The organism is Rhizobium pantanalense, assembly GCF_030182525.1.
In the GTDB taxonomy this organism is placed as follows: Bacteria; Pseudomonadota; Alphaproteobacteria; order Rhizobiales; family Rhizobiaceae; genus Rhizobium.
The window spans coordinates 222838-335443 of record NZ_JAQJCH010000003.1; the positions used below are offsets into that span (position 1 = coordinate 222838).

At 60.8% G+C, this 112606-nt stretch carries 115 protein-coding genes and 1 pseudogene (2 of these 116 running past the window's edge); 59 read left to right on the forward strand and 57 right to left on the reverse strand.

What is annotated here, in order from left to right; genetic code table 11:
* From PH558_RS10500 to mutS, 18 genes are all read right to left on the reverse strand, one after another.
* Positions 1 to 56 carry the 5' portion of a helix-turn-helix domain-containing protein gene (locus tag PH558_RS10500; protein ID WP_041677790.1) on the reverse strand. It extends 364 nt beyond the left edge of the window, so the window shows 56 of its 420 coding nt (coding positions 1-56); the start codon lies at positions 54 to 56; its stop codon lies beyond the left edge, outside the window.
* Between the two features lie 151 nt (positions 57 to 207).
* Positions 208 to 1809, reverse strand: coding sequence for an apolipoprotein N-acyltransferase (gene lnt, locus PH558_RS10505; RefSeq protein WP_285204062.1), 1602 nt, complete (start codon positions 1807 to 1809; stop codon positions 208 to 210).
* A gap of 78 nt (positions 1810 to 1887) precedes the next feature.
* On the reverse strand, positions 1888 to 3060 hold the full coding sequence (locus PH558_RS10510; RefSeq protein WP_285204064.1) for a hemolysin family protein: 1173 nt from the start codon (positions 3058 to 3060) through the stop codon (positions 1888 to 1890).
* Positions 3061 to 3085: 25 nt separating this feature from the next.
* Positions 3086 to 3592: an rRNA maturation RNase YbeY gene (ybeY, locus tag PH558_RS10515; protein WP_095433812.1), complete on the reverse strand. Its 507-nt coding sequence runs from the start codon at positions 3590 to 3592 to the stop codon at positions 3086 to 3088.
* Positions 3593 to 3611: 19 nt separating this feature from the next.
* Positions 3612 to 4664 (reverse strand): PhoH family protein, encoded by a 1053-nt coding sequence (locus PH558_RS10520; protein WP_095433811.1) that lies wholly within the window; start codon positions 4662 to 4664, stop codon positions 3612 to 3614.
* A gap of 30 nt (positions 4665 to 4694) precedes the next feature.
* Positions 4695 to 6107 (reverse strand): tRNA (N6-isopentenyl adenosine(37)-C2)-methylthiotransferase MiaB, encoded by a 1413-nt coding sequence (gene miaB / locus PH558_RS10525; RefSeq protein ID WP_285204065.1) that lies wholly within the window; start codon positions 6105 to 6107, stop codon positions 4695 to 4697.
* Positions 6108 to 6168: 61 nt separating this feature from the next.
* Complete coding sequence (gene olsA, locus PH558_RS10530; protein ID WP_095433809.1) at positions 6169 to 6966, reverse strand: lyso-ornithine lipid O-acyltransferase; 798 nt, start codon at positions 6964 to 6966, stop codon at positions 6169 to 6171.
* Between the two features lie 30 nt (positions 6967 to 6996).
* A complete protein-coding gene (locus tag PH558_RS10535; protein ID WP_095433808.1) occupies positions 6997 to 7425 on the reverse strand; it encodes a Fur family transcriptional regulator in 429 nt (142 codons plus the stop codon).
* A 120-nt stretch (positions 7426 to 7545) separates the two neighbouring features.
* A complete protein-coding gene (locus PH558_RS10540; RefSeq protein WP_095433807.1) occupies positions 7546 to 8040 on the reverse strand; it encodes a GNAT family N-acetyltransferase in 495 nt (164 codons plus the stop codon).
* A 2-nt stretch (positions 8041 to 8042) separates the two neighbouring features.
* The gene (gene tsaB, locus PH558_RS10545; protein ID WP_095433806.1) at positions 8043 to 8699 is read right to left on the reverse strand and encodes a tRNA (adenosine(37)-N6)-threonylcarbamoyltransferase complex dimerization subunit type 1 TsaB; all 657 of its coding nucleotides are present in this window, start codon (positions 8697 to 8699) and stop codon (positions 8043 to 8045) included.
* A 24-nt stretch (positions 8700 to 8723) separates the two neighbouring features.
* Positions 8724 to 9290: a NifU family protein gene (locus PH558_RS10550; RefSeq protein ID WP_095433805.1), complete on the reverse strand. Its 567-nt coding sequence runs from the start codon at positions 9288 to 9290 to the stop codon at positions 8724 to 8726.
* 116 nt (positions 9291 to 9406) lie between these two features.
* Positions 9407 to 9898, reverse strand: a complete 492-nt coding sequence (locus PH558_RS10555) for a universal stress protein (protein WP_095433804.1) — start codon at positions 9896 to 9898, stop codon at positions 9407 to 9409.
* A gap of 76 nt (positions 9899 to 9974) precedes the next feature.
* Entirely contained in the window at positions 9975 to 11039 is a 1065-nt protein-coding gene (trpS, locus tag PH558_RS10560; RefSeq protein WP_145322270.1) for a tryptophan--tRNA ligase, read from the reverse strand.
* 111 nt (positions 11040 to 11150) lie between these two features.
* Positions 11151 to 11543 (reverse strand): VOC family protein, encoded by a 393-nt coding sequence (locus PH558_RS10565; protein WP_285204069.1) that lies wholly within the window; start codon positions 11541 to 11543, stop codon positions 11151 to 11153.
* Between the two features lie 81 nt (positions 11544 to 11624).
* Positions 11625 to 13229 (reverse strand): murein biosynthesis integral membrane protein MurJ, encoded by a 1605-nt coding sequence (gene murJ, locus PH558_RS10570; protein ID WP_095433801.1) that lies wholly within the window; start codon positions 13227 to 13229, stop codon positions 11625 to 11627.
* Entirely contained in the window at positions 13226 to 16141 is a 2916-nt protein-coding gene (locus PH558_RS10575) for a [protein-PII] uridylyltransferase (RefSeq protein WP_285204070.1), read from the reverse strand. The genes murJ and PH558_RS10575 overlap by 4 nt, the downstream gene beginning before the upstream one ends.
* Before the next feature lie 159 nt (positions 16142 to 16300).
* Positions 16301 to 16594 (reverse strand): hypothetical protein, encoded by a 294-nt coding sequence (locus PH558_RS10580; RefSeq protein WP_113406766.1) that lies wholly within the window; start codon positions 16592 to 16594, stop codon positions 16301 to 16303.
* 28 nt (positions 16595 to 16622) lie between these two features.
* Positions 16623 to 19280 carry a DNA mismatch repair protein MutS gene (gene mutS, locus PH558_RS10585; RefSeq protein WP_483314141.1) on the reverse strand — a complete coding sequence of 886 codons (2658 nt, stop codon included), beginning with the start codon at positions 19278 to 19280 and terminating at the stop codon, positions 16623 to 16625.
* Between the two features lie 197 nt (positions 19281 to 19477).
* Between mutS and PH558_RS10590 the strand changes: the two genes are divergently transcribed.
* Positions 19478 to 21766, forward strand: a complete 2289-nt coding sequence (locus tag PH558_RS10590; RefSeq protein ID WP_285204074.1) for an NADP-dependent malic enzyme — start codon at positions 19478 to 19480, stop codon at positions 21764 to 21766.
* Between the two features lie 77 nt (positions 21767 to 21843).
* Positions 21844 to 23253, forward strand: a complete 1410-nt coding sequence (locus PH558_RS10595) for an adenylate/guanylate cyclase domain-containing protein (protein ID WP_285204075.1) — start codon at positions 21844 to 21846, stop codon at positions 23251 to 23253.
* A gap of 5 nt (positions 23254 to 23258) precedes the next feature.
* Here the strand turns inward: PH558_RS10595 and olsB are convergent, their stop codons facing one another.
* From olsB to PH558_RS10620, 5 genes are all read right to left on the reverse strand, one after another.
* Positions 23259 to 24137, reverse strand: a complete 879-nt coding sequence (olsB, locus tag PH558_RS10600) for a l-ornithine N(alpha)-acyltransferase (protein WP_285204076.1) — start codon at positions 24135 to 24137, stop codon at positions 23259 to 23261.
* A gap of 231 nt (positions 24138 to 24368) precedes the next feature.
* A complete protein-coding gene (locus tag PH558_RS10605) occupies positions 24369 to 26657 on the reverse strand; it encodes a PAS domain-containing hybrid sensor histidine kinase/response regulator (RefSeq protein WP_285204078.1) in 2289 nt (762 codons plus the stop codon).
* Between the two features lie 55 nt (positions 26658 to 26712).
* Complete coding sequence (gene lspA, locus PH558_RS10610; RefSeq protein WP_285204079.1) at positions 26713 to 27231, reverse strand: signal peptidase II; 519 nt, start codon at positions 27229 to 27231, stop codon at positions 26713 to 26715.
* On the reverse strand, positions 27228 to 28088 hold the full coding sequence (locus PH558_RS10615; RefSeq protein WP_285204080.1) for a TrmH family RNA methyltransferase: 861 nt from the start codon (positions 28086 to 28088) through the stop codon (positions 27228 to 27230). The genes lspA and PH558_RS10615 overlap by 4 nt, the downstream gene beginning before the upstream one ends.
* A complete protein-coding gene (locus PH558_RS10620) occupies positions 28085 to 29212 on the reverse strand; it encodes a class I SAM-dependent methyltransferase (protein WP_285204427.1) in 1128 nt (375 codons plus the stop codon). Before PH558_RS10620 ends, PH558_RS10615 begins: the two co-directional genes overlap by 4 nt.
* 115 nt (positions 29213 to 29327) lie before the next feature.
* On the opposite strand from PH558_RS10620, the gene PH558_RS10625 reads away from it, so the two are divergent.
* Both PH558_RS10625 and PH558_RS10630 read left to right on the forward strand, forming a co-directional pair.
* Complete coding sequence (locus PH558_RS10625) at positions 29328 to 29780, forward strand: SRPBCC family protein (protein ID WP_015338611.1); 453 nt, start codon at positions 29328 to 29330, stop codon at positions 29778 to 29780.
* Between the two features lie 36 nt (positions 29781 to 29816).
* Positions 29817 to 30269 (forward strand): GNAT family N-acetyltransferase, encoded by a 453-nt coding sequence (locus PH558_RS10630; RefSeq protein WP_285204081.1) that lies wholly within the window; start codon positions 29817 to 29819, stop codon positions 30267 to 30269.
* Here PH558_RS10630 and PH558_RS10635 read toward each other — a convergent pair.
* The 3 genes from PH558_RS10635 to sppA all read right to left on the reverse strand — a co-directional run bounded on the left by PH558_RS10635 (position 30261) and on the right by sppA (position 32051).
* Complete coding sequence (locus tag PH558_RS10635; protein ID WP_285204083.1) at positions 30261 to 30593, reverse strand: LapA family protein; 333 nt, start codon at positions 30591 to 30593, stop codon at positions 30261 to 30263. The genes PH558_RS10630 and PH558_RS10635 overlap by 9 nt on opposite strands.
* Positions 30594 to 30759: 166 nt before the next feature.
* Entirely contained in the window at positions 30760 to 31068 is a 309-nt protein-coding gene (locus PH558_RS10640) for an integration host factor subunit beta (protein WP_015338608.1), read from the reverse strand.
* Positions 31069 to 31094: 26 nt separating this feature from the next.
* Entirely contained in the window at positions 31095 to 32051 is a 957-nt protein-coding gene (sppA, locus tag PH558_RS10645; protein ID WP_285204085.1) for a signal peptide peptidase SppA, read from the reverse strand.
* A 325-nt stretch (positions 32052 to 32376) separates the two neighbouring features.
* Here sppA and lptC point away from each other — a divergent pair, with 325 nt between their 5' ends.
* The 6 genes from lptC (at position 32377) to ptsN (ending at position 37670) form a co-directional block, all read left to right on the forward strand.
* Complete coding sequence (gene lptC, locus PH558_RS10650) at positions 32377 to 33063, forward strand: LPS export ABC transporter periplasmic protein LptC (protein ID WP_095433790.1); 687 nt, start codon at positions 32377 to 32379, stop codon at positions 33061 to 33063.
* Entirely contained in the window at positions 33060 to 33710 is a 651-nt protein-coding gene (locus tag PH558_RS10655) for an LptA/OstA family protein (protein ID WP_095433789.1), read from the forward strand. The genes lptC and PH558_RS10655 overlap by 4 nt, the downstream gene beginning before the upstream one ends.
* Positions 33711 to 33747: 37 nt before the next feature.
* The gene (gene lptB, locus PH558_RS10660) at positions 33748 to 34536 is read left to right on the forward strand and encodes an LPS export ABC transporter ATP-binding protein (protein ID WP_095436152.1); all 789 of its coding nucleotides are present in this window, start codon (positions 33748 to 33750) and stop codon (positions 34534 to 34536) included.
* A gap of 243 nt (positions 34537 to 34779) precedes the next feature.
* The gene (gene rpoN, locus PH558_RS10665; RefSeq protein ID WP_483314142.1) at positions 34780 to 36291 is read left to right on the forward strand and encodes an RNA polymerase factor sigma-54; all 1512 of its coding nucleotides are present in this window, start codon (positions 34780 to 34782) and stop codon (positions 36289 to 36291) included.
* 250 nt (positions 36292 to 36541) lie between these two features.
* Positions 36542 to 37117 carry a ribosome hibernation-promoting factor, HPF/YfiA family gene (hpf, locus tag PH558_RS10670; RefSeq protein WP_095433787.1) on the forward strand — a complete coding sequence of 192 codons (576 nt, stop codon included), beginning with the start codon at positions 36542 to 36544 and terminating at the stop codon, positions 37115 to 37117.
* A gap of 88 nt (positions 37118 to 37205) precedes the next feature.
* Positions 37206 to 37670, forward strand: a complete 465-nt coding sequence (gene ptsN, locus PH558_RS10675) for a PTS IIA-like nitrogen regulatory protein PtsN (protein ID WP_015338601.1) — start codon at positions 37206 to 37208, stop codon at positions 37668 to 37670.
* Between the two features lie 193 nt (positions 37671 to 37863).
* Here ptsN and grpE read toward each other — a convergent pair whose 3' ends face one another.
* Positions 37864 to 38505 carry a nucleotide exchange factor GrpE gene (gene grpE / locus PH558_RS10680; protein ID WP_112722001.1) on the reverse strand — a complete coding sequence of 214 codons (642 nt, stop codon included), beginning with the start codon at positions 38503 to 38505 and terminating at the stop codon, positions 37864 to 37866.
* 215 nt (positions 38506 to 38720) lie between these two features.
* Here grpE and PH558_RS10685 point away from each other — a divergent pair, with 215 nt between their 5' ends.
* On the forward strand, positions 38721 to 39155 hold the full coding sequence (locus tag PH558_RS10685; protein WP_285204102.1) for a GFA family protein: 435 nt from the start codon (positions 38721 to 38723) through the stop codon (positions 39153 to 39155).
* A gap of 100 nt (positions 39156 to 39255) precedes the next feature.
* On the opposite strand, the gene hrcA is transcribed toward PH558_RS10685, so the two are convergent.
* Positions 39256 to 40344, reverse strand: coding sequence for a heat-inducible transcriptional repressor HrcA (hrcA, locus tag PH558_RS10690; protein ID WP_095433784.1), 1089 nt, complete (start codon positions 40342 to 40344; stop codon positions 39256 to 39258).
* A 172-nt stretch (positions 40345 to 40516) separates the two neighbouring features.
* Here hrcA and rph point away from each other — a divergent pair, with 172 nt between their 5' ends.
* Genes rph through hemW form a run of 4 tightly spaced genes read left to right on the forward strand, consistent with a single transcriptional unit; the run spans position 40517 to position 43529 of the window.
* On the forward strand, positions 40517 to 41233 hold the full coding sequence (rph, locus tag PH558_RS10695; RefSeq protein WP_015338597.1) for a ribonuclease PH: 717 nt from the start codon (positions 40517 to 40519) through the stop codon (positions 41231 to 41233).
* A gap of 11 nt (positions 41234 to 41244) precedes the next feature.
* On the forward strand, positions 41245 to 41661 hold the full coding sequence (locus PH558_RS10700; RefSeq protein WP_095433783.1) for a VOC family protein: 417 nt from the start codon (positions 41245 to 41247) through the stop codon (positions 41659 to 41661).
* 11 nt (positions 41662 to 41672) lie between these two features.
* Complete coding sequence (rdgB, locus tag PH558_RS10705) at positions 41673 to 42317, forward strand: RdgB/HAM1 family non-canonical purine NTP pyrophosphatase (protein WP_285204110.1); 645 nt, start codon at positions 41673 to 41675, stop codon at positions 42315 to 42317.
* A gap of 36 nt (positions 42318 to 42353) precedes the next feature.
* Positions 42354 to 43529, forward strand: coding sequence for a radical SAM family heme chaperone HemW (hemW, locus tag PH558_RS10710; RefSeq protein ID WP_285204434.1), 1176 nt, complete (start codon positions 42354 to 42356; stop codon positions 43527 to 43529).
* Positions 43530 to 43631: 102 nt separating this feature from the next.
* Here hemW and PH558_RS10715 read toward each other — a convergent pair whose 3' ends face one another.
* On the reverse strand, positions 43632 to 44555 hold the full coding sequence (locus tag PH558_RS10715; protein ID WP_285204112.1) for a DMT family transporter: 924 nt from the start codon (positions 44553 to 44555) through the stop codon (positions 43632 to 43634).
* 155 nt (positions 44556 to 44710) lie between these two features.
* Between PH558_RS10715 and gcvA the strand changes: the two genes are divergently transcribed.
* Positions 44711 to 45607, forward strand: coding sequence for a transcriptional regulator GcvA (gene gcvA, locus PH558_RS10720; protein ID WP_095433781.1), 897 nt, complete (start codon positions 44711 to 44713; stop codon positions 45605 to 45607).
* Between the two features lie 123 nt (positions 45608 to 45730).
* On the opposite strand, the gene dnaA is transcribed toward gcvA, so the two are convergent.
* From dnaA to mutM, 4 genes are all read right to left on the reverse strand, one after another.
* On the reverse strand, positions 45731 to 47281 hold the full coding sequence (gene dnaA / locus PH558_RS10725) for a chromosomal replication initiator protein DnaA (RefSeq protein ID WP_113406776.1): 1551 nt from the start codon (positions 47279 to 47281) through the stop codon (positions 45731 to 45733).
* A gap of 872 nt (positions 47282 to 48153) precedes the next feature.
* Entirely contained in the window at positions 48154 to 48429 is a 276-nt protein-coding gene (gene rpsT, locus PH558_RS10730) for a 30S ribosomal protein S20 (protein WP_004108374.1), read from the reverse strand.
* A gap of 193 nt (positions 48430 to 48622) precedes the next feature.
* Positions 48623 to 49396 carry an enoyl-CoA hydratase gene (locus PH558_RS10735; RefSeq protein ID WP_095433779.1) on the reverse strand — a complete coding sequence of 258 codons (774 nt, stop codon included), beginning with the start codon at positions 49394 to 49396 and terminating at the stop codon, positions 48623 to 48625.
* Between the two features lie 52 nt (positions 49397 to 49448).
* Complete coding sequence (gene mutM / locus PH558_RS10740) at positions 49449 to 50339, reverse strand: bifunctional DNA-formamidopyrimidine glycosylase/DNA-(apurinic or apyrimidinic site) lyase (RefSeq protein ID WP_095433778.1); 891 nt, start codon at positions 50337 to 50339, stop codon at positions 49449 to 49451.
* Between the two features lie 246 nt (positions 50340 to 50585).
* On the opposite strand from mutM, the gene ubiE reads away from it, so the two are divergent.
* From ubiE to PH558_RS10795, 11 genes are all read left to right on the forward strand, one after another.
* Positions 50586 to 51362, forward strand: a complete 777-nt coding sequence (ubiE, locus tag PH558_RS10745; protein WP_095433777.1) for a bifunctional demethylmenaquinone methyltransferase/2-methoxy-6-polyprenyl-1,4-benzoquinol methylase UbiE — start codon at positions 50586 to 50588, stop codon at positions 51360 to 51362.
* Between the two features lie 62 nt (positions 51363 to 51424).
* Complete coding sequence (gene ubiB / locus PH558_RS10750; RefSeq protein WP_095433776.1) at positions 51425 to 52999, forward strand: 2-polyprenylphenol 6-hydroxylase; 1575 nt, start codon at positions 51425 to 51427, stop codon at positions 52997 to 52999.
* Between the two features lie 206 nt (positions 53000 to 53205).
* Positions 53206 to 54789, forward strand: coding sequence for an aromatic amino acid lyase (locus tag PH558_RS10755; RefSeq protein ID WP_095433775.1), 1584 nt, complete (start codon positions 53206 to 53208; stop codon positions 54787 to 54789).
* 26 nt (positions 54790 to 54815) lie between these two features.
* Positions 54816 to 56198: a dihydroorotase gene (locus PH558_RS10760; RefSeq protein WP_285204114.1), complete on the forward strand. Its 1383-nt coding sequence runs from the start codon at positions 54816 to 54818 to the stop codon at positions 56196 to 56198.
* Positions 56198 to 57472 (forward strand): Zn-dependent hydrolase, encoded by a 1275-nt coding sequence (locus PH558_RS10765; protein WP_483314137.1) that lies wholly within the window; start codon positions 56198 to 56200, stop codon positions 57470 to 57472. The genes PH558_RS10760 and PH558_RS10765 overlap by 1 nt, the downstream gene beginning before the upstream one ends.
* Before the next feature lie 3 nt (positions 57473 to 57475).
* A complete protein-coding gene (locus PH558_RS10770; RefSeq protein WP_285204117.1) occupies positions 57476 to 58576 on the forward strand; it encodes a thiohydantoin desulfurase in 1101 nt (366 codons plus the stop codon).
* A gap of 18 nt (positions 58577 to 58594) precedes the next feature.
* The gene (locus PH558_RS10775; protein WP_285204120.1) at positions 58595 to 58924 is read left to right on the forward strand and encodes a TfoX/Sxy family protein; all 330 of its coding nucleotides are present in this window, start codon (positions 58595 to 58597) and stop codon (positions 58922 to 58924) included.
* A gap of 43 nt (positions 58925 to 58967) precedes the next feature.
* On the forward strand, positions 58968 to 60629 hold the full coding sequence (locus PH558_RS10780; RefSeq protein ID WP_285204121.1) for a thiourocanate hydratase: 1662 nt from the start codon (positions 58968 to 58970) through the stop codon (positions 60627 to 60629).
* Positions 60630 to 60698: 69 nt separating this feature from the next.
* Entirely contained in the window at positions 60699 to 61373 is a 675-nt protein-coding gene (locus PH558_RS10785; protein WP_285204122.1) for a spermidine synthase, read from the forward strand.
* A 65-nt stretch (positions 61374 to 61438) separates the two neighbouring features.
* Complete coding sequence (gene vapB, locus PH558_RS10790) at positions 61439 to 61681, forward strand: type II toxin-antitoxin system antitoxin VapB (protein ID WP_095433769.1); 243 nt, start codon at positions 61439 to 61441, stop codon at positions 61679 to 61681.
* Positions 61678 to 62082 (forward strand): type II toxin-antitoxin system VapC family toxin, encoded by a 405-nt coding sequence (locus PH558_RS10795; RefSeq protein WP_095433768.1) that lies wholly within the window; start codon positions 61678 to 61680, stop codon positions 62080 to 62082. The genes vapB and PH558_RS10795 overlap by 4 nt, the downstream gene beginning before the upstream one ends.
* Here the strand turns inward: PH558_RS10795 and PH558_RS10800 are convergent.
* The 5 genes from PH558_RS10800 to PH558_RS10820 form a co-directional block, all read right to left on the reverse strand.
* On the reverse strand, positions 62079 to 62483 hold the full coding sequence (locus PH558_RS10800; RefSeq protein ID WP_095433767.1) for a GFA family protein: 405 nt from the start codon (positions 62481 to 62483) through the stop codon (positions 62079 to 62081). The genes PH558_RS10795 and PH558_RS10800 overlap by 4 nt on opposite strands.
* Positions 62483 to 62968 (reverse strand): SRPBCC family protein, encoded by a 486-nt coding sequence (locus tag PH558_RS10805; RefSeq protein ID WP_285204127.1) that lies wholly within the window; start codon positions 62966 to 62968, stop codon positions 62483 to 62485. Before PH558_RS10805 ends, PH558_RS10800 begins: the two co-directional genes overlap by 1 nt.
* The gene (locus PH558_RS10810; RefSeq protein ID WP_095433765.1) at positions 62952 to 63293 is read right to left on the reverse strand and encodes an ArsR/SmtB family transcription factor; all 342 of its coding nucleotides are present in this window, start codon (positions 63291 to 63293) and stop codon (positions 62952 to 62954) included. The genes PH558_RS10805 and PH558_RS10810 overlap by 17 nt, the downstream gene beginning before the upstream one ends.
* 91 nt (positions 63294 to 63384) lie before the next feature.
* Positions 63385 to 63771, reverse strand: a complete 387-nt coding sequence (locus PH558_RS10815) for a VOC family protein (protein WP_285204129.1) — start codon at positions 63769 to 63771, stop codon at positions 63385 to 63387.
* Between the two features lie 15 nt (positions 63772 to 63786).
* Positions 63787 to 65070 carry an MFS transporter gene (locus tag PH558_RS10820; protein ID WP_285204130.1) on the reverse strand — a complete coding sequence of 428 codons (1284 nt, stop codon included), beginning with the start codon at positions 65068 to 65070 and terminating at the stop codon, positions 63787 to 63789.
* 98 nt (positions 65071 to 65168) lie between these two features.
* Between PH558_RS10820 and PH558_RS10825 the strand changes: the two genes are divergently transcribed.
* Positions 65169 to 66044 carry a LysR family transcriptional regulator gene (locus tag PH558_RS10825; RefSeq protein ID WP_285204131.1) on the forward strand — a complete coding sequence of 292 codons (876 nt, stop codon included), beginning with the start codon at positions 65169 to 65171 and terminating at the stop codon, positions 66042 to 66044.
* Here the strand turns inward: PH558_RS10825 and PH558_RS10830 are convergent, their stop codons facing one another.
* The gene (locus PH558_RS10830) at positions 66045 to 66950 is read right to left on the reverse strand and encodes a LysR family transcriptional regulator (protein WP_095433761.1); all 906 of its coding nucleotides are present in this window, start codon (positions 66948 to 66950) and stop codon (positions 66045 to 66047) included.
* A 119-nt stretch (positions 66951 to 67069) separates the two neighbouring features.
* Here PH558_RS10830 and PH558_RS10835 point away from each other — a divergent pair, with 119 nt between their 5' ends.
* Positions 67070 to 67834 (forward strand): SDR family oxidoreductase, encoded by a 765-nt coding sequence (locus tag PH558_RS10835; protein ID WP_285204132.1) that lies wholly within the window; start codon positions 67070 to 67072, stop codon positions 67832 to 67834.
* An 89-nt stretch (positions 67835 to 67923) separates the two neighbouring features.
* On the opposite strand, the gene PH558_RS10840 is transcribed toward PH558_RS10835, so the two are convergent.
* Complete coding sequence (locus tag PH558_RS10840; RefSeq protein WP_285204435.1) at positions 67924 to 68370, reverse strand: nuclear transport factor 2 family protein; 447 nt, start codon at positions 68368 to 68370, stop codon at positions 67924 to 67926.
* A gap of 235 nt (positions 68371 to 68605) precedes the next feature.
* On the opposite strand from PH558_RS10840, the gene coaBC reads away from it, so the two are divergent.
* Positions 68606 to 69817 (forward strand): bifunctional phosphopantothenoylcysteine decarboxylase/phosphopantothenate--cysteine ligase CoaBC, encoded by a 1212-nt coding sequence (gene coaBC, locus PH558_RS10845; RefSeq protein ID WP_285204136.1) that lies wholly within the window; start codon positions 68606 to 68608, stop codon positions 69815 to 69817.
* Here coaBC and PH558_RS10850 read toward each other — a convergent pair.
* Positions 69804 to 70619, reverse strand: coding sequence for a class II glutamine amidotransferase (locus PH558_RS10850; protein WP_285204139.1), 816 nt, complete (start codon positions 70617 to 70619; stop codon positions 69804 to 69806). The two genes, coaBC and PH558_RS10850, sit on opposite strands and share 14 nt — an antisense overlap.
* A 550-nt stretch (positions 70620 to 71169) precedes the next feature.
* On the opposite strand from PH558_RS10850, the gene otsB reads away from it, so the two are divergent.
* Positions 71170 to 71964, forward strand: a complete 795-nt coding sequence (gene otsB / locus PH558_RS10855; protein ID WP_285204142.1) for a trehalose-phosphatase — start codon at positions 71170 to 71172, stop codon at positions 71962 to 71964.
* Between the two features lie 47 nt (positions 71965 to 72011).
* The gene (otsA, locus tag PH558_RS10860; protein ID WP_145322201.1) at positions 72012 to 73388 is read left to right on the forward strand and encodes an alpha,alpha-trehalose-phosphate synthase (UDP-forming); all 1377 of its coding nucleotides are present in this window, start codon (positions 72012 to 72014) and stop codon (positions 73386 to 73388) included.
* 10 nt (positions 73389 to 73398) lie between these two features.
* Here otsA and PH558_RS10865 read toward each other — a convergent pair whose 3' ends face one another.
* On the reverse strand, positions 73399 to 74301 hold the full coding sequence (locus PH558_RS10865; protein WP_285204144.1) for a choline sulfate utilization transcriptional regulator: 903 nt from the start codon (positions 74299 to 74301) through the stop codon (positions 73399 to 73401).
* A gap of 99 nt (positions 74302 to 74400) precedes the next feature.
* Here PH558_RS10865 and PH558_RS10870 point away from each other — a divergent pair, with 99 nt between their 5' ends.
* Together PH558_RS10870 and betC are read left to right on the forward strand one after the other, a co-directional pair.
* A complete protein-coding gene (locus tag PH558_RS10870; RefSeq protein ID WP_285204145.1) occupies positions 74401 to 75348 on the forward strand; it encodes a choline ABC transporter substrate-binding protein in 948 nt (315 codons plus the stop codon).
* Positions 75349 to 75368: 20 nt separating this feature from the next.
* On the forward strand, positions 75369 to 76883 hold the full coding sequence (gene betC / locus PH558_RS10875) for a choline-sulfatase (RefSeq protein ID WP_285204146.1): 1515 nt from the start codon (positions 75369 to 75371) through the stop codon (positions 76881 to 76883).
* A 71-nt stretch (positions 76884 to 76954) separates the two neighbouring features.
* On the opposite strand, the gene tsaA is transcribed toward betC, so the two are convergent.
* Positions 76955 to 77479 carry a tRNA (N6-threonylcarbamoyladenosine(37)-N6)-methyltransferase TrmO gene (gene tsaA / locus PH558_RS10880; protein ID WP_285204147.1) on the reverse strand — a complete coding sequence of 175 codons (525 nt, stop codon included), beginning with the start codon at positions 77477 to 77479 and terminating at the stop codon, positions 76955 to 76957.
* A 23-nt stretch (positions 77480 to 77502) separates the two neighbouring features.
* The gene (locus PH558_RS10885; protein ID WP_285204148.1) at positions 77503 to 78528 is read right to left on the reverse strand and encodes an ABC transporter substrate-binding protein; all 1026 of its coding nucleotides are present in this window, start codon (positions 78526 to 78528) and stop codon (positions 77503 to 77505) included.
* A 303-nt stretch (positions 78529 to 78831) separates the two neighbouring features.
* Between PH558_RS10885 and PH558_RS10890 the strand changes: the two genes are divergently transcribed.
* Positions 78832 to 79224, forward strand: a complete 393-nt coding sequence (locus PH558_RS10890) for a nuclear transport factor 2 family protein (RefSeq protein WP_285204152.1) — start codon at positions 78832 to 78834, stop codon at positions 79222 to 79224.
* Between the two features lie 68 nt (positions 79225 to 79292).
* Entirely contained in the window at positions 79293 to 80120 is an 828-nt protein-coding gene (locus tag PH558_RS10895; protein WP_285204159.1) for a helix-turn-helix domain-containing protein, read from the forward strand.
* A gap of 50 nt (positions 80121 to 80170) precedes the next feature.
* Here PH558_RS10895 and PH558_RS10900 read toward each other — a convergent pair whose 3' ends face one another.
* On the reverse strand, positions 80171 to 81754 hold the full coding sequence (locus PH558_RS10900; protein ID WP_095433749.1) for a peptide chain release factor 3: 1584 nt from the start codon (positions 81752 to 81754) through the stop codon (positions 80171 to 80173).
* Between the two features lie 91 nt (positions 81755 to 81845).
* On the opposite strand from PH558_RS10900, the gene dut reads away from it, so the two are divergent.
* Positions 81846 to 82316, forward strand: a complete 471-nt coding sequence (gene dut, locus PH558_RS10905) for a dUTP diphosphatase (RefSeq protein ID WP_095433748.1) — start codon at positions 81846 to 81848, stop codon at positions 82314 to 82316.
* Positions 82316 to 83209, forward strand: coding sequence for a GNAT family N-acetyltransferase (locus PH558_RS10910; RefSeq protein ID WP_113406782.1), 894 nt, complete (start codon positions 82316 to 82318; stop codon positions 83207 to 83209). The genes dut and PH558_RS10910 overlap by 1 nt, the downstream gene beginning before the upstream one ends.
* Here the strand turns inward: PH558_RS10910 and PH558_RS10915 are convergent.
* Positions 83206 to 83670: an Lrp/AsnC family transcriptional regulator gene (locus tag PH558_RS10915; protein WP_285204167.1), complete on the reverse strand. Its 465-nt coding sequence runs from the start codon at positions 83668 to 83670 to the stop codon at positions 83206 to 83208. The genes PH558_RS10910 and PH558_RS10915 overlap by 4 nt on opposite strands.
* 108 nt (positions 83671 to 83778) lie before the next feature.
* Between PH558_RS10915 and PH558_RS10920 the strand changes: the two genes are divergently transcribed.
* Together PH558_RS10920 and PH558_RS10925 are read left to right on the forward strand one after the other, a co-directional pair.
* Complete coding sequence (locus PH558_RS10920) at positions 83779 to 84693, forward strand: DMT family transporter (protein ID WP_095433745.1); 915 nt, start codon at positions 83779 to 83781, stop codon at positions 84691 to 84693.
* Positions 84690 to 84992, forward strand: a complete 303-nt coding sequence (locus PH558_RS10925) for an NIPSNAP family protein (protein ID WP_113231803.1) — start codon at positions 84690 to 84692, stop codon at positions 84990 to 84992. The genes PH558_RS10920 and PH558_RS10925 overlap by 4 nt, the downstream gene beginning before the upstream one ends.
* A gap of 2 nt (positions 84993 to 84994) precedes the next feature.
* Here the strand turns inward: PH558_RS10925 and PH558_RS10930 are convergent, their stop codons facing one another.
* Genes PH558_RS10930 through PH558_RS10940 form a run of 3 tightly spaced genes read right to left on the reverse strand, consistent with a single transcriptional unit; the run spans position 84995 to position 86834 of the window.
* Positions 84995 to 85621: a hypothetical protein gene (locus tag PH558_RS10930; protein ID WP_095433744.1), complete on the reverse strand. Its 627-nt coding sequence runs from the start codon at positions 85619 to 85621 to the stop codon at positions 84995 to 84997.
* A complete protein-coding gene (locus PH558_RS10935; protein WP_095433743.1) occupies positions 85621 to 86253 on the reverse strand; it encodes a LysE family translocator in 633 nt (210 codons plus the stop codon). The genes PH558_RS10930 and PH558_RS10935 overlap by 1 nt, the downstream gene beginning before the upstream one ends.
* A gap of 23 nt (positions 86254 to 86276) precedes the next feature.
* Entirely contained in the window at positions 86277 to 86834 is a 558-nt protein-coding gene (locus tag PH558_RS10940; protein ID WP_285204172.1) for a cysteine hydrolase family protein, read from the reverse strand.
* Between the two features lie 123 nt (positions 86835 to 86957).
* Here PH558_RS10940 and PH558_RS10945 point away from each other — a divergent pair.
* Positions 86958 to 87580, forward strand: a pseudogene (locus tag PH558_RS10945) (LysE family translocator).
* 135 nt (positions 87581 to 87715) lie between these two features.
* On the forward strand, positions 87716 to 88684 hold the full coding sequence (gene cysK, locus PH558_RS10950; RefSeq protein WP_069611084.1) for a cysteine synthase A: 969 nt from the start codon (positions 87716 to 87718) through the stop codon (positions 88682 to 88684).
* Between the two features lie 97 nt (positions 88685 to 88781).
* On the opposite strand, the gene PH558_RS10955 is transcribed toward cysK, so the two are convergent.
* From PH558_RS10955 to rsmI, 6 genes are all read right to left on the reverse strand, one after another.
* Positions 88782 to 90314: a YifB family Mg chelatase-like AAA ATPase gene (locus PH558_RS10955; protein WP_113406786.1), complete on the reverse strand. Its 1533-nt coding sequence runs from the start codon at positions 90312 to 90314 to the stop codon at positions 88782 to 88784.
* 193 nt (positions 90315 to 90507) lie between these two features.
* A complete protein-coding gene (gene gshB / locus PH558_RS10960; RefSeq protein WP_095433740.1) occupies positions 90508 to 91455 on the reverse strand; it encodes a glutathione synthase in 948 nt (315 codons plus the stop codon).
* A 90-nt stretch (positions 91456 to 91545) separates the two neighbouring features.
* Positions 91546 to 92049: a cupin domain-containing protein gene (locus PH558_RS10965; RefSeq protein ID WP_095433739.1), complete on the reverse strand. Its 504-nt coding sequence runs from the start codon at positions 92047 to 92049 to the stop codon at positions 91546 to 91548.
* Positions 92050 to 92147: 98 nt separating this feature from the next.
* Complete coding sequence (locus tag PH558_RS10970; RefSeq protein ID WP_285204177.1) at positions 92148 to 93143, reverse strand: endonuclease/exonuclease/phosphatase family protein; 996 nt, start codon at positions 93141 to 93143, stop codon at positions 92148 to 92150.
* Between the two features lie 100 nt (positions 93144 to 93243).
* Complete coding sequence (locus tag PH558_RS10975) at positions 93244 to 93624, reverse strand: YraN family protein (protein ID WP_285204179.1); 381 nt, start codon at positions 93622 to 93624, stop codon at positions 93244 to 93246.
* Positions 93617 to 94525, reverse strand: a complete 909-nt coding sequence (rsmI, locus tag PH558_RS10980; RefSeq protein ID WP_285204181.1) for a 16S rRNA (cytidine(1402)-2'-O)-methyltransferase — start codon at positions 94523 to 94525, stop codon at positions 93617 to 93619. Before rsmI ends, PH558_RS10975 begins: the two co-directional genes overlap by 8 nt.
* A gap of 252 nt (positions 94526 to 94777) precedes the next feature.
* Here rsmI and dnaN point away from each other — a divergent pair, with 252 nt between their 5' ends.
* The 7 genes from dnaN (at position 94778) to PH558_RS11015 (ending at position 99814) form a co-directional block, all read left to right on the forward strand.
* Positions 94778 to 95896, forward strand: a complete 1119-nt coding sequence (gene dnaN, locus PH558_RS10985) for a DNA polymerase III subunit beta (protein ID WP_095433735.1) — start codon at positions 94778 to 94780, stop codon at positions 95894 to 95896.
* A 162-nt stretch (positions 95897 to 96058) separates the two neighbouring features.
* On the forward strand, positions 96059 to 96652 hold the full coding sequence (gene pmtA, locus PH558_RS10990; protein ID WP_095433734.1) for a phospholipid N-methyltransferase PmtA: 594 nt from the start codon (positions 96059 to 96061) through the stop codon (positions 96650 to 96652).
* A gap of 19 nt (positions 96653 to 96671) precedes the next feature.
* Positions 96672 to 97259, forward strand: a complete 588-nt coding sequence (locus tag PH558_RS10995) for a histidine phosphatase family protein (protein ID WP_095433733.1) — start codon at positions 96672 to 96674, stop codon at positions 97257 to 97259.
* Between the two features lies 1 nt (position 97260).
* Positions 97261 to 97953, forward strand: a complete 693-nt coding sequence (pyrF, locus tag PH558_RS11000; protein WP_095433732.1) for an orotidine-5'-phosphate decarboxylase — start codon at positions 97261 to 97263, stop codon at positions 97951 to 97953.
* A gap of 27 nt (positions 97954 to 97980) precedes the next feature.
* Complete coding sequence (locus PH558_RS11005; protein WP_075856622.1) at positions 97981 to 98268, forward strand: DUF1330 domain-containing protein; 288 nt, start codon at positions 97981 to 97983, stop codon at positions 98266 to 98268.
* 112 nt (positions 98269 to 98380) lie between these two features.
* The gene (locus tag PH558_RS11010) at positions 98381 to 99361 is read left to right on the forward strand and encodes a complex I NDUFA9 subunit family protein (RefSeq protein WP_095433731.1); all 981 of its coding nucleotides are present in this window, start codon (positions 98381 to 98383) and stop codon (positions 99359 to 99361) included.
* Between the two features lie 288 nt (positions 99362 to 99649).
* Entirely contained in the window at positions 99650 to 99814 is a 165-nt protein-coding gene (locus PH558_RS11015; protein ID WP_047628464.1) for a hypothetical protein, read from the forward strand.
* A 67-nt stretch (positions 99815 to 99881) separates the two neighbouring features.
* On the opposite strand, the gene PH558_RS11020 is transcribed toward PH558_RS11015, so the two are convergent.
* Positions 99882 to 100679 carry an undecaprenyl-diphosphate phosphatase gene (locus PH558_RS11020; RefSeq protein WP_285204185.1) on the reverse strand — a complete coding sequence of 266 codons (798 nt, stop codon included), beginning with the start codon at positions 100677 to 100679 and terminating at the stop codon, positions 99882 to 99884.
* Positions 100680 to 100830: 151 nt separating this feature from the next.
* Here PH558_RS11020 and PH558_RS11025 point away from each other — a divergent pair, with 151 nt between their 5' ends.
* The 10 genes from PH558_RS11025 (at position 100831) to PH558_RS11070 (ending at position 112578) form a co-directional block, all read left to right on the forward strand.
* Positions 100831 to 101523, forward strand: coding sequence for a glutathione S-transferase family protein (locus PH558_RS11025; RefSeq protein WP_015338534.1), 693 nt, complete (start codon positions 100831 to 100833; stop codon positions 101521 to 101523).
* Between the two features lie 12 nt (positions 101524 to 101535).
* On the forward strand, positions 101536 to 102693 hold the full coding sequence (gene queG, locus PH558_RS11030) for a tRNA epoxyqueuosine(34) reductase QueG (protein WP_285204186.1): 1158 nt from the start codon (positions 101536 to 101538) through the stop codon (positions 102691 to 102693).
* Entirely contained in the window at positions 102693 to 103565 is an 873-nt protein-coding gene (locus PH558_RS11035; protein ID WP_285204187.1) for an SDR family oxidoreductase, read from the forward strand. Before queG ends, PH558_RS11035 begins: the two co-directional genes overlap by 1 nt.
* Before the next feature lie 396 nt (positions 103566 to 103961).
* Positions 103962 to 104330: a septal ring lytic transglycosylase RlpA family protein gene (locus tag PH558_RS11040; RefSeq protein WP_095433727.1), complete on the forward strand. Its 369-nt coding sequence runs from the start codon at positions 103962 to 103964 to the stop codon at positions 104328 to 104330.
* Positions 104331 to 104538: 208 nt separating this feature from the next.
* A complete protein-coding gene (locus tag PH558_RS11045) occupies positions 104539 to 105828 on the forward strand; it encodes an RsmB/NOP family class I SAM-dependent RNA methyltransferase (RefSeq protein WP_113406789.1) in 1290 nt (429 codons plus the stop codon).
* A gap of 220 nt (positions 105829 to 106048) precedes the next feature.
* Entirely contained in the window at positions 106049 to 107338 is a 1290-nt protein-coding gene (locus PH558_RS11050) for an imelysin family protein (protein ID WP_095433725.1), read from the forward strand.
* Positions 107339 to 107383: 45 nt separating this feature from the next.
* A complete protein-coding gene (locus PH558_RS11055; protein WP_285204188.1) occupies positions 107384 to 108943 on the forward strand; it encodes a di-heme oxidoreductase family protein in 1560 nt (519 codons plus the stop codon).
* On the forward strand, positions 108943 to 110154 hold the full coding sequence (locus tag PH558_RS11060; RefSeq protein ID WP_285204189.1) for an imelysin family protein: 1212 nt from the start codon (positions 108943 to 108945) through the stop codon (positions 110152 to 110154). The genes PH558_RS11055 and PH558_RS11060 overlap by 1 nt, the downstream gene beginning before the upstream one ends.
* 5 nt (positions 110155 to 110159) lie before the next feature.
* Entirely contained in the window at positions 110160 to 111245 is a 1086-nt protein-coding gene (locus tag PH558_RS11065) for a DUF1513 domain-containing protein (protein ID WP_285204193.1), read from the forward strand.
* 529 nt (positions 111246 to 111774) lie between these two features.
* A complete protein-coding gene (locus PH558_RS11070) occupies positions 111775 to 112578 on the forward strand; it encodes an alpha/beta fold hydrolase (RefSeq protein WP_285204195.1) in 804 nt (267 codons plus the stop codon).
* Positions 112579 to 112592: 14 nt separating this feature from the next.
* Here the strand turns inward: PH558_RS11070 and PH558_RS11075 are convergent, their stop codons facing one another.
* Positions 112593 to 112606 carry the 3' end of a DUF2252 family protein gene (locus PH558_RS11075; protein ID WP_285204437.1) on the reverse strand. The gene runs 1057 nt beyond the window's last position, so 14 of the gene's 1071 nt are visible here — the last part of the coding sequence; its start codon lies beyond the right edge, outside the window; the stop codon is at positions 112593 to 112595.

A 112606-nucleotide genomic window follows, 5' to 3' on the forward strand; every position in this document is an offset into this window, starting at 1 on the left:
ATGCGGCTACCGACATGAATGTCGATGGGGTTCGGCTTCTTTTTATTCTCAATCATCATTTTACCCTAACATAGGTTGAATTCAGGACCTGCCACCCGGTACCCTTCACCACCCCTATAACGCCACGTTGCAGCCGACGCCCCCAAGGCCTCCAGTCTACGTTCGAAAGGCGGACATCTAGCACTATGCAATTTTAGGGTTTTTTGGTCAATTCACCCTGAAAATAAAACCCATGCGCGAAATGGCGGCAATCATGCCGACTGCTCCGATGATCAACCAAAAGTATGTTTTTCTGGCTTTATCGTCGATGCGCGATACGGTTGCGCCACCTAAAGTGGTATCTATAAAGCCTTGCTGATTATAATCGATACCGGAAAGCACCCGTCCGTGTGCATCAACAAATGCTGAAATGCCGGTATTGGCGCTTCGAATCAACGGCAGTCCCTGCTCCACCGCCCTAACCCTTGCCTGCTGGAAATGCTGGTATGGGCCAGGCGTATCGCCGAACCATCCGTCGTTCGTGACGTTGAGGATGGCATCGGCCTGCCGGATCACCGAGGTCATCTCATTCGGGAAGATGATCTCGTAGCAGACCAACGGATAGAATTTGACGCCATCTGGCATGGTCAGCAGTTGCCGCTTTGTCGCCGCGGAGAAGCCGCCCGGCAGTTCCACCACGTTCTCGATGCCGAGATAGCTCAGAATGTGCTCGAAGGGCACGTACTCACCGAAGGGGACGAGATGGGTCTTGTCGGACGCGCCAGTGATCTGTCCCCGACCGTCGATGACATAGATCGAATTGTAGTAACGAGGCTCGACTCCCGGCCCCATGTCTTCGACGCGGACGGCCCCGGTGATCAGGATCTGATCGTCTTCGAGCTGATCGGCAATCCGCGCCAGCGCATCGCGATTATCGGTGAGGATGAAGGGCACGGCCGTTTCCGGCCAGACGATGATGTCGGGCCGCTTGCCGCCATTGGCAGGCGGCTGCACGGAAAGCGCCAGGTGCTTGTCGAAGATGGCGGCACGGTCGGCGGCCGTATCCATCTTGGTTTCCTGGTCGATCGAGGGCTGGACGATACGCACCACAGGTGCTGTCTTGGCATCGATTATCGGCGCTTCCGGCTGGCCTAATGCGTAATAGCCATAACCGAAATGAGCGGCAGCGATGAGGATGGCAAGGCCGATCCCTGGCACCCGCCCCTGCCGCGTGCCGAGCAGCGCAGGTGCCGCAAAGACGAAGACGGCAAGCACGGTCACCCCGAGCACACCGACCACATGCGCCGACTGCATCATCAGCGGAATGGGCATGGCGCCATAGCCAATGGCATTCCAGGGAAAGCCGGTGAAAAGAAAGCTGCGCAGCCATTCCAGGATACCGAAACTGAAGGCGAGTGCTGCGATACGCCCTAGGCCGTCGGACCAAAGGATGCGGGCAAGCACGGTCGCTAAGCCGTAGAAAACCGCGAGAAAGGCAGGAAGGCCGAGTATCGCCAGCGGCAAGGCCCAGGCGAATTCGTCGGCATCGATCAGCAGCGCGTGGCCAAGCCACCAGAGGCCGGCGACAAAATAGCCGAAGCCGAACAGCCAACCGGTGAAGAAGGCGGGCCAGAGGCGCCCGAGCAGACCGCTATCCGGGCCGGCAGCAACGCCATCCAGCAGCCAGACGAGCAGCGTGAACGAGACGAACATTGCCGCGAAAAAGCCGAAGGGCGGCAATGCCAGAACGCCGATGGCCCCCGCAAGGATTGTAAGCAACGCACGTTTGAAACCCCAGACGAGGATCACCCTGCCCGAAAGCCATTCCATGCGCCAGCTCCGTCCAATCGCGAATCAATTGGGCGCAGTCTTTCAAAAATGCAGCGATTTGTCCCGCTCTCGCGCCATTTATTGGCTGGCGGCATTACGCCCGGCCGGCGTTTCCTCGGCGATCGTTTCCGGTGCCGGCAAATCGCGCTCCGGCGCACCGGCATCGCCTTCAAGCTTAACGGTCGGTCGACGGCGGACGGCATGGCGCTTGCGCGTGATGCGCACCCGCTTGATGCGGCGCGGATCGGCATCGAGAATGTGGAATTCGAAGCCTGGAAGCGCCTGCACCACCTCGCCACGCACCGGAATGCGGCCAAGGGCGGAGAAGATCAGGCCACCCAGCGTATCCACCTCGTCCACCTGCTCGGCGATATCGAAATCCGGACCGATCGCGGCTGCGATCTCCTCCAGCTCGACACGGGCATCGGCGACGAAGACATCCTCGGAGACGCGCTTGAACATCACTTCTTCGTCATCGTGTTCGTCATCAATGTCGCCGACGACCATTTCGACGATGTCCTCATGCGACGCTAGGCCGTCCGTGCCGCCATATTCATCGATGACGAGGGCCATCTGCGTTCGGTTGACCTGCATGCGGCGCAGGAGATCGGAGGCGAGCATCGAAGGCGGCACGAACAGGATCTTGCGGATGATGCCGGCCTCAACCAGCGTCTTCTGCAGATCGACACGCGACAGATCGAAGTTCGGCTTGGCCGAGCGTGCCGGCTTTTCGGCCGCAGGGGCTGCCGTTGCAGAGGCCGCCGTCTTGGCACTGCCGCTGCGACGCTTATTGCGGGCCTGCTTGGCGACATAGGAGAGCAGGTCGCGGATATGCACCATGCCGCGCGGATCATCCAGCGTGTCGGCATAGACAGGCATGCGCGAACGGCCGCTTTCCTCGAAGAGGATCATCAGCTCGCCGATGGTGATATTCTGATCCACGGCCTCGATATCGGCGCGCGGCACCATGACATCCTCGACGCGCACCTCGCGGAAGCGCAGGATATTGTGCAGCATCGCACGCTCATCGGGCGAAAAGGCATCATCACCGGCGGCGTTGGTCATCAGCGCGTCGGCAAGGTCCTCGCGCAAGCGGGCGGCGTCCTGTGCCGGGCGCAGAATGCGCGCGGCACGTGCCCAGAATGAAGAATGGGATCGCTTGCCGTTGCTACTACTGCCTACCTCGTCTGAGGAGGCTGCTTCGGCTCCGTCTTTGGCCTCGGGGGCCGATCTTGTCGTAAAGTCGCTCATTGTTCCTGGTCAGACAGGGTTCAGATCAAATGGGGTCTTGTCCCGCATAGGGATCAGATAGGCCAAGACCAGCCAAAATGCGAGTCTCCAGCCCCTCCATTCTTTCGGCTTCACTATTATTCATATGGTCGTAGCCGAAGAGATGCAAGAAACCATGCACCATCAAATGCGTCAGATGGTCGTCAAAACTCTTTTCCAGATCGACCGCCTCACGTTCCACCGTCTCTCTGGCGATGATGATATCGCCCAGCATCGGGCCGGGCTTGCCGCCGGGTTCAAGCGGAAAAGCTGGAAAGGAAAGAACGTTCGTTGCCTTGTCCTGAGAGCGCCATTCCGCATTGATCTCGCGGATCGAAGCGTCGTCGGTAAAGACCAGCGACAATTCAGGGGCCATTTTTGGAAATGGCTGCTTCTCGTATTTCTTGAGATAATTTGCAGCTTCGCCCAGCACGCGCTCCGCAAGCGACTGCAATATATCTTCGGAGGGCCAATCGCCCTCCTCCACGCTTATCTGTATATCGAGTTCGGCCATGAGCTTTCGTAACCGCAGATCAGATCTGCGGATCGCTTTCCTCGGCCTTTGCGGCATAGGTGGAATCATAGGCCCGAACGATGCGCGCCACCAGCGGATGACGGACAACGTCCGTGTCCTTGAAGCGGACGATGGTGATGCCCTCGACGCCATCCAGCAGCTGCAGCGCTTCCACCAGGCCAGACTTGACGCCGCGCGGCAAGTCGATCTGGCTTGGGTCGCCCGTCACGATCATCCGTGAATTTTCGCCGAGACGGGTCAGGAACATCTTCATCTGCATGGATGTCGTGTTCTGTGCCTCGTCGAGGATGACGGCGGCGTTGGAGAGCGTGCGGCCACGCATGAAGGCGAGCGGCGCGATCTCGATGACGCCGGCCGTGATGGCACGTTCGACCTTGTCGCCGGGCATCATGTCATAAAGCGCGTCGTAGAGCGGTCGCAGATAGGGATCGACCTTTTCCTTCATGTCGCCGGGCAGGAAGCCCAGACGCTCGCCGGCTTCGACGGCCGGGCGCGACAGGATGATCTTTTCCACGGCACCGCGCTCCAGAAGCTGGGCGGCGTGCGCGACGGCGAGATAGGTCTTGCCGGTACCGGCAGGGCCGACGCCGAGGACGAGCTCGGAGCGCTCCAGTGCCCGCATATAGGCATCCTGCGTCGGCGTGCGCGCAATGATCGTCTTCTTGCGCGTCGAAATCTGCGCCATCGTCAACTTGGCTTTTCTCTCCATGGTCGGCAGCGTCAATTGGTCGTCGGCGGCAACCGCCATGCGGATAGCCCCCTCCACGTCGGAAGGCTCTACATTGCCGCCTTTTTGCAGCTTGTCATAGAGGTAATCGAGCGTCCGGCGCGCCTGATTAGTGGCCAGCACATCGCCCGTTATGACGACGGAATTGCCACGCGCGCGAGCATCGATGCCGAGGCGCTCCTCAAGCAGCTTCAAATTCTGGTCGAACTGCCCGAAAAGTTCACTGGCGAACCGATTATTCTCGAACGTCAGGGTGAAGTGATTGGCGTCGCTCGCGGTGCGGGGCTGGCGCGATGAAGAAGAAACCAATTCCTGTCCGTTCAAGCGGTGCGGCTCCTTTGGTCCGTCCGGAACCTAGAGCAATTCAGCAAAAAGGCTGTTGGTGCTGGTTCCGGTGATTCGTACGTTAATAATGTCACCGATTTGCGATGCTTTTGCATCAACATTCACAGATTGCAGCCAGGGAGAGCGTCCGATCAACTGGCCTGGCATCCGGCCCGGCTTTTCCAGAAGGATATCCACTGCTTTACCCACGCAAGCCTCGGCAAACGCATGCTGCTGCCTCAGCAGCAATGCCTGCAAACGCTCCAGCCGCTCGGTCTTGACCTCTTCGGGCACCTGATCCTTCAATTCCGCACCGGGTGTGCCCGGCCGCGTGGAATATTTGAACGAGAAGGCCTGTGCATAATTCACCTCCTCGATAAGCTTCAGTGTATCCTCAAAATCCTGATCTGTCTCCCCTGGGAAGCCGACGATGAAATCGCCCGAAAGAGCGATATCCGGGCGCGCAGTACGGATCTTCTCGATGAGCGTCAGATATTCCGCAGCTGTATGCCTTCGATTCATCGCCTTCAGGATGCGATCGGAGCCGGCCTGAACCGGCAGATGCAGATAGGGCATCAGCGTCCGCAGGTCGCGATGCGCGCCGATCAGGCGGTCGTCCATATCGCGCGGGTGGCTGGTGGTGTAGCGCAGCCGCGCGAGGCCGGGGATTTCCGACAGGCGATAGAGGAGATCGCCGAGGCTCCAGGCTTCGCCCTTCAGGCCGATACCGTGCCATGCGTTGACGTTCTGGCCGAGCAGCGTGATCTCGCGAACGCCGCCATCCACCAGCTTCTCGGCCTCTTCGACGATCTGGGAGACCGGGCGGGAGACTTCGGAGCCGCGCGTATAGGGCACGACACAGAAGGTGCAGAACTTGTCGCAGCCTTCCTGCACCGTCAGGAAGGCGGTGACGCCGCGAGCGCGGATCTTTGTCTTTTCGGCGATCGGCAGATGCTCGAACTTGTCCTCGATCGCATATTCCGTATCGACGACACGTTGACCTTCCTTGGCGCGACGAAGCGCATCCGGCAGGCGATGATAGGTCTGCGGGCCGATGACGACATCGACGGCGGGCGCACGGCGCAGGATTTCCTCGCCTTCGGCCTGGGCGACACAGCCGGTGACGCCGATCATCATGTCGCGGCCGTCGGCGGCCTTGCGCTTCTTCATCTCGCGCAGGCGGCCGAGCGCGGAATAGACCTTTTCGGCTGCCTTCTCGCGGATATGGCAGGTGTTCAACAGGACGAGATCGGCCTCTTCCATGTCCTCGGTCGGCTCGTAGCCGTCGCGGGAGAGCGCATCGCTCATCCGCGTGGAATCATAGACGTTCATCTGGCAGCCATAGGTCTTGATGAAGACCTTGCGGCTGTTGGAGCCGTCGCGGGAACCGAGCTGCAAAGCGTCGGCCGCCGGGGCATCGAGGGTCAGGCTATCCTTGGTCATGGGCCGCTATGTAGTGGCTTTTGCTTTCAGAGAAAATGAAAAAGTTGGAATCACCTTGAAATCAGGCGATCTCGCGCCCGAGCAGGCGGCTCGCAAGCATATTGCGGATGCGCCTGGCGATAGTGGCGCTGACCTGCTTGCGATTGGTGCCGGCGCGATAGTCCACCGCCTCGCCGAAACAGACGTCGACATCGATGGCACCGCATTGGATGATGCCCTTCAGGTGCGGCACAAGCTCGATATCCCCAGGCCATGCCGTCAGCGGGCGATAATAGCGGCCCATCGGCGTTCCATGGACGCGGGTATAGGCGACCGCGACCGGCTGGACATGCACGACGGCATCCGGCGCCTTCGGCAAGGCAGCGGCAGCGGCTCCGAACAGCGAGGACTTAACTTCGAGCAGGCGATTGCCATCCGAAGTCGTGCCTTCAGGGAACAACACCATGATTTCGCCATCGGCCATGCGGTCGGCAATCTCGTTGACCTGTTCGCCGGTCTTACGCTTCTGCTCGCGCTCGACGAAGACGCTCTTCTGCCACTGTGCAAAAAGCCCGAAGATCGGCCAGTCTCGCACTTCCGACTTGGCGATGAAGGAGACATCGGCCACTGCTGAAAGCACGAGAATATCCAGCCAAGACGAATGGTTGGAGGCCAGCATGAGAGGCCGGCTCGTCTCCATCTTGCCGATGACATGAATGCGCACACCGAGCCAATAGCAGACGATACGGTGCCAGTAGCGCGGCAGATAGCGCCGGAGTTTCCAGTCAAAGCGCAGGCAGAGGATCTGCAGCGGCAGCATCACCGCGCTGACGATGCAAATGACCACGGCGGCACAGCCGATGCGCAGCCAGGTCATCAAATCGCTCGCTCCTGCATGAAAGCCTTCACGTCAACCTTCGTCCTTCTTCAGCGGAATGCCGTAAAGCTCCAGCCGGTGGTCGACGAGTTTGAAGCCGTGTTCGCGGGCGATGCGCTCCTGCAGCGCCTCGATCTCCGGCGAATGGAATTCGATCACCTGGCCGCTCTTCAGGTCGATCAGATGATCGTGATGTTCTTCCGGCACGGTTTCGTAGCGGGAGCGACCATCGCGGAAGTCGTGGCGGGCGAGAAGCCCGGCATCCTCGAACAGCTTGACGGTGCGGTACACAGTGGAGATCGAGATTTTCGCATCCACCTCGACCGAGCGGCGATAGAGCTCCTCGACATCGGGGTGATCGCCGGAGCTCTCGATGATGCGCGCAATGACCCGGCGCTGCTCCGTCATGCGCATTCCGCGCTCGGCGCAAAGCTCCTCCAGGGATTTTACGGCGTCTTCCATCGATCGCTGTCTTCGGTCTGTTTGGACTGTGGCAACAGTTAGAGCGTCGAATTGCTGCTCTAACTATTTGTTTTGCCGCATTTGTGCGACGCAAGCGATGCCACTTGGCTGCAAAATGCTCTAGCGAAGAACGCGGCGCATGACAAGCGCCGTCGATTTCGCGCCGTTGTCGCCAACATAATAGGCTTTACGCTCCCCAACGGTCTCGAAGCCGAGCTTGCGATAGAGGCCGAGAGCCGGCTCATTGCCTCCATCGACCTCCAGGAACATGGTTTCGCCGCCGCGATTGCGGGCTTCCCGCAAAGCTGCCTGCATCAACCGCCAACCCAGACCGGAGCGTCCGAGTTTGGCGTTGACGGCGATTGTCAGGATTTCGCCCTCGCCCGCCACATGCCGAGCCAACACGAAACCGGGAAGCGCCTTTTTCAGGATGGCATTGGTCTGGCGGGCAACGAAGCCGAAGGTGGTCTCCTGCGAAAGGAGACCCTGAAATTCAGTCTCGTCCCATACCCGCGGGAAGCGTTCGCCGTGCAGGAGCGCCACTTCGGCACAGTCCTTAAGTTCCATCGGGACGATTTCGTATTCGGCTTTCAAGGTCAGATAGGATTCGAGCATGTCTATTGCCTGGCAACTGCGTATCCGGCCTGCGGTCTGGCATCGGGTCCGCGAAGATAAAGCGGCTTCGGCTTTTCGCCGGCAGGCTTGCCAGCGCCTAGCCGGGCGACGATGGCAATCGGAAATGCGTCTGGCCGCTCCGCAGGCGGCGCGTCGCTCAACCGGGCGACGGCCGTTCCGGTAACGATGCCATCGAAGGCACCGGCGATTGCCCGCGCTTCGTCGATCGTCACGGCCCGAGTCTCGTCCAGCGGGTTGCCATCGGCAGCGAAGCTCTGGAGATAGATCTCCTCGCGCTTAGCATCGATGGCAGCCAGAACCGACTTGCCCGGATTCTGCGCTCTGGCGGTCGCGGCCATGACCTCGAGGGTCGTGACACCAACCGCTGGAACATTGAGGGAAAGTGCGAAACCGCGTGCGGCTGCAACGCCGATGCGGATGCCGGTGAAGGAACCAGGCCCGACGGTCACGACGACACGCTCAATGGCGGAAAGCGCCACACCGGCTTTCGCCAGCGCTCCGTCGACAACGTGCATCAGATGCTCGGCATGTCCCCGTCCGATCGTTTCCGTGACCTCCCCCATCACAGAATCACTGCCGCTATCATACACAGCGGCAGCGCAATCCACACCTGCCGTGTCGAGCGCCAGTACGATCATGTCAATTTTTCCGCTAGGCCGGGATTAGACGGCTTCGACTTCCTGCACTTCCGGGACGAAATGGCGCAGCAGGTTCTGCACGCCATGCTTTAGCGTTGCCGTGGAGGACGGGCAACCCGAGCACGAGCCCTTCATGTTGAGGTAGACCTTGCCGTCGCGGAAGCCACGGAACGTGATGTCGCCGCCATCCTGGGCAACGGCGGGACGAACGCGGGTATCAAGCAGTTCCTTGATGGTCAGCACGATCGCCTCGTCACCTTCGTCGAAGAATTCGCCGCCGGCATCCTGCACTTCGGACAGAACGGATGCCGAGCCCATGACCGGCTTGCCGGACATGAAATGCTCCATGATCGAACCGAGGATGGCGGGCTTCAGATGCTGCCATTCCTGATTTTCCTTGGAGACGGAAATGAAGTCATAACCGAAGTAAACGCCGATCACGCCCGGGATTTCGAAGAGGCGGGCAGCGAGCGGCGAAGCTTCGGCTTCCTCGCCGCTGCGGAATTCGGCCGTGCCGTTTTCCATCACCACTTTGCCCGGCAGAAACTTGAGGGTCGCGGGGTTCGGCGTCGCTTCGGTCTGAATGAACATCTTGATCTCCATGCGGCGGGCAGATGCCCGATCCCGACTTTAGAATATTTCAAAAGAAGATAGGCCTTTTGGCCATTCTATTCAAGAGAGTGTTTCTCAAGAAATGGCACACGCGATCAACTCAGCGCGTCGATTTCCTCATTGCTCAGCGTATCCGGGAGCACCGTCACCGGGATCGGGAAAGCAGCGGCACGACCGGCGATCGACGAGACGAGCGGACCTGGGCCTTCCTTGGCGGAACCGGCGGCAAGCACGAGAAGAGCGATATCTCGATCCTCTTCAATCACCGCATTGATCTGCTCGGCGGCAGCACCCTCGCGGATGACGATTTCCGCGTCGATGCCGATGTTTTCGCGCACGGTCTGCGCAGCCTTTGCGGTTGCTGCCTCGGCCTCCTCGCGCGCTTCCGCCCGCATGATCTCCTCGACCCCCAGCCATTGCTGGAAGTCGCCCTCAGGAATCACGTACAGCAGCACGAGACCGCCATTGGAATTCTTGGCGCGCCGGCCGGCATAATGGACGGCGCGCTGGCATTCAGGCGTGCCGTCGATGACCGCCATGAACTTGCGGCGATGGCCTTCGAGCCGAGAGAGACGTTTTGAAACCATGCGGCGACTCTGACACTCGAAGGCGGCGTTTTGCAAGCCCCCCGTTTGGCAACGGGAGCTCTCCATTACGACATCATCAATAGAGAAAGCCGATGATGTCGCGGATCTGCTTCATGGTCACGTCGGCGCGGGCGCGGGCACGCGCGCTGCCATCGCGCAGAACGGCGTCGATATGGCCGGGATCGGCCATGAGGCGGCGCATTTCCATCGTGATCGGCGAGAGCACATGCACGGCGAGATCGACCAGCGCCGGCTTAAAGACCGAGAACTGCTGGCCGCCGAATTCGGAGAGAACCTCGGCCTTCGATTTGTCGGCAAGGGCCGCATAGATGCCCACCAGATTGTCGGCCTCGGGACGGCCGGCAAGACCGGCGATTTCGCTTGGCAAGCCATCCGGATCGGTCTTGGCCTTGCGGATCTTCTTCGAGATGTTTTCCTCGTCATCGAGCAGGTTGATGCGCGAGAGGTCCGAGGCGTCCGATTTCGACATCTTCTTCGTACCATCGCGCAGCGACATGACGCGCGGCGCCGGGCCGTCGATCAGCGGCTCGACCATGGGGAAATAGGCATGCACCGGCTCGTCGCCGACGGTGATGTCGATGCCATAGCCCGTGCGGCGGATATGCTCCATGTAGTCAAGATTGAACTTCATGGCGATGTCGCGGGTCAGCTCCAGATGCTGCTTCTGGTCGTCGCCGACCGGAACATGCGTGGCGCGATAGAGCAGAATGTCGGCGGCCATCAGGCTCGGATAGGCGTAAAGGCCGAGCGAGGCCTGCTCGCGATCCTTGCCGGCCTTGTCCTTGAACTGCGTCATGCGGTTCATCCAGCCGATGCGGGCGACGCAGTTGAAGATCCAGGCAAGCTCAGCATGGCCGGGCACGGCCGACTGATTGAAGACGATATGCTTTTCCGGATCGATGCCGGCGGCAAGGAAGGCCGCAGTGATCGAACGCGTCTGGTTCGGCATGTCCTCATGGACGAGCTGCGCCGTCAGCGCATGCATGTCGACGACGCAATAGATGCAGTCGTTATTGGCCTGCAGCGCCACGAACTTGCGGATTGCGCCGAGGTAATTGCCGAGATGGAGATTGCCGGTGGGCTGGACGCCGGAGAATACGAGCGGCTTGAATTCGGTCATGTCGTCCTCAAAAGGCTTGTGGAGGGCCTGGGCGAGCGGCGCTCGACCCTTGGTTTCGAGCGGCTTATGCACGGCGGATAGGTTGGGATCAAGAGGTTATATGGGGCAGTCTCAGGAAGAATGCTGGATCAGATCCCAGGTGTTGCCATAGGGATCGGCAAAGACAGCCACGGTGCCATAGACCTCATGGCGCGGCTCCTCCAGAAAGCGCACGCCCTTTGCCTTCATCACGGCATGATCGCGGGCGAAATCATCGGTCTTGAGGAAGAAGCCGACGCGGCCGCCGGTCTGATTGCCGATCGCGGCACGCTGGCTGTCGCTAGCGGCCTGGGCGAGCAATAATGCTGCCCCTTCTCCGCCTTTCGGCCGGACGACGACCCAGCGCTTGCTCTCCGGCTGCACTTCGTCAGCCAAGCACTCGAAGCCAAGGGCATCGCAGTAGAAGGTCTTGGCACGGTCGTAATCATCGATGACAAGGGTAACGAGGAACAAGGATTGGGACATGTGAGGGCTCCGGTATAAAAATCATTTGCGAAGTGACAGAGGGGTATCAGAGGCTCCAAATGCACTGAGGTTGGATACCCCTTACTCCCCATTCACCGCCTTCGCATCCGGCGCCGCTGCAGCCGGGCGCTTGCGCTTCAAATTGCGGCGTACCATACCCAAATCCACGCCGCCGATGAGGAAGGCGACAATGAAATACACCGCCATCGCAATCACTATGAGCAAGCCCAGGACGCCGGTCTTGGTGAGCAGCGTCGAGCCGGATCCCAGAAGCGGCTCCCACCGATGAGACAAATATACGATGACGCCACCCATGACGGCGGAGGAGACGAGCAGCATGGCGGTGCGTCGCACCAGCGACCATTCCCAGGCGAGATGCCCGCGGCGATAGAGCGTAACGAAGAGCTGTACAGCGTTCAGCCAACCGGCAACCGCCTCAGCGAGCGCAATGCCGCGTTCCGCCAGCACCGGGAAAAGCAGGATGGACAGCGCCGAATTGACGGCGACGGCGATCGCCGTGTAGCGCATCGGCGATTTCGTATCTTCGCGAGCGTAAAAGCCGGGCTGCAAGGCCTTGATCAGCACGAAAGCCGGCAAGCCCAGGCCGAAGATGGCGAGGATGGAGCCGACCAGCGTTGTATTGTTCGCGTTAAAGGCGCCGCGCTCGTAAAGCACGCGGATAATATCGTCGGAGAGCAGCCAAAGGGCGACAGCAGCCGGCAGGGTCAGGAACAGCACGAATTCGATCGAGCGGTTCTGGATATTGGCAGCTTCCTTGATGTGGCCTGACTTTAGCGAACGGGCCAGTTCCGGCAGAAGCACGATTCCGACGGCGACGCCAACGACGCCGAGCGGCAACTGGTAGATGCGGTCTGCATATTGCAGGGCGGCGATCGCGCCTTCCTTGCCCGAGGCGATCGCCTGGCCGATCACCAGATTGATCTGAGTGACGCCGCCGGTGATGGCTGCAGGGATCGCAAGAAGCAGGAGCCGCTTGACATTGGGTGTGAAGCGCGGAAAGCGCAGGCCGATACTGATGCCCGCATGACGCACGCCGATATAGACGACAGCCAGCTGCAGCACGCCCGCCACCAGCACCGACCAGGACAGATACCAGGCGGTGGTCAGCGGATCGGCGCCAAAATAGATCGCGTAGAACAGCGCGCTGATCATCACCAGGTTCAGGAAGATCGGAGCCACCGCCGCGGCGAAGAAATGATGCAGCGAATTCAGCATGCCGCTCATCATCGCCGTCAGCGACATCGACATGAGATAGGGGAACATCACGGCCGCCAACCGGACCGTCAAGTCGAATTTCTCGGCATCGTCGGCAAAACCAGGCGCGATGACCCAACGCACCAGGAGTGGCATGGCCAGTTCCATGACGATGGTGATCAGCAGCAGGACCGAGAAGAGAACGCCGAACACTTCTTCCGAAAAGCGCTTGGCGCCGTCGATGCCATTCGCCTCGATTTCCTTGGCAAAGAGCGGAACGAAGGCGGCGTTAAAGGCGCCTTCGGCAAACAGACGGCGGAAGAGGTTCGGAAAGCGGAAGGCGGCATAGAAGACGTCTGCCATTGGCCCGGTGCCGAGGGCAGCGGCCATCAGCGTTTCGCGGGCGAAGCCGAAGATGCGGCTGCCAAGCGTCGCGCCGCCGACCGTGATGAATTTCTTGACTAGGCTCATGCGGCAGAACCGGCTTTCTTCTCAGTGTCTGACTTTTCGACGGCGATGCCGCGCGTGGCGGCGGGTGCAATGATGCCGGAGGGCATGCGTTCGCGCATTTCATCCTCCTCGCCGGCCATGACGGCTTTCAGGCGTGCGGTGATATAGGCTCGCCTGTTCTCGTTGGAAATCTTCTGGCCCACCAGGTCGGCGACATAGAAGGTATCGATGACCTTTTCGCCGAAGGTGGTGATGCGGGCAGACTGGATATCGAGCGACAGGTCCGAAAGAACGGCCGTGATTTCCGACAGCAGGCCGGGGCGGTCGAGGCATTCGACCTCGATGACCGTGAACTTGTTGGAGAGGCTGTTGGTGATGATGACCGACGGCGGGATGACGAAAGCCTTGTTCTTGCGGCGGTTCTTCGTCCGGGTCGCGATGACCTCCGGCAGCCGCTTGCGGCCGGCCAGCACGTCCTCGATCATCTTGCCGATGGTGCCGGCGCGGCGCAATTCGTCGGCATCATCGGGGAATTCGCGGCTGACATGGATGGTGTCGAGCGCGCGGCCATCCGATGTCGTGAAGATCTGCGCATCGGCGATATTGGCGCCCGCAGCGGCGCAGGCGCCGGCGATCACGGTCAAAAGACGCGGATGGTCAGGCGAGAGCACGGTGATCTCGGTGATGGCGTGGAAGCTGTCGGTGCGCACCATGGTGGCGAGGACCTTCCCCGCCTTGTCGGATTCGCGCATGAACTGCGTATGGCGGACTTGATCTTCCAGCGGCACGGACAGCAGATAGGGCTGATAGTGGAGCTTGACGTAGGCCTTGCGCTCCTTCTGGCTCCAATCAGCAAGTGCATGCTCCAGCGCTCCGGCGGCAGCCTCGGCGCGTTCCTTGCGCGAGACTTCAGAGAACCCGCCTGACAGCAGCAGCTCGGTCTCGTAGTATAGCGTACGCAGCAGCTGGCCCTTCCAGCCATTCCAGACGCCAGGGCCGACGGCGCGGATGTCGCAGACGGTCAGGATCAGCAGCATCTTCAGCCGGTCGAGCGACTGCACCCGGTCGGCAAAATCGATGATCGTCTTACGGTCGGTCAAGTCGCGTGTCTGGGCGACCATCGACATGGTCAGGTGTTCGGCGATCAGCCAGACCACCAGCTCCGTCTGCTTCGGTGAAAGGCCGAAGCGCGGGCAGAGCTTGCGTGCGACTGCGGCGCCGGCTTCCGAATGGTCCTCCTCGCGGCCCTTGGCGATATCGTGCAACAGGACGGCGACATAGAGCGCGTCGCGATCCTCGATATTGGGCATCAGCTTGTTGGTGAGCGGATGAATATCCTCGGCCTTGCCCTTGTCGATTTCCGACAGCACCTCGACGGCACGGATGAGATGCTCGTCCACCGTATAGTGGTGATACATGTTGAACTGCATCATCGAGACAATCTTGCCGAATTCCGGAATGAAACGCCCGAGTACGCCGGCCTCGTTCATGCGGCGCAGGATCAGAGCGGGATCGCGCTTCGAGGTGAGGATGGAGAGGAAGAGCCGGTTCGCCTCCTCGTTCTCGCGCAGATCGTTGTCGATCAGGCTCAGCGAGCGGGTGACGCGCTTCAATGCATCCGGATGGAATTCAAGCCCGTTGATATCGGCAACGAAGAACAGCCGGATGAGACTGACCGGATCGCGTTTGAAGACATCGGGATTGGCAAGCGCGATACGGCCGCGGTCCTCGACGAATTCGACGGTGCCGGGAATCTTGCGCGAGCGGTTGGCAAAGCGGCTGATGACGCCGGTGAGCCCCGGGGTAGCCTTTGCCTGCTGGTCCTCAAGTGCCGCGCAGAGGATGCGGGTGAGATCGCCGACATCCTTGGCGACAAGGAAATAGTGCTTCATGAAGCGCTCGACGGCCGAAAGGCCCGGGCGGGCGTGATAGTCGAGGGCTGCAGCGATATCGCGCTGGATATCGAAGGAAAGCCGCTCTTCCGCCTTGCCGGTCAGGAAATGCATGTGGCAGCGCACGGCCCAGAGGAAATCCTCGGCCTTTTCGAAGAGGCGGTATTCCTGTTTCGAGAGCACGCCGAGCTTCACCAGCTCGGCTGGATCGCGGACGTGATAGTAATATTTCGAGATCCAGAACAGCGTGTGCAGGTCGCGCAGGCCACCCTTGCCTTCCTTGACGTTGGGCTCGACCAGATAACGGGTGTCGCCCGCCTTGCGGTGGCGCTCGTCACGCTCGGCGAGCTTGGCGGCGATGAATTCCGGTCCGGTATTGGTGACGATCTCCTTGTCGAAACGGGTTTGCAGCTCGCGCTCCAGCGCGATGTTGCCGCAGATATAGCGGGTCTCGAGAATGGCGGTGCGCACCGTCATATCAGACTTGGCCTCGCGGATGCATTCCTCGACCGTGCGCGTGGCATGGCCGACTTTGAAGCCCATGTCCCAAAGCATATAGAGAATGAATTCGACCGCCTTGTGCGTCTCGCTCGCCGGCTTGGGCTGGAAGAGGAAGAGAAGGTCGATATCGGAGCCAGGCGCCAGCGTATCGCGGCCATAGCCGCCCACGGCAGTGACGGAGAAGGCGCCTGCCTGTTTCGGATAGACGTGACGGACGGTGAAATCGTAGAGGACGGTGATGATCTGGTCCTGCAGCCAGGAAATACGGTGCGCGCAATTGAGTCCGCTGCCGTCGGCATTCAGCAATCGCCGCGCTTCTTCCCGCCCATCCTGGCTTGCCTTTTTCAACAGCGCCAGCAGCGCGGAGCGCTCTTCATTCTTGTCCAGGCCGCGTTTGGCGAGGGCCTCGCACTCCGCCTTCAGCGCGGATACATCGAGAATGGTCGAAAAATCGATATGATGCGTTTCCATGCTCTGCCGATCGGCTTTCTCTTCGCTGACCGCGGCCCGTTGCCGGCGCGCCTGTCTTTTCGTCTGCATGCGCTATAGCCTCTTTGGCCCGCGATTAACACAGGCATTCTACGCCCGCATCCCCGCAAGTCAGCCAGAGCCGACCACGTCGAATCGGTGATCCCTCAAGATTTCTATCTGGCCAAGGTTGACGAAGCGTGACGGCAATCAACGCAGAAATCGGCAGTTTTAGGGCCTTGCCGGCTCAAGTGCCCGCCTGAGCTCGTTCAAACTATATAAGATATTTCGCGACTGGGCGCCGATCTGCGTCACCATTTCGCGCTCGCATTCCCAATAACCGGCCTTGGCAATCTTCGAGCAGATATCGGAAATACGGCTGCAAGACAGCGTGATATCGAGCAGGCCCCGATCGGATTCACAGTCCGGGGCTTCGCCCTCGCCGCAGATCTTGCCGCGCGCGGCGATCGGAGAGAAGCGCTCACCCAGAGTGCGGACTTCGGCGAGAAGAACTTCGAGATACATCATATTGCCCTTGGAATATCGCCTGCGGTCAACTGGTCTTGGTAAGCGTTTTCTTCAGTTCATAGAGCACATCCAGAGCGGCTCGCGGCGTCAGATCGTCAAGATCGAGGGTCTTCAGCCGTTCCTCGACCTTGGACGGCTCGCGCCGGCCACCGGCCTCCTCCCGGCGGACGGCCACCTGGAAGAGAGGCAGGTCATCGATGAGCTGGCTTGCCGGATTCTTGCGATCGGCATCTTCGAGCCGCGTCAGGACGTCACGGGCGCGCGCCACCACGGAAGCCGGCAGGCCGGCGAGACGTGCCACTTGAATGCCGTAGGAGCGATCGGCGGCTCCCGGTCCGACCTCATGCAGGAAGATGACGTCGCCATCCCATTCCTTGACGCGCATGGTGGCATTGGAAAGCCGCCCGAGCTTCTCCGAGAGCACGGTCAGCTCGTGGAAATGGGTGGCGAAAAGGCCGCGGCATCGGTTGGCTTCATGCAGATGCTCGACGGCTGCCCAGGCGATGGAAAGACCGTCAAAGGTTGCAGTGCCGCGACCGATCTCGTCGAGGATCACAAGCGAACGTTCCGTCGCCTGGTTGAGGATCGCCGCCGTCTCGACCATCTCGACCATGAAGGTCGAGCGGCCACGGGCCAGATCGTCGGAAGCGCCGACGCGCGAGAAGAGGCGGTCGACGATGCCGATATGGGCCGAAGCGGCGGGCACGAAGGAACCCATTTGCGCGAGAATGGCGATCAAAGCATTCTGACGTAGGAAGGTCGATTTACCGCCCATATTCGGGCCGGTCAGCAGCCAGATGGCGCCATCCTTGCCGTCGGCTTTCGGCGAAAGATCGCAATTGTTGGCGACGAAAGGTCCGCCGGCCTGACGGCGAAGCGCCTGCTCAACGACCGGGTGACGGCCGCCTTCGATAGCAAACATCCGGCTGCCATCGACGACGGGCCGGCAATAGGCCTGCTCCTCGGCAAGCAGCGCAAGCCCGGCTGCGACATCGATCACCGACAGCGCGCGGGCACCGGTCTTGATGGCCTCGGCAGCGGCCACCACGGCGGTAACCATGCGATCGAAGGCTTCGAGTTCGATAGCCAGCGCCTTGTCCGCAGCATTGGCGATGCGGCTTTCAAGATCGGCAAGTTCTGTTGTGGTGAAGCGCATGGCATTCGCCATGGTCTGGCGATGAATGAAGCGCGCCTTGGCCTCGCTGGTGTCCGTCATCGGGCCGGCATTTCCGGCCGTGACCTCGATAAAATAGCCGAGCACATTATTGTGCTTGATCTTCAGAGACTTGATGCCGGTCTCTTCGGCGTATTGCAGCTGCAGGCCGGCTATGACGCGGCGCGACTGGTCGCGCAATGCCCGCACTTCGTCCAGCTCGGCATTCGCCCCCTCCCTCAGGAAATCGCCGTCCCGTTTCAGCAGGGGCAGCTCTTCGGCAAGCATCGCAGCCAGCATCGCCTCAAGATCGGCTGGCAAAGCTTTCAGCCCGGCCAATGCAGCGGCAAGCTCCTCCGGCAGCAAGGCGCCACCGAGAAGTCGGGCAAGATCGGCGGCAGCGGCCAACCCCTGCCGAATCGCCCAGAGATCGCGCGGGCCGCCACGATCGAGCGCAAGGCGCGATAGGGCACGCGGCATGTCGGGCACATGCTTCAACGCCGAACGCAGATCGCTGCAGAGCGACGGCTCCTCGGTCAGGAAACCGATCGAATCCAGGCGTTCATTGATGCGGGCAGGATCGGTCAGCGGCGACATCAGCCGCTCGGCGAGAAGGCGGGCACCGCCACCGGTCACGGTGCGGTCGATCGCCTTCAATAGCGAGCCGTTGCGGTCGCCGGAAAGCGTGCGAACCAGTTCCAGATTGGCACGCGTGGCGGGATCGATGAAAAGTGTGGAAGCGCCGCTTTCGCGCTCCGGCAGCCCCAGCGGAGGCCGCTCGGCAAGCTGGGTCTTTTCGACATAGGCTATGGCAGCGGCAGCGGCAGCAAGCTCCGCCCGGCTAAACGTGCCGAAACCATCGAGCGTCGACACCCCGAAGTAACGGGTAATCCGCCCTTCAGCGCTGGCGCTGTCGAAGAGCACCGCCGGCTGCGGAACAGCGGTCCGGCCAAGGATATCGAAAACCGGCTTCAGCTCCGGATCATGAAACATCGTATCCGGCAGGATCAGTTCTCTCGGATCGATGCGCAGGATATCGGCGAGCAGCCGCGACGTCTCCGTTTCTGCAAGACGGAAGACGCCTGTCGAAATATCGATCCAGGCAAGCGCCAACTGCGGCTCGGCGCCACCGCGAATGCGGGTGAGCGCCATGAGATAATTGGATTCCGAGGGCGAAAGCAGCTTTTCCTCGGTGATCGTGCCCGGCGTCACCAGACGCACGACATCGCGCCGTACTACCGATTTGCCGCCGCGCTTCTTGGCTTCGGCCGGATCTTCCACCTGCTCGCAGACGGCGACACGGAAGCCGAGACCGATCAGCTTCTGCAGATAATCGTCGGCAGCGTGAACCGGCACACCGCACATCGGGATGTCCTGCCCCATATGCTGGCCGCGCTTCGTCAGCGTGATACCGAGCGCACGCGATGCATCGATGGCGTCTTCGAAGAACAGTTCGTAGAAGTCGCCCATGCGATAGAACAGCAGCGAACCGGGATTGTTCGCCTTGATCTCGATATATTGCTCCATCATCGGAGTGGCCGAGGCGCGGCTTTCCTCCGAGGCAAGCTCGGCGGCCGAGAAAGCATCGATGCTGGCGTTAATACGTTCGTTCACAGAGGTGCAGTTTTTCCAAAAAAATGAGGTGCCACCCTATCCGCGCGCCGCTATAGAAGACAACAGCTATCGGACAAGAGGGACCGGTCGCCCACAGGAGGTTTGGAGGAACAATGGCTGACAGCAAGAGCAAGTCGCGTCCGGGAACGGGGATCACCGATCAGGAAGCACTGGACTTCCACAAGAACGGGCGCCCCGGCAAGCTTGAGATCAATCCGACCAAGCCGATGGCGACACAACGCGATCTTTCCCTTGCCTATTCGCCCGGTGTCGCTGTCCCTGTGAAGGCGATCGCCGCCGATCCGGCCACCGCCTACGACTATACGTCGCGCGGCAACATGGTCGCCGTCATTTCGAACGGCACAGCCATTCTCGGCCTCGGCAATCTCGGCGCACTCGCCTCCAAGCCGGTCATGGAAGGCAAATCGGTGCTGTTCAAGCGCTTCGCCGACGTCGATTCGATCGATCTCGAGATCGACACCGAGAATGTCGACGAATTCATCAATTGCGTGCGCTATCTCGGCCCCTCCTTCGGCGGCATCAATCTGGAAGATATCAAGGCACCCGACTGCTTCATCATCGAACAGCGCCTGCGCGAGCTCATGGATATCCCCGTATTCCACGACGACCAGCACGGCACCGCCATCATCGCCGCTGCCGGCCTCATCAACGCGCTCGAACTCACCGGCCGCGACCTGAAGACCACCAAGCTCGTCTGCAACGGCGCGGGTGCTGCCGCCATCGCCTGCATCGAGCTGATCAAGTCGATGGGCTTCGCCCCGGAAAACATCGTCCTTTGCGACACCAAGGGCGTGATCTACCAGGGTCGCAGCGAAGGCATGAACCAGTGGAAGTCAGCACACGCCGTCAAGACCGACAAGCGCACGCTGGCGGAAGCGATGAAGGGCGCCGACGTCGTGTTCGGCCTCTCGCAGAAGGGCGCCTTTTCCGAGGATATGATCCGCTCCATGGCCGACCGGCCGATCATTTTCGCCATGGCCAATCCCGATCCGGAAATCACGCCGGAAGAAGTCGCCCGCATCCGCGACGACGCCATCATGGCGACGGGACGCTCGGACTATCCGAACCAGGTCAACAACGTCCTCGGTTTTCCCTATATCTTCCGCGGCGCCCTCGATGTGCGCGCCACGACCATCAATGACGAGATGAAGATCGCCGCCGTCAATGCCCTGGCGAGCCTGGCGCGCGAAGACGTGCCTGACGATGTCGTAGCAGCCTATCAGGGCGCGCGGCCGCGCTTCGGCGCGCAATATATCATTCCAGTACCGTTCGACCCGCGCCTGATCTCTGCAATCCCGGTGGCGGTCGCCAAGGCTGCGATCGAAAGCGGCGTCGCCCGTCGCGACATGCCCGATATGGCCGCCTATGCGCGCGAACTCTCGGCCCGGCGTGATCCGATCGCCTCGACGCTCGCGCAGCTCTACGAGCGTGTCCGCCGGCATCAGAAGCGCATCGTCTTTGCCGAGGCGGAAGAGGAGCAGGTCATGCGCGCCGCCCTCTCCTATGCCAACCAGGGACTCGGCACGGCGATCCTGCTCGGCCGCGAGGATCTGATCGAGGCCACCGCCGAACGCGCCGGCATCGATCTCAACCGCCCCGGCCTCGAAATCGTCAACGCGCGCATTTCCAAGCGTGGCGACGCCTATATCGACTATCTCTATGCCCGGCTGCAGCGCCAGGGCTACCTGCATCGTGACGTCACCCGTCTGATCCACAATGACCGCAATCACTTTGCCGCCTGCATGGTCGCACTGGGCGACGCCGACGGCATGGTGACGGGCGTGACGCGCAACTATTCGACTGCGCTCGGCGATGTGCGCCGCTGCATCGACGCCAAACCAGGACACCGAGTCATCGGCATATCGATCGTGCTCGCTCGCGGCCGAACCGTCTTCGTCGCCGATACCGCCGTGCATGACATGCCGACCTCCGAAGAACTGGCCGATATCGCCGAGGAAGCTGCCGGCTTCGCACGGCGCATGGGCTATGAGCCGCGCGTCGCCATGCTTGCTTATTCCACCTTCGGCCATCCCCCGGGCGAACGTTCCGAGCGGGTGCGTGAGGCGGTGAATATTCTTGACAAACGCTACGTCAATTTCGAATTCGATGGCGAAATGGCCGCCGACGTGGCGCTGGACCGCAAGCTCATGGAAAACCTCTATCCCTTCTCGCGGCTTTCCGGACCGGCAAACGTGCTTGTCATGCCCGCCTTCCACTCTGCGGCGATTTCCACCAAGATGCTGCAGGAACTCGGCGGCTCCACGGTGATCGGGCCGCTGCTCGTCGGCCTCGACAAGCCGGTGCAGATTACTTCCATGGGGGCTAAGGATTCCGACATCGTCAACATGGCCGCTATCGCGGCCTATGGTGCGGGGTCGTAGGCGCCACCTCATGAAACTGCGCCGGAGACCCAACAAAGGTGATGGGCTCCCGTATAAATTCGGTGTAAAATGCTTGAATGGGTGAAGCTCAGGTCTTGTTCGGAGTCCTGCGCCATTCAGCGCAGGCGGATATCGTCGATGCTATCGAGCGGCTCGTCCTTGAGGCACCCGACCGCAAGCTCAACCGTGTGAATGCACTGGCCTTCGCGGCCGCGCACGGTTTCGAGCAAGAACAGACCGTCAATGCCTTCTTGCACGCATCGCGCCTTGGCCTGTTCGAGATGTCGTGGAATGTTCTTTGCCCCGGCTGCGGCGGGGTATTGGATGCCAATACCTCGCTGAAAACCGTGCAAAGCGACACCTATAACTGCACGCTTTGCGCAGCCGGCTACGAGCCGACGCTCGACGAGATGGTGGAAGTCACCTTCACCGTCAGCCCACGCGTGCGCCACATAGAAGCGCACAACCCACACGACCTGCCGCCGCTCGAATATTTCCGCCAGATCTATTGGGGTTCCGGCATCGACCTTCCAGATGAAGGATATGAAGAGAAGGTCGATCAGTTCGTGTTGGAATCCCTGGAACTGCCGCCCGGCGAAAAAGCCGTGATATCGCTTCAATTGCCGGCGGAATTTACCATCATCTTCGAGCCTGTCACGCATGCGGCGCAATTTCTCGATGTGAAGGGAGAGCCGTCTAGGGAAAGGCAGACCCTCTCCATCGTTTTCGATCGCATGCACCGGCACAGCGAGGCCATAGAATTGAGACCCGGCCCGCTACGCATCCAGATGGAGAACCACACGGACCTTCGTGTGCTGCCATCGATCTGCGTGGCAAATGACGCCCTTCACACATTGCTGGGACAACGCCGGCCATTTCTGACCGCCAAGCACCTGCTTTCCAACCAGACCTTCCGCGACATCTATCGCACGGACACGATCGACATAGATCAGCGACTGAAGATCACCAGCCTCACCTTTCTGTTTACCGACCTGCGCGGTTCGACCGAATTATACGAAAGGGTCGGCGATCTCGCTGCCTTCGATCTGGTGAAGACGCATTTCGGCATCCTGCACGAGATCGTGGCGGCGGAGGCGGGTGCCGTCGTCAAGACGATCGGCGATGCGGTCATGGCAACGTTCCCTACGCCGGATCGGGCGCTCACCGCGGCGATGCGGATGCGCGAGGCCATGCTCAGCCTCAATAATGAGCGCGGCAATGACGATCTTCTTCTGAAAATCGGCATCCATGAGGGGCCGTGCATTGCGGTCAGCCTGAACGAACGGCAGGATTATTTCGGGCAGACGGTCAATATCGCATCCCGCGTCCAGCATCTCGCCACATCACGGGAGATCTTCGCCACCAGCTCGGTGCTCGACCATCCCCGCGCCGCCGAACTGATGACAAAACGCGGCCTCACCCCGCAATCGCATCATGTCGCGCTGCGCGGTATCACCGATGCAATCGATATTTTCGCGATTCCTTAATATTATCAGCTGGCGAAGCGACCGGCATCCGCGCCGTAATAATTCACGTAGCGGTCGGAAATGCTGGCGATCGGAAGGACGATCAGAACATCCGTTGTGTTGAAGGCATGATCGACGACAGCGGTCGAGCCGACCATGGCGCCGAGACGCAGATAGCCCTTGATCAAAGGCGGCAGCGACATCAGTGCCTTTTTCGGATTGATAGCCTCGACTGGCATCAGGTCCATGTTGCGGGCAAGCGACGGCAGTGCGCCGACTGCCCATTCGTCCTTGGCGAGGACATTATGGTAGAGGAAGGACAGGGCCAGAGCGTGCTGTTCCGGCAGGATGCCGGGGAAGGACGCGCAGCCGAACATGGCACCCATGCCATGCTTCAGCGCATAGGCCCAATTCCCCTGCCAGAGCAGTTCCACCGTGCGCTTGGTGCGATAATCCGGCAGCACGCAGGAGCGGCCGAGTTCCATGAAGCGCTTGTCGGGATGACGGGCAAGCAGCGCGTCGATGTCGAATTCCGACGAGGAATAGAAGCCGCCATTCGCTATGGCCACTTCCTGGCGCAGCAGGCGATAGGTGCCGACGATCTGGTCTTCCGGATCACCTTCAAGCGAACGGTCCAGCACCAGAAGATGGTCGCAAATGCTGTCCCAGCTGTCGACATCGCGCTGACGACGCATGGCGTCAGCCGGCAATTGCGCGTTCATCTCCTCGACGAAAACGCGGTAGCGTACGGCCTGAGCGGCATCGATTTCGCGCGCCGTGCGGGCAAGGCGCGTTTCGAGATTTCCGATGCGTCCGAGCACATCGCTGGCAACCGGCTCAACCGTTGCCTTTGAAGACTGAACCATTTCGCCCTGAGCTTCGCGATTCAAAATTTCGATGGACATGGCGATTCTCCCCCTGCGGGCCGATATAGCGCCATAAACCAAATTCGTGCGACAGGAAAGTGACACGCAGCTTGGCTAAATGCAAGAACCGTGCCCATTGCAAATTTCGAACAGGCGCACCGTCCCCAACTTAGCTGCCCACAAATGCCCCTGGTTGAGCCTTCTTTCCAGCTTCTATCGAACATTGATAAGCCGGCTTCTTGTTCCTCATCCGAAGATCGGCATTAATTTTCAGGCGCGTTCGAAAACCGATCTGGATAGGCCGTTCAGCACCGTCTTCAGCTTCTCTGGATCCACAGGTTTGACGATGACGGCATCGGCGCCAGCCAGCAGCGCCTGACGGCGGATTGAATCGCGGCTGTCTGCGGTCAATACAACGATCGGGAGCGCCGGCAGACCTTGCCTGCGTTCCTGGGCTCGCAACTGCGCAAGCACGGCCGCACCCGTGCCGCCCGGCATATTGAAATCCGTCACCAGCAGCTCCGGTCGCGTTTCGGCCTTTTCGATGCGGGCTCGAAGGCCGTCGAAATCCTCGACGAGGCGAACCCTGTGGCCGGCCTTGGACAGCATGGCCCGAACCAGCATCGCATTGACCGGGTCATCCTCGCCGAGCAGGATATCGAGCGCACGGTCCTCCTCCGCCTCCGGCGTCGTTATGCCGATCTCGGAGACGGCTTCGATCAAGGCTTCGCGTCTTTCCATGCCGCGCATGCGGCCTCTCAGCACATCGATCAGCGACTGCTCGCGCAGCGGACGGATGAGCCAGGCGTCGAAGAGATCGAGGGGATGAGTGTTGCGCTCCTCGGGATTGACGAGGAAGATCTTGCGCAGCCGGGGCACCGCAAGCGCATTTCCCTCGCTGAAATACCAGGGCGCCATGCGATGGTCGACGATGAGATCCGTCCATACCCCACCCTCGCCCATCGGGAAGGATGACAGCAGATCGTCCATATCACTCGGGCCGATCAGCCTGCAGCGGCCGCCGAGCGTCTGTATGGTCCGCATGATGGCCGTACTTGCGGCGCCTTCGGGGGCAAGCAGCAGGATACGGGAGCCCCGGAGCATGGTATTGCGCCGGTCATTTCCATTCTCTCCTGCAACGAGGCCGACCGGGAAGGAAATGACGAACTCGCTGCCCTTGCCGCGCTCACTCGCAACGCTGAGCCCGCCGCCGAATTCGCGCAGGATGCGGGCGGAGATGGCAAGGCCAAGGCCGGTGCCGGCGCTTCTTTCCACTGTGGTACCGGCCTGCTCGAACTCACCGAAGACGCGGGCCTGCTCCTCCTCGGTCATGCCCGGACCGCTATCGCGCACCGAGATCGTCAAATCCCGGCCATGGAGATCGACGCTGACAAGAACGCCACCGGTCTGCGTGAACTTCACCGCGTTGCCGATAACATTAAACAGGATCTGACGCAGACGGGCGGGATCGAATTCCAAGGTCTCAGGAACATCGGCCGCAACACTTGCAGCTATTTCTATGCCCTTTTCGTGAGCTCGGTGGGCAAGCATCTCGATGACGCCTTCCAGCAACGGCCGCAAAGTCTCCTGGCGTGGATGCAACTGGAAGCGACCGACTTCGATCGTGGAGAAATCCAAGAGATCTTCAACCAACTGCACCAGCGCGTGGCCCGACTGGCGAATGCCGGCGAGATAATTTGCCTGCTCCAGGGTCAGCGGGGTCTGTGCAAGGAGATGGTTCATACCGAGAATACCCGACAGCGGCGTGCGGATCTCGTGGCTGACGGTGGCGAGCAGGCGGGATTTGGCGGCGCTGTTATACTCGGCCTTCAGTCTGGCGTCTTCGCGCAGGCGCGCAGCCTGGCGCTCCTCCGTCACATCGCGCGCGATGCTCTGTATGCATAATTGGCCGTTCGCCGCATCGCGGAACATGACATCGTGCCAGGCGAAGATGCGCAGCCCCTCAGGGGTTGCGATTTCCGCATCCTGATGCTTCGCGCCGGTGACGGTACGGAATACGAGGCCGGTCTCCTCCAGCGTCAGACCCTCTGGATGCGGCCGGCCGGTCAATCTGCAGAACGTGGCGCTGGCGTAGAGAATCCGCCGGTCGATGCTTCGTGTGACGGTGATATCGCCGAGCGCATCATGGATGGTGGCAAGGAGATTAGCGCTTTCCCTGTGCTCCCACAGGCGATCATGCTCGCTTTCGCTGACATCGGCAGCGGCAATCTCGGACTTGCCCGCAGCGCCTCGGGCTTTGATGATGCGGACGGCGGCAAGCGCAAGGGCCGCAAGGCCAAACAAGCCCAAGAGCAGCAGCGGACCTCCGGTAAAGCCAATCACCAGAAAGGCTGCCCCAGCGACAAGGCCGCCGCCATTCAGCCAATGGCCTAGCAGCGACCGGGCCTGCGCTGGCAGCGGCGATTGCCGGCCTGCCTCATGCGGTACGGGCGATTTTGCAAGCGACGACTCGTCAGCGGCCGGTACTTCGCTCGGTCCCGTTTGGTTGTGAACTGCCGTGGCGGCAAGCTTTTCCTGCAGATCTGCCAGAGTGCTCATGCAGTCTGCCTATCATGGGCACCGTTCCCGATGCCTTCAGGGATTCGCTAGAATTTTACACTTTTGGCTTTTTCGGCATGAGAAGCTCGTCGAGAATGACGCAGCCTGCCCCTACGGTAATGAAACTGTCAGCAAGGTTGAAAACGGCGAAAGACCATGTCTGCGTATGGAAGAGGATGTAATCGATCACGTGGCCGTAGAGAAAACGGTCGAGCAGGTTGCCCAGAGCGCCCGCGATGATCAGGGCAAAGCCCGTATGCGCCAACCAGCGGTGATCGGGCGTGCGCCGCCAGAGCCACAGCACGAAGGCAACGATGACGAGGCGCATCCCGACGATGAACCAGCCGTCCATGCCCGAGAGCATCGAGAAGGCCACGCCGAGATTATAGGTGCGATAGAGCGCCAGCATCGGAATCACCGGCACCATCTCCTGCAACGGCAGCCAATTGTCGACCATGATCTTGATGGCCTGGTCGAGGATAACCGCAACGACGATAAAGATCAGGATCGGCAGGGGCCGTGAAAACAGGGCCGGCTTTACAGTCGGCTGTTCGTGGGTCTCGCTATCGGTCATCGGGTCTCGCTCAAGGTCAGGATATGGCGGCGGGCTTCGAACAGCATGACTGCCGTCGCGACCGCCAGGTTGAGACTGTCGGCGCGACCAGCTTGCGGGATGCGGGCGAGCGCATCGGCCTCTTTTGCCAGGGTATCCGGCAAGCCGGACTGCTCGTTGCCCATCAGGATGACGACGGGCTTCTTCTTGTAATCGATGGTGCGATAGTCGACCGCGCCAGCCAGGTGGGTAGCGACAACGGAAACCTCAGCCTTCTTCTTCCAAGCCAGAAACTCTTCCGGCGTCGCCTTGACGACAGGAACCGCGAAGACCGAACCCATGGTGGCACGCACGGTTTCCAGCGAAAACGGATCGGTCGTCTCACCAACAAGGATGACGCCGGAAGCGCCGGCCGCATCGGCGGTGCGGATGATGGTGCCGAGATTGCCTGGATCGCGCACGCGGTCGAGCGCCACCCAGGTCTCGCCCGCCTTCGGCCTGATATCGCGAAGCTGCTGCCAGCGCTGCTCAAAGACGCCGACCACCATCTGCGGATTGTCGCGGCGGGTGATCGAGCCGATGACCTTTTCGCTGACCTCGAGTACGAGACCGCCGGCCGCAACGGTCTTGGCGGCGACCTGTTCGACGAGAGGCTTGCCCTTGGCGGCCTTGGCATAAACAAGCGTGCGGATCGTCCAGCCGAGCTCGAGCGCGTCGATGACGAGCTTCAGGCCTTCGGCGAGGAAGGCGCCGCTTTCCTCACGGGACTTCTTGACCGTCAGCGCTTTGATGTCCTTGACGATCGGATTGGCAAGAGAGGTAACCTCCTTGACCTGTCCGACCTTGCGCGGGCCGTCACTACGGAAATCCTGGTTCATTTCGGCACCCAGCGGCTGAAGAGAGAGGTAGAAAGCGCCCTGCCCGGCGTGCGGCCATCGAGGCCGGCTTCGCGGATCACGAGCTCGCCGGATTCAACGACACCGCCGGCGCCGCGCATGGTCTCGCGCATCAGCTCATGGATCGAGTAGAAGCTGGCGCGGATCGAATAGGCCGTCAGCACGAGGCCGAGCGCCTTCGGCGACAGGATTTCGCGGCAGATATCGAGCATCAGCGGCAGGTGCTCGAACAGATGCCAGACCTCGCCATTCGGGCCGCGGCCAAACTTCGGCGGGTCGGTAAGGATGATATCGTATTTATTGCCGCGCCGCTCCTCGCGCAGGATGAACTTCATCGCATCCTCGCAGATCCAGCGGATCGGCAGCTTCTCCATCCGGCCCAAGGCCTGGTTTTCCCGCGCCCAGCCGATCGCCTTCTTGGAGGCGTCGACGTGGGTCACTTCTGCGCCGGCAGCGGCTGCCACCAACGACGCCACGCCGGTATAGCCGAAGAGGTTCAGGACCTTCAGCGGCCGTTTCGCTGCCTCGACCTGCTCCTTCATCCATGCCCAGTGCACGATCTGCTCCGGAAAGACGCCGACATGGCGGAAGGCGGTAAAGCGGCCGAGGAAATCGACGCCGAGCAATTGCAGCGGCCAGGTCTCGCCGAGCGCCTCGCGCGGAAAACGCCAGCGGCCCATGCCGTCCTCATCCGTATCGCCGGTGAAGATCGCATCGGCATTGTCCCATATATGGGCGGCAAGCGACGGCGGCCAGAGCGCCTGCGCCTCGGGCCGGACGATACGATAGGGTCCGTACTGCTCGAGCTTGAGGCCATTACCGCTGTCGATCAGGTGGAAATCGCCGGCACCGAGCGACTCGAGGATCACGGGCACGCGCTCCTGCGGACGCTCACCGGTTCGGGCGATCAGCGGACGTTCGGGCGCGGCGGCGGCAGGTGCTGCAGCACGCGGCTCGGCAACACGCTCGCCATGATCCCGCGAAGGCTTGGCTGGCCTCGAATCATGCGCGGGCTTTGCCGGCGGCTTGCCGGGCATATCATGCCGGGGTTTTGCCCCAAGGCCGCCCGCGCTTTTCTGGCCGGGCCGGCTTTCCCTATGTTTCACCATGCTTGTCTCAAAATTGATATGTGCGTGCAAATAGCATCTGGCCGCCACTTGGCAAAGCGCTTTCCGATCTGCGATGATCCATGCACAAAATGTCACATTGGGAGGATTGCGCATGGACATGACCGGCGAGGAGCGGATCGCAGCACCCAGGGACGCCGTATGGGCGGCACTGAACGATCCGGAGATCCTCAAGCAATGTATCCCAGGATGCCAGAGCCTGGAAAAGATCTCGCCGACGGAACTGACTGCGACGGTAAAGCTGAAGATCGGCCCTGTTTCCGCCTCCTTCAATGGCGAGGTTAAGCTTTCCAACATCAACGCACCGGAAAGCTACACGATATCAGGCGAAGGAAAGGGCGGAATCGCCGGTTTCGCCAAGGGCGGCGCCGACGTCGTGCTCAAGGAAGACGGCGACGAGACCATCCTGCAATATGAGGCAAAGGCGCAGGTCGGCGGCAAGATCGCGCAGCTCGGCTCGCGGCTGGTCGATTCGAGCGCCAAGAAGCTGGCGCAACAGTTTTTTTCCGATTTCACCGCGGCGATCAACGGTCAGTCCGGCGCCTGATTGCCGAGCGCATATTTGGCGCCCATATAGTCGATCATGACATCGAAATTTCAGACATGGGCCATCCGGCCCGCACGCGAACAGGATATGCGGACGCTCGCGGAGATTTACCTCCAGGTCCGCCGCGAGACATTCCGCTGGGTCGACCCCTTTACACTGGAAGACTTCGCCATTCATACCAATGGCGAACGCCTGTTCGTCTGCGAGGACGGGCATGGTGTAATTGCCGGCTTTGCTGCGGTCTGGGAGCCGGATGACTTCATCCATATGCTTTATGTTCTGCCGGCCTTCCAGGGCCGCGGCGTCGGCAAGACACTGCTTAGCGGCCTGCCGGATTGGCCTCGGCGCCGCTACCGGCTGAAATGCCTGGTCAAAAACATCCGCGCCATGGCCTTCTATAGGAGGCTCGGCTTCGAGATCATCGGCGACGGCGCCTCGCCGGAGGGCGACTATAAAGAGATGCGGCTCGCCGACTTAACCTCACTTTGACGGCAGCTGCCCGGCAATTTCTTCGGCGCGCGTGCGATGCTTATCGGCTTCGGCCTGCCAGCGCACCGCTTCCCGCGATTGATTGCGGGCACGTTTGCGATGCTTTCCCTGATTGAACCAGGTGGCTGCAGCCCCGACGATCATACCGAGGATCAACGCAACAAACAGCAAAACGAACAGGGGCGCATTCAGCGACAGCACCTGATCTTCCGGTCGGAACGGATTGAGGGCCAATGTCACGGATTGCCTGTTGGCGACGCAAAATATGATGAGGATGATGCCGAGCGGCAGCAATATCAGCAGATTGACGATCTTCTTGGCCATTGCGCAGCTCCTTTGTCCGCGGCCATGGATGCCCCGCACCCACGCCGCCTTCAGCCGCAGAATAGAAAAGAGGCGGCTGAATTCAAGTGCCACTGCGTCGCGGCACAATCATGTCCGACACCTATTTCCGTCGGCGCATTTGGGAAACTCGGCCGGAACGGCCCGATCAGTTGTCGTCTTCTTCGTCGTCGCCGGCGCCCGGATTCAGGCGCTCGCGCAATTCCTTGCCCGTCTTGAAGAAGGGAACCCATTTTTCTTCGACGAAGACCGTATCGCCGGTGCGCGGGTTGCGACCGGAGCGTGAAGGCCGGTTCTTGACGGAAAAAGCACCGAAGCCGCGAAGCTCAACCCGGTTTCCCGCTGCGAGCGCATCGGTGATCTCATCCAAGACAGCATTGACGATATTTTCGACGTCGCGGTGATAGAGATGCGGGTTGCGGGCGGCAACAATCTGCACCAGTTCCGACTTGATCACAGCTATCCCCTTAAATCATTGATTTATCAATTGGCTGCACCCTGCCAAACAGAAAGCAGGCCGTCAAGAAACAACTTATCGGTCATGATTTTCTGGAGACTCTCTCCTTTAATAAAATCATCATAACCGAGACGATTTAGCAACCAGGAAGCGGCCCCCGGCCAAAAGAAGGATGAAGTTTTGTCTTCCCGCTTCCAATCGACGATCGGCAGGTCCTTCTTGACCTTACGCGTTTCGAGATAGGCGAGGATTTCGTCCTCGCCGCCGAGTGTGTCGATCAGCTTGTTCTGAAGCGCTTGGCGGCCGGTGAATATGCTACCGTCGGCAAGCTTCAGCACTTCGTCGCGCGACAGCTTGCGGCGATCCGCCACCAGATCGACGAACCAGCCATAGCTGTCCATGACCATGTTGCGGATCATGTTCTTGGCGTCTTCGCTTGCGGGATGGAACGGTGAGGGTTCGGCCTTCAACGGCGCCGACTTGATCTCGTCGAGCGAAACGCCGACCTTGTTGAGCAGGTCCTTGACCTGCGGATACTGGAAGATGACGCCGATCGACCCGGTGATGGACGTATCGCCCGCAACGATATCGTCGCCGGCTGTCGCGATCATGTAGCCGGCCGAGGCAGCGACGGTGCGGATATCCGATACGACCGGCTTCTTGGCGGCGACAGCGCGGATCGCCTTGAAGATGCGCTCGCCGCCATAAGTCGTTCCACCCGTCGACGAGATCGAAACGATCAGCGCTTTGACCTGGTCGTTGTCGCGGATCTTCTTCAGCCGCTCCAGCAGCTCCGTATCATCCTGAATAAGCCCGGAGATCGTGACGCGGGCGATTTGCGGACCGCGCGTATCCGGCAGGTCGGCCGAAACAAAGCGATAAAGCGCAAAACCCAGTGCCACCAGGAGCAAAACGGCAACAATGCGCCAGAAACCGAGCTTGCGGCGCAATTGTCGCCGATCCGCGATTGCAGAACTGTCCATCACGCCTTATTTCTCCCTGCAACAAATTGAAAGCGCCACAAACTGGATGTATGACACCTTGAAACGGGCACAATCCTCAGAGAAAAGCGTTTCCCGTTTTCGATGTCGTCGACGGTACGCCGCTCTGCTGGTTCATGAGATAGGACATCGCCCGACCTGATGAAACCGGCTTGTGGTATATTTTTCTGCTAAAATTCGCCCACAGCAGGAAAAAATCCATATTGGCAAGCCAGTGCAATAATGCGAAACGATCCGATAGGCTTTTTGGCACAGCCTCGCATAGCGTGAATGCGGTTCTCCGGATCATAAAAGACGGACCTGTTGCATGCTCAACACGATCGAGTCCCCCGGCGAGACAATACGCTCGGTGCCGGAACGGAACGCGTATAAAGACGCGATTTTCCACTCTAACCGCGTAAAGCGGCTCAGGGTGCTACTGCCGCTTGCCGCCGTTATCATTTCGCTCCTCTTCATTGCGGTCTCCGTCATCCGCGCCTATCTGCCGGCAAACATCCAGATCGAGGGCGCCAAGATCGAGGATGGCAAGGTCGTCATGGAACGCCCCGCCATTGCCGGGCGCAACAAGGACGGTATCAACTACTCGCTGCTTGCCGAAAAAGCGCTTCAAGATATCAAGAATCCCAACATGATCACGCTCAAGACCATCAAGGCATCGATGCCGGTCAATACCGACGTGATCGCCCATGTTACGGCCGCGAGCGCGGATTTCGACCGCCAGGCCGATACACTGAAGCTGACGGAGCCCTTTACCATCCTGATGGACAACGGACTGCACGCCGAATTCAAGACCGCCTTCCTGGATGTGAAGAAAGGTGACCTTTCCAGCCAAGACGAGGTTGCTATCACCCGCGGTGGCATGTCGGTTGTTGCGCGTTCGCTCAAGATGACGGATAAGGGAAGCGTAATCGAATTCGACGGGCAGGTTCGGATGAACATCGAACCTGCCGCTCTCCATAATTCAGATAGCCAACAGAAGCCGGGCGGTTCATGATAAAGTATTGGCCAAATTCATTTTTCAACTCTGGTCTGCGCAAGGCAGGTCTCCTTGCTACCTTCAGCGCGCTCACCATCTTCGCAGCCGCAGATGCAGGTGCGCAGTCGACGACCAGCTCGATGCCGGGCCTTGCTCTTTCCAGCGATCAGCCGATCCAGATCGAAAGCGACAAGCTGGAAATCCATGACCAGGAAAGCCAGGCCGTGTTCACCGGCAACGTCAAGGTTGTTCAGGGCACCACGACGATGCAGGCCGGCAAGATGACGGTCTTCTACAAGAAGAAGCAGCCGACGGATGCCAAGCAGGCCGACAATCCTGTCGCCAAGGCAGCCAAGGAGCAGAACCAGTCGCTGGTGTCGGGCGATGCCAACATCGACCATATTCTGGTCACCGACAAGGTTTACCTCGTTTCCGGCACGCAGACGGCGACGGCGGAGGACGGTTCCTTCGACATGGCCAGCCAGCTTGCGATCCTCAAAGGCAAGAAAGTGGTTCTGACGGACGGACCGAACGTTTTCACTGGCTGCCAACTCACCGTGCACATGGCGACGGGCGAAGCACAGCTGGATTCCTGCGGCGGCCGCGTTCAGATCCAGCTCGATCCGAAGTCGCAGCAAGTGCAGCAGCAACAAAAGAAAAATTGATACCGGCCCTCTCGTGACCACAACGACCACCTCCACCTTGCCCGGCGTCCCCGGGCCGTCTTCTGCGGCATCGGGCGCACCGGCCACGGATAAGGCACGCTATAAGGGGACGCTGATTGCCCGCGGCCTCACCAAGACCTACCGGACACGCCGCGTCGTCAATGGCGTTTCGCTGGTGGTGCGGCGCGGTGAAGCCGTCGGCCTGCTCGGGCCGAACGGCGCCGGCAAGACGACGTGTTTCTATATGATCACCGGACTGGTGCCGGTCGATGAGGGCACGATCGAGATCGACGGCAACAATGTCACCTCGATGCCGATGTATCGCCGTGCGCGGCTCGGTGTCGGCTACCTGCCGCAGGAAGCCTCGATCTTCCGCGGCCTGACCGTGGAAGAAAACATCCGCGCCGTGCTCGAAGTCCACGAAAGGGACAAGACGAAGCGGGAGCGCAAGATCGACGAATTGCTGGAGGAATTCCACATTCGCAATCTGCGCAGCGTGCCGGCGATCGCGCTTTCGGGCGGCGAGCGACGGCGCCTGGAAATCGCCCGCGCGCTGGCCACCGATCCCACCTTCATGCTGCTCGACGAACCTTTTGCCGGTGTCGACCCGATTTCAGTCGCCGACATTCAGAACCTCGTGCATCACCTGACGGCGCGCGGCATCGGCGTGTTGATCACGGACCACAATGTGCGCGAGACACTCGGCCTGATCGACCGCGCCTATATCATCCATGCGGGTGAAGTCCTGACCCATGGTAGGGCGAACGACATCGTCAGCAATCCTGAAGTACGCAAGCTGTATCTGGGTGACAATTTCAGCCTCTGATAGGCTGAAATTCCGTCCTCCCATCCGCCAATATTAGCGAATGCTACCGCGCGCCGGAAATTTACTTCGGCTTCACAGTTCCGCTTGACCAAATCCAATAAAAAAGCAATTTTTGGGCCAGTTGGAATTTCGCGAGAATTTTAGTGAAAAGAGGCGCGGATTCCCGAGGAGTTCAAGGGGAGTCCCGCGTCCGCCATGGCACTATCGGCCAATCTTTTCCTGCGCCAAAGCCAGAGCCTGGTGATGACACCGCAACTGATGCAATCCATCCAGTTGCTGCAGATGACGCATTTCGAGCTCACGCAGTTCATCGCACAGGAAGTCGAAAAGAACCCGCTGCTGGAATTTGCGTCAAATGACGAGGATATAGGCAGCGGCGGCGATCGCGAGACCAGGGAGGAACGCTTCGAGACCATGGAAGAAGCCCATGGCGAGGATGGCTCCGAACGCAATGCCGGCGATCTTGCGAGCGACTGGTACGAGAGCGACAATACCGGCAATGCCAACCGGCTGAGCGACGAGCTCGACACCAATTTCAGCGACGTCTTCCCCGATGACGGCAACCCGCAGCGCGCCGATGCGCCGGAGCTGCTCAGCCAGTGGAAGTCCATGCCTGGTGGCGATGCCGGTGAAGGCTACGACCTGGACGATTTCGTCGCAGGCCAGGTCTCGCTGCGCGATCATCTCAACGAACAGATTCCCTTCTCGCTTCCCGCTATGGGCGACCGGCTGATCGCCCAGCATCTCGTCGACCAGCTCGACGACTGTGGCTATCTGCGCGGCGAACTCGGTGAGACGGCCGAACGCCTCGGTGCGACGCTTGCCGACGTCGAGCGCGTGCTGGAGGCCCTACAGCAACTCGATCCGCCCGGCGTCTTTGCCCGCTCCCTCAGCGAATGCCTGGCAATCCAGCTCCGACAGAAGGATCGCTTCGATCCCGCCATGGAGAGGTTGATCGAGAATCTCGAGCTGCTTGCCCGGCGCGATTTCGCCACGCTGAAGCGGCTCTGCGGCGTCGATGAGGAAGACCTGCTCGACATGATGGCGGAAATCCGCCAGCTCAACCCGAAGCCCGGCAGCGGTTTCGAGACCGACATATCGGAGGCAATCATGCCCGATATCGTCGTGCGTCCCTCTGCGGACGGTAGCTGGCTGGTAGAACTCAATCCCGATGCGCTGCCGCGGGTACTGGTGAGCCAGTCCTATTTCGCCTCCGTCTCCAAGACCAGCCAGGACCATGCCTTCCTGTCGGAATGCCTGCAGAATGCCAATTGGCTGACCCGCAGCCTGGACCAGCGCGCCAAGACGATCATGAAGGTGGCAAGCGAGATCGTGCGGCAACAGGACGCATTCCTGCTGCATGGCGTCGACCATCTGCGGCCGCTCAACCTGAAAACCGTGGCGGACGCCATCAAGATGCATGAATCGACGGTCAGCCGCGTGACCTCGAACAAGTACATGCTGACGCCGCGCGGGCTGTTCGAGCTCAAATATTTCTTCACGGTTTCAATCGGCGCCGTCGAGGGCGGAGACAGCCATTCTGCGGAGGCCGTGCGCCACAAGATCCGCCTGCTGATCTCGAACGAGAGCCCGGATGCGGTCCTCTCCGACGACGATATCGTCGATACGCTGAAGAAGGGCGGAATAGAGCTTGCTCGCCGCACGGTTGCAAAGTACCGGGAAGCCATGAACATCCCTTCCTCCGTGCAACGGCGCCGGGAGAAGCGGGCTCTAGCCAAAGTTTCTGGTTTCTGACGGCCGGCGACACTCAACCACAGGATGTTAAACTCCTAACGGTCCGTTAAGATGCAGTTGACTTTCGTATGAGGCAGGGCTAGAAGCCCGCCGCAATCGCTGCAGGACAGCACGACCATGAAACTTATCCCCACCATCCAAAAGGCGGTCAATATACGCAATTTGCCTTTGACTGCGTGAAGTGCTTGGATGAGCTTGAGGCTTGGCGTAAACTGATACGCGCAATAACCACTACAAGAAGGGAAACTCCATGAGTGTGCGTGTCTCCGGTAAACATATGGAAATTGGCGACTCCTTCCGTCAGCGGATCGAGGACCAGATCGGTATGGCCGTGACCAAATACTTCGACGGGGGGTATTCGGGTCAGGTAACTGTGCAGAAGTCCAGTTCGCGTTTTGCGGCCGATTGCAAGCTTCACCTCGATAGCGGTGTCGTGTTGCATGCTGCCGGCGAAGCCATGGACCCGCAGCTTGCTTTCGACGCTGCGTCCGAGCGCATCGAAAAGCGCCTGCGTCGTTATAAGCGCAAACTCAAGGACCATCAGGCCGGCAACCACGTGAACGGTCAGGCCGAAGTCGCCTATACCGTCATGGACGGCGTTCCCGATGACGACGAGGAGATTCCTGCCGACTTCGCGCCGGCAATCGTCGCAGAGAGCACGAAACAACTGAAGACAATGTCGGTGGCGACTGCCGTGATGGCGCTCGATATGACCGACGAGCCGCTGCTGCTCTTCCGCAGCCCCGGCAACGAACACTTGAACATCGTCTACCGCCGTCAGGACGGCAACATTGGCTGGATCGACGCAGCCAATATCAAAGGCTGAGAATAGAAGATAAGCGGCGGCTGCGCATCATCGCAGCTGGCCGCCGCTTGCCCGTCATCGGTTCTCGGCGACACGAAGGATAAAGAGAATGGCATTGGCAGATTTGCTCCAGCAAGATGCGATCATCCCCGCCTTGAAGGCAAATTCCAAAAAACAACTGCTTCAGGAGCTGGCCGCCAAAGCCTCCAAGCTCACCGGACTGCCGGAGCGCGAAATCTTCGACGTCGTGCTGCAGCGCGAGCGCCTCGGCTCCACCGGCGTCGGCAACGGTATCGCCATTCCGCACGGCAAGCTTGCCAGCATCAAATCCATCGCCGGCATTTTCGCGCGCCTTGAAGCGCCTGTCGATTTCGAGGCGCTGGACGACCAGCCTGTCGATCTCGTCTTCCTGCTGCTCGCACCCGAAGGTGCCGGCGCAGACCACCTGAAGGCGCTCTCGCGCATTGCCCGCGTTCTGCGGGACCAGGATCTCGTCGCGAAGCTCCGCGCCACCGATTCCGCCTCCGCCATCTATGCCTTCCTCAACGAGGAGCAGGCATCCAACGCTGCCTAAAGTGCTTCGCGATCTTTCAGATTCGCGTCTTGCGCTTTAGGTCTTTGATCTTGCGCATGTCGTTGTCGCAAAACCGCTGCACAGTTTTGCGCAACATGCTTTGACGGATCGCATCGGACCAAGGCAAAAATAAGAGCCGGATGATCCGAGATCGTCCGGCTCTCTTCTTTTATTGGCGTTGCCCGAAAGAGGATCAGGCGTCTTTCTCATCCAGCGGGCTGTTGGCACCCTGCTCGGCATTTTCCACGATCTTCGGGCCACCCTTGGCGACGCCGACCATGGCCGGGCGCAGAACGCGGTCGCCGATGACGAAGCCGGCCTGTACTACCTGGACGACCGTGTTGTTCGGCACTTCCGGGTTCGGCACTTCGAACATGGCCTGATGGAAATTGGGATCGAACTTCTGTCCGATCGGCTCGAGCTGGCGCACGCCATGACGCTCGAGGGCCGAGAGCATCGAACGCTCGGTCATCTCGACACCTTCGATCAGCGTCTTCAGGCCGGCATCGGCGCCATCACGGGCGTCGGCCGGAATGGCATCCAGCGTGCGGCGCAGATTGTCGGCCACCGAGAGCATGTCGCGGGCAAAGCTTGCCACGGAATAGGACTTTGCATCCTTCACGTCGCGCTCGGTGCGGCGACGGAGGTTGTCCATCTCGGCAGCAAGGCGCAAGTAGCGATCACGCAGTTCGCCGTTCTCGGCCTTCAGCAGCTCAACCGGATCTGGCTGAGACGGCTCAGCCGCATCAACGGTTTCCGCTGCATCCTGCGCGAAATCCGCTGACGTGTCAGCCGCCGTGGCGTCAGGTCCGGTTTTTGTTGTTTCGTCGGTCATGACGGTCTCCGAATTGCTTGGTCTTTGGATGTGCCCGATATCGAGGTTTGGCCGGAAAAAATCAAGGCTTTGTCGAGAAGAACTGCCAAATCGCGGCTTTGCAGCGGCGGCAATACGGTTCGCCGGTCCCGGACGCTGTTCAAGACGTCGACTGTTCAGCCCTCCTTCCCGGTAGTATGCTGAAGTGCAGCTCAGGACAGCATGGGGTGACATCAATGTCTAATGGCAAATCCCTTTCAGGCAAGTGTTTCTGTGGCGCGGTGGAAATCGCGGTCGATGGCGAGCCAATGGCAATGGGTTACTGTCATTGCGAGTCCTGTCGGGAATGGTCGGCAGGGCCAGTCAATGCCTTCTCGCTCTGGCCGCCGGAAGCCGTTCATATTACCATGGGCGCGGACAAGATCGGCAGCTACCAGAAGACCGAGAAGAGCGTGCGCAAATGGTGCACGGTCTGCGGCGGCCATCTTTTGACCGAGCATCCGCCGTGGGGCGTGACCGATGTCTACGCGGCCGTCCTGCCCGATCTCGATTTTCAGCCTGGCGTGCATGTCAACTACGAGACGACGGTGCTGCATCTGAAGGACGGGCTGCCGAAGCAGAAGGATTTACCAGCCGAGATGGGCGGATCTGGAACCTTGCTTCCCGATTGACCGTAGCAGCTACAGCAATCCCAGGAAAAGTTCGCGTGAAAACAAAGAGATAGAGCGTTCAGACATTCCGTGAAAAGCTGAGCCGCTCTAGATTCTCTCCTCAGATCCCGGGCCGCGACAGCCGCGAGATCAGCTGGGCGGTATAATCGACCATGGGCACGATGCGGGCGTAGTTCAGCCGCGTCGGGCCGATGACACCGACGGCGCCGACGATGCGATCGTCATCATCGCGATAGGGCGCAACGATCAGAGAGGAGCCGGACAGCGAGAAAAGCTTGTTTTCCGAGCCGATAAAGATGCGCACGCCCGGTCCGCTTTCAGCGAGATTGAGGATTTCGATGAGGCTGTCCTTCTTCTCGAGATCGTCGAAAAGCAGGCGCAGGCGGTCCAGATCTTCCGCACCACCGATTTCGGCGAGCAGATTGGAATGGCCGCGCACGATAAGCTGCGTCGGCTTACCGTCGTCATCTCCGCCGGACCAGACGGCAATACCGCGCTCGACCAGCTGATGCGACAGGCTGTCCAGCTCCTGGCGCACGCTTTCCTTAAGGCTCTGCAACTGCCGCCGCAGTTCCGGCATCGTCTGGCCGGTCATATGAGCGTTGAGGAAGTTGGCGGCTTCCGTCAGCTGCGACGAGGTCGTGCCGGCCGGCAGCTCGATGATGCGGTTTTCGACCTGATCGTGCTCGCCGACGAGCACGGCGAGCGCCTTGGTCGGCTCCAGCCGGATGAATTCCACATGCTTGAGAACGGGATCGCTCTTAGAGGTGATGACGAGGCCGGCGCCGCGCGAAATGCCCGACAGCACCCGGCTTGCCTCCGACATCATCGACTCCACCGGCTGGTCGCGATTGCTGCCGCGCACCTGCCGGTCGATATTGGCGCGGTCCTCAGCGGAGAGATCGCCGACCTGCATGAAGGCGTCGACGAAGAAACGCAGACCTATCTGAGTCGGCAAGCGCCCGGCGCTCACATGCGGCGAATAGATGAGCCCCAGCTCTTCCAGATCGCTCATGACATTGCGCACCGAGGCTGGCGAGAGCGACATCGGCAGCAGGCGCGAGAGGTTGCGCGAACCCAATGGCTCGCCGCTTTCCAAATAGCCTTCGACGATGCGGCGGAAGATTTCCTTGGAGCGTTCGTCCAGTGCAGCAATGACATCCGAGACCGACGATGTCGTGAATACCATTTCGCTGTCAGTTCCATTCCGTTGAGCCTTAGGCAAAATATAATCATTCAGTTAGCAATGGCAAAAGGGAAAAATGTCGCCGCTGCCGCCGAGCGGCTTTGCGGCCTGCTTTTCCTTTGCAAAAGCGGCCTGCGGGTCGTAGAAGCGGTCAACGAACTTTCAGGAGAGTGGAATGCGGCCTTCAGGCAGAAAAACCGACCAGATGCGCAAGGTGTCGTTCGAGCGCAATTTTTCCAAGCATGCGGAAGGCTCCTGCCTGGTGAAATTCGGCGATACGCATGTGCTCTGCACGGCAAGCCTGGAAGACAAGACGCCGCCATGGCTGCGCAACAGCGGCAAGGGCTGGGTCACGGCGGAATACGGCATGCTGCCGCGGGCGACCGGCGAGCGCATGAAGCGCGAAGCCGCCGCCGGCAAGCAGGGCGGCCGCACGCAGGAAATCCAGCGGCTTATCGGCCGGTCGCTGCGCGCCGTCGTCGACCTCAAGGAATTGGGCGAGCGCCAGATCACCGTCGACTGCGACGTCATCCAGGCCGATGGCGGCACGCGCACGGCCTCAATCACAGGGGGCTGGATCGCGCTCTATGACTGCCTGAAGTGGATGGAAAGCCGCAACATGGTCAAGGTCGAGCGCGTGCTGAAGGATCACATCGCCGCCATCTCCTGCGGTATCTTTGCCGATCAGCCTGTCATCGATCTCGACTATCTCGAGGATTCTTCGGCCGAGACCGACGCCAATTTCGTCATGACTGGCAAGGGCGGCATCGTCGAGATCCAGGGAACAGCTGAGGGCGCCCCCTTCAGCGAAGAGGAATTCGCCACACTGATGCACCTCGCCAAGAACGGTATCGCCGAACTGGTGGAGCTGCAAAAGCAGGCCATCGCCTGAGGATATCTTGAATGGCTGACCCGGCCCTCGCAGGCGTTCTTGAAACCGCGCTCTATGCAGACGATCTCGATGCCATCGAAGCCTTTTATGGCGGCATACTCGGACTGCAGAAGATATCGCGAGGCGGCAACCGTCATGTCTTCTATCGCTGCGGGCCGGGTGTGCTCCTGATCTTCAACAGTGAAGAAACGGTCAAGCCGCACGAGCCGGGCGCCCTGCCCGTACCGCCGCATGGGGCCAAGGGTCATGGCCATGTCTGCTTCCGTGTCGATGGCAACGAGATCGAAGCCATGGCCGAAAGGCTGAAGGCTGCCGGTGTCGATATCGAAGCCGATTTTCACTGGCCGAATGGCGGCCGATCGATCTATTTCCGCGATCCGGCCGGCAACAGCCTGGAATGCGCCGAACCCCGCATCTGGGGCCTATGACAGGACAGCACATGCGCAAGCTCGAGACCAAGACCATCGTCGTTGCCAGCCACAATGCCGGCAAGATCCAGGAAATCCGCGATCTCATCGGCCCGCTCGGCTTTACAGCCAAGTCCGCAGCCGATCTCAACTTCATCGAACCGGACGAAACGGGCACGACCTTCGAGGAAAATGCTGCGATCAAGGCGCTTGCCTCCGCCAATGCCTCCGGCCTGCCGGCACTCTCGGACGATTCCGGTCTGGTCATCGATGCGCTTGGCGGCGATCCCGGCGTCTATACGGCCAATTGGGCGGAGACGGCTGACGGGACGCGTGACTTCGCCATGGCCATGCGGAAGGTCGAAACCGCCTTGGAGAAGGCTGGCGCCACCACACCGGGGAGCCGCACGGCGCGCTTCGTCAGCGTCCTTTGCCTTGCCTGGCCGGATGGGCATACCGAACTTTTCCGCGGCGAAGTGGAAGGCACCGTCGTCTGGCCGCCACGCGGCAGCCAGGGCTTCGGCTACGACCCGGTCTTCCAGCCCAAGGGATACGAGACCACATTCGGCGAAATGAGCGCCGAGCAGAAGCATGGCTGGAAGCCCGGCGACGAGCAGGCGCTGTCGCACCGCGCCCGCGCCTTCAAGATCTTTGTCGAAACCTGCCTGGAGGCGTAAGCTAATCCCGTGGAAATCGTGGACACACAGGATCTGATGCACGGCGCGCAATTGCTGCCCGATACCGGCGAACCCGGTTTCGGCGTGTATGTGCATTGGCCCTTTTGCGCGGCCAAATGTCCCTACTGCGATTTCAACAGCCATGTCCGCCACCAGCCTGTCGATCAGGAACGCTTCGCCGCCGCCTTTCTGAAGGAAATGGCGACAATGCGGATGATCAGCGGCCCGAAGACCGTCACCAGTGTCTTCCTCGGCGGCGGCACGCCGTCGCTGATGAAGCCGGAAACAGTCGGTGCGGTGCTCGATGGTATTGCTAGGACATGGCATGTGCCGGATGGTATCGAGATCACCATGGAAGCCAATCCGTCCAGCGTCGAAGCGGAGCGCTTTCGCGGCTATCGCGCCGCCGGCGTCAATCGCGTGTCGATGGGCGTGCAGGCGCTGAACGACCCCGACCTGAAATTCCTCGGACGTCTGCACAATGTCGAGGATGCGCTGAAGGCGATCAGGCTGGCGCGCGAGATCTTCCCGCGCATGTCCTTCGACCTCATCTATGCCCGCCCGAACCAGACCGTCGAAGAGTGGGAACGCGAGCTGAAGGAGGCAATCTCCTATGCGGTCGATCACCTCTCGCTCTATCAGCTGACGATCGAGGAGGGCACGCCCTTCTACGGCCTGCACAAGGCCGGCAAGCTGATCGTGCCCGATGGCGATCAATCGGCGCTGCTTTATGAAGCGACGCAGGAGATTACCGAACGCGAGGGCATGCCCGCCTATGAGGTTTCAAATCATGCGCGGCCCGGCGCCGAGAGCCGGCACAATCTCACTTACTGGCGCTACGGCGACTATGCCGGCATCGGCCCCGGTGCCCATGGTCGCCTGACCAGAGGTCCGCAGAAGCTGGCGACCGCCACCGAACGCAAGCCTGAGAGCTGGCTCGAGATGGTGGAGCGGGACGGACACGGCATGGTCGATCAGGAAATGCTCGGGTTTGACGAACAGGCCGACGAATTGCTGCTGATGGGCCTGCGGCTGCGGGAGGGCGTCGATCTCGCCCGCTGGCAGCAGCTTTCCGGTCGCGACCCCGATCCGCAGCGCGAGGCATTTTTACTGGAACACGGTTTCATAGAGCGTATCGGCAATTCCCGCCTACGCTGCACGCCAGCGGGAATGCTGGTGCTCGATTCGGTCGTCGCCGATCTCGCCTGCTGACTATCTCCCTTCTTGAGGGGAGGTCGCCGCAAAGCAGCGGAGGGTGACTGCCGAAGACACAAATTGAGTCTTCAGTTCCAAACAGATCACCCCACCCCAGCACTACGTGCCGACCCTCCCCCTCAAAGGGAGGGTGAAGAGCCGTCCATCGATTGCGGCAAGGCCAACTGCGATCAGCGCCATGCCGATAAAATGCTTCGGCTGCAGGCTTTCGCCGAGAACGAGCGCGCCAAGCAGGACGGCGCTGACGGGAATCAGGAAGGTTACCAGCATCAGATTGGTGGCGCCTGCCGTCGCCAGGATGCGGAAGAACAGCACATAGGCAATGGCGGTCGACAGGATGGCCAGGCCTAAAAGCGCCAGCCAGGCTTCGGTCGAAGGCATTGTCAGCGTCCAGGGGCGATCGACGAAGAGCGCGATCGGCAGCAACAGGATGGCGGAACCCGTAACCTGACCTGCAGCAGGAATGATCGGCGCCAGCCCCATGCGACGAAAGCGGCGGCCGAATATGCCGGCGAGCGAATAGCTGAAGGCGGCACCCAGCACGGCAAGCTGCGCCAGCACGTTAGAGCCAAGGCTTGCCAGCACCGACGGGCCGATCATCAAGGCCACGCCGACAAAGCCGACGATGACGCCGATCAGGCGGTTGCCGGTCATCTTCTCATCCTCCGTCAGAAAATGGGCGACAACGACGGCGAAGAGCGGCGTGGTGGCGTTGAGGATCGAGGCAAGCCCGCTGGCAATATGTGTCTGGCCCCAGACGATCAGCAGGAAGGGAATGACATTGTTGAGGAAGCCCATGCCGAAGAAGGCGAGCCAGGCCTTGCCGTCTTTCGGCATCGCATGGCCGGTGGCGCGCACGATGACATGCAAGGCGATGGCGGCAAGTGCGACGCGCGCGGTGACGATGGTGAAGGGCGGCAGTTCGCGCACCAGAATGCCGTTGAACAGGAAGGAGCCGCCCCACAGAATGGATAGCCCCACCAGCATGCTCCATTCGACCGCGCCCATGGATTTCTGTGCCATCTGATCATCTCCAGCATCAGCTGATTGAGTTTTACTTATTGGTGGCCAACCGCGACATGATTGCCAACCATCGGCATTGCTGGAATAATCTCGCTATATCGAGCCTCTGGCAAACGAGTCTTTTTCAAATCATGGTTTAGCTGAGCTCAATCGTCATGGATCAACTGCCATCCCTTTCGGCGCTACGCGCCTTCGAAGCCTCCGCCCGGCATCTCAGCATGACGCTGGCTGCAAACGAGCTGCATGTGACGCCAGGCGCCATCAGCCTGCAGATCCGCGACCTCGAAAGCGCGCTCGGCGTGCGCCTTTTCGAGCGGCGAGCCCGCAGCCTGGCGCTGACGAGTGAAGGCGCTGAATATTTCGCGACGATGCGAACGGCATTCCGCCTTATCCGCGAAGCAACTTCGGCGCTGGCCATGCGCGCCAAGGATACGGTGCTGACCCTTACGTGCACCGCCGGCTTTGCCACGCACTGGCTGGTGCCGCGGCTGCGGCGCTTCGAGGAGGCCCATCCCGATATCGACCTGCGCATCAGCGCCTCCTATCGCATGATGGATTTCCAGCGGGATGGGATCGACATTGCCATCCGCCACGGCCTCGGCGGCTACGAGGGACTGGCAAGCGAGAGATTTCTCGATGATGAATATGTGCCGGTCTGCACGCCGGAAATGGCAGCCGCGCTTGGCCCCTCTCCCGCTGTCGATGACCTGGCCGGCCTGACGCTGATACACGATGTCTATCGGCGCGACTGGGAGCTCTGGCTGAAGGCGGTCGGCGCCACGCGGGTGGATGCCATGCACGGGCCGGTCTTCACCGATGGCATGGGCGCTTATCACGCCATGAAGGCGGGCCTCGGCATCGCGCTGATGCGCCGGTCCTTCGTGGAGCAGGAGTTGCTTGACGGCACGCTCATTGCGCCCTTCCCGACCGGATTTGCGAGCGCGCTTGCCTATCATCTCGTCTATCAGCCGGGTGCGCTGGAAAGGCCGGCCATCGCGGCCCTGCGCGCCTGGTTATTTTCCGAGGTATCGCGCACGACGCCGCCGGCGTAGAGATCGGCTTCGGCCTTTCGGATGCGAGCCGCATCTGCACAGCGTCTAGTCGATGGATAGCTCAAAGAAAACGGCCGGCGGTGAGGCCGGCCGTGAAACACGGAAGAATGCCGATCACTCAGCCTACTCGTTGATGAGGCGCTTCAGCAGCTCGATCTCGTGCGACAGCTTGCTGTCACCAGAGATCAGTTCCTCGATCTTGCGCACGGCATGCAGCACTGTCGTATGATCGCGGCCACCGAAGCGGCGACCGATTTCCGGGAAGGAGCGCGGCGTCAGCGTCTTCGACAAATACATGGCGATCTGGCGCGGCTTGACGATGACGCGCGTACGGCGGTTCGAAACCAGTTCCTGGCGCGACACATTATAGTGGCGGGCGACGATGCGCTGGATGTCCTCAATGCGGACGCGGCGTGGCTCGCCGGAGCCGACCAGATGCGCCAGCAGTTCGTCGACGCGCTCGACCGTAAGGTTCGGCTCGAAGGAGCGGCGAAAGATGAGCTGGTTGAAGGCTCCTTCCAGCTCACGGCCGCTGGCGGTGACGTTGCGGGCGACATGCGAGAGTATTTCGGCCGGGATTTCCAGCGACGGATCGTCCTGACGGGCAGCATCGAGACGGCGCTTGAGGATTTCAAGGCGCATTTCGTAGTCCGGCGCCTCGACTTCGATCGCCACGCCGCCCTGCAGGCGCGAACGCACGCGCGGGTCGAGCGATTCCAGCTCCCAGGGAGCACGATCGGCGGCGACGACGACCTGCTTTGCGCTGTCGAGCAGCATGTTCAGCAAGTGGCAGAATTCGTGCTGGATCATCTTGCCCTGCAGGAACTGCATGTCGTCGATGATGAGCAGGTCGATATTGCGCAGCGAGTCCTTCAGCGTCAGCGCGTCATTATCGCGGATCGCGGTTGCGAAGCGCCACATGAAGTATTCCGCCGTCAGATAGACGACACGCAGGCCGCGCGGGTTCTGCACCGCTGCATTGGCGATCGCCTGCAGCAGATGTGTCTTGCCGAGACCAACAGTCGCATGGACGAAGAGCGGATTGAAACGCACGGCGCCGGAGCCAGCTTCGGCGATGGTCTTCGCGGCGGCCAGGCTGACACGGTTCGAGCTGCCTTCGACGAACGTATCGAAGGTAAAGCGGGAATCGAGCGGAGACCCGAACAGCGGCGAACCTGCCGTTGCAGGCCGCGCAGCCGCAGCTGCACTCACGGCCTGGGCAACGACCTGGCCCGCCGGCTGGGCGACGGCGCGACGGATCGGCGCGACAGCAGCTTGATCCGGCACCGCCGGCTGCTCGTCGGCGCATGGCTTCACGCCCTGCCGGGTCGCGGTGCGCACCAGAATTTCGACTTTGAGGATCTCGGCATCTTCCGCCTGGAACAGGCTGGTGATGAGATCGAGATAGCGATTGTTGATCCAGGACTTCAGAAATGTCGTCGGGACCGTAAGGCGAACGACGCTCTTCGATACCGAATGAAGCTTGAGCCGCGCAAACCAGCTGGCATAGACATCGGGTCCGACCTGAGCCTTCAAGCGCGCGCTGACGCGCTCGAACAAGTTACTTTGCGCCACGTCACCCTTTTCCCCCGCCGCTTCTAAGCAAACCGCACCGAACGCCTGCGCATTGTCCCCATTTTCCAACGCACCCGTCGCCCTCGTATGTATCTGCATATAGTGCCGCCTTCCACAGTCTCTATTATAGGGCGGGAGCACATCACTGCCGCCCTTGGTTCTTCGCCATGGCATGACGATCACGCTCGTTGTCCAAGCTGCGCCGCATACCGGTTCATCAGCCACGCCCGGCCAGCGGGCTTTACAGGAACACTGTGGCAAAAACCGCTCTTTAAAGCAGTCTTCGTCCCGGCGTCTGTAACCGGAGCATCAATCGGCCCTCGTACTCCGACTGACCGCTCCAATGGCTGTCAATTTTTCTCCCCTCCCCGCAGCCGCGCCAATGATTTGGGCCGCAAAGGACAGACAAGCTTCCTCGTTCCGCAAGCGTCGCCGCTTCCGGTTCTTACTCGTCAACTGTTTGAAAAAACGGAACTGAACTGCTCCGTCACAAGAGACAAAACCACCTCCACCGCCATACGTAACGGTGTTTGCCGAAGCCGTTTAAGGTGAAATCCGCGCCCCTTGTTGAAATCCATTTAGGCAGGATCGAAGGCAGATATCAACGATGAATTTTACACAAAATTAAGAGGCGGCCATTGACTCCGGAGGCCATTTTTGACTGTCACAAGCCCTTCAAAAAAGAATCGCTGTTGAATCAAAGAGATTCCTGCCGAACGCGATTCCCACAGCTTTCAAAAGAAAAAAAATAAAAAATCCCTTGACTCAGTTGTGAGCCGGCAATGCGTCATGCAGATCACCCAGCGCTGGGATATCCTGCCGCAACTCTTTGTTTCCAAAGGTATATTTCTGTCACGTCACTGACATGATCGGCCGGTCGTTTTTGGCAATGCGGCATTTTTTTGGCCGAATCCAAAAAGCCCGGCGCGAGGGCCGGGCTTAACTCTAACGATTAAATCGTTAACGAAAGATTATGCAGTCGGGGCCGAAAGGGCCTTCACACGCTTGGCAAGACGCGAAACCTTGCGGGAAGCGGTGTTGGCGTGCAGGACGCCCTTGGTTGCTGCGCGAGCCAGTTCCGGCTGAGCAGCAACGAAAGCTGCCTTTGCGCGATCTGCATCACCCGATGCGATGGCTTCTTCGACCTGGCGAACGAACGTGCGAACGCGCGAGCGACGAGCCTTGTTGACATCGGTGCGGCGGGCGATCTTGCGGGTCGCTTTTTTCGCCGAGGTAGTATTGGCCATGTATGCCTCTCTTAGAATTCGAACAAAACTCCATCGTTGCAGCGCGGGCCCTGCGGCCACTTCATCCAGCAATGCGGGAGCAATTGCGGAAAACCAGAGCGGCTTTCCAAACTGTGGCGGGCATATAACCGGAATGAGCCGCGGCGTCAACGCGGATTCTCGCCAAACCCGCGTAATTCCTGAATCCCGCCCCTTAGCGGTTCTTGAAGGACGGCTTGCGCTTCTCGACGAAGGCCGCCATGCCCTCCTTCTGATCCTCTGTGGCAAACAGGCTATGGAACAGGCGGCGCTCGAAACGCAACCCCTCCTCAAGCGTGGTTTCGAAAGCGCGGTTGACCGCTTCCTTGGCCATCAGCACCGAGGGCCGCGATAGCGATGCGATCTTGGCGGCGGCGGCCAGCGCTTCGTCCAGGAGCTTGTCCGCCGGCACGACACGCGCCACCAAGCCCGAACGCTCTGCCTCCGCCGCATCCATCATCCGGCCTGTTAACACTAGGTCCATCGCCTTCGCCTTCCCGACCGCGCGCGTGAGACGCTGCGAGCCGCCCATGCCAGGGATGACGCCGAGCGTGATTTCCGGCTGGCCGAATTTGGCGGTCTCCGAGGCGATGATGAAATCGCACATCATCGCCACCTCGCAGCCGCCGCCGAGCGCGAAGCCACTGACCGCCGCGATAACGGGCTTGCGGGCATTGGCGATCTCGGCCCAGCCGCCGAAGAAGTCATTCTTGTAAGCGCCGACGAAATCGAGCGACTGCATTTCCTTGATGTCGGCGCCGGCGGCAAAGGCCTTTTCCGAGCCGGTGAGCACGATCGCGCCGATGGCATCATCGAGATGAAAAGCGGCATAGGCCTGCTTTAATTCGGAGAGGACCGTAGAATTCAGCGCATTCAGCGCCTGCGGCCGATTAATCCGGATGAGACCGACGGCCCCATGTGTTTCGACGATAAGGGTTTCGTAAGTCACGTCTCTCTCCCTTTTACCAGCCTCGGCCCTTTTACCAGCTTTGGCCCTTCAATCAGCCTTGGCAGGAAGCGCAGTAGAAAGAAGAGCGCCCCGCCTGGACGATGCGACTGACCGTACCGCCGCAACCGGGCGTACCGCAAGGCTGGCTTTCACGATCATAGACGGAAAAGGAATGCTGGAAATAGCCGAGCGAACCGTCCGTCTGGATATGGTCACGCAGCGACGAGCCGCCTGCGGCTATCGCATCGGCAATGACTTCGCGGATCGCCTCGACCAGCGCCAGCAGCGCTTCTGTCGGTTTGCCCGCATCCGTAACCAGCGTGCCGGCGGCGCGCAATGGCGACAGGTGGGAGCGCCACAATGCTTCACATACATATATATTGCCGAGACCGGCAATGTTCTTCTGATCCAGCAGCGCGCTCTTCAGCGGCTGCGCCTTGCCGGCGAAACGCTTAGCCAGATAATCGGCATCGAGTTCATTGCCCGTGGGTTCAGGCCCGAGATCACGGAAGAAGGGATGGTTGGCCATCTCGGCGCGCCGGACCATGTCCATGAAGCCAAAGCGACGCGGGTCATTGTAGATGACGCGCGCATCACCGCCGGCGCCCGCCAGATGGAAGACTACATGATCGTGCTTCTCGTCCTTGGAACGGGGATGATGAAATTCGCCCGGCATTTGCGCCTCCCGACCGGCTTCAATCCGAAACGAACCGGACATGCCGAGATGCGCGACGATCGTCTGGCCATCGTCGAGATCGATCAGCAGGTATTTGGCGCGGCGCGACAGCGACGCGATGCCGCGGCCCGAAACGGCCTCAGCGAAATCGGCGGGGAAAGGAAAGCGCAGATCGTTGCGGCGCAGCTCCAATTCCTTGAGAACCGCACCTTCCATGGAAGGCGCAAGGCCCCGTCTGACGGTTTCGACCTCTGGTAATTCCGGCATGGCTATCCATCTTTATGTTTCAACCGCTTATGATCTGAGCTATAGCCCAAGGCATTGCGGCTGGTGATCTGGCTGATGAGATAGCGTGGCAAACGCGATTTCGCTATGGTCCGCCGCTGAATACTGCATAATTCCTTAGACCGGAATCGATTTAAGGAGAGAATTATGCAGCAAGTTTAAAGTGTTACAGCGACCTTCGCGCGCCATAAATGACGCGCGGCGCTGTAATGTAACGGAGTTGAGCCGATGGCAGACAGCCGCACCTCCGCCGATGGCGGCATGGAAACATCCTATGGCTTCCGCGAAGTAGCCGATGGTGAAAAGCAGGGCCTCGTCAACGAGGTGTTCCATAAGGTCGCCAAGCGCTACGACGTCATGAACGACGTCATGTCCATGGGCATGCACCGCGTCTGGAAGGATGCCATGATATCAGCGCTCAACCCGCGCAAGGATCCTGGCTACAAGGTGCTTGACGTTGCCGGCGGCACGGGCGATATCGCCTTCCGCATCGTGGAAGCCTCGAACCGGCTGGCGCATGCAACGGTGCTCGACATCAATGGCTCGATGCTCGCCGTCGGCGCCGAACGCGCCGAGAAGAAAAAGCTCTCCGACAACCTCACCTTCGTCGAGGCGAATGCCGAAGAGCTGCCTTTCGAGCCGAATTCCTTCGACGCTTATACGATCGCTTTCGGCATCCGCAACGTGCCACACATCGATCTGGCATTGAAGGAGGCCTATCGCGTCCTGAAGCGCGGCGGCCGGCTGCTCGTGCTCGAATTCTCCGAAGTCGACCTGCCGCTGCTCGACCGCGTCTACGATGCCTGGTCCTTCAACGCCATTCCGAAGTTCGGCAAGGCGATTACGGGTGATGCCGAGCCCTATCAATATCTGGTGGAATCGATCCGCAAGTTCCCGAATCAGCAGGACTTCGCGACGATGATCCGCGAGGCCGGCTTCTCGCGCGTAAGCTTCACCAATTACACCGGCGGCATCGCCGCGCTGCACTCCGGCTGGAAGCTCTGAAGCATGATATCCAGTCACCCGATCCGGCTTTTGGCCTCCACGTTTCGAGACCTTGAGACGATATGAGTGCTTTCAGCGCATATTTCGGCCTTGTTCGGGTCGGCTGGGTGCTCGTGCGCGAAGGCGTGGTCATGGCGCTGCCATCGGAAGGGCTACCGCCCTCCGTCAGCCTCGCCAAATCTTTCGTCAGCATCTTTGCGCGCCGGAAGGCCAAGAGCCAGGCCCGCAGCGACCGGCTGGCACAAGCGGTCGAGCGGCTCGGCCCCTCCTATGTGAAGATCGGCCAGTTCCTGGCTACCCGACCCGATGTCGTCGGCGTCGACATGGCGAACGACCTGTCGAAGCTTCAGGACAGGATGGCTTTTTTTCCGCATACTATGGCAACGGCAGCGATCGAGGCGTCGCTCGGGCGGCGGATCGACGATCTCTACGCCAGCTTCGGCGAGCCGATTGCCGCCGCTTCGATAGCGCAGGTGCATCCGGCAGAGGTCGACACGGCCGAAGGGCGCAAGCGCGTTGCCGTCAAGGTGGTCCGGCCTGGGGTGCGCCAGCGGTTTTCCAACGATATCAAGGCAATGTATCTCGTGGCGGGTATGCAGGAGCGGTTCATGCCCTCCAGCCGGCGCCTCCGGCCCGTGGAAGTGACCAAGACGCTCGAGCAGACCACGAAGGTCGAGATGGATCTGCGGCTGGAGGCTGCCGCACTCTCCGAAATCGCCGAAAACACCGAGAAGGATCCCGGCTTCCGCGTTCCGAAGGTCGACTGGGAACGCACCGGCCGCGACGTCATCACCATGGAGTGGATCGACGGCGTGAAGATGTCCGACGTCGAGGGCTTAAAGGCTGCCGGACACGATCTCAACGCACTCGCCGATACGCTGATCCAGTCCTTTCTACGTCATACACTGCGCGACGGCTTCTTCCATGCCGATATGCACCCCGGTAATCTCTTCGTCGATGCTGCCGGCATGATTGTTGCAGTCGACATGGGAATCGTCGGGCGATTGGGGAAGAAGGAACGCCGCTTCCTCGCCGAAATCCTCTACGGCTTCATCACCCGCGATTATATCCGGGTGGCCGAAGTGCATTTCGAGGCCGGCTACGTACCCGCCCATCACAACGTCGAGAGTTTTGCGCAGGCCATCCGTGCCATCGGCGAGCCGATCCATGGCCAGCCGGCCGAAACCATCTCCATGGGCAAGCTTTTGACCCTGCTCTTCGAAGTGACCGAACTCTTCGACATGGAGACGCGGCCCGAGCTGGTGATGTTGCAGAAGACCATGGTCGTGGTCGAGGGCGTGTCGCGCATGCTCAATCCGCGCTTCAACATGTGGAAGGCATCCGAACCGGTGGTCGGCGACTGGATTCGCACCAATCTCGGTCCGAAGCGGATCATGACCGATCTGAAGGACGGTTTGAAGGCGGCCGTGAAGCTCGCCGAAGCCGCGCCCGAAATCGCCGCCAAGACCGAGAAATTCCACCACGAACTGCTGCATATGAGCGAAAACGGCCTGCGTTTCGATCCGCAGACCGCCGAAGCGATCGGCAAGGCCGAGGCCAAGCACAGCCGTTCCGGCCGCTTTGCGCTGTGGGTGATCGCGCTGACGCTGCTCTATATCGCCTGGCACCTTGGCTGATCGCCCAGCTTTCTGATGCTCTTTTCGCCTCGGCTGAAATAGTTGGCCGACGCGAGAAGCCATATGTGCGCACAAACATGGAGTTGCGCGATGTGCGCGCTCGCCTCAAAATCAGACTGTCCGGCACGGATCAAGGTGTTCGCCATTTGGGATATCCCATTGACGATAAGGCTCGCATAGCCTTTTAAAAAAGGAGAACAGCAGAGATGGAGCGTCAGAGAGCCGGTATCGAACTTACCGGGCAACCCCTTGGGTTCAGCGATCTGGTGCGGATCGGTGCGGGAGCAGTCCTGCCGTCGGCATCGGAAAGCGGCATGGCTCGCATACGGTTGGCGCGCAGCGTTCTCGAAAGCACCATTCAATCGGGCATGCCGGTCTATGGCTCTACGACCGGCGTCGGCGCCATGAAGGACGTCGAATGGTCCCCTGAAGATCTCGATGCCTTCAATCTCGGTCTCGTGCGCGCCCACCATTTCGGCACGGGTGCGCCCTTCTCCATGTCGGTCGTCCGCAATGCCATGGCGATCCGTGTCAACACGGCTCTCACCGGTCAGGTCGGATGCTCGCAGGAGCTGATCGAAGCCTATCTGCAGCTGTTGAGCTCGGATGTCATTCCTGTCGTCAGGCGTACGGGCTCGATCGGTTGCGCGGATATCGGCCTGATGGGCCAGATCGGCGCGGTTCTAACCGGCGTTGGCGAGGCCGTCTATCGCGGCCGCCGCATGCAGGCGGCCGATGCCTTCGATGCCGCCGGTATCGCTCCCGTCAGGATGATGCCGCGCGATAGCCTGGCCTCGCTCAGCGTCAATGCGGTCAGCTTCGCCGCTGCGGCCGAAACAACCCGCAATGCCGCCGCCTCGATCCGCGTGCTGCTCGCGACCGGCATGATGGCCGCCGGCGCGCTCGGCGCCTCACGCGATCCATGGATTTCCGTGCGCCATGTCGGTACACCCCGAGAGGCGCTGATCGGCGCCTGGCTCTGCAACGCTTCGGATGAATGGCCCTGGCCGGTCGCGACCCACGTCCAGGACCCGCTGAGCCTGCGCATGATCGCCCAGGTCTTCGGTGCCGTCATCGAAAACCTCTTGACCGCCGGCCACAAGATTCTCGCCGCCACCGGGCGCTCGGACGACAATCCGGTCATCGTCGATGGCCGTGTGATGACCTCGGGCGGCTCTCTTCCGCTCGATGTCACCGTGCTTCTGGAAGCGGCCGTCATCTGCATGGCCCATGCCGCCCGCAATGCCTTCAATCGCTGCGTCCTGCTCGGCAACGGCCAGCGGCGCGGCCTGCCCGTCAATCTCGTGCCGGAAGGCAGGATCGCGACCGGCTTCGGCCCGATCATCAAGCTTGCCGGCGAGATCTTCTCGCGCGTTCTCTCCATGTCCAATCCGGTCTCAGCGCAGTCGCTTGTGGTTGCCGCCGGCATGGAAGACGAGGCCGCCTTCCTACCGCTCGTCATCGAGCGTTTCGAGCGGCAGATGCGGGCGCTAAAGCGCCTAGCCGCTCTTGAAGCGCTGCTATCGGCCCAGGCGATGGACATTCTCGGCGACAAGCCGGAAGGCGTGGCGCGCATGCTCTACGACGTCGTGCGCAAGCATGCCGATTTCTATGTGGTTGATCGGCCGCTATCGGCTGAAGTGGAGGCGATCGAGGAGGAGCTGGGCTCGGAGGCGTTCGTCTCTGAATTGATCGCTCACAAGCCGATCCTCGCCTATGATGATTTCTTCGCGCTCGGCTCGCTGGAGCGGGTCGAAGAGCGGCTTTATCGCGACACCGTTGCCATCTGAATTAACGACGAGCGGAGAGAATGCATATGGCGGATTTCGATCTTGTTCTGCAAGGCACCGTGGTTTTGCCCGAACGCATCGTGGAAGCCGGCTATGTCGCCGTGCGCGACGGCAAGATCGCCGAGGTGGGCATCGGTGTACCCCCGGCCGCACGCGAGCGGCACCTGCTCGGCAAGGCGCTAATCCTGCCTGGCGCGATAGACGCACAGGTTCACTCCCTCTCGCAGAAGGATCAGGAGGATTTCATCTGGTCGACCCGTTCGGCAGCAGCCGGCGGCGTCACCACCATCGTCGACATGCCCTATGACGAAGGCAATCTCGTCTGCTCGGCAGCGGCGGTGAAGAAGAAGATCGACCATGCCGCACCGCAATCGCGTGTCGACTTTGCTCTTTATGGCACCATCGATCCGGAAGAAGGCCCCGCACGCATCGCGGAGATGGTCGAGGCCGGTGTGGCCGCCTTCAAGTTCTCCACCTTCGGCACCGATCCCAAGCGCTTTCCACGCATTCCGCCTGCCCTGCTTGACGCCTGCTTTGCCGCGATCGCGCCGACAGGCCTGACTGCCGGCGTGCACAATGAGGACGACGAAGCAGTCCGCACCTACATGGAGCAGGTGAAGGCGAGCGGCATCACCGATTATCGCGCCCACGGCCTGTCCCGCCCGCCGATCACCGAGCTTCTGGCCATGCACACGATTTTCGAGACAGGCGCGGATACCGGCTGCCCGGCGCATGTCGTGCATTGCTCGCTCGGCCGCGGCTACGACATCGCCCGTGCCTATCGCCGCGACGGCTTCGAAGCGACCGTTGAATGCTGCATCCATTACCTGACGCTCGATGAGGAAAACGATGTGCGGCGCCTTGGCGGCAAGGCGAAAATTAATCCGCCGATCCGCCCGCGCGCCGAAGTGGAAACCTTGTGGCGCAAGGTAGCGGAAGGCAATGTCTGGCTCGTCTCGACCGATCATGTCAGCTGGTCGGAAAATCGCAAAACCAATCCGGACATGCTGGCGAATGCTTCCGGCGTGCCGGGACTGGAGGTCATGGTGCCACTCTTCGTCAAGGGTGCCCTGGAACGCGGCCTGCCGCTGACCTGGGCGGCGAAACTGATGTCGGAAAACCCGGCTAAGCATTTCCGCCTCGACCATATCAAGGGCGCGCTGACGCCGGGCAAGGACGCCGATATCGTCGTTCTGGAGCCGCGCGAAATCGTTTATGACGCGGCGGCCAGCGGCAACAACGTCGTCGGTTGGAGCCCCTATAACGGCATTTGCCTGCCCTGGACTGTGTCCGCCGCCTATCTTAGAGGCAAGCAGATCACCGAGGGACAGAAGGTGCTGGCCGAACCCGGCTCCGGCAGCTTCGTCCGTCCCTTGCCTCGCCAAATTCTTGCCGGAGATGCAGCCTGATGACCGAGCCCAAGCGCCACAACCTGCCCGTAAACGCCGATCGCATCGCGGAGGATATCGATGCGCTGGCAAGGATTACCGATCCGGGCCACCCGTGGACGCGCCGCGCCTTCTCGCCACTCTTCCTCGAAGGGCGTGCCTATATTGAAGCACGGATGAAGGCGGCAGGGCTTCAGACGCGGATCGATGCCGCCGGCAATCTGATCGGCCGGCGTGCGGGCGCCAAGCCGGGTCTCGGGACAATCCTTGTCGGCTCACATTCCGACACCGTTCCCGATGGCGGCCGCTTCGACGGCATCGCTGGCACGATCGCAGCGCTTGAAGTGGCGCGTTCCCTTAGAGATCGCGGCATCGAGCTCGATCATGATCTGGAGATCGTCGATTTCCTCGCCGAGGAAGTCAGCATCTTCGGTGTCTCCTGCATCGGCAGCCGCGGCATGACCGGGCAGATCCCCCAGGCATGGCTTTCCCGTGTGAGCGGCGACCGCACGCTTTCGCAGGGCATTGCCGAGGTCGGCGGCGATCCCTCCGTACTGCTCTCCCAGAGCCGGCCGGATCTGGCTGGCTTTCTGGAGCTGCATATCGAGCAGGGGCCTTTGCTGGAAGCCGAGAACAAGGATATCGGCATCGTCACCGCGATCGCCGGCATCACCCGCGTCGAAATCACCGTCGAAGGCCGCGCCGATCATGCCGGCACGACGCCCATGGACCGCCGCGCGGATGCGCTGGTGGCCGCTTCGCAGCTGGTACTCGACATTCGCCAACGCGCCGCCGAGCAGGCAAAGACGCCGGGCCATTTCGCTGCGACCGTGGGCGAATTCCGTATCGAGCCGAACGCGGCCAATGTCGTGCCCTCGAAGGTCGTGCTGCTGATCGACGGCCGCGCCGAAATCCGCAGCGACATGGAAGATTTCCTCGCCTGGATCGACGCCGAGGTGAAGACCATCGCCGCCGATTATGGCGTGACGATCAATCCGCCTGTGCGCGTCTCCGACAATATGCCGACGCCGGGCGCTCCGGTGCTGCTCGAAACGCTCGAGCGCGCCTGCGACACGGTTGGTGCCAAGCATCGCCGCATGGCCTCCGGCGCCGGTCACGACACAGCCTGGATCGCCAAGGTCGCACCGGCCGCCATGATCTTCGTGCCCTGCAAGGAAGGCCGTAGCCATTGCGCCGAGGAATGGGCCGAGAATGACGACATTGCCATGGGCGCCGCCGTGCTTTTCGAAGCGGTGCGCGACATGGACAAGAACCTCAAACAGAACCGGGAGTAGCCGATGGGACGCATACTCGTTGCCAAGGATGTTGAAGCGGCCGTCAAGGGCGGCTCTGTTTATGCAGCAGGCGGTGGCGGCTGGGCCGATCATGGCCGTATGCTCGGCTACGCAGCTGTCAATGTCGGCAAGCCGGAGCTAGTGTCGATCGACGAATTGAACGACAACGACTGGATCGCGACGGCCGCAGCCATCGGCGCGCCGGCCTCCACCACTCCCTGGGAAATGCAGGGCATCGACTACGTGAAGGCCGTACAGCTGCTGCAGGACGAGCTTGGCGAAAAGCTTTCCGGCCTGATCATCGGTCAGAACGGCCGGTCCTCGACGCTGAACGGCTGGCTACCATCGGCCATCCTCGGAACGAAGGTGGTGGATGCGGTGGGTGACATCCGCGCCCATCCGACGGGTGATATGGGCTCGATCGGCATGGCCGGTTCGCCCGAGCAGATGATCCAGACCGCCGTTGGCGGCAATCGCGCCGAGAACCGCTATATCGAGCTGGTCGTGAAGGGCGCGACGGCAAAGATTTCGCCGATCCTGCGCGCCGCATCCGACCAGTCCGGCGGCTTCATCGCCTCCTGCCGCAACCCACTTCGCGCTTCCTACGTCCGCACGCATGCGGCGCTCGGCGGCATCTCCATGGCGCTTTCGCTCGGTGAGGCGATCATCGAGGCAGAAAAGAAAGGTGGCAGCGCCGTCATCGACGCCATCTGCAAGGCCACTGGCGGCCATATCCTGGCCGAGGGCACGATCACCAAGAAGGATGTCGTCTATACGAAGGAAGCCTTCGACATCGGCACCATCACGGTCGGCAGCGGCGACAAGGCCGTCACCATGCATGTGATGAACGAATACATGGCCGTCGAGGATGTCGGCGGCAAGCGCCTCGCAACCTTCCCCTCGATCATCACCACGCTGTCGCCAGAAGGCGAACCATTGAGTGTCGGCCAGCTGCACGAAGGCATGAAGGTTTTCATCCTGCATGTGCCGATGGATATCATTCCGCTGTCCGCCAGCGTGCTCGACCCCACGGTCTATCCCTCCGTCGAAAAGGCTATGGGGATCGAGATCACGAAATACGCTCTGGCCGGCAAGAAAGGCTGAAAGGCGCGGGAGGCGCAGATGGCGCGTGACGCTGGTCTCGAAGAATTGCTGAGAGAAGAGCTCGGACCACGGCCCGGGCTCAGCGAAAAAGGAATGTTCGGCGGCTGGGCCTTTCTGCTCAATGGCCATCTGCTGTGCGGTGCCCGCGAAGACGGGATGCTGATCCGCCTCGGCAAGGGCAATGATGCCTGGGCGCTGGAGCAGCATGACGTCAAACCCATGCAGTCAGGCGGCAGGGAAATGCAGGGATGGGTGCGCGCAGGGCCGGAAGCCTATGGCAATGACATGCTGCGCAAGCGGCTGCTTCTGGCCGCGCTGAATTTCGTCGAAGGCCTGCCACCGAAATAGGCGGGCCACCGAGACAAACAATTGAGACAGGGAAGGGAAATCCATGCCGAAAGCCAATCCACGTCACCCGAAATTCCCCATTCCGGGCGGCCCGGAGCTGCGTGCCAAAGGCTGGCGGCAGGAGGCTCTGCTGCGCCTGCTCGAAAACGTGCTCTCGGTCGGCGAAGACCCGGATAATCTCGTCGTCTATGCGGCCCTCGGCAAGGCGGCCCGTAACTGGGCGGCGCATAAGGGCATCGTGAAGGCACTCACCGAAATGGATGAGAACCAGACGCTGCTCATCCAGTCCGGCAAGCCGATCGGCCTCATCCGCACGCATGACAAGGCGCCGCTCGTCATCATGGCGAACTGCAACATCGTCGGGCAGTGGGCGAAGGCAGAAGTCTTCTATGAATTGCAGCGCAAGGGACTGATCTGCTGGGGCGGCCTGACGGCCGGTGCCTGGCAATATATCGGCAGCCAGGGCGTCATCCAGGGCACCTACGAAATCTTCATGCGCATCGCGGAGCGCCGCTTCGGCGGTGATCTCTTTGGCCGCTTCGTGCTGACGGCGGGTCTCGGCGGCATGGGCGGCGCGCAGCCGCTTGCCGGCCGCATGGCGGGTGCTGCAATCCTCTGCGTCGATATCGATGCGGAGCGTGCCAGGAAGCGCCAGGACATCGGCTATCTGCAGGAAATCGCACCCGATCTCGATTCCGCGCTGGCGATGATCGATGCGGCCGTCAAGGAAAAGCGGGCGCTTTCCGTCGGCCTCGTCGGCAATGCGGCCGAGATCTATCCCGAGATCGCGCGACGCGGCATCGTGCCCGATATCGTCACCGACCAGACCTCGGCGCACGATCTCGTCTATGGCTATGTGCCGAAAGGCATGAACCTGCAGCAGGTTCGGGACTTGCGTGACGACGGTCAGGGCCAGCTTATGGCGGCCAGCCGCGCCTCGATCGTCGAGCATGTGAAGGCCATGCTGGATTTCCAGAAAAAGGGCTCCGAAGTTTTTGACAACGGCAACCTCATCCGCACGCAGGCGAAGGAAGGCGGCGTTGCGAACGCCTTCGATATCCCGATCTTCACCGAAGCCTATCTGCGGCCGCTCTTCTGCCGCGCCATCGGCCCGTTCCGTTGGATGGCGCTTTCGGGCGAGGAAAGCGATATTGCCCGCATCGACGATCTGCTGCTGGAAATGTTCCCGGACAACAAGATCATCACCAACTGGATCAACCTTGCCCGGCAGCATGTACCCTTTGAAGGGCTGCCGGCACGCATCGCGTGGCTCGGCCATGGCGAGCGCACGGCACTTGCCCGGCGCGTCAACGAGCTCGTGGCAAGGGGCGAGCTGAAGGGTCCGATCGCCTTCTCGCGCGACCATCTGGATGCCGGCGCCATGGCCCATCCGAACATCATGACCGAGCGCATGAAGGACGGCTCCGACGCCATCGCCGATTGGCCGTTGATTGACGCCATGATGCTCTGCTCCTCGATGGCCGATCTCGTCGTCATCCATTCCGGTGGCGGCGGCTATGCCGGCTACATGACCAGCTGCGGCGTCACCGTGGTTGCCGATGGCACGCAAGCGGCCGACGAACGGCTCGATCATGCGCTAACCAACGACACCGCGCTCGGCGTCATGCGATACGCCGATGCCGGCTATGAGGAAGCGCTTGATGAAGTTGCGAAAAAGGATGTGCCCTATATCCGTTTGGGATAAGCGCCTCTGTTCTTAGCGGCATCGAAAGACTATGGTCCCGGGCAACTTGAGATGAATTGAGAATTGCCCGTGATCCCCTGGACCTTGCTTGATACTGCGAAAATCCCTGGTGGCGGCGAGCTGCGCTTAAAGCAGCGCGGCCAGGAATTTTCCATCATGCTCGGCACCAATGAGCTGATGAACAGCCGCTTGAGCGGCTCCGAGCGGGCGCTGGCCACACTTTCCTGCGAGAAGATTAGGGGTCGGAAGACGCCGCACATACTGATCGGCGGCCTTGGCATGGGCTTTACCCTGCGGGCGGCACTCGGAGAACTCAGTGCAGACGCCAAAGTTACGGTCGCGGAACTGGTGCCGACTGTCGTGTCATGGGCACGCGGGCCGATGGCAACAGTCTTCGACGGCTGCCTCGACGATCCGCGCGTCGCGATCCACGAAGGCGATGTGCGCCCGCTCATCCGCGCCCGCAAGGCGGCCTACGACGCCATCCTGCTCGATGTCGACAACGGTCCCGACGGTATCACGTCAGAGGCCAATGACGGCCTCTACGACTATCAGGGCCTCAAGGCAGCGCGCGATGCGCTGCGTCCTGGTGGCGTCCTCGCTGTTTGGTCTTCGGGACCGGATGATCGCTTCACGCGCCGGCTGCGCGACAGTGGCTTTACCGCCGAGGTGGTCAACGCGCGGGCCAATGGCAAGACCGGCGCGCGTCATGTCATCTGGCTCGCGACAAAATTGGGATCATAACGCCTCGAATTGAAATAGCGTTCGAGATGCTATATATCAATGTCATATCTCAAAGGAGTTATGGCATGGACACCGCAAAGATCTTCTGGTCCGGCCGCTCACAGGCCGTCCGTTTGCCAAAGGAATTCCGTATCGACGGCGAGGAAGTGCGCATCCGCCGGCAAGGAAAAGCAATCATTCTGGAGCCGATCGCCGAAGATTGGGATTGGCTGGAAGCGATCACCGGGCCAATCGACCAAGACTTCGCAGAAGCAGCCGAAGAAGAGCCGGCTGAACAGCAACGCCCCGAACTGGATATCTTCAAGTGAAGTTTCTGCTCGACAGCAATGCCGTCATCGCCCTGATGAAAGGACACCCTGGCTTTGTCAGCGAGCTTCGCAGACATAAGCCCCAGGATTTCGCCATTCCGGCCATCGTCGCACACGAGCTGTTTTATGGTGCCTATAAAGGGCAGCGCGTTTCCGAAAATCTGGCACGTGTCGATGCCTTGCAATTCGAGACGCTGGATTTCGACAAGCAAGATGCCCGTGTAGCTGGCGAAATTCGCGCGGCCCTTGCTTTTCTTGGCACGCCGATCGGCGCTTATGACGTTCTGATCGCGGGACAAGCGGTCGCCCGCGATCTGATCCTGATAACGCACAATGTCAGGGAGTTTGAACGCGTTCTTAAGCTACGTTTCGAAGACTGGGAGTCCTTGCCGAGTGGCTAAAGATAGCGCGTTTCCTCCGGCGCGCGATCGAAGCGGTCGTCGCGGCCGTCGAAATAGCCGACGGGAAGCGAGGCGAGTTCCTCATCGGTGGCATCGTCCAGGCAGCTGATGCTGATCGCATAGAACTTGCCGCCGAGTGCCGGGTTTTCACCCCAGTTGAAGGAGCTGATGCCGCAAGTTTTGCAGAAGAGATGATGCAGGATACGCGGGCCGAACTGATATTCACCGATGCTCTCATCGCCCGAAGTCAGGCGGAAATCGGCGGGCGTGGCGACAGCCAGCCAATTGCGCTTCTTCTTGCAGATCGAGCAATTGCACTTGAAGGTCCCGCCCTGCAGATCGAGATCGGCTTCGTAAGCAACGGCGCCGCAATGGCAGCTTCCGTGATAGGTCTTCTTCATCACTCTCGTCCTTCCCTTGAGGTGGCTTCTGCGTAAGCGGCGTATTTATCGAGGGCCTGTTCCCAGCCGTCGGTTTGCAATCTCAGCTCTGTATCGTCAGGCAGCTCGACCTTGCGGAAGATGAGGCGTGTCTTCTCGCCGAGCTCATGAAACTCCACAGTCACCTGCATCGGATGTTCGGGCCTACCCTCCTGGTTTTCCCAGGCAAAGGTGAAGACGAGACGCTCGGGTGGGACGATCTCCAGATAGCGGCCATGGCTCCAATATTCCCTGCCCTCCGGTGTCAGAATGCAGTGTCGCCAGGCGCCACCTTCCCGCACGTCGACGGAGACGGATGGGGCCGTCATGTTTTGCGGCCCCCACCAGCGCATCAGATGTTGCGGCTCCGTCCAGAGGCGAAACAGCAAGTCACGCGGTGCGGCAATATCTCGGGTTAGTACGATTTCGCGTAGCGGGCGTCCGCCGCCGTCAGTTGCCGGGGCCATCCACTCCTCCCTTTTGCAGTAACGCCGCGTAGGCTTCCAGGCGATCGAGATTGTCGTTCCAGAACTGCCTGTAGCTTTCCAGCCAGTCATCGACCTGCCGCAGTGGCTTGGGCTCCAGCCGACAGGGTCGCCATTGGGCTTCCCTACCCTTCGAGATCAGCCCGGCTCTCTCCAGCACCTTCAGATGCTTGGAAACGGCGACCAGCGACATGTCGAAGGGTTCGGCCAGCTCGGACACGGATGCCTCGCCGGTCGCCAGCCGCGCCAGGATCGCTCGGCGGGTTGGATCGGCTAGGGCCGAAAGGGTCGTGCTCAACGTGTCCATACGACTCAATAAACCAAACAGTTAATTAACTTATTGGTTTAATATATGATGCATGCAAACGATGTCAAGAAAGGCTTTCTAACGCCCGATCTCAGGGAATGACGTTGGACACTTCGATCAGGTTCTGGTCCGGATCGCGGAAATAAACGGAGAGAATGGGGGCGGTCGCGCCGGTGCGTCGGACGGGGTCTTCCTCGATCGCGACACCTTCGGCTTGCAAGTGAGCGATGACCTCATCTAGAGGGGTCGTGCTGATGAAGCAGAGGTCGGCCGAACCCGGTGTCGGCCGCTCGGCCTTCGGCTCGAACTCATGGCCGGCTTGATGCAGATTGATCTTCTGGTTGCCGAAGATGAGAGCCTTGCGGCCCTCCGCGAAAGTTTCGACACTCATGCCAAGGACACGGGTATAGAAATCGCAACTCTCCTCGATGCTCACAACCGTGAGCACCAGATGATCGAGATGGTCGATACGGATCATGGTGGCCTCCTGGGCTCAACGACGCGCCAGCCTGGCAACGGCTAAAGCGCTGACGAGACAGAGTGCCAGCATGACGAGGATGAAGGCAACCACAGCATTCCAGCCATCCGCGAGCCAGAAATAACCGCCGACCGAGCCGGCAATGCTGGAGCCGAGATAATAGGCGAGCAGATAGAGCGAGGAGGCATGGCCCTTGAAGCCATGGGCTAGCCGCCCCACCAGCGCGCTGGCGACGGAATGGGTCATGAAGAAGCCGATCGTCACCAGGATGATGCCGAGAATGATCAGCGGCAAGGAGCTGGAAAGCGTCACCGCCGCCCCGAGTGCGGCGATCAGCACGCCCACCGGCAGCACGACGAAATGGCCGATGCGATCACCGAGGAGACCTGCCGCCCAGGATGCGACTATCCCGAAGAGATAGGCGGTGAAGATCATGCCCAATTCGGTCTGGCTGAGATCATAGGGATCGGCGACCAAACGGAAGCCGGCATAGTTATAGACAGTGACGAATGAGCCCATGACGAGAAAGCCGATGGCAAAGAGCAGCGGCAGCGCGGCATTGCAGAAGTGACCGCTCCAGGCCTTCAGGTGGAAGGTCACATCGAAGCCCTTGCGCGAGGTGAAATTGCGCGACGGCGGCAGGAGATAGAGGAAGCCGATAGCGGCGAGAAGGCCGAGAAGGCCGACCGTGGCCAGCGCCGGCCGCCAGCTCAGATATTCGGCGATCGTACCGGTCACCACGCGCCCGGCCATGCCGCCAAAGGCGTTGCCGGCGATATAGAGGCCCATGGCGCCGCCGAGGCCGCGCGGTTCGATTTCCTCAGCCAGATAGGTCATAGCTACAGCTGGGACGCCACCCAAAAGGAAGCCCTCAAGAGCGCGGACGACGAGGAGCATATGCCAGCTCGGCGACACCGCGCAGACGATCGTACAGATGGCCGCGCCGAGCAGCGAAATGAACATCAGGCTGCGGCGGCCGAGGCTTTCGGAAACGGCGGCGGCGCCGAAGATCGCGAAGGCCAGGAAGCCGGTCGAAAGTGACAGCGACAGCGAGCTTGCAGCCGGTGTGACACCGAAATCTTCGGAGAAGATCGGCATCAGCGGCTGGACGCAATAGAGCAGCGAGAAGGTGGCAAAGCCCGAGAGAAACAGCCCAATGGTCGCGCGGCGGAAGGCAGGCGTGCCGCGCGTCAGAAACTGGCGGGTCTCGGTCGGCGGCTCGTTCCTGACGAGCGTCAATTCGGGGCGGGAGGAAACTTCGGACGCAGTGGTTTTCTGCTGACTTACGGCGCGAAACATTGGTGGCACCTGACCTTTCTTGCCCTGGAATCTAGCCAGACCAGCTCCATTAGTCCAATATATGGAACAGGCGATCTCAATAGCTTTTGGAGATAGCGATGGAGCTGCGGCATATCCGCTATTTTCTGGCGCTCGCGGAAGTGGGAAACTTCACCCGCGCGGCGGCCAAGCTCGGCATCGGTCAGCCGCCACTCAGCCAGCAGATCCGGGACCTGGAAAACGAGGTGGGCGCGCAGCTGTTCCACCGCGTACCGCATGGTGCGGAACTGACGGCGGCCGGCGAGGCCTTTCTCGTGGAAGCAAAAATGGCGGTCGATGCGGCGGAAAAGGCAAAGCTCGCCGCCCAGCGCGCCAATCGCGGCGAGATCGGCCGCCTGTCGCTCGGCTTCACCGCCTCCTCCGCCTTCAACACCATCGTCACATCAACCATTCGCGAGTTTCGGCGACACTGGCCGGAAGTGCGGCTGTCACTCACAGAGATGAATACCAATGCGCTGATGGAGCGGCTGATGCGCGGCGAGATCGACGCGGCATTCATTCGCCCAGGCCTTGAAGACCCCAGAGACGTACGACTGAAACGCTTTGCCGACGAACCGATGCTGATCGCGCTACCGGCCCACCATCCGCTGGGGAAAGAGGAACGCGTGCCGATTGCGGCGCTCGCGGGCGAACCCTTCATCCTCTTCCCGCGCATGGTGGGGCTCAGCCTCTATGACGATATCGTCGCCGCTTGCCGCGAAGCCGGCTTCGACCTCGTGGTGACGCAGGAAGCGCCGCAGATCCCATCTGTCGTCAATCTCGTCGCCGCAAACTTGGGCGTTTCCATCGTTCCGGCTTCGATCGCACAGATCAAGCTCGACGGCGTCGCCTATCGGCAAATCGATGGGCCGCCGGTCGTGGCGCGGCTTGGCCTCGCCAGCCTCAAGGCACAGCGATCGCCCGTTATCGCCAATCTTATGAGCCTGATAGCGTAATTATTTGCTCCGCTCCCAATAGGGCGGATCGCCGAACGCTTTTTTCAGATGATCGGCGATGGCTCGAAGCTTTGCCGAGGGATTGCGGCCTTCCGGATGGGCCATGAAGATGAATTCCGGCTCCGGCCGGTAGCCGACATCGATCTCGGCAAGCCGCCCGTCCCTCACCGAAGGCCCGGCAATGAAGGCCGGCAGCAAGGCGATACCGAGGCCGGCAATCGCGGCATCGTGGAGGACATCGCCATTGTTCACGCCCAGCGCTAGCTTCGCGCGGATGACGACAGCGCCGTCCGGTCCCTCGAAACGCCAGTCGGCAACACCACGATTCGTGTAGAAAATCCCGCGGTGATCCTCGAGATCAGAGAGCGAAGCGGGCTTGCCGCGACGGCTGAGATAATCCGGCGAGGCCACGAGAAGGCGGCGGCTGCGGGCGAGCTTCCAGGCGACGAGGCGCGAGTCGGCGATCAGGCCATGGCGTATGATCGCATCATAGCCATCCGAAGCGGCATCGACCCGGCGGTCGTCGAGATCGAGCGTCAGCTCGATTTCCGGGTGTGCGGCGAGAAACGGATAGAGGGCCGGCCCCAGATGCAGGCGGCCGAAGGTGACGGGAGCTGCGATGCGGAGCGGTCCCATCAGCGTGCCGCGCCGTTCGGCAAGATCGGCCGCCGCCTCGCGAACCTCCTGCGCAATGCGGGTCGCGCGCTGCAGGAAAGCGGTGCCATCTTCCGTCAGGGTCAGCTTGCGGGTCGTGCGGTGAAGCAGGGTCGCCCCCAATGCTTTCTCCATTTCCGACAAGCGCTCGCTGACGACGGATTTCGACAGGCGCAGGCGTCGCGCCGCCTCGCTGATAGAGCCGGCCTCCGCTACGGTCACGAATGTCACGATCCCATCGATCTTCAGCATCGTTCGGAAACTCCGAATTCGAATTCCTCCTTTTGAAGACTAATCCGAACGATTGGAAAAGGCCATCTTCCTCGTATCGGACAAACCTAAAGGCACATCCTTACACAGGAGATGGAACAATGAACCGCTTGAATGGAAAAGTCGCAATCGTCACCGGCGCCAGCTCCGGCATCGGCCGCGCCACGGCAAAGCTCTTTGCCGCTGAAGGCGCAAAGGTTATCGTCGGCGCTCGCCGCGTCGCAGAGCTGGAAAGCCTGGCCGCGGAGATCAAAGCCGCCGACGGTGAAGCGGCGGTATTGGCCGGCGATGTACGCTCGGAAGACTATCACAAGGCGCTGGTCGCCCTTGCTGTCGAGCGCTACGGCAAGCTTGACATCGCCTTCAACAATGCCGGCACGCTCGGCGAGGCCGGTCCCAGCACCGAGGTTTCGGAGGCAGGCTTTTCCGAAGCACTGGCGATAAACCTCACCGCGTCGTTCCTGGCCGCCAAGCACCAGATTGGCGAAATGATCAAGTACAGCGGCGGTTCCGTGATTTTCACGTCGACTTTTGTCGGCCATACCGTGAGCTTCCCGGGCGTTGCCGCCTATGCCGCCAGCAAATCCGGCCTGATCGGCTTGACGCAAACGCTCGCCGCCGAATTCGGCCCGCAGAATGTCCGCGTCAATGCTGTCCTGCCGGGCGCGGTCGATACCGATATGTATCGCGACATGAACGATACGGCCGAAAAGCAGGCTTTCATTACCAATCTGCATGCGCTGAAGCGCGTCGCCGGCCCGGAAGAGATCGCTCGCTCGGTCCTTTATCTGGCCTCCGATGATGCAAGCTTCGTCAGCGGCACGGCTTCGCTTGTCGACGGCGGCCTTTCGATTACACGCACCTGATCGCGTGCTTTGCCGACGCAATTATCGCGCCGGAATGCTTTGAATGAATAATGATGGACCGCGGATCGTACTTCCCGCGGTCTTTCCACTCAGAACATCGTATTGCTGTTCTTCGAGGTCTCAGGGATCGGCTGCACCGAATCCCAATGTTCCTGGATCTTGTTGTCCTCGACGCGGAAGATATCGACGATGGCGCTGCCGCGGTCGCCCGGCTGGCGAATGGCGTGGACGCGCAGGATTACATAATCGCCATCGACCATCACGCGCTTGATCTCGCTCTTCGACTGCGGATAGTTTTTCTTCAGGTACTCTAGAAAACCGCGCAGGCCTTCGGGACCATCGGCCGCCATCGGATTATGCTGGATGTACTTGCCGAGATATTTGGAAGCCGCGTCGAAATCCTTGTCGTTCAGCGCCTTCTGATAGAAATCCAGAACAATCTCTTTGTTCTTCAGCTCCTGCGGCGAATAGGCGCGCTCGGCAAAAGCCGGCATGGCAGCGGCCATGATTGGCAGGGTGACGACAGCGACTTTCATCAGTTTCAAGGCGTTGCTCCTTTGATCGTTAACACGTTCACTTTTGTCGAAGGTGAAGATGCCCGCAAATGACAAGTCGGTGATGCCGACGTGATCATTGGCTGCCATAGCGGAAAACTCGATCACCTGCGTCGCAACCACCGACGCGCCGACCTCGATGGAAGCACGCGGCGATTGCCTATGACACACCAAAGGCTTAGGCTTATCGGCAAAAGAACAGGCGACGGGTTCAGGCATGGTTCTCGCAGGAAAGCGCATCCTTCTCATCATATCCGGCGGCATCGCGGCCTATAAGAGTCTCGATCTCATTCGCCGACTGCGCGAGCGCGGCGCAAGCGTGCGGCCCGTCATGACATCGGGCGCCCAGGAGTTCATCACGCCGCTTGCCGTCGGCGCCCTTGCTGCCGACCATGTCTTTACCGATCTGTTTTCACGGCAGGACGAGCAGGATGTCGGCCATATCAGGCTGGCGCGCGACTGTGATCTCGTGCTGATCGCCCCGGCAACGGCCGATCTGCTCGCCAAGATGGCAAACGGGCTGGCCGACGATCTCGCCTCGACCATATTGCTCGCTACGGACCGACCAGTCCTGGCAGCCCCCGCCATGAACCCAAAAATGTGGGCGCATCCAGCGACTAGGCGCAACGTCGAAACTCTACGCAGCGACGGCATCGCCTTCGTCGGCCCTATGACCGGTGAAATGGCCGAAAGCGGCGAGAGCGGCGCTGGCCGGATGGCGGAACCGCTCGATATCGTTGCCGCCGTCGAGCGTCGGTTGGATGACGGCGCCAAGCCGCTCGCCGGCAAGAAGGCCGTCGTCACCTCCGGGCCGACGCATGAGCCGATCGACCCGGTGCGCTACATCGCCAACCGTTCGTCGGGACGACAGGGTCATGCCATCGCGGCAGCTCTGGCGGCGCTGGGCGCGGACGTCACCCTCGTTTCTGGCCCTGTCACCATACCCGATCCGGTCGGTCTCAACATCATCCATGTCGAGCGGGCGGATGAGATGCGCGACGCCGTGCTTGCGGCCCTGCCTGCCGATATCGCCGTTATGGTGGCGGCGGTTGCCGATTGGAAGGTGGCTTCGGCATCCGATCAGAAGATCAAGAAACATCCGGGCGAGTCGATCCCGACGCTGGCGCTCACGGAAAACCCCGACATATTGAAAACAGTCGGCCACCACACGCAGCGGCCGAAACTCGTCATCGGCTTTGCCGCCGAAACGCAGGATGTCGAGAGCAATGCCCGCGCCAAGCTGGAGCGCAAGGGCGCAGACTTCATCGTCGCCAATGACGTTTCACCGGCAACCGGTATCATGGGCGGCACGCGAAACCGCGTGAAGATCATCAGCCACCACGGCGTCGAACAATGGCCAGATCTCGACAAGGATGAAGTGGCGGCGCGGCTCGCAGCCCTCATCGCCGAACGATTCAAGCAGGGATAGCGGCTATCGGCAGATGTTCCTCAACTGCTCGCTCTTTCGGCTGGAAGGGCGTGACATGGACGCCGGTGTTGTCGATCAGAACGGCACTGCCATCAGGAATTTCGCGCCAGGCATCGATATCGTCGTTCAGCGGTTCCGACACAAGGCAATATCCCGCACCGACAGGCGAGGCATAGAGCGTCGGCGCCTTGCGGTCTGTCGCATAGCGGATGGCGTAGAGCGACTTGCCGTCGGAGAAGGCTGCCGTGAAGCGCACCAGCGCCGAACCGGTCAAATGGACCGACAAGCCTTCGACGAAGCCGATGGTCTGAGCGATCGCCGTGGTCGGATTTGTCATGAGACCGAATTGCATTGCCAACAGGAAAAGGAGCTCAGAATCGGTGGTGCCGCTGCGGGCATGGAACAGCCGGTCGTCGAGCATGGCTTCCATCGGCCGGCGCAGGCGGTCGAAATTGGAAATCTGGCCATTGTGCTGGAAAGACCAGTTCTCCAAAACGAAGGGATGGCAATTGTCGCGGCGTGTGCCGCCGCCTGTGGCAGCACGGACATGGGCGAGAAAGAGCGGCGAGCGGATCTGCCGCGCCAGGCTCTTCAGATTGCAATCGGACCAAGCCGGCAGGATATCGCGGTAACGGCCCGGTTCCGGCCGGTCGCCATACCAGGCGATGCCGAAACCATCGCCATTGGTCGCCGTCTTGGCGCGCGTGGCGCAATGGGATTGCTCGATCAGGGAGTGGGCGGGCGAAGACACCAGCTCCTCCAGATAGAGGGGGTCTCCACGATAGGCTGCCCAACGACACATGCGTCTTCTACTCCGATTACCGCTGTCTTCCTGTCCCGCGGGAGAATGGCTAATCTTAGACAATTGTTTATGCAGAATGGGTAATAAAGTCTTAATTTTCGATCGTCTGCAGCGCAAGATGACAGATATTTGACGCGTCGTCCGATCACGTTTGGCGTCGCAACATTTTCTTCGTGAAGCCCGATGTCATAGCGCTTTTCGCGAGGAGGCACCGAGCATACGCATTTCAATGCGACAATAAGTGTGAAGCTCCCGTGGATCGAACCTCTTGCATCACGTCAAATTTGAGCTACGTTTAGCTTGTCTGAAACGTAACGAAAGGAAGGTGATCCAATGTCTAGTGAGATTTCGGTCTTTGTATACGGCATGGAAATGGTTGTGAGCGTTGCGAGGCAGCCCTCGCTCTGATCAACACCTTCCCGAAGCGTTCGCCGCTTCAGGCCAGTTACGGGCCAAAGCTCATGGGGGGTCGCTTAAGGCGGCCCCTTTTGATTTTGAGCCATTAATTTTTTGCCTTGCCAAATGGGAAGAGCGCCTTAGCTAACCCAGCATGTCTTCTCAGGAACAGCCCGAAAAGGGTGAAGCCAAACCGAGGCCGCTGAACGAGCCGGCCCTTACCGCACTCTCATTGCATCCGCAGGACTGGGCCTTGTTCCTCGATATCGACGGAACCCTGCTCGATCTCGCCGAAAGGCCGGAAGCGATCGTTGTTCCGGATTATCTGCCCGGCACGCTGCATGCGCTTTCGCGCCAGCTCGGCGGCGCGCTTGCCTTGGTGACGGGCCGCGCCATCGAATTCGTCGATCCCCTTTTTACGCCATTTCGTTTTCCCGTCGCCGGCTTGCATGGCGCGGAACGTCGCGATGCGGCCGGGCGGCTGCGGCGGGCGCATATCCCGCCCGCCTTTCAGGCGATGAAGCAGACCATCGCCTACGAAGCGCAAGCCTGGCCCGGCGCAATCGTCGAGGACAAGGGGGCGGCGGTCGCGGTCCATTTCCGCCATGCACCCGCATATGAGGCCGAGATCGGCGAAGTCATGCAACGCCATCTGGAGGAAGCGGGACCCGACTGGAACCTTCAGCGCGGCAAAATGGTCCTTGAAATCTGCCCTTCTCACGCCAGCAAGGGACACGCCGTCGAGGCGTTTCTTGCCGAAGAGCCGTTCGAGGGACGCCGCCCGGTGACGATCGGCGACGACGTGACCGACGAGACCATGTTTGCCGCCGCCAACCGCCTCGGCGGCCAATCCGTGCGCATCGGCGATGGGAACGGAAAAACACTGGCGCGTGCATCCATTGGCTCACCTGCGCGTTTAAGGGACGTGCTGGGAACGCTCGTCAAGTAATTTTCGACCATGGCGATGTCTACCAGCCTTCTCGAAAGGAAGAATTCGTGAGTCGACTCATCATTGTTTCTAACCGCGTTTCCGTCCCCGACCATAAGGGCGCCGCTGCGGCAGGCGGCCTCGCGGTGGCGCTGCAGGCTGCGCTCGCCGAGCGCGGCGGCATCTGGATGGGCTGGTCCGGCAAATCGAGCGGCGACGTCGAGCCCGAGCCGCTGAAGATGACGCAGGACGGCAACATCACCTATGCGCTGACCGATCTGACCCAGACCGATGTCGAGGAATACTACCAGGGCTTTGCCAACCGTGTTCTCTGGCCGATCTGCCACTACCGGCTCGATCTTGCCGAATATGCCCGCAAGGAAATGACCGGCTATTTCCGGGTCAACCGCTTCTTCGCCCACCGGCTCGCACCGCTGATCGAGCCTGACGATATCATTTGGGTGCACGACTATCACCTCATCCCATTGGCCGCAGAGCTGCGGCAGATGGGCCTGAAGAACCGCATCGGCTTCTTCCTGCATATTCCCTGGCCGCCGGCCGATGTCGTGCTCGCCATGCCGGTGCATGAGGAGATCATGCGGGGCCTCTCCTCCTACGACCTGCTCGGTTTTCAGACGGACCATGATCTTGAGAACTTTGCGGGGTGCCTGAAACGCGAGGGCATGGGCATCGAGAAAAGCCCCGGCCATTTCAGCGCGCACGGCCATGACTTTCGCGGCGGCGCCTATTCGATCGGCATCGAGACGGCGGGCTTTGCCGAATTCGCCCGCAGGGCCGCGTCGCACAGCATGGTGCAGAAGGTGCGGCAAAGCATTGAAGGCCGCGATCTGATCCTCGGCGTCGACCGGCTTGACTATTCCAAGGGCATCACGCAGCGCATCGACGCTTTTGAACGCTTCATCACCAACAACCCCGCTCACCAACGCAGCATCACCTATCTGCAGATCACGCCGAAATCTCGCTCGGAAGTTCCCGAATATGAGGCGATGCAGAACGCGGTTGCAGAACAGGCGGGCCGGGTCAACGGTGCGATCGGCACGGTCGACTGGGTACCGATCCGCTACATCAACCGCTCGATCAGCCGGCCGATCCTGGCAGGCCTTTACCGGATTGCGAAGGTCGGGCTCGTGACACCGCTGCGCGACGGCATGAACCTCGTCGCCAAGGAATATGTCGCGGCGCAAGACCCAGACAATCCCGGCGTGCTGGTTCTATCCCGCTTTGCCGGGGCGGCGCGCAAGCTGAAGGGCGCGTTGCTGGTCAACCCGTACGATGTCGACGGCACCGCCAACGCACTGGCGCGCGCCATCAACATGCCATTGCAGGAGCGGCAGGAGCGTTGGCGCGGCATGATGGATTATCTGCTTGAAAATGACGTATCACGCTGGTGCGAGACGTTTCTTGCCGATCTTACGGCGGAATAGAGCATGATGGTCATCCGGTGGCGGCCTCGATGAGCAGCCATTGCGCCAACCGCTCCGCCTCCGGGTTCGCGGCGGCCGGCGGCAGCAGCCAATAACCTCGCTCCGGCGCCTCTAGCATGGGACCCGCCGTCACCAGCGTGCGTGCTGCGAGCAGGGAATCGACAAGGCCTATCCAGCCGATGGCAACGCCCTGCTCGCTGAGCGCTGCCTGCACAACCAGCGAATAGGTGTTGAAGCGCAGATCGCCGCGGCCGGCATAGGCGTCGCGGGCAATGCCGAAGGCAGAAAGATAGCTTTCCCAGTCGAACCAGGGCGACGGGATCTCCGTATCGAGATGGACGAGCGTGGTGCCTGCGAGCTGAGAGGGATCGGTGAACGGGCCGTGGCGCTCCGCGAAACCCCTGGTGCAGATCGGCACGACCTTTTCCGGCAGAAGCAAGGTGGCGGCAGGACCGAATTCGCTGCGCGTGCCGAAGAAGACGGCGATATCGCCACTTTCCGGCGCGCCACGATCCAGCCGCTGTGTGGCGACGATCTGGATATCCACTTCCGGGTGAAGCAACCGGAACGCATGCATGCGCGGAATGAGCCACAGCGCGGAAAAAGCATAATCCGTGCGCAGGCGAACGGATGGCCGTTCCGCCTCGGCGCGGAAACTGCGCACCAGATGGTCGACGCTGCCGACGGATTTTTCGACGATCTCGAACAGGCGCTGCCCTTCCGGCGAGAGCGCGACGCCGCGATGCTGGCGGCGAAACAGGGGCACGCCCATCTGCTCCTCGATGCGGCGGATCTGGTAGCTGACGGCCGGTTGCGTCAGGCCAAGCGCCGCAGCCGCCGCAGAGAGGCTGCCGGAACGGCCCACTTCCAGGAATATCCGCAGCCAGCCAAGATCGACGAGACGTGCAACCATAAAATTTCCTTTTGGCATCTATCGAAAAATGCCTGCTTCACAGCGGGAACTCTAGTGATGTTCAATAAAATAATCCAATAACAAGAGGGAACCATCGTCATGTGCATCTCTGCAATGGGACGACTCGCCGCCGGCGCTCTTCTTTCCGTCCTTTCCCTGGCAGGCATCGCCCGGGCCGACGGCGACAGCTGCAAGACGATCCACCTTTCGGACCCCGGCTGGACCGATATCACCTCGACAAATGGCGTGACCGGCGTGCTGCTGACCGCCCTTGGCTATGAACCCGACATCAAGACGCTTTCCGTGCCGATCGGTTATCAGGCGATGAAGACGGGCGAGATCGATGTCTTCCTCGGCAACTGGATGCCAGCGCAGAAGGCCTTCGTGGACGATCTCAACAAGGCGAAAGCGGCTGAGGTGCTGAACCGCAATCTTGAAGGCGCCAAGTTCACGTTGGCGGTGCCCACCTATGTTGCCGACATGGGCATCAAGGACTTTTCCGACCTACAGAAGCATGCCGACGATTTCGGCCGCAAGATCTACGGCATTGAGCCGGGCGCACCGGCCAATGCCAATATCCAGAAAATGATCGACGCCAATGATTTCGGTCTGAAAGGTTGGGAACTGGTGGAATCGAGCGAGCAGGCGATGCTGTCGCAAGTAGAGCGCGCCTCGAAGGACAAGCAGGCGATCGTCTTCCTCGCCTGGGCGCCGCATCCGATGAACGAGCGCTTCAAGATTGCCTATCTTTCCGGTGGCGATGCCTATTTCGGCGCGAATTACGGCGGCGCCGAGGTCTACACGCTGGCGCGCACCGGCTGGTCGGCGCAATGCCCGAACGCCGCCAAGCTCTTCCATAACCTAACTTTCGACATCGACATGGAGAATTCGCTGATGGGATCGATCCTCGGCGGCGAGAGCGCCAAGGACGCGGCCACTGCCTGGCTGAAGGCGCATCCGGACGCCTTGACGCCCTGGCTTTCCGGCGTCACCACTATCGACGGCAAGCCTGGCCTCAAGGCCGTCAAAGCCGCCATCGGCCTCTGACCCGCAAGAAAGACATCCGCATGTCCCGCCCGAATATTCTCATCCTCATGGTCGATCAGTTCAACGGGACGTTCTTTCCCGACGGCCCGGCCGAGTTCCTGCATGCGCCGGTCCTGAAGGCTCTGGCGAAGCGTTCCGTGCGCTTTGCCAACAGCTATACGGCAAGCCCGCTCTGCGCGCCGGCACGCGCCTCCTTCATGTCCGGGCAGCTGCCGAGCCGCACGCGCGTCTATGACAACGCCGCCGAATTCTGCTCGGACATTCCGACTTTCGCCCACCACCTGCGCGCCGCCGGCTATCAGACGGCGCTCTCCGGCAAGATGCATTTCGTCGGCCCGGACCAGATGCACGGCTTCGAGGAGCGGCTGACCACAGACATCTACCCCGCCGATTTCGGCTGGACGCCGGATTATACAAAGCCCGGCGAGCGCATCGACTGGTGGTATCACAATCTCGGTTCGGTCACCGGAGCCGGTGTCGCCGAGATCACCAACCAGATGGAATATGACGACGAGGTTGCCTATCACGCGACCCGCAAGCTCTACGATCTCTCCCGGCGCCAAGACGAAAGGCCCTGGTGCCTGACCGTCAGCTTCACGCATCCGCACGACCCCTATGTCGCGCGCCGGCGCTTCTGGGATCTCTATGAGGATTGCCCGGCGCTCGACCCGCAAGTCGGCGAAATTCCCTTCGAGCAACAAGACCCGCATTCGCAGCGGCTGATGAAGGCCTGCGACCACACCGCCTTCGACATCACGCCGGAGCAGATCCGCCGGGCACGCCGCGGCTATTTCGCCAACATCTCCTATGTCGACGAGAAGATCGGCGAGATATTGGACACGCTCGAGCGCGGCCGCATGGCCGACAACACCATCATCCTCTTCGTCTCCGACCACGGCGACATGCTCGGCGAGCGCGGCCTTTGGTTCAAGATGAACTTCTTCGAGGGCTCGGCCCGCGTGCCGCTGATGATCGCAGCTCCTGGCTGGCAACCGAAGCTTATCGACCAGCCCGCGTCGACGCTCGACGTGACGCCGACGCTCGCCGCCCTTGCCGGGATCGACATCGCATCGCTACGACGCTGGACCGACGGCGAGGATCTGACCCCGCTGGCTCTTGGAACCGGAGGCCGCAGTCCCGTGCCGATGGAATATGCCGCGGAAGGCTCGGAAGCGCCGCTGGTGGCCTTACGCGACGGCAATTACAAGCTGACCCTTTGCGAGAAGGACCCACCCATGCTCTTCGACCTCAGGGAGGATCCGAAAGAGCTGACCAATCTGGCCGGCAACCCGGCCTATGCAGAGACGCTGAATACACTGACGGCGCAGGCCATGGCGCGCTGGAACCTCGCGAGCTTTGATGCTGCCGTGCGTGAAAGCCAGGCACGGCGATGGGTTGTCTACACGGCGCTTCGCAACGGCGCCTATTATCCCTGGGACTATCAGCCGCTGCAGAAGGCATCGGAGCGCTACATGCGCAACCATATGGATCTGAACGTGCTAGAGGAAAATCAGCGCTATCCACGCGGCGAATAGGGCAACGGATTTCGTGGTCCATCGCCGGCATGATCTTATTCAAAAAGCGCTAGGCACTTTTGAATCATGCTTTACGCCTTCTGGCAGTAATGCGCCGTCTCGCCGTCGCCGGTCTGGAAGTCTCCGGACTGCGGCGGCGCGATCGGTTTGAACAGGGTGCGATCGGGCTTCAGGTCGAGTAGCGGCGTACCATCAAGACAATCGAGCCCGCGCACCAATAGCACGGCACCCTCGATAGCCTCCAATTTGACGATAGAGGTGCCGATGGGATTGGGCCGAACGGGCGAGCGCAGCGAAAAAGTACCGTGCGCCTTGCCACTATTGGCGGGGCTTTGCAGCACGAGATCGCGGCGAGACCGATCCAGCCAATAAAGAACCTCCAGCCGCTCGAAGACTTCGACGCCCTTCAACGCGGCCACCCAGGGCTCGAAGATCTCGATCCGGCAGACCGGGCCGTCATGGCGACCCTGACGCGGCGTTTCCATGCGCGATGTCCAGGGTGTCGAAATGCGGCCGATGAAGGTAAGGCCGGCATCCGAGGCTGCGGGCGGCTCGACAGCCACTTCGTTTTCGCGAATTTCGTTCTCCCGGACCATGAACGCCTTCCTTATCAGAGTGGTTACTTCATGCCCTTCAGCAATGCCGCCAGCTGATCGTCGGTCAGATCGACCTGGTAGAACAGCTTGTAGAATTCCTTTACATCCTCGGAAAAATCGCTGCGGAAGAGCTTCGGATAGAGCAACTTCTCTATCCAGCGCACGCCGAGCAGCCGGTTGACGCCGGGCGGCGAATCGAACCAGCCGAAAGGCAGAGACGGCGGCACGAAGATCTTGCCGTCCTTGACGGCCTTGATCCCAGCCCATTGCGGATCGCTTTTCACCGAAGCGGCGAAAGCCGGGCTCTCGGCGATGATGATATCCGGGTTCCAGCCGACGACCTGCTGTACGGTCACCTTGGCAAGTCCACCCTTGCCGGCAGCGGCAGCGACATTCATCGTGCCGACGGCATCGAGGATTTCCAGATTGATCGAGCCGGAAAGCCCGGTTTCCAAGCCATCGGCACCACGGCCGTAATAGACGCGCGGGCGCGGGTCGTTCGGCAATGTCGCGAGCTTTTCGTTCAGGTCCTTGATCGCCGTATCGGCGTAATCGGCCAGCTTGTTGGCACGGTCCTCGACACCGATCAGTGCGCCGACATCACGCAGCGTATCTGCGGTGCGGGCGAAGCTGCCGTCGATAAGGACATAGGGAATATGCGTGTCGGACTGTACCTTGTCAGCCAGAGCCTTGTAGGTCGGATCGACCGTGCCGGCATCGAGGATGATATCAGGCTTGGCGTCGATGACCGCCTGCGAACTGATTGCGCCATCCTTGCCGGTCAAACGGCCAACTGTCGGCAGCGACCGCACCGACGGCATCAGATAGGCCTTGGCGGCATCATCCGGCGCATGAACCCAACCCACCAGTTTTTCGGGCGCCAGCACGTAGACCAAAGCGGTTGCCGGCGGCCCGGCCACCAGAATGCGGTTGATTTTATCAGGCACGGACACCGTGCGTCCGGCCGCATCGGCAATGATTCGCGCCTCGGCTGCGACTGGCATCAGGCCGACAACGGCCAGAGCAAGAACCGCAAGAAATTTCATCATGAAAGCTGCTCGTTCCGATCGAGGGGACCTCGGGGCGGCACTATGGCATAGCGCTATATCGGATGGAACATCGCGATGACACTATTCCAAAATGAAACGCATCCGAACCGATCATGTCAGCTTGAGGCTTGATTGGCAGGCTCTCATTACATCGCATGTAATTGAGCGCAGCGTTTGCTGTGGAGTATCCAAGGACCATCTTCTTGCAGGAAGAGCTTTTCAGCCCTTCAACGAAAGAGAGCCTTTGCCCGGCATGGCGTCGATGGCCACGACATCATTCCAAGGCAGGCTCAGGAGAAATCCATGACGACCATGTCATTCACCAAAAAAGAAGCCCCGCAATGGCTGCTCGCCTTCTGGCGCGAAATCGACGACAAGACCTTCGGCGAAGGCTTTGATTGCCTTGCGGAAGACGCCACATGCAATCTCGGCATCGCCGACTGGAAGGGGCGCGAAACCATTCGCCGGAACTTGCGCGCGCTCATCGACACCGGTTTCACGGCATTGCATGATGTCACCGAATATTGGGACGCCGGATCGTTGAAGGTGTTCCGCGGAACCGTGACCATGACCCCCAATGACCACACCCAAGCGGTGGTCAAACCGGTTATGACGCACTTTTTCTACATGGATGAGGCAGACCCGACGAAAGTGCGCCATTGGTACGGCTCGGTCGGGCCGGTCGCTTTCTCATAACAACTGAAGCTGCCGGGGCTGCCCATACGGCCCCGCCACACCAAACGAACGAAGCGAGGTTTTACAGAATGAGTTCCCTTCGCGCCGAACCGAGATTGTCGAACGAGTTGGGACCGCAGCTGCGCGCATGGCGCGACACGCGCGGCAAGAGCCAGCTCGAGCTTTCGCTCGACACCGGCATCTCGCAGCGCCAGATCAGCTTTATCGAAAGCGGCAGGAGCACGCCTGGTCGCCAGAATGTGTTGCGTCTCGCCGATGCCCTGGACGTGCCGTTCCGCGAGCGCAACACGCTGTTGCTCGCCGCCGGCTATGCGCCGATCTATTCCGAAGGAAGCTTCGATGATCAGGAGATGCAGGGCGTCACCAATGCGCTGAAACGCATGCTGCGTCAGCACGAGCCATTCCCAGCCGTCGTGATGGATCGCTACTGGAATGTACTGATGTCCAACGATGCAACGCTTCGCTTCTTCGGCCACTTCACCGATATGGCCGCACGTCCGAAACCGCGCAATCTCTTGCATCTCATGTTCGACCCCTCGGGCATGCGGCCTTTCATTGCGGATTGGGAGAAGACTGCGGAAAGCCTTATGGGGCGTGTTTTCCGCGAGTCCGTCGGCCGCGTCATCGACGTACGGACGAATGCGCTTATCGATAGCCTGCTCGCCTATCCAGATGTGAATGCCGAATGGCAGACATCGCCGGCGATCGAGAATGCGCCGCTGATTCCTTTGTCCTTCGTGAAGGACGGGCAAGTTCTAAGATTTTTCTCACTGGTGACGACGGTTGGAACCGCGCAGATGATTACGACGCAGGAGCTGCGGGTCGAATGCATGTTTCCGCTGGATGACGTCACCGAGGCGCGCTACGCGGAGCTGATAAATACAGCAGCGCGATAGTAGCATTATGAGCCACAGGGCGGTTGCCTGTGGCTGCAATGTCCCCGATATCAGGCCGCCTTGACGGCGTGATATTCCTTGATCGCGACCATCTTGATAGCCGGATAACGTTCTGCTTCATAACGCAGCGAGAAGCCGTCCTGCGCGAGGAAGACCGGATCGCCATCGAGATCGCGGGCGATATCGCCGCGGCGTGCCGTGACGAACTTTTCGAGATCGGCGGGTTGGTCGGCCGAGATCCAGCGGCACACCGAGAAGCGCGACATTTCGAAGGAAACCGGCAGGCCGTATTCGGCCATCAGCCGCTCCTTCAGCACGTCGAGCTGCAGGGCGCCGACGACGCCGACGATAGCGGGCGAACCGTCTTCCGGCGAGAAGAGCTGCACGACGCCTTCTTCGGCCATCTGCTGCAGCGCTTCCTTGAGCTTCTTCGCCTTCATCGCATCTTCAAGGCGAACGCGGCGCAGGATTTCCGGCGAGAAGTTCGGCACGCCCTGGAAGACCAGGGATTCGCCTTCCGTCAGCGTATCACCGATGCGCAGCGTGCCATGGTTCGGAATACCGACGACATCGCCGGCATAGGCGGTATCGGCGAGCTGGCGCTGCGAGGCGAAGAAGAACTGCGGCGCGGTGAGGCCGAGCTGCTTGCCGGTACGCGACAGCCGGGCCTTCATGCCGCGCTCCAGCTTGCCGGAGCAGATGCGGGCGAAAGCGATACGGTCGCGATGGTTCGGGTCCATGTTGGCCTGGATCTTGAAGACGAAGGCCGTCATCTTGTCGTCGGTGGCGTGAACCGTCCTGATATCGGCGACCTGATCGCGCGGCGGCGGCGCGAATGCGCCGAGCGCGTTGATGAGGTCGCGAACACCGAAGTTGCGCAGCGCCGAGCCGAAGAAGACCGGCGTCATGTGACCTTCGAGGAAGGAGTCCCGGTCGAAGGGGCGGCAGGCTTCAATTGCCAGTTCCGTCTCGTCGATAAAGGCCTGGCGCTCGTTTTCCGGCAGCCGGTCGGCGACCGCCTGCGGACCATTTACCTTGGTCGCCTCGACCTCGGTATCGGAACCGCGCACCGTATTGTCAGCCAGATGGTAGGAGCCGCAGAAAGTCTTGGAGCGGCCGATCGGCCAGGTGACCGGAGCCGTATCCAGCGCCAGCTTCTCTTCGACTTCATCGAGGATTTCGAAGGGATCGCGGCTTTCGCGGTCCATCTTGTTGATGAAGGTGATGATCGGGATGTCGCGCATGCGGCAGACTTCGAACAGCTTCAGCGTTCGCGGCTCGATACCCTTGGCGGCGTCGATGACCATGACGGCGGCATCGACGGCCGTCAGCGTACGATAGGTGTCGTCGGCGAAGTCTTCGTGACCGGGCGTATCGAGGATGTTGAAGACGTTGCCTTCATACTCGAAGGTCATGACGGAGGTCACGACCGAGATACCGCGCTCGCGCTCGATCTTCATCCAGTCGGAGCGCGTCTGCATGCGATCCTTCTTCGCCTTGACTTCGCCGGCAAGCTGAATGGCGCCGCCGAACAGCAGCAGCTTTTCGGTGAGCGTCGTCTTGCCCGCGTCCGGGTGAGCGATAATAGCGAATGTGCGGCGGCGGGAGACCGCCTCGGCGAGACTTTCGGCCATGCGTATGAATCCTGTGAATTGCGGCCGTATCTAGCGACTCAAAGCCCCAAATGCAATTGACCTCCGGCTTTCGAACGCAAACTATTGCCGCATGACCATTCACACCGATATCACTCCGACCCTGAACCTCATCCGCCTGCCGCATGGGGAGGGTCTGGAACTGCCCGCCTACGAAACCAAGGGCGCGGCCGGTATGGACCTACGCGCTGCCATCGACGACGGTGCGACGCTGACGATCGCACCGTGGACTCGGGTTCTCGTTCCAACGGGCTTTGTTTTCGAAGTTCCTGAAGGCTTCGAGGCGCAGATCCGCCCGCGTTCAGGGCTTGCCTTCAAGCATGGGATTACCTGCCTGAACTCGCCCGGCACGGTTGACAGCGACTATCGCGGCGAAGTGAAGGTGCTGCTGGCCAACCTCAGCGAAGAGCCGTTCGAGATCACCCGCGGCATGCGCATCGCGCAGATGGTCATAGCGCCAGTCATGCAGGTGCGTATCGCCGAGATTGCGGAGATCAGCGAAACCACGCGCGGCGCAGGCGGGTTCGGGTCGACCGGCGTGTGATGTCGGAGAGTACCCAGACGCATGGCCTGACATTACGACAGGACTATTTCGGCGATCCAGCTGCGTGGAAGGGTCTTGTCGGCCTGCTTGAAGATACGTTCTCCATCGACGTCAGCATTCAGGATCGATTGGGCGGCCCCGATCCCACAAGCATGCCGTTTGGCTATTTCGATGCCGATGGCCGTTGCATCGCCAATTTCACCGCCTTCTCCATGCCGCTGATCGTCAACGGCCGTGCCGTCAGGGCGGCGGGATATCAGTCCGGCGCGGTGCGGCCGGAATGGCGCGGGCGCGGCCTCTATCGCGACCTCATGCAGCGCGCCTTTGCCCACACTGCGGCGGAGGGCTACGAACTCGATCTCCTGCTCACCGACAAGCCTGCGCTTTATGAGCGTTACGGCTTTCGCATTCTGCCGCAGCATGTCTTCGTTGCAGGAATGCCGAAGCTTGAAAAAGCCGGCTCGACTGCCCGGCAACTCTCTATTGAAGTGCCTGACGATCTCCGCCTGATCAAGACGCTGTTGCAAAACCGGCAGTCTGTCTCCGCCCAATTTTCCGTTGTCAGGCAGATGGAGATGTTTCTGCTGAATGCCTCCTTCAACTCCGCGATTCGCCTGACGGCGCTTGGGGATGAAGTGGTCATCGCATGGACGTTTGACGGCGCGACTCTCTGGCTTCTCGATGTCGTGTCAATGGCGATCCCTTCGCTGGCGACCATCGTCTCCGCGCTTGATATCGAACCCGATCGCATCGAGATCTGCTTTTCTCCGGATCGGCTGGATTGCCAGGTATCGCTGCAGCTCTACGAGGGTTACACGAGGCTGATGGCGCGCGGCAAAGCGGCAGACGATATTGCCGGGCCGCTCATGCTCTCGCCCATGGCGGAATTTTAGTGGGAAAGCGGCGGCAGCCGGCGCTTGACCGGTGTCGCCTTTATCATCGATGTGTTCGTCTCCGCCCTCTCGGTGATCCTGTCCAGGATGCCGTCGAGCTCGCTCATTGACCGCACCACTAGACGCCCGATGAAGCAATCGTCGCCGGTCACCTTGTCGCATTCGATGAACTCCGGCGTCTCCTGAATGATGCGCTCGACGACATGCAGCTGGCCAGGCAGAGGCCGGATGCGGACGATCGCCTGCAGGGGATAGCCGATTGCTTCCGGCGCGATATCGACGGTGAAGGCCGAGATGATGCCGCGCTCCTCCAGCCGCCGCAGCCGCTCCGCCGCACTCGGCGAAGACAGGCTGGCCGCTTCCGCCAGCTCCTTCAGCGATATGCGGGCATTGCGCGCCAGCGCCTCCAGCATCCGCTGATCGATCTCATCCAGACCCAGGCTCGCGTTAGGAACACCCATAATAAGACCTCATTTATTTAGGTCGTTCAGCATTTTTGCCTTACTAAATCTATATCACCACCTCCGGTACCGCAATATGATTGGTGCAGATAGATGGGAGCAAAGGCAATGAACGAGATTAAACGCGGCACGGTGGAAATGACGGCGGCGATGCTGATTTCAGGCACGATCGGCTGGTTCGTGCTGATGTCTGGGCAGCCCGTGACCGGCGTCGTCTTCTGGCGCTGCTTCTTCGGCGCGCTGACGCTGCTCGTCATCTGCGGGGCCATGGGCCTGCTCCGCCCCGGCATCCTCAATCTGAAGACATTTTCCATCGCCGTCGGTGGCGGGATCGCCATCGTACTCAACTGGCTGCTGCTTTTCGCGGCCTATTCCCACGCCTCCATTTCCATCGCCACGACCGTCTACAACACACAGCCCTTCATGCTGCTGGGTCTCGGCGCGTTGTTCCTCGGCGAACGGATCACCTTCACCAAGCTCTTCTGGCTGGGTCTCGCCTTTGTCGGCATGGCCGTGATCGTCGAAGGCAAGCCGGCGGAGGCAGCAGGTGGCGGAAGCTACGCAATCGGTATCCTGTTTTCGCTGGGCGCGGCCTTTTTCTATGCGCTGGCAGCGATCGCCGCCAAATGGTTGAAGGGCACGCCGCCGCACCTGATCGCGCTCATTCAGGTTTCGACCGGTATCCTGATGCTGGCACCCTTTACCAATTTCTCGGCCGCACCCCAGGATGTCGGGGGATGGTCGATCCTCGTTACCATGGGCATCGTGCATACCGGGTTGATGTATGTGCTGCTCTATGGCGCCATCCAGAAGCTGCCGACGCACCTGACCGGCGCGCTCTCCTTCGTCTATCCGATCGCCGCCATCTTGGTAGATCGCTTCGCCTTCGGCCATGTGCTCAGCATCGCGCAAATCCTCGGCGCGATCATCATCCTCGCGGCTGCGGCCGGCATGAATCTGGGATGGACGATCCCCCTGCCCTGGAATAGAAATCACCATCTTTCCAAGGGGGCTGCCGAATGATCACCTGCTATCTTCGCTACGTCATCGACCCTTATAAGCTTGCCCAGTTCGAACATTACGCCAAGCTCTGGATTCCGCTGGTCAACCGGATGGGCGGCACGCATCACGGCTATTTCATGCCGCATGAAGGCGCCAATAACATCGCCTTGGCGCTCTTCAGCTTTCCGAGCCTGGCCGCCTATGAGGAATATCGGCTCAAAATACCCGAGGATGCGGAATGCCAGGCCGCGCTTGCCTATGGCGAGGAAACGCGCTGCATCATCAGCTACGAGCGCAGCTTCATGCGGCCGGTATTCTGAGGTTATTTAGCCGGATTCGGGCAGATATCGGAGCGACCATCGAGGCCTTCGGCCATCTTCTCGAAGGTCGCGCCTGATCCGGCCTTAGCCCCGCCGATGCGCAGCACGTAGAGGCTGTCGAAATCCTTGCCATGCCATTTCGGCACCTCTTCTTCATCGCCACCATTCTCGCTCATCAGTTGGCGGGCGAGATCGACGATCTGCTTATGCTCCCAGGCGACGAAGATCAGCTTGCCGGCATAGGCAGGCTTCTTCAGCTCGGCTTTCAGATCATCGATATCCTCATAGCCGAAACTGGTATCGACAGGCATTCCAAGGGCGATCGCCGTCGGCTCGATAGTCGCGAGCGGCCGGATATAATCGTAGGAAGCACCGGAATCTTCCTTTCGTTTCGATGGATCAGGCGCAAAGATCGCCGACGGCTTGCCGAAGAGTTTTGTCAGCACTGGTGGCAAAGCCAGCGCCCGGTTGAGGCCCTGACAGCTCAATTGGCCAAGACCCGCTTCGGGCTTTTCGCCATGGCGCATGAAGACGATCGTCTGCGTACCCGTCTCCGCCGCCGCAGCAGCGCTCCAGAACGATGCGAGTGCCAGAAGGCTGGCGGCAAGTGGCGGCAAAACGCTCCGCATCAACGCTGCGCCTCGAAAGCCATGCGCACGGCGAGCCCAGCCAGCACCGTGCCCATCAGCCAGCGTTGCACCAGCATGAAGGACGGGCGGCTTGAGAAGAACAGCGCGACGGAGCCGGCCGTCAGCGCGAAGATGGAGTTGAGCGTCAGGCTGACGGCAATATGGGTAAAGCCGAAAATGACGGATTGGCTGAAGACGCTGCCGTTAGCGGGATCAATGAACTGCGGCAGCAGTGAAAGATAGAGGACCGCGACCTTCGGGTTCAGCAGGCTGGTCACCAGACCCATAGCGAAGAGTTTACGCGGCCCATCTTTTGGAAGATCGCGGACCTGAAAGGCGGAACGGCCACCCGGCTTCAAGGCATTCCAGGCAAGCCAGGCGAGATAGGCCGCGCCGACGAGACGCAGCGCGTCATAGGCAAAGGGCACGGCGAACAGGAAGGCCGTAATGCCGAGCGCGGCCGAAAGCATATAGAAGACGAAGCCGAGTGCCACGCCGCCGAGCGAGATCAGTCCCGCCGCCGGCCCCTGCGAGATCGATCGCGACACCAGATAAATCATGTTCGGCCCGGGCGTCACCACCATTCCGACGGCGATCAGGGCAAAGGTGATGATACTGGTCAGATGCGGCATGGAGGCTCCGGCGGGAAAGGGCTTCAGAAGGAGATTTCGGTGGATGCGACCAGCTTGATTTCATGCGGCCCGGCATCGAAGCCGTCAAGCAGCATATTGTGATGGGTGACAATCTCTTCGAAGCTCAGCCGACCCATATCCGCAGTCGTGTGGCCGTCCGATATCAGCGAGATGTCAAAGCCGAGCGAAACGGCGCGCCGCAAGGTCGTATCGACGCAGAACTGCGTCATGCAGCCGCCGACGATGAGATGAGTGACGCCGCGCGCTCGTAGCTTCGCCTCCAGATCCGTCTCGAAGAAGGAATCACAGCTCGTCTTATGCACGACGACATCGCCGGCTTCCGGCGCGATTTCCCGGCGCAGCTGCCAACCTTCGCTGCGTTTTGCCAGGCGATGCCCTGGCGTGCCATCATGCTGGATGATGAAGGCCGGAATGCCGGCGGCACGCGCCTTGTGCTTCAGCGCCGCCAGCCTGGTGACAACCCCCTCCAATGCGGCATCTATCACGGGCTGACGCTCCGGCGTGGCAAGGCCGGTCAGGATGGAGTTCTGAAGATCGATCAGGAGCAATGCGGAAGACATGGTATCCTTGTGCAAAGCAGTTGCGACGCGCCGTTAATGCCTTGGTAATATGTTCGCAGCATCGGCGCAATCGCTTGAAAACGCAAAGGTGGTGCGATAGAGCAGACACCATCAGAGGAGGAAATGGCCTTGACGCTCGCATCCCTGCTCGCCTATTGCGGCGCGCCCTTCGTCGCGGCGGCCATTCCCGGTCCAGGCATCACGGCAATCGTGGCGCGCGCCCTCGGCTCGGGCTTTCGCAGACCTTCTTCATGGGTCTCGGCCTTGTGCTCGGCGACACGATTTACCTGACGGCCGTCATCCTCGGGCTTGCCTTCGTGGCGCAGACCTTCACCGAGGTCTTCATCGTTATCAAGATCGCCGGTGCGCTTTATCTCGGCTATATCGCCTGGAAGCTCTGGACAGCAGGCCTGCTTGCGGCCGACATCGCCGCGAAGAAATCGAACAGCGCCGGCATGTCCTTCCTCTCCGGCCTGCTTGTCACGCTCGGCAACCCCAAGACCATGCTTTTCTATGTTGCGCTGGTGCCGACCCTGATCGATATCGGCAGCATCGGGCTGCGCGAATATGCGACGCTGGTGGCGGCAACTTTCATCGTCCTTCTGATCGTTCTGGTGCCCTATATGCTGCTGGCGTCGCGGGCGCGCACCTTTCTCAAGAAGCCGAGGGCGCTGCAGATCCTGAACCGGGTCGCCGCCAGCATCCTCGCCACCACCGCCGCCTTCATCGCCGCGCGCGCCGCCTGAAAAAAACATTCCCAAAGAAGGCAGTTGGAGGATTCTTTTCTCACGCGCTTCATGCAGGGAACGGGTGCGCACTCTGGTTTCCGCGCGCATTTGATCCTATTGTCGTTGCATAATCCAATATAGGGAGAGCTACCCATGTCCGACACCCGCAAACCCGGCCGCGGCCGCGTCTATGCCTCGATCACCGAGACCATTGGCGATACGCCGCTCGTCCGCCTCGACAAGCTGGCGAAGGAGAAGGGCGTCAAGGCCAACATCCTGGCAAAGCTCGAGTTCTTCAATCCGATCGCTTCCGTCAAGGACCGTATCGGCGTCGCCATGATCGAGAGCCTGGAAGCCCAGGGCAAGATCGCTCCCGGCCGGTCCGTGCTGATCGAGCCAACCTCGGGCAACACGGGCATTGCGCTCGCCTTTGCGGCCGCCGCCAAGGGTTATCGCCTTATCCTCACCATGCCAGAGACCATGTCGATCGAGCGCCGCAAGATGCTGGCGCTGCTCGGCGCCGAGCTGGTGCTGACCGAGGGGCCGAAGGGCATGAAGGGCGCGATCGCCAAGGCGGAAGAGCTGGCCGCCTCGCTGCCGGATGCGATCATTCCGCAGCAGTTCGAAAATCCCGCCAATCCCGAAATTCATCGCAAAACGACGGCCGAGGAAATCTGGAACGACACCGAAGGCAAGGTCGATATCTTCGTTTCCGGTATCGGCACCGGCGGTACGATCACCGGTGTCGGCCAGGTGCTGAAGGCCCGCAAGCCCGACATCAAGGTCATCGCCGTCGAGCCGGCGGATTCGCCGGTTCTGTCCGGCGGCAATCCCGGCCCCCACAAGATTCAGGGCATCGGCGCCGGCTTCGCGCCGAAGGTTCTCGATACGCATGTCTATGACGAGGTAGTCACCGTCAGCAATGACGAGGCGTTTCAGCAAGCCCGGCTCGTCGCCAAGCTCGAAGGCGTGCCGGTCGGTATTTCCTCCGGCGCGGCGCTCACGGCGGCTATCAAGATCGGCCAGCGTCCCGAAAACGAAGGCAAGACCATCGTCGTTGTCATACCGTCCTTCGCCGAGCGCTACCTTTCGACGGCGCTATTCGAGGGTCTTGGAGGCTGAACCAACGGCAGCAACTAATTGGGAAAGGGGTGCTGCGGCGCCCCTTTTTTCATTTAGGCAGGCTGGAGACGATCGGGTGCAGCAGAGTCTCGAATTGTCAGGCGTGCGCGGTCAGCCGCTCTCCGGCGATGCGATAGGAGATGGCTTCGGCAAGGTGGATGCGTCCGACGGTCGATTTGTCGTCGAGATCGGCAAGTGTTCGTGCGACCTTGAGAATGCGATGATAGCCGCGGGCGGAGAATTTCATCTTCTCGGCCGCGTCGCGCAGCAATTGCAGGCCGGCGGCATCCGGTTCGGCGATGGTTTCGATCATCGCGGTCGAGCAGCGGGCGTTGGTGCTGACATCCTTCATGCCGGCTCGTTCGAAGCGCTCCCGCTGCCGTTCGCGGGCACGGGCGACGCGGAGCGCGACATCGGCACTGCTTTCCGAGGCTGTCGGCCGGATCAGGTCGGCGGCGGAGACCGCCGGCACGTCGATGCGGATATCGATACGATCGAGCAACGGTCCGGAAATACGGCCCTGATAATCGGAAGCGCAGCGCGGCCCGCGGGCGCAGGTGTGACCCGGCTCTCCGGCCATGCCGCAGCGGCAGGGGTTCATCGCCGCCACGAGCTGGATGCCGGCCGGATAGGAGACACGGTGGTTCGCTCTGGCGATGATGCATTCGCCGGTTTCCAGCGGTTGGCGCAGCGCATCGAGCGCCTGCGGGGAAAACTCCGGTAGTTCGTCAAGGAACAGAATGCCGTGGTGGGCGAGCGACACTTCGCCTGGCCGAGCGCGAAAGCCGCCACCGACGAGCGCCGCCATAGTGGCGGAATGATGCGGCGCGCGATAAGGCCGCCGGTCCGAGAGCTTGCCGCCGGAAAGCTGACCGGCGATCGAATGGATCATCGACACTTCCAGCAGTTCATTCGTCGACAAGGGCGGCAGGATCGACGGCAGGCGCGAGGCGAGCATCGACTTGCCGGAGCCGGGAGGCCCGACGAAAAGCAGATTATGGCCGCCGGCGGCCGCCACTTCCAGGGCGCGCTTGGCGCTTTCCTGGCCCTTGATATCGGCGAGGTCAGGCAGATTGGCGGCACCGGCGCGAACGGATGGCTCCGGCCGCGACAGGACCTGCGTGCCGCGAAAGTGGTTGGCGAGCGCGATCAGGCTGCGCGGCGCCAGAATATCGATCTCCTTGCCGGCCCAGGCCGCTTCCGGTCCGCTTTCGGCCGGGCAGATCAGCCCCTTGCCCATGGCATTGGCGGCGATCGCGGCGGGAAGCGCACCGGCAACGGGCGCGATCGTACCGTCGAGATTGAGTTCGCCGATGACGGTGTAGGACGACAGGGCATCGGCGGGGATCGCGCCGAGCGCCGCCATCAGGCCGAGCGCGATCGCAAGATCGAAGTGGCTGCCCTCCTTGGGCAGGTCCGCCGGCGCGAGATTGACGGTGACCTTCTTCGGCGGCAAAGCAAGGCCGGAGGCGTGCAGCGCCGCCTGAACCCGTTCCCGGCTCTCGGCCACCGCCTTGTCCGGCAGACCGACGATATGCATCAGCACCTTGCCCGGCGCGATCATCACCTGCACTTCGACGGGTACGCCCTCAATGCCCTGAAACGCCACCGTACTGACGCGCGCCACCATACCCTATCCCCTGTCACCGAAGCCGTTTGCCGTACGTGCCCCGATCAGCAAACTTCGGGTTGCAATCTGACACAAGACAAGGAATGAAACAAGAACAATAAACGAACAAAAAATTCACCCCCAACATGTCGAAATCATCGATATGTTGGGGGTGAATAGATCATTCAACTGAAAGCGTGGCGGGAACTGCCGATCAGGCTCGCTTGGCTTCGATCGCATCCCAGAGCAGGCTGGCGATATCGGCGCCGCCGAAGCGCTTGACTTCCCGGATGCCGGTCGGCGACGTCACGTTGATCTCGGTCATATAGTCGCCGATGACGTCGATGCCGACGAGCAGGAAGCCGCGCTCCTTCAGGGCCGGTCCAATGCGCTCGCAGATTTCCTTCTCGCGCGCCGTCAGCTCGGTCGCTTCGGCGCGACCGCCGACATGCATGTTGGAGCGGGCGTCATGCTCGGCCGGCACGCGGTTGATCGCGCCGACAGCCTCGCCATCGACGAGGATGATGCGCTTGTCGCCCTTGCGCACGTCGGGCAGATATTGCTGGGCGATGAAGGGTTCGCGGAAGAGCTGACCGAACATTTCGAGGAGAGACGAGAGATTGCGGTCGTCACGCGTCGAGTGGAAGACGCCGGCGCCGCCATTGCCGTAAAGCGGCTTCAGGATGATGTCGCCCATCTCATCGCGGAAACGACGGATTTCAGCCGGATCGCGGGTGATCAGTGTCTTCGGCATGAGATCGGCGAATTCGGTGACGAAGATCTTTTCCGGCGAATTGCGCACCCAGGCCGGATCGTTGACGACGAGCGTCTTCGGGTGGATGCGCTCGAGCAGATGCGTCGAGGTGATATAGGCCATGTCGAAGGGCGGGTCCTGGCGCAGCAGCACCACGTCCATGGTGGAGAGATCGACGCGCTCGGGTTCGCCGAGCTCGAAGTGATCGCCCTTGACATCGCGCAGGATCATCGGCTCGACGGAGGCATAGATCTTGCCGTCGCGCATGCTCAGCCGCTCCGGCGTATAGTGGAAGAGCTTGTAGCCCCGGTTCTGCGCCTCGAGGCTCATGGCGAAGGTGGAGTCACCCGCAATGTTGATGCTTTTCACATGGTCCATCTGGACCGCAACATTCTTGATACCAGCCATAGTCAACCCTCGCTCGAATTTGCGGACAGATGTAGGTCGGCCCGCATGCAAACGCAACGGCTATTCAATGGCTTCTTTCAAGTGGCCCGCTTAGGCAGCAAGGCCTTGTGCGCCGCCCTGACGGACGAAGTTGCGCAGGCGATAAGCCATGGTCAGAGGCTTCGGGAACGGCTTGCGCAGAAAGGCAACCTTGCGCAGATAGCGATCGATGCGCCATGTCGCCCAAGTGCCGCCGGCAAAATAAGCGACATCGCCGGCGCTGAGCGTCCGCTCGACGCCGTCTTCCGTGGTGATATGCACCTCGCCTTCGAGGATCATCACCGTTTCGTCCCAGCCGAAATACCAGCGGAACTCGCCAGCGGTGCAATCCCACAGCGCCGTCATTGCGGCATCGTCCTGCCCGCGCGAGTGCTCGGCGATGCGGGCAACCGGATTACCGGACAAAACCCAGGAGGGTTCGATCGGCGACGGCTTCATTTCCATTTCGTTGCTGGCGCCTGCCACAAAGCTCTTCGACTGTGGCATCGCGAGGACGATCGGCGCGGCACGGGTGGCAAAGGCCGCCATGCTCGCCAACATCAGTTTCAAGACCATGCAATCCCCCAAAATTCCATGTGCGTCTGTGATCTCATCGCATGGAACGGGTAAGGGCAAAGTTCATGAAACCGAGCGCATTTTAACGATTGCAGCGATCAGGCGGAGAAACCTTCGATTGTGCAGACGACCATGTCGTGGTCGGAGAGCGGCTTGCCTTCTCCGTTGAGGGAGGAAACAAGATGGCTTTCGCCGATCTTCAAGCCGCGGGTGATGAACCAGTCGAGCTTCATGGCGCGATCAGGGAAACGCGTGATCAGGCTCGGGCGCGTGCTCGTCTGATCGAGCGGTCCGCCATGGCACTCGAAGCCTCGGCCTTCGGCCATGGCGAAGAGCGTATCGGTCGTATAATCGCCGCCGGTGTGATTGCCGGTGTTGAGATCGCCGCCGATCAGGATCGGCAGGCCCGGCGCTAAAGCTTCAACGGCATCGATCAAAGCCGCCAACTGCCGCTCGCGATAGGCAGCGGTCGCAACACTTTCGAGGTGAATCGAAACGGCCACCATGGGGCCAGCCTCGGTCTCGACGACGGCGCCAACGGCACAGCGGTCGCCTATGCGCGGCTGCTCGTTGCTGTCGTTGAACCAGACAGCCTCGCCGGGCAGGCGGATCATGAAAGCATCCTTCAGGGCGACGGAGGCCATCAATGCGTTGCCATGAAAGCCCTTCTCGTTGAAATCGTCGCGGCAGTAGGAGCGCTCGATTTCCGAGCCAAGACTGAGTTCGAGAAACTCGACGCCATAGGCATGCTTCATGCCGAGCTCACCGGCGATGATCGCGGTCGGATCGCGCTGCTCTATGCGGGCCATGCCCAGATCCATTTCCGACAGCAGGATCAGCGGCGCAGCGGTTTCCCGCAGCTTGGCCGCACTTTCCTCGGGAAACAGGCAGCGCTCGAGATTCCAGGCAGCGACCGTAAATGGAAAGGACAGAGCCTCGATCTTGGCATCCGCCCCGCCTATGCGCACAGCATTCATGCAGGCAAGCGATGCAAGTTTTTCCGCATGGATGGCCGCGGTCTTTTCGAGTGAAATAAAACTCTTACGCTCTTCCTGCGAGGGAACGGTGAATACGGAAACGGTGTTGCGGATCATAGTGAAGCCTGTCGAAATAGCATTGTGAGCGCGGCGGAAGTCGCGAACGCTTATCCGTCCGGCAATAGGCTGATTTTGTGACGGTCCTGTAACGCCGTGTTCAAAACGCATCCGGAAAATGCTGCGGCCAGCGGCCGGGTAGCATGGCGACGATGTCATAGCGTTGCGATAGGCGGGCAAAATCGGGCTGTCGGGCGAGCCACAGGTCGCTCGCAGCACGGATGCGATTTTGCGACGAGAAGGAAACAGCATCGATCGCCTCCTGCGCCCCTCGCCTCGATTTGACCTCGACGAAGATAGCGAGATTGCCCTTGCGGGCGACGATATCGATCTCACCAAGCTTGGTGCGGTGGCGGATCGCCAGGATGCGATAGCCTTTGAGCATCAGGAAGGCGGCGGCGAGATATTCGGCCACATGGCCACGACGCCAGGCTTTTTGCCGCTTCAGCTTCTCGCCAGACCCGGACTTCGTATCAGCCATGGCGCTCCTTCATGTCGAGCAGGCGCTGGTAAAGCTCCTTGCGCGGCAAGCCGGTCAAGCGCGCAGCCTCCGTTGCCGCCTTGGCGGTCGGCATCGTCCCTGAGAGATCGGCGAGAATGGCATCGACATCGGCCTCCGCCGCAACGCTTTCAGTTGGCGGCCCGGCGAGCCAGACGATCTCGCCCTTCACGTTCTCAACGACATCATAGAATGCGGCGAGTTCGGAGAGCGTGCCGCGACGGAATTCCTCGAAGGTTTTCGTCAGCTCGCGGCAGACCGCGCCGGCACGCTCGCCCCCCAGCACATCGGCAGCGGCGGCAAGGGTCGCGGCGATGCGATGCGGCGATCCAAAGAAAATGAGGGTCGCGGGTATGCCGGCAAGCTCGGCCAGCCGATCACGCCGGCCCTTGTCCTTGGCGGGCAGGAAACCGGCAAAGAAGAAGGCATCGTTCGGCAGGCCGGAACCGACAAGCGCCGCCAGCGGCGCGGAGGCGCCTGGAATGGGAACGACCTTATAGCCCGCTTCGATCGCCTGCACTGCAAGACGGTAACCAGGATCGGAGACGAGCGGCGTGCCGGCATCGGAGACCAGCGCCACCGATCGGCCGGCTTCCAGAGCTTGTAGCAGCCGGGGGCCTGCCTCATCGGCATTGTATTCGTGATAGGCATAGGGCTTGTTCTGGATGCCGTAGCGATCGAGCAGGACGCGCGTCACGCGCGTATCCTCGCAGGCGAGCACATCGGCACCAGCCAACGTCTCCAGCGCCCGCAAGGTGATATCGCCGAGATTGCCAATCGGCGTCGCTACGAGATAGAGCGCCGGTTCAAGAGGGCGGGCCGGGATCTGATTGTTATGCAGACGGAAACTGCGCGCTCCGCTGCCTGATTGGTCTTCGTTCATGCCGGTCCTGAATTCGCTTCGTATTCACAGCCTTTATGGGCGAGGCGCGCACGGACGGCAAGGGCGGTGCAATTCCTGTGGAGCATTGCCGTCGAAATGGCGAATTGGCGCTGGGCAAATCATCTATGCCTCTTGCATTCGGATGGAGAAGTCTGCCAAGTTGCCTGTCCAATCTTTCGGGCCTTGTCCGAAAACATGTCGCTCGGGCGCCTCGGGCCGCCCGGCTAGTCACGGTCGAAAGCGGTAGCATCCATGCGTATTACAATAGAGCGGTCGAACCTCCTGAAGTCGCTGAACCACGTGCATCGCGTGGTCGAGCGTCGCAACACGATCCCGATCCTGTCCAACGTGCTGCTCAAGGCCGACGGCACGAACCTCGACATGAAGGCGACCGACCTCGATCTCGAAATCACCGAGGCAACGCCCGCCAATGTCGAACAGGCCGGCGCCACCACGGTTCCCGCGCATTTGCTCTACGATATCGTGCGCAAGCTTCCCGACGGCTCGGAAGTGCTTCTCGCCACCAACACCGATGGCAGCTCGATGACGGTCGCCTCCGGGCGCTCGAAATTCTCGCTGCAATGCCTGCCGGAATCCGATTTCCCGGATCTCACTGCCGGCAGCTTCAGCCATTCCTTCAAGCTGAAGGCTTCGGATCTGAAGATGCTGATCGACCGGACGCAGTTTGCGATCTCCACCGAAGAGACGCGCTACTACCTCAACGGCATCTTCTTCCATACGATCGAAAGCGGCGGCGACCTGAAGCTCAGGGCTGTCGCCACAGACGGCCACCGCCTGGCACGCGCCGATGTCAGCGCCCCTTCCGGCTCCGAAGGCATGCCCGGCATCATCATCCCGCGCAAGACAGTCGGCGAGCTGCAGAAGCTCGTGGACACGCCGGATGCGATCGTCACCGTCGAAGTCTCCGACGCCAAGATCCGTCTGACCATCGGCTCCATCGTCATGACCTCCAAGCTGATCGACGGCACCTTCCCGGACTATCAACGCGTTATTCCGGCCAACAACGACAAGGAAATGCGGGTCGATTGCGAGACCTTTGCCCAGGCTGTCGACCGCGTGTCGACCATTTCTTCGGAGCGTGGCCGGGCCGTGAAGCTGGCCTTATCCGATGGCCAGCTGCTGCTGACCGTCAACAATCCGGATTCGGGCAGTGCGACGGAAGAAGTCGCCGTCGGCTACGAGATGGACCCGATGGAAATCGGCTTCAACGCCAAGTATCTCCTCGACATCACCGCGCAGCTTTCCGGCGATGCAGCCATATTCCTGCTGGCCGATGCCGGATCGCCGACGCTCATTCGCGACACGGCCGGCGACGATGCGCTTTATGTGCTGATGCCTATGCGCGTATAGCGAAACTAAAGCGCCCTTTCGTGCGTTTAATCGGCACAGGGGCGCTTTTATTTGGTCCTTTGTCGATTGCGACATTTTCTCTTGTTATTGCGTCATTCCGTTGCAAGATCCTAGAGAAGCGATATGTAAGTCGCGACGGTAACATCTGATTGGGGGGAGAGCATGGCGCTGCGTCTCAAGGAACGGCTTGGCAAGAAGTTCGACGAGGAGATTCGTTTCTTCAAGGGCATGATGCAAGGGCCGAAGACCGTGGGGTCGATCGTTCCTACTTCGTCGATCACGGCCCGCAAGATGGCTAGCGTCATCAATACGCAATCCGGCCTGCCGGTGCTGGAGCTTGGGCCGGGAACCGGGGCGATCACCAAGGCGATCCTCGGACGTGGCGTCGAGCCGCAAAATCTCGTCGCCATCGAATATTCCACCGATTTCTACAATCATCTCGTCCGTCGTTACCCCGGCGTCAATTTCATCAATGGCGACGCCTTCGACCTCGATAAGACGCTTGGCGTGCTGCGCGGACAGACGTTCGATTCCGTCGTCTCAGGCATTCCTCTCCTCAATTTCCCGATGAAGGCGCGCGTCGCATTGCTGGAAAGCCTGCTGGACCGCATGCCGCCCGGCAGACCCGTGGTGCAGATCTCCTACGGCCCGGTCTCACCGATCATCGCCAAGCCGGATCGCTATCATATCCGCCATTACGACTTCATCGTCCGCAACATTCCGCCGGCCCAGCTCTGGGTCTATAGCCGCGGCTGAGACAATCGCTGAGAAATCCATGTACGCTCTTTATATTACGCACCCGCAGGTGCGGATCGACCCGAATGTGCCGGTGCCGCAATGGGGCTTGTCCGACATTGGCGCCGAGCGGGTGCGGCTGGCGGCGAGCCGACCCTGGGCGGGCAAGCTGAGCCTCATCGTCTCCAGCGGCGAGCGCAAGGCGATCGAAACAGCCGAGGCTCTGGCGACGGCAAGCGGTGCGCCGATCGAGGTCATCGAGGCCATGCATGAAAACGACCGCAGTGCCACAGGCTTTCTGGCGCCGCCGGAGTTTGAGAAGGCGGCGGACTGGTTTTTCGCCAACCCGAATGAGAGCTTCAAGGGCTGGGAGCGCGCCATCGATGCGCAGGCGAGGATCGTTTCCAATGTCGAGGCCGTTCTTGCGCGGCACGATCCGAACGCGCCGATCGCCTTCGTCGGCCATGGCGGCGTCGGCACGCTGCTGAAATGCCATCTGGAGGGGAAGCCGATTGCGCGGCAGGGCGATCAGCCGCCAGGGGGCGGCAATCTTTTCTGTTTCGATCTTGCGAAGCGCGCCGTCTCATGCGACTGGACACGCATGGAAGATTGGATGGGATGGGCTTGATATGACCGCACGCGACCGCTTGATCGTTGGACTGGATGTTCCAAACCTTCAGGAGGCCGAAAAAGTGGTCGGCGCCCTCGGCGACGATATCCTTTATTACAAGATCGGCTATCAGCTCGCCTTTGCCGGCGGCCTGGAATTCGCGCGCGACCTTGCCGCCAGCGGCAAGAAGATCTTCCTCGATATGAAGCTGCTCGACATCGACAATACGGTGGCCTCCGGCGTGGAGAATATCGTCAAGATGGGCATGTCGATGCTGACGCTGCACGCCTATCCGAAAGCCATGAAGGCGGCAGTCGAAGCGGCCAAGGGCTCAGACCTCTGCCTGCTTGGCGTCACCGTGCTGACCTCGATGGACGAAGGCGATCTCATCGCCGCCGGTTATGAATATGACCCGCACACGCTGGTGCTGCGCCGGGCCGAACAGGCGCATCTGGCCGGCATGGGCGGCATTGTCTGCTCGGCCGAAGAGTCAGCCGCCGTCCGCAAGATCATAGGGCCGGATATGGCGCTGGTGACCCCCGGCATCCGCCCGGCCGGCAGCGACAAGGGCGACCAGAAGCGCGTTATGACGCCGGCCGCGGCCATCAAGGCCGGCTCGAGCCATCTCGTCGTCGCACGGCCAATCGTCAAGGCCGCCGATCCGAAGGAGGCCGCTCGCGCCATCCTCGCCGAAATGGACGCCGCGCTCTAAACCACGACAACAATCAGGGAGGAAAACATGCCAAAGGGATATTGGATCGCGCGCGTGGATGTCCGCGACCCCGAGCGCTACAAGGATTATGTCGCCGCCGCGAAGCCCGCCTTCGAGAAATACGGCGCGAATTTCCTTGCACGCGGCGGAGCGTTTACCCCGCTTGAGGGACAGGCGCGCGGCCGCAACGTCGTCATCGAATTTCCATCGCTGCAGCACGCCGTCGATTGCTACAATTCGCCGGAATACCAGATCGCGGCCAAAATCCGGCAACAGGTGGCAGACGCGGAAATGGTCGTCGTCGAAGGGGTTTAACCCCATTGAAAAGCCGACGCTGCAATGCAGCGCGATGGCACTTCACCTCGGCGCGCGGATCGGCTAAGACGAAACCAGATAAGCCCAATCAAAGCCTTTCGAGGAGCCTGCCATGACCCTGTCCAACCTCCCGCCGCTCGTCACCGTGTTCGGAGGATCAGGTTTCATCGGGCGACACACCGTGCGTGCGCTTGCCAAGCGCGGCTATCGCATCCGTGTCGCTGTTCGCCGCCCCGATCTTGCCGGTTTCCTGCAGCCACTCGGCAATCTCGGCCAGATTTCGATCGTCCAGGCCAATGTGCGCTACCGTAACTCCATCGACCGCGCCGTCGAAGGCGCTCAGCATGTCGTCAACTGCGTCGGCATCCTCGCCGAAAGCGGCCGCAACACGTTCGACGCCGTGCAGGAATTCGGCGCCAAGGCGATTGCGGAAGCCGCCCGCAATGCGGGCGCTTCGCTGACGCATATTTCTTCCCTCAGCGCTGATGCCAACTCGCCCTCGGCCTATGCCCGCACCAAGGCTCGCGCCGAAGCCGCCGTCCTGTCGATCAAGCCCGATGCGGTGATCCTGCGCCCCTCGATCGTCTTCGGCCCTGAAGATGATTTCTTCAATAAATTTGCCGACATGTCCCGCACCGCACCCTTCCTGCCGCTGATCGGCGGCGGCAAGACGAAGTTCCAGCCAGTCTACGTTCAGGACATCGCCGAGACCGTCGCCCGCAGCGTCGACGGTAAACTGAAGGCCGGCACGATCTATGAGCTCGGCGGTCCGGAAGTGCTGTCCTTCCGCGAATGTCTCGAGACCACGCTTTCGGTCATCAACCGGAAGAAGTCGCTCGTCTCCATTCCGTTCGGCCTGGCTTCGCTGATCGGCTCGGTCGCGTCGCTGGTGCCGCTCATCAAACCGCCAATCACGGCCGATCAGGTCACGCTGCTGAAGAGCGACAATGTCGTTTCCAAGCAGGCGGAAGCAGAAGGACGCACCTTGAAGGGCATCGGCCTGCTGCCGACGCTGCTCGTTTCCGTGCTGCCGTCCTATCTGGTGCGTTACCGCCCGCAGGGCCAGTTCACGGGCTCTGGCAAAGCCGCCTGACGATTCGGCCGTTCCAGGAAATTCACGCGCCGCCCGGCTTCGCCGAGCGGCGTTTTTTATTGCCCCGCGAAGACAGAATCGCACTTTGAGACGCTGGCAGAGCCCCGCCATTCACAGCTTGGCGTTGCTCAAAAGACGCAGTGTGGAAATAGTAGCATTAACGTCAAATTTAATATGAACATTTATTGCTATTGCTCATCTCACTGACTAACACAGCCGCGCGTCCCAGGCTTGGACAACAAACCGGTCCGTGGCGCGCTTCACACTTCTGCGGAAAGGCATTCTTCGATGGGCAAGTCTATCGCGCTTCTGTTTGCGTGCGCGGCACTGGTGATTCTCGCAGGCTCCTTCGTGGCCCGCGGCAGCATCGCCTCGATCAAGGGCGAATGTGCGCCGACCTACGGCGTCGACCCCTGCACGACGGGTTCCATCGATGCGTCTTCCCCGAACTGATCGGGTATGAAAAAGGCCGGTTTTCACCGGCCTTCACTTTTCAGGATATCAGCACCGACGATCGGTCTCAGCCGAAATAGAGACCGATGAGACCGATTGCGCCGACGGCAATGCGCCACCATGCGAAGGGAGCGTAGCCACGGCGGGATACGAAGTCGAGCAGCGCCCGCACGACGAAGAGCGCCGAGATGAAGGCCATGAAAAAGCCGATGACGATCAGCTGACCATCGGCGAAACTGAGATCATGGCGGCTCTTCCACAAATCCAGCGTGAAGGCACCGACCATCGTCGGCATGGCGAGAAAGAAGGAAAACTCGGCGGCCGAACGCTTGTCGGCACCGAGCAGCAGAGCGCCGACGATGGTGGAACCGGAGCGTGACGTTCCCGGAATCATGGCCAGGCACTGAAAGAAGCCGATCTTGACCGCCATCGGCCAGGAAAATTCATAGGCGCTGGTATATTTCGGCTTGAACTCGATCCTGTCAATGACGAGCAGGACGATGCCGCCGAGGATCAGCGAGATACAGATGACTTTCGGCGAATCGAACAGCACCGTCTTGATGAAATCATGCGCCAGTGCGCCGATGACGGCAGCAGGCAGAAAGCCGAATAGGACGGCGAGAACGAAGTGGCGGGCCTTGACGCTGACGGGCAGCGCCTTGGCGATCTGGACAAGACGATTGAAATAGACAAGCAGAATGGCGAGGATCGCGCCGAGCTGGATCAAAACTTCAAAAGTACCGGCCGATTTGAAGCCGAGAAAATGTCCAAGCAATATCAGATGGCCTGTCGAGGAGACCGGAATGAACTCCGTAAGCCCCTCTACAAGGCCTAAAACCAGCGCGATAACAATTTGTTCAGCCATATCGTGTCCTTTGTCTAACGGCAGGGCGGCCCGATTCGCTTGTGCAAACTAGGCCAAGATCCTATAGCTTCAACCGATGACAAATGACTAGGGCCGCAGGATCGCGACCCAAAAGACTTCCATAGCATCAATCAGAAACACCCGAGTACCAATGCCGACGCTGTATCATCACCCAATGTCATCTTCCTCCCGGTTCGTTCGTCTGATCCTGACGGAATATGGCTATCAGACGGAGCTGATCGAGGAACAGACCTGGGAAAAGCGACGCGATTTCCTGGCGCTGAACCCGGCTGGCACCCTGCCTGTCTATGTCGATGACAGCATGCGGGCGCTCTGCGGCGCTTCGGTCATTTCCGAATATCTCGACGAGACACATGGCGTTCTGAAGCGCGATCGCCGGCTTCTGGCCGAAGATCCGTTCCAGCGCGCCGAAATCCGCCGGCTGACGGAATGGTTCATGCAGAAGATGGAGCAGGATGTAACGCGGCCACTGACGCGCGAGCGCGTCTTCAAGCTGCAGATGACCGCCGAGCAGGGCGGCGGTGCGCCTGATTCCAAGGTCATGCGCATGGCGCGCGGCAATATCCGCCAGCACATGAAGTATCTCTCCTGGCTCGCGGGCTCTCGGCAGTGGCTGGCCGGCGAGCGGCTGAGCTACGCCGATCTCGCCGCCGCGGCCTCGGTTTCCGTGCTAGATTATCTGGGCGAGATCGACTGGACGGAATCGCCTGTTGCCAAGGAATGGTATCAACGGCTGAAGTCGCGTCCTTCCTTCCGGCCGATCCTGGCGGAGCGTGTGCGCGGTGTCACTCCGGTCTCGCACTACGCCGATCTGGATTTCTGACGAGGGCTCGATATGCCCGGTGATCGCGAAGCGGAAAAAACTGACAAACGCCGAAACACACTGACCGCTTTTTTGCGAGAGGAAGCGCGTGCCCAGGGTTTCGATCTCTGTCGCATCACCAGGCCGGATGCGATTCCGGAAGCGGCCGTCCGGCTCGGCCAGTTTCTCGACAAGGGGTATCACGGCACCATGGGCTGGATGGAGGAGACCCGCGACCGCCGGGGCGATCCGCGCGTGCTCTGGAGCGAGACCCGCTCCATCGTCGTCTTCGGCCTCAATTACGGCCCTGACGAAGATCCGCGCGGCATTCTGGAGAAGAAGGACAAAGCGGCAATCTCCGTCTATGCCCGAAACCGCGACTATCACGACATTATCAAGGGCCGGCTGAAGGAGATTGCCACACGCTTTGCGGCGCGCTCGAAGGAGGACGTCAAGGTCTTCGTCGATACGGCGCCGGTCATGGAGAAGCCGCTGGCGGGCACGGCCGGTCTCGGCTGGCAGGGCAAGCACACCAATCTCGTCAGCCGCACCTTCGGCTCCTGGCTGTTCCTCGGCTCGATGTTCACCACGGCCGATCTCGAACCCGATGAGCCGGAGATCGACCATTGCGGCTCCTGCCGGGCCTGTCTCGACGCCTGCCCGACCGCTGCCTTCCCAGCCCCCTATCAGCTTGATGCACGGCGCTGCATTTCCTATTTGACCATCGAGCATAAAGGTCCGATCGATCCCGAGATCCGGCCGTTGATCGGCAACCGCATCTACGGCTGCGACGACTGTCTTGCCGCCTGCCCCTGGAACAAGTTCGCAAGCGCTGCCTCGGAGATGAAGCTGGTGGCACGGGACGATCTTAAGGAACCGCCGATCGCCTTCCTGCTCGATCTGGATGATGCCGCTTTTCGTGCCTTCTTCAGCGGCTCGCCGGTCAAGCGCATCGGTCGCGACCGCTTCATCCGCAATGTGCTCATCGCGGCCGGCAATTCGGGCGATCGCTCCCTTATAGAGAGATGTCGCCAACTGGCTGGAGACTTCTCGCCGGTCGTGCGCGGCATGGCGGTCTGGGCGCTGTCTCGGCTGATGACGGCTGGCGAATTCCACGCGTTTGCGGCAGAAAGAGATGAAGAAGCGGACGAAGAAGTCCGCGCCGAATGGAAACTGGCAGGGGTATTGTGATGCATGTGATGATTTTCGGCTGCGGCTATTCCGGATCGGCCATCGCCAAGGCCTTCGGCGGCTCCGGTATCCGCATCACCGGCACCACTCGCTCCGCCGACAAGGCCGAGCAGCTGACGAAAGATGGCATCGAAGCCTTCGTCTTCGATGGTGAGAACCTCGATCCGGCTCTCTCGGAGACAATGCAAAGCGCGACGCATCTGGTGCAATCGATCGCACCGGGCAAATCGGGCGATCCGCTGCTGCGGCTGGCGCAGCTCAATCTCAAGGCCTTGATGCCGAAGCTGGAATGGATCTGCTACCTCTCGACCGTCGGGGTCTATGGCGACCACAGGGGCGCCTGGGTCAGCGAACAGACATCACTGCATCCGATCGCCGATCGCTCCGTCGAGCGGGTAGAGGCGGAAGACGGCTGGCTGCGCGTCGGCGTCAGGCTTGATCTTCCCGTCGCGGTCCTCCGACTTTCTGGCATTTACGGCCCGGGCAGAAACGCCTTCTGCAATCTGGAAAAGGGAACCGCTCGGCGGCTCATCAAAGCGAACCAGGTGTTCAACCGCATCCGCGTCGAGGATATCGGCGCTTGTGCCCGCTTCCTGTCCGATCGCAAGCTCGGCGGCATATATAATGTCACTGACGACGAGCCTGCGCCACCACAGGATGTCGTTGCCGAGGCCGCGCGCCTGATGGGCGTCGAACCGCCACCGGAACAGCCTTTCGAAACGGCTGAACTGACGCCGATGGCACGCTCCTTCTATGGCGAGAACAAGCGCGTTTCGAACGCGAAACTGCGCGCGCTCGGCTTCCAGTTCCGCTACCCAGAGTATCGTATGTCGCTTGCAGAACTCTGGTCCTCCGGAGTATGGCGCGGCTGAGAAATCGCCCCTACACCCCACTGGATCGCATGAAAATTCCTACTTAGCCGGCTGATCTAGTTCAATTTGCTCCGCATTTATGGTTAACGACCTCTAAAATTGCACAAATGCGGCAGTGATTATGGCAAAGCCGGAAAATTATTTTTTCGATTTTTGTGATGCCCGGCATTGGCCGATGCTTACAAGAAAATTCGTTCCATTTTTAGCTGATTTTATTGGGTTTTTTCCACAAACAAGCAAATCCGCTGAATAGCCATAGTATTCCCTTAACATCACAAATGTTACACATCGTAACATTCCGTGATCGCTTGTGGCACTTTTTCGCCATTTTTGGCCTGATTTAAGCCCCGCCGCCTACCCAGGGCGCAAGTTCAATAGCTTGAGGGAAAAATCGGTTTGAAGAAAATCGCACGTTCTTTGGCAATCGCCGCAACTATATCCGCCTCCTTTGCTGTCGTTTCGACTCCGGCATTTGCATCCGCTGGCTGCGGAGGCGCTTCATGGTACGGGGGAAGCTCCAAGACTGCTTCCGGGGAACGCATGAGTTCCAGAAATCTTACTGCCGCCCATCGTTCGCTCGCCTTCGGCACGCGTCTCAGGGTCACCAACAAGCACAATGGCCGCAGCGTCGTCGTTCGCATCAACGACCGCGGGCCTTTCATTCGCGGACGTGTTCTCGATCTCTCCCGCGCTGCCGCTCAGAACATCGGCATGGTCGCTTCGGGTACCGCCAAAGTCTGTTATGAGGTCGTCGCTTCGAAGTAATCGCCGCAAGCCGGAACCATCCGGCAAATCGGCATGACGCTTGCTCTCTCGGCCAATCGCGGCTACCACGCGATTGAGACGTCTCAAAATCCGCCGCCTTGGGCACTATTTACGCGGATTGGCGAGCCGTCAGCGATTTTTGGTAGAGCGCAGAGTCCCAAGATGAGCTCCAATGGGTTCCGGGTCACGCGCGAGCAGGAGAGTGTGAATGCGTCTGGGCGGCCGATTGCAGGGGGCCATCGAAGTTCTTGCCGATATCGAAGCGCGCAAGCGACCGGTGGCCGATGCCCTGAAGGATTGGGGCCTGGCCCATCGCTTCGCCGGCTCCGGCGACAGGGCCGCGATCGGCAACATCGTCTATGACGCCCTGCGCATGCGGCTTTCACATGCTTGGCTGATGGAAGACGACAGTGCGTCCGCGCTTGCCCATGCCGTACTCTTCCGCCAATGGGGGCTGACGCCGGAGGCGCTGGCTGCTGAGCTGGACGGCGACAAATTTGCACCCGAGGCGCCTACTGCCGAAACATTGGCCGCCTTTGCGGTCCGCAAGCTCGAAGATGCGCCTCGTCATGTCCAGGGCGATATTCCCGAATGGGTCGAGCCCTCCTTCAGCCAAGCCTTTGGCGATGGCTGGCTTGCCGAAGCCAAGGCTCTCTCCGAGCGTCCGACGCTCGATCTTCGCGCCAATGCCCTGAAGGCCGACCGCGCCAAGGTCGTAAAGGCGCTGGAGCGCGCCGGTGGCCAGTCATCGAAGATTGCCCGTTTCGGCATCCGTATTCCCGCCGGAGAAGGTGCATCCCGCCTGCCGAACGTCACGGCCGAACTTTCGTTCCAGAAGGGTTGGTTCGAGGTGCAGGATGAAGGCTCGCAGATCGTGGCCGATCTGGTCCTGCCTGATGAAGGCGACCAGGTGCTCGATTATTGCGCCGGCGGTGGCGGCAAGACGCTCGCCATGTCGGCCGCAATGCATAACAAGGGCCAGGTCCATGCCTATGACAGCGACCGACGGCGCCTGGCGCCGATCATCGAGCGGCTGAAGCGGGCCGGCACCCGTAACGTTCAGGTCCATGATGACCGCAACGGCCTGCTCCAACTGCGCGGCAAGTTCGACAAAGTTCTGGTCGATGCTCCCTGCACAGGCACCGGCACATGGCGGCGGCGTCCCGATACCAAATGGCGACTGACACAGAAGAACCTCGATGAACGCACCAGCCAGCAACAGGAAGCCCTGGCGCAGGCCGGCGAATTCGTCCGCCCCGGCGGCGCTCTGCTCTACGTCACCTGCTCGGTACTGCCGGAGGAGAATGAGGCACAGGTGAACCGTTTCGCCGCCCAGAATCCAGACTTCGAAGTCGTGGAAACCCTGAGCTCCTGGGAGAAACTGTTCGGCAAGGATGCCGCAAAGCCGCGCTCCTCCGACGGTAAGACCATTACCCTGACACCGGCCTCCACAGATACCGACGGCTTCTTCTTCAGCCGCCTTCAACGGAAAATGTGAGTTGGCGGCGAACGCGCCTGCTTCCACTGCCCCGCCGACACAATATCAAACGCCCCATATCCGCGCATTCGCAAGCGAATCCATTTCGCTTGCGACGTTAAACCCTTGGTCTCTCGCCTTAAAATCGTTCTAAACTAGAGCGTTTGACACAAGTTTGTTTTTCATACATGACACAAATTGGCAAGTTTTGACGGTGCCCCCGCTGTCACAGGAGAGGAACATGAAACTGAAAAACAGAATTGGCGCCGCGCTCGCGGTGGCCGTGATCACGACCGCCGCATTCAGCCTGCCGGCTCTCGCAGCCGCTCCCGAGCCGGCTGCCGTTCTCAAGCATTATGCGGAACTGGCACATGCCAAATATCAGGACTCGCTGACGACGGCGAAAGCACTCGACAAGGCGATCGACGCTCTGCTCGCCAATCCCAGCGACAAGACGCTGAAGGCGGCACGTGCGGCTTGGATCAAGGCCCGTGTTCCCTATGCGCAGACGGAAGTCTATCGCTTCGGCAACCCGATCGTTGACGATTGGGAAGGTAAGGTCAATTCCTGGCCGCTGGACGAAGGACTTATCGATTATGTCGACGCCTCCTATGGTACAGAAAGCGATGAGAACGCGCTCTATGTCGCCAATGTCATCGCCAACAAGACGATCAAGATCAACGGCAAGGATGTCGACGCCTCGCATCTGACGCCGGAATTCCTCTCGGGCACGCTGCATCAGGCCGGCGGCGTCGAAGCCAATGTCGCGACCGGCTACCACGCCATCGAATTCCTGCTCTGGGGCCAGGATCTGCACGGCACCAAGGCCGGTGCCGGCGAACGCCCCGCAACCGATTACGATTTGAAGAATTGCACACACGGCAATTGCGACCGCCGCGCCGAATATCTGAAATCCGCCTCGACGCTGTTGGTTTCGGATTTGCAGGAGATGACCGACGAGTGGGCGCCGGACGGCGAAGCCACCAAGCATGTGGAAGCCGATCCGAAGGCCGGCCTGACCACTATCCTGACCGGCATGGGCTCGCTCTCCTATGGTGAGCTTGCCGGCGAGCGCATGAAGCTCGGCCTGCTGCTGCACGATCCAGAAGAAGAGCAGGACTGCTTCTCCGACAATACCTATAACGAGCACAATGGCGACGCCATCGGCATCGCTGCGGCCTATACCGGCAACTATACCCGCGTCGACGGCACCAAGATGAAGGGCCCGTCGCTGCACGATCTGGTCAAGGCCAAGGACCCGGCGCTCGACAAGGAGATGGAAGGCAAGCTCGACACCACGCTTGCTGCCATGAAGGCGTTGGTGCATCGCGGCGAGACGGTCGAGAAATACGACCAGATGATCGGCGAGGGCAACAAGGAAGGCAACGCTACCGTACAGAAGGCCATCGACGGCCTGCTCGACCAGACGAAGAGCATTCAGCGTGTTATCGCCGCTCTCGATCTCGGCACGATCAAGCTCGAAGGTTCGGACAGCCTGGACAACCCGAACGCCGTCTTCACCAAGAAGTAATAAGGGACGGCGGCAGCGCGACAAGGCGTTGCCGCCCCAATACCCATGACAGGTTTACCGGCCAATCGCGCCCTTTTGCCCGCCATCGCTGCGGGTTTTTTGGTTTTTTCCATCACGCTAGCAGCCGCTGATATTCTCGATTTTCCGAGCACGCGCAGCGATCTCTCTACCGAAGAGCTGAAGCACGTGCGCGACGTGACCCGCGCAACCAGCAACTTCCTCAAGGCCGAACCCTATGAGACGATGCAGGGCGGCGGCCTGACCTCGATCGACAAGGTCACGCGCGATATCTTCTCACAGCCCTCAGCCAAGCTAGACCAGCAACAGGGCCAGGATTTTCATCTCGGCAATGCGCTCTTTCGCAAGCTTTGGGTCTCCGCCCCCTCCTCCACTCAGGCTTCCGATGGGCTGGGGCCGCTGTTCAATGCCCGCTCCTGCCAAAGCTGTCATATCCGCGACGGACGCGGCCATCCGCCTGAGGAAGCGGGCGCTGCCGCGACCTCGATGGTCTTGCGCCTTGCACGGGCCGCCGTGACGCCGGAGGAAGAGCAGGCCGTCAAGGATTTTCACGCGCTCAATTTTCCGGATTCGACGTACGGGGCACAGCTGCAGGATCTCGCCGTTCCTGGCCTCGCCGCCGAAGGCAAGGTGACCGTCAGCTATAGCGAGGAGATTGTGACGCTGGCCAGCGGGGAAGCCGTAACCTTGCGCAAGCCGCATTACGGCGTCAGCGATCTCGCCTACGGGCCGATGGGTGCAAGCACTACCTTTTCGCCACGCATCGCGCCGCCGATGATCGGGCTCGGGCTGATCGAAGCCATTCCGGATGCCGATATTCTCGCCAATGCCGATCCGGATGATAAGAAGGGCATCGGCATTCGCGGCCGCGCCGCCATCGTCCGCGATCATCGTACCGGTCAGCTCGCGCTCGGGCGCTTCGGCTGGAAGGCCCAGAATGCAACCGTGCGCGACCAGGTGGCCGATGCCTTTTCCGCCGATATCGGCATTTCGACGCCGGACCGGCCCAATCCTTATGGCGACTGCACTGCCAAGGAACCGCAATGTCTGGTCATGCCGAACGGCGTGCAGACGCGCCTCGGCGACACCGAAGCGCCGGATCCAGTGCTTCCGCTTGTCACCTTCTACTCCGAAAATCTTGCCGTGCCCGCCCGACGCGCGACGAGCCAGCCCGCCGTATTGCACGGCAAGGAGATGTTTTACCGCTCCGGCTGTGCGGCCTGCCACACACCGAAATTCGTGACGCGTGACGGCTTGAAGGGCAGCGACGGCAAGGATTCGCCGCAGGCTTTCCAGCTGATCTGGCCCTATTCCGATTTCCTGCTGCACGACATGGGCGAAGGCCTTTCGGATGGACAGCAGGTGGGCATGGCATCCGGTCGCGATTGGCGCACGCCGCCGCTCTGGGGTATAGGCCTGACACAGACGGTGAGCGGCCGGCAGGCCTATCTGCATGACGGCCGCGCCCGGACATTGACCGAAGCCATCCTCTGGCATGGAGGAGAGGCGGAAAAAGCCCGCAACGCATTCGCCGGTCTTTCGAAGGACGATCGGCAAGCCCTCATCAACTTTCTGGAGTCCCTCTGATGCGCCAATGGAAACGTCCGGAGCATTTCCGCTCTAAACTGAGTCACGCAAATGCTCCGTCCCATTGTTTTCACGCAATTCCAGACGCAAGACCGCTGCGCACTTTTGCTGGAATTGCTCTGGCCGCCAGCCTACTGCTTACCGCTGCCGCCCTGCCTGCCCATGCCGAGGATGCGACGACCAATGGCGCCGGTCTGAACGAGGCGGCGGTGCCGGCGGTACTGCAGAAGGCGGTGGATGACGTGATCCGTCCCGGCTACCGTGCCATGCACGACTCCGCCTCCAAACTGACTGTCGCGATGAAGGCGCTTTGCGCCGATCCCACGGACGCCACCCTTTCCGGCGCCAAATCGGCTTTCGGCGACACCGTGAAGAGCTGGTCGCGGATCGAGATCGTCGATACCGGCCCGATCATCGAACAGAACCGCTTCGAGCACATCCTCTTCTATCCCGACCGCAAGGGCGTCGGCCTCAAGCAGGTGCAAGCGCTGATCGCCAAAGCGGACGAGCAGGACACGACCGTCGAAGCCGTCGCCGGCAAGAGCGTGGCGCTGATGAGCATGACGGCGCTGGAATATGTGCTCTTCGGCAACGGCTCCGACGTTCTCGGCAAGGACAAGCAGAGCTTCCGCTGCCGCTATGGCGCGGCGGTTGCCGGCAATATCGAAAATACGGCCAAGGAAATCGCCGACGAGTGGGATGCGCCCGACGGCGTGCAGAAATCCTGGAAATTCCCCGGCAAGACCAGCGACGATTTTATGGACAACAAGGAAGCCGTCACCGCACTGCTCGGCATCCTCGTGCACAGCGCCGCCAATATGCGCGACCAGCGGCTGGAAACCTTCTACAAGGGCGATCCGGCAGCGGCGCGTCCGAAGATGGCGATCTACTGGCGCTCGGGCAATACATGGGCCTCGTTTGCCGGCAATGTCGACGGTATCAAGACGCTATGGGAAAAGGCCGACATGGCGAAGCTGCTGCCGGCTGACAAGCGCGCTGTCGCCACCAAGATCGACGGCCTCCTGAACGAACTCGCGACCACAGCACCGACGATCAATGCGGATATTGAGGCGGCGATCAGCAACGATGCGGAACGCGCCAAGATCGACAAGCTGCTCTCCGTCAGCCGCGATCTCGCCACCAGCTTCAGCGACGAGTACGGCGGCGCCATCGGCCTTTCGGCCGGCTTCTCCTTCGCAGACGGAGACTGAGGGCGATGCGCAGCGGCCTGATCGATCGGAGAGCTTTTGTCAAAGCCGCAGGGCTGACCTTCCTTGCAGCCCTGAAGCCTAGCGCGCTGATAGCGCTGGAGCAGGCCGATGCGGTCTACGCCTCCGGCATCCGCGCTGCGGACGGTTCCTTCGCCGTGGCGACGGTGACCGAACAGGGCCGCATCATCGATCAGGTGGCGCTGCCTGCCCGCGCCCACGGCATGGCTTTTTCCAAGGCGACCGGCAAGGCCGTCGCCTTCGCGCGCCGGCCCGGCACCTACGCGATGATCTTCGATCCTTGGAACAAGGCCGAGCCGATCGTCATTTCCGCTAAAGAAGGCCGGCATTTCTACGGCCACGGCACGTTTTCGCCCGATGGCAGGCTGCTCTATGCCAGCGAGAACGATTTCGACAACAATCGCGGTATCATCGGGCTCTATGATGCCGGCAACCACTTTGCGCGCATCGGCGAATACGAGACCTACGGCGTCGGCCCACACGACATGACGGTTTCAGACGACGGCAGATTCCTGATCGTCGCCAATGGCGGCATTGAGACCCATCCGGATTTCGGCCGTACCAAGCTAAACCTCGATCATATGGAACCGTCGCTGACGCTGATCGACGCCGCCAGCGGCGGGCTGATCGAAAAGCACACGCTTCCGTCGCAATACGCGCAGGTCTCGACCCGCCATGTCGATATCGACGCCAGCCGCCGGGTCTGGTTCGCCTGCCAATATGAAGGGCATCGCAACGACCTGCCGCCGCTTGTCGGTCATTTCGCGAGGGGCGAGGATCTGACCTTCGTCACCCTGCCCGATGACACGACCCGGGCGCTTGGCAATTACGTCGGCGCTATCGCCGTCAATCGCACTGAAAATCTGGTCGGCGTGACATCACCGATCGAAGGAACTTCGGTGACGCTCGATGCGAAGACGGGCAAGGTGCTGAAGGTGGAGAGCATCGCCGATGCGGCGGGTATCGCGCCGGCTCAACATGGCTTCGCCGTTTCCTCCTATGGCGGCGACTTTCTGGGCGAGCACAGCGACGTCGCCTGGGATCAACACATCGTGCGGATTGCCCGCGGCTGAGCCGGACTTTGGCTGCAATGCCCAGGTAAGTTTGCTGCCTCGATAAAGCGCCGCAATGCCGTCGCGGCATTCAGCATATGTATCCGCATGAGCCACCACGCCATTTCCCCATCCCCTTCCGCCATAGCCTGCATGAGGCTTCGAGCTGCGAATACGCCCGGACAGCAACTCGCGCTCTCCAACCGCGCCGTCCACCATCACTCCCAATCGGCAAGGTCAACAAGGCTGTATGCAAAAGAATTTCATCTCACTGCATTCGCATACATATAACCCATCACGTAACCGTTACGCATCCAATTATTGACCAGGGCCGCCACTTCGAATACATAAACAATCAGCAGCCTCTGCTTTGCATACACAAAGCAAGCTCGACGCCGAACAGGAATACAGGATCGGTCATATTTGATCCGCGCGTTCGATCATATGCCGCTCCGAGACATACAGAATTTCAGAAGCTTTGCCGCTCCGACATTCGGCGCGGACGGCTTTCTGGTGCCCATTTATCCTCAACACCATAAGGATCACGATCATGATGATGACCAGAAGGAATTTCTCGACCGCCGTTATCGCCGGCGCCGCTGCCTCCCTCATTTCCGCGCACGGCATGGCTGCCAGCACTCCGACACCCGCCTCGGGAGCGGTCAAGTCTGCGCCATTGAAGGCTCGCAACGTCGTCCTGGCCCATGGACTTTTTGCAGACGGCTCCTGCTGGACCGAGGTTATCGCCCGGCTGCAGGCCAAGGGGCTGAACTGCACGGCAGTACAAAATCCGTTGACGACACTTCCGGAAGCGGTGGAGGCCGCGCAGCGGGTTCTCGATCGTCAGGACGGCCCGACTGTCCTCGTCGGCCATTCCTTTTCCGGCATGATCGTCACCGAAGCCGGCGTGCATCCGAAGGTTTCCGCGCTCGTCTATGTCGCCGCCCGCGCACCGGATGCCGGCGAAGACTATACGGCGCTCGCCAAGACATATCCGACACCGCCGGCATCAGCCGGCATCGTCTTCGATGGCGACGAAGGACGGCTGACCGAGGAAGCGTTCCTGCGCGACTTCGCCGGCGACTTGCCCAAAGCGAAGGCCGAGGTGCTCTATGCCGTACAGCAGCCCTTCCAGAAGGCGCTTCTATCCGGCAAGACCACGCAGGCCGCCTGGCGCAGCAAGTCCAGCTGGTATGCGGTCTCCACCGAAGACAGGACGATCAATCCGGATCTGGAGCGCTTCATGGCCAAGCGCATGGGTGCCAAGACCATCGAAGTGAAGGCCAGCCATCTCTCGCTGATCTCGCATCCCGATACGATCGCCCATTTGATCCTGGAAGCTGCAGGGCATTGACCGGTTCGCTGGCCTTAGCCTCTTCTCG

Excerpts from the sequence above, each read along its gene's own strand:
- lnt (WP_285204062.1), bottom strand. The coding sequence starts at position 1,809 with ATGGAATGGCTTTCGGGCAGGGTGATCCTCGTCTGGGGTTTCAAACGT.
- PH558_RS10510 (WP_285204064.1), bottom strand. The coding sequence starts at position 3,060 with ATGAGCGACTTTACGACAAGATCGGCCCCCGAGGCCAAAGACGGAGCC.
- ybeY (WP_095433812.1), bottom strand. The coding sequence starts at position 3,592 with ATGGCCGAACTCGATATACAGATAAGCGTGGAGGAGGGCGATTGGCCC.
- miaB (WP_285204065.1), bottom strand. The coding sequence starts at position 6,107 with ATGACCAAGGATAGCCTGACCCTCGATGCCCCGGCGGCCGACGCTTTG.
- PH558_RS10535 (WP_095433808.1), bottom strand. The coding sequence starts at position 7,425 with ATGGAAGACGCCGTAAAATCCCTGGAGGAGCTTTGCGCCGAGCGCGGA.
- PH558_RS10540 (WP_095433807.1), bottom strand. The coding sequence starts at position 8,040 with ATGCTCGAATCCTATCTGACCTTGAAAGCCGAATACGAAATCGTCCCG.
- tsaB (WP_095433806.1), bottom strand. The coding sequence starts at position 8,699 with ATGATCGTACTGGCGCTCGACACGGCAGGTGTGGATTGCGCTGCCGCT.
- PH558_RS10550 (WP_095433805.1), bottom strand. The coding sequence starts at position 9,290 with ATGTTCATTCAGACCGAAGCGACGCCGAACCCCGCGACCCTCAAGTTT.
- PH558_RS10555 (WP_095433804.1), bottom strand. The coding sequence starts at position 9,898 with ATGGTTTCAAAACGTCTCTCTCGGCTCGAAGGCCATCGCCGCAAGTTC.
- trpS (WP_145322270.1), bottom strand. The coding sequence starts at position 11,039 with ATGACCGAATTCAAGCCGCTCGTATTCTCCGGCGTCCAGCCCACCGGC.
- PH558_RS10565 (WP_285204069.1), bottom strand. The coding sequence starts at position 11,543 with ATGTCCCAATCCTTGTTCCTCGTTACCCTTGTCATCGATGATTACGAC.
- murJ (WP_095433801.1), bottom strand. The coding sequence starts at position 13,229 with ATGAGCCTAGTCAAGAAATTCATCACGGTCGGCGGCGCGACGCTTGGC.
- PH558_RS10575 (WP_285204070.1), bottom strand. The coding sequence starts at position 16,141 with ATGCAGACGAAAAGACAGGCGCGCCGGCAACGGGCCGCGGTCAGCGAA.
- PH558_RS10580 (WP_113406766.1), bottom strand. The coding sequence starts at position 16,594 with ATGTATCTCGAAGTTCTTCTCGCCGAAGTCCGCACTCTGGGTGAGCGC.
- mutS (WP_483314141.1), bottom strand. The coding sequence starts at position 19,280 with ATGATGGAGCAATATATCGAGATCAAGGCGAACAATCCCGGTTCGCTG.
- PH558_RS10590 (WP_285204074.1), top strand. The coding sequence starts at position 19,478 with ATGGCTGACAGCAAGAGCAAGTCGCGTCCGGGAACGGGGATCACCGAT.
- PH558_RS10595 (WP_285204075.1), top strand. The coding sequence starts at position 21,844 with ATGGGTGAAGCTCAGGTCTTGTTCGGAGTCCTGCGCCATTCAGCGCAG.
- olsB (WP_285204076.1), bottom strand. The coding sequence starts at position 24,137 with ATGTCCATCGAAATTTTGAATCGCGAAGCTCAGGGCGAAATGGTTCAG.
- PH558_RS10605 (WP_285204078.1), bottom strand. The coding sequence starts at position 26,657 with ATGAGCACTCTGGCAGATCTGCAGGAAAAGCTTGCCGCCACGGCAGTT.
- lspA (WP_285204079.1), bottom strand. The coding sequence starts at position 27,231 with ATGACCGATAGCGAGACCCACGAACAGCCGACTGTAAAGCCGGCCCTG.
- PH558_RS10615 (WP_285204080.1), bottom strand. The coding sequence starts at position 28,088 with ATGAACCAGGATTTCCGTAGTGACGGCCCGCGCAAGGTCGGACAGGTC.
- PH558_RS10625 (WP_015338611.1), top strand. The coding sequence starts at position 29,328 with ATGGACATGACCGGCGAGGAGCGGATCGCAGCACCCAGGGACGCCGTA.
- PH558_RS10630 (WP_285204081.1), top strand. The coding sequence starts at position 29,817 with ATGACATCGAAATTTCAGACATGGGCCATCCGGCCCGCACGCGAACAG.
- PH558_RS10635 (WP_285204083.1), bottom strand. The coding sequence starts at position 30,593 with ATGGCCAAGAAGATCGTCAATCTGCTGATATTGCTGCCGCTCGGCATC.
- sppA (WP_285204085.1), bottom strand. The coding sequence starts at position 32,051 with ATGGACAGTTCTGCAATCGCGGATCGGCGACAATTGCGCCGCAAGCTC.
- lptC (WP_095433790.1), top strand. The coding sequence starts at position 32,377 with ATGCTCAACACGATCGAGTCCCCCGGCGAGACAATACGCTCGGTGCCG.
- PH558_RS10655 (WP_095433789.1), top strand. The coding sequence starts at position 33,060 with ATGATAAAGTATTGGCCAAATTCATTTTTCAACTCTGGTCTGCGCAAG.
- rpoN (WP_483314142.1), top strand. The coding sequence starts at position 34,780 with ATGACACCGCAACTGATGCAATCCATCCAGTTGCTGCAGATGACGCAT.
- hpf (WP_095433787.1), top strand. The coding sequence starts at position 36,542 with ATGAGTGTGCGTGTCTCCGGTAAACATATGGAAATTGGCGACTCCTTC.
- ptsN (WP_015338601.1), top strand. The coding sequence starts at position 37,206 with ATGGCATTGGCAGATTTGCTCCAGCAAGATGCGATCATCCCCGCCTTG.
- grpE (WP_112722001.1), bottom strand. The coding sequence starts at position 38,505 with ATGACCGACGAAACAACAAAAACCGGACCTGACGCCACGGCGGCTGAC.
- PH558_RS10685 (WP_285204102.1), top strand. The coding sequence starts at position 38,721 with ATGTCTAATGGCAAATCCCTTTCAGGCAAGTGTTTCTGTGGCGCGGTG.
- hrcA (WP_095433784.1), bottom strand. The coding sequence starts at position 40,344 with ATGGTATTCACGACATCGTCGGTCTCGGATGTCATTGCTGCACTGGAC.
- rph (WP_015338597.1), top strand. The coding sequence starts at position 40,517 with ATGCGGCCTTCAGGCAGAAAAACCGACCAGATGCGCAAGGTGTCGTTC.
- PH558_RS10700 (WP_095433783.1), top strand. The coding sequence starts at position 41,245 with ATGGCTGACCCGGCCCTCGCAGGCGTTCTTGAAACCGCGCTCTATGCA.
- rdgB (WP_285204110.1), top strand. The coding sequence starts at position 41,673 with ATGCGCAAGCTCGAGACCAAGACCATCGTCGTTGCCAGCCACAATGCC.
- hemW (WP_285204434.1), top strand. The coding sequence starts at position 42,354 with ATGCACGGCGCGCAATTGCTGCCCGATACCGGCGAACCCGGTTTCGGC.
- PH558_RS10715 (WP_285204112.1), bottom strand. The coding sequence starts at position 44,555 with ATGGCACAGAAATCCATGGGCGCGGTCGAATGGAGCATGCTGGTGGGG.
- gcvA (WP_095433781.1), top strand. The coding sequence starts at position 44,711 with ATGGATCAACTGCCATCCCTTTCGGCGCTACGCGCCTTCGAAGCCTCC.
- dnaA (WP_113406776.1), bottom strand. The coding sequence starts at position 47,281 with ATGCAGATACATACGAGGGCGACGGGTGCGTTGGAAAATGGGGACAAT.
- rpsT (WP_004108374.1), bottom strand. The coding sequence starts at position 48,429 with ATGGCCAATACTACCTCGGCGAAAAAAGCGACCCGCAAGATCGCCCGC.
- mutM (WP_095433778.1), bottom strand. The coding sequence starts at position 50,339 with ATGCCGGAATTACCAGAGGTCGAAACCGTCAGACGGGGCCTTGCGCCT.
- ubiE (WP_095433777.1), top strand. The coding sequence starts at position 50,586 with ATGGCAGACAGCCGCACCTCCGCCGATGGCGGCATGGAAACATCCTAT.
- ubiB (WP_095433776.1), top strand. The coding sequence starts at position 51,425 with ATGAGTGCTTTCAGCGCATATTTCGGCCTTGTTCGGGTCGGCTGGGTG.
- PH558_RS10755 (WP_095433775.1), top strand. The coding sequence starts at position 53,206 with ATGGAGCGTCAGAGAGCCGGTATCGAACTTACCGGGCAACCCCTTGGG.
- PH558_RS10760 (WP_285204114.1), top strand. The coding sequence starts at position 54,816 with ATGGCGGATTTCGATCTTGTTCTGCAAGGCACCGTGGTTTTGCCCGAA.
- PH558_RS10765 (WP_483314137.1), top strand. The coding sequence starts at position 56,198 with ATGACCGAGCCCAAGCGCCACAACCTGCCCGTAAACGCCGATCGCATC.
- PH558_RS10770 (WP_285204117.1), top strand. The coding sequence starts at position 57,476 with ATGGGACGCATACTCGTTGCCAAGGATGTTGAAGCGGCCGTCAAGGGC.
- PH558_RS10775 (WP_285204120.1), top strand. The coding sequence starts at position 58,595 with ATGGCGCGTGACGCTGGTCTCGAAGAATTGCTGAGAGAAGAGCTCGGA.
- PH558_RS10780 (WP_285204121.1), top strand. The coding sequence starts at position 58,968 with ATGCCGAAAGCCAATCCACGTCACCCGAAATTCCCCATTCCGGGCGGC.
- vapB (WP_095433769.1), top strand. The coding sequence starts at position 61,439 with ATGGACACCGCAAAGATCTTCTGGTCCGGCCGCTCACAGGCCGTCCGT.
- PH558_RS10800 (WP_095433767.1), bottom strand. The coding sequence starts at position 62,483 with ATGAAGAAGACCTATCACGGAAGCTGCCATTGCGGCGCCGTTGCTTAC.
- PH558_RS10805 (WP_285204127.1), bottom strand. The coding sequence starts at position 62,968 with ATGGCCCCGGCAACTGACGGCGGCGGACGCCCGCTACGCGAAATCGTA.
- PH558_RS10810 (WP_095433765.1), bottom strand. The coding sequence starts at position 63,293 with ATGGACACGTTGAGCACGACCCTTTCGGCCCTAGCCGATCCAACCCGC.
- PH558_RS10815 (WP_285204129.1), bottom strand. The coding sequence starts at position 63,771 with ATGATCCGTATCGACCATCTCGATCATCTGGTGCTCACGGTTGTGAGC.
- PH558_RS10820 (WP_285204130.1), bottom strand. The coding sequence starts at position 65,070 with ATGTTTCGCGCCGTAAGTCAGCAGAAAACCACTGCGTCCGAAGTTTCC.
- PH558_RS10825 (WP_285204131.1), top strand. The coding sequence starts at position 65,169 with ATGGAGCTGCGGCATATCCGCTATTTTCTGGCGCTCGCGGAAGTGGGA.
- PH558_RS10830 (WP_095433761.1), bottom strand. The coding sequence starts at position 66,950 with ATGCTGAAGATCGATGGGATCGTGACATTCGTGACCGTAGCGGAGGCC.
- PH558_RS10835 (WP_285204132.1), top strand. The coding sequence starts at position 67,070 with ATGAACCGCTTGAATGGAAAAGTCGCAATCGTCACCGGCGCCAGCTCC.
- PH558_RS10840 (WP_285204435.1), bottom strand. The coding sequence starts at position 68,370 with ATGAAAGTCGCTGTCGTCACCCTGCCAATCATGGCCGCTGCCATGCCG.
- coaBC (WP_285204136.1), top strand. The coding sequence starts at position 68,606 with ATGGTTCTCGCAGGAAAGCGCATCCTTCTCATCATATCCGGCGGCATC.
- PH558_RS10850 (WP_285204139.1), bottom strand. The coding sequence starts at position 70,619 with ATGTGTCGTTGGGCAGCCTATCGTGGAGACCCCCTCTATCTGGAGGAG.
- otsB (WP_285204142.1), top strand. The coding sequence starts at position 71,170 with ATGTCTTCTCAGGAACAGCCCGAAAAGGGTGAAGCCAAACCGAGGCCG.
- PH558_RS10865 (WP_285204144.1), bottom strand. The coding sequence starts at position 74,301 with ATGGTTGCACGTCTCGTCGATCTTGGCTGGCTGCGGATATTCCTGGAA.
- PH558_RS10870 (WP_285204145.1), top strand. The coding sequence starts at position 74,401 with ATGTGCATCTCTGCAATGGGACGACTCGCCGCCGGCGCTCTTCTTTCC.
- betC (WP_285204146.1), top strand. The coding sequence starts at position 75,369 with ATGTCCCGCCCGAATATTCTCATCCTCATGGTCGATCAGTTCAACGGG.
- tsaA (WP_285204147.1), bottom strand. The coding sequence starts at position 77,479 with ATGGTCCGGGAGAACGAAATTCGCGAAAACGAAGTGGCTGTCGAGCCG.
- PH558_RS10885 (WP_285204148.1), bottom strand. The coding sequence starts at position 78,528 with ATGATGAAATTTCTTGCGGTTCTTGCTCTGGCCGTTGTCGGCCTGATG.
- PH558_RS10890 (WP_285204152.1), top strand. The coding sequence starts at position 78,832 with ATGACGACCATGTCATTCACCAAAAAAGAAGCCCCGCAATGGCTGCTC.
- PH558_RS10895 (WP_285204159.1), top strand. The coding sequence starts at position 79,293 with ATGAGTTCCCTTCGCGCCGAACCGAGATTGTCGAACGAGTTGGGACCG.
- PH558_RS10900 (WP_095433749.1), bottom strand. The coding sequence starts at position 81,754 with ATGGCCGAAAGTCTCGCCGAGGCGGTCTCCCGCCGCCGCACATTCGCT.
- dut (WP_095433748.1), top strand. The coding sequence starts at position 81,846 with ATGACCATTCACACCGATATCACTCCGACCCTGAACCTCATCCGCCTG.
- PH558_RS10910 (WP_113406782.1), top strand. The coding sequence starts at position 82,316 with ATGTCGGAGAGTACCCAGACGCATGGCCTGACATTACGACAGGACTAT.
- PH558_RS10915 (WP_285204167.1), bottom strand. The coding sequence starts at position 83,670 with ATGGGTGTTCCTAACGCGAGCCTGGGTCTGGATGAGATCGATCAGCGG.
- PH558_RS10920 (WP_095433745.1), top strand. The coding sequence starts at position 83,779 with ATGAACGAGATTAAACGCGGCACGGTGGAAATGACGGCGGCGATGCTG.
- PH558_RS10925 (WP_113231803.1), top strand. The coding sequence starts at position 84,690 with ATGATCACCTGCTATCTTCGCTACGTCATCGACCCTTATAAGCTTGCC.
- PH558_RS10930 (WP_095433744.1), bottom strand. The coding sequence starts at position 85,621 with ATGCGGAGCGTTTTGCCGCCACTTGCCGCCAGCCTTCTGGCACTCGCA.
- PH558_RS10935 (WP_095433743.1), bottom strand. The coding sequence starts at position 86,253 with ATGCCGCATCTGACCAGTATCATCACCTTTGCCCTGATCGCCGTCGGA.
- PH558_RS10940 (WP_285204172.1), bottom strand. The coding sequence starts at position 86,834 with ATGTCTTCCGCATTGCTCCTGATCGATCTTCAGAACTCCATCCTGACC.
- cysK (WP_069611084.1), top strand. The coding sequence starts at position 87,716 with ATGTCCGACACCCGCAAACCCGGCCGCGGCCGCGTCTATGCCTCGATC.
- PH558_RS10955 (WP_113406786.1), bottom strand. The coding sequence starts at position 90,314 with ATGGTGGCGCGCGTCAGTACGGTGGCGTTTCAGGGCATTGAGGGCGTA.
- gshB (WP_095433740.1), bottom strand. The coding sequence starts at position 91,455 with ATGGCTGGTATCAAGAATGTTGCGGTCCAGATGGACCATGTGAAAAGC.
- PH558_RS10965 (WP_095433739.1), bottom strand. The coding sequence starts at position 92,049 with ATGGTCTTGAAACTGATGTTGGCGAGCATGGCGGCCTTTGCCACCCGT.
- PH558_RS10970 (WP_285204177.1), bottom strand. The coding sequence starts at position 93,143 with ATGATCCGCAACACCGTTTCCGTATTCACCGTTCCCTCGCAGGAAGAG.
- PH558_RS10975 (WP_285204179.1), bottom strand. The coding sequence starts at position 93,624 with ATGGCTGATACGAAGTCCGGGTCTGGCGAGAAGCTGAAGCGGCAAAAA.
- rsmI (WP_285204181.1), bottom strand. The coding sequence starts at position 94,525 with ATGAACGAAGACCAATCAGGCAGCGGAGCGCGCAGTTTCCGTCTGCAT.
- dnaN (WP_095433735.1), top strand. The coding sequence starts at position 94,778 with ATGCGTATTACAATAGAGCGGTCGAACCTCCTGAAGTCGCTGAACCAC.
- pmtA (WP_095433734.1), top strand. The coding sequence starts at position 96,059 with ATGGCGCTGCGTCTCAAGGAACGGCTTGGCAAGAAGTTCGACGAGGAG.
- PH558_RS10995 (WP_095433733.1), top strand. The coding sequence starts at position 96,672 with ATGTACGCTCTTTATATTACGCACCCGCAGGTGCGGATCGACCCGAAT.
- pyrF (WP_095433732.1), top strand. The coding sequence starts at position 97,261 with ATGACCGCACGCGACCGCTTGATCGTTGGACTGGATGTTCCAAACCTT.
- PH558_RS11005 (WP_075856622.1), top strand. The coding sequence starts at position 97,981 with ATGCCAAAGGGATATTGGATCGCGCGCGTGGATGTCCGCGACCCCGAG.
- PH558_RS11010 (WP_095433731.1), top strand. The coding sequence starts at position 98,381 with ATGACCCTGTCCAACCTCCCGCCGCTCGTCACCGTGTTCGGAGGATCA.
- PH558_RS11015 (WP_047628464.1), top strand. The coding sequence starts at position 99,650 with ATGGGCAAGTCTATCGCGCTTCTGTTTGCGTGCGCGGCACTGGTGATT.
- PH558_RS11020 (WP_285204185.1), bottom strand. The coding sequence starts at position 100,679 with ATGGCTGAACAAATTGTTATCGCGCTGGTTTTAGGCCTTGTAGAGGGG.
- PH558_RS11025 (WP_015338534.1), top strand. The coding sequence starts at position 100,831 with ATGCCGACGCTGTATCATCACCCAATGTCATCTTCCTCCCGGTTCGTT.
- queG (WP_285204186.1), top strand. The coding sequence starts at position 101,536 with ATGCCCGGTGATCGCGAAGCGGAAAAAACTGACAAACGCCGAAACACA.
- PH558_RS11035 (WP_285204187.1), top strand. The coding sequence starts at position 102,693 with ATGCATGTGATGATTTTCGGCTGCGGCTATTCCGGATCGGCCATCGCC.
- PH558_RS11045 (WP_113406789.1), top strand. The coding sequence starts at position 104,539 with ATGCGTCTGGGCGGCCGATTGCAGGGGGCCATCGAAGTTCTTGCCGAT.
- PH558_RS11050 (WP_095433725.1), top strand. The coding sequence starts at position 106,049 with ATGAAACTGAAAAACAGAATTGGCGCCGCGCTCGCGGTGGCCGTGATC.
- PH558_RS11055 (WP_285204188.1), top strand. The coding sequence starts at position 107,384 with ATGACAGGTTTACCGGCCAATCGCGCCCTTTTGCCCGCCATCGCTGCG.
- PH558_RS11060 (WP_285204189.1), top strand. The coding sequence starts at position 108,943 with ATGCGCCAATGGAAACGTCCGGAGCATTTCCGCTCTAAACTGAGTCAC.
- PH558_RS11065 (WP_285204193.1), top strand. The coding sequence starts at position 110,160 with ATGCGCAGCGGCCTGATCGATCGGAGAGCTTTTGTCAAAGCCGCAGGG.
- PH558_RS11070 (WP_285204195.1), top strand. The coding sequence starts at position 111,775 with ATGATGATGACCAGAAGGAATTTCTCGACCGCCGTTATCGCCGGCGCC.